This is a genomic window from Ruegeria spongiae (assembly GCF_023502395.1).
In the GTDB taxonomy this organism is placed as follows: Bacteria; Pseudomonadota; Alphaproteobacteria; order Rhodobacterales; family Rhodobacteraceae; genus Ruegeria_C; species Ruegeria_C spongiae.
This window is the reverse complement of the sequence record NZ_JAMFMB010000001.1, coordinates 224558-338081: the sequence shown is the minus strand read 5'-3', so window position 1 is coordinate 338081 and position 113524 is coordinate 224558. Positions and strand designations below refer to the sequence as shown.

The following is a 113524-nucleotide window of genomic DNA, read 5'->3' as shown; positions in this document are numbered from 1 at the left end:
CGTTTTGCAGATCTCCGAAATCGGCGTATCCAAGCCGCAGGTAAGACGCATGTGCCTCCGGGCTTGACGTATCCAGCCATGCGCCATGGCAACCTGTGTCGCAGGCCCTGTTCTCGGCGGTCCGCCTCGGGCCCGGGCGTCAGCGAGATCAACCCTTGGGCATCTTCAGCGTCACGTTGCGCCCGCTTTTCTGATACCGCAACTCGCTGTCTCCGATGGCGATGACGCGGCCGCCACTGATCCGGTCGCCCACCTTCACCTTCTTGTAGCGCCCGTTCGGCATCCGCACCAGCGCGCGGCGGTTGGACGGGGTGCCGAACACGCCGATCAGGCTGATCTTTCGCAGGCTTATGGCGTTCTTGACCGTGGCCTGCCGCGCCACCGAGCTTGGCGAGGGGCGGCTTGGCTTCACCACTTTGGGCGCAACCGTCCTGATTTGGGTTTGCTGGTCGAGATTGGCCAAAGAGCCGAGATTGGCGCTTTGCTGCCCGCGCGCCGCAAGCTCCTGCGGGCGCAGGCGGGGGCGCGGGATCGGGTCGACCAACTCGACCGACGCCACGATCTCGTCGACCTGTTCCTGTATCTTCAGCGTGTCGGGGCGTGACTTCGGGCGGATGCCGGACAGTTCCGCGCGCGACCGGCCCCCCAGCCGGGCGCGCTCGTTCAGCTCCTGCAGGTTGTCCGGGCGCGGGCGCGGGCGCTTCTGGGCCAGAACGTCGCGTGTCTCGTCGATCTCGGGTTCGGCCTCGAAGCGCAGCGGTGTTTCCGGCGGCACCTTCGGAGGTTTGCCCAGATAGACCAGAATGCCGTCGGGGCTGCGGGCGCCTTCCGGCGTGGGGTCGACCAGACCGCGCGCGTCCAGATCAAACCCGGCATCCGCGATGGCGGGCGCGGTTTGCACCACAACCCTGAGGTCGGTGTCGAGTTGCGCCGCTGGCGGCAGTGCGATGGGGTCCTGCGACAGGTCGGTGCGGTCGATGGAAGCGACATAAAGATCGTCCAGCGTGACCGGCGCGGGTGCGTCCGGCCCGGCGGGAGACCCGGACCACAGACCCGTTTCTGCATAAAGCGCTTCGGTATCCAGTATCTCTGGCAGGGGGGGATCATCGGCTTGCAGGTCTTCGTCGGCCAAGGCATCCAGAACGGCAGTGTCTGTGTCGCTCAACTGCGGGATTTCGGTTGGCGCGGGCAGGGCGTCGATCAGATCCGCGATGGCCTCTTCAGTTGCCGTGGGCATCTGCGCTGCGGCCACCGTCGCGTCATTGTCCAGCGGTTCGGGCGTCGCCGCCGGTTCTTCGGTCAGATCCGGTGACGCCTCTTCAATGGCGGCATGAACCGGGTCGGGGTCAGACCGGAACAGGCTGCTGATGGGGTTTTCCAGAAACAGCGTCGCCCAAAGCCCCACCAACACAAGAACAACCAGCAGCGCCAGGGTCAGGATCAGGCCCAGAGGGCGCTGTTTCTTCGGTTCGGTGTCTTGCGCCGGGCCCGGTTTCGGGGGGGCAACGGGGGATGGTGGGGCATCGGATTGCGTCGGCACAGGTGGTTCCGACACGGGCAGCGGATCAGGAGCGATGGCTACGGGGGTCTCTTCAACCATGACCGCCTCGGGAGGCTGCGATTCCGGCTCCTCCGGTGGCGGCGGGGCGGTGTCCGCTGCCGGAGCGGGATCAGCAGGTGTGCTGGTTTCCTCCGCCTCGGAAGCGGGGTCCGGCAGCGCAACCGGGCCGATATCGACCACCACGCTGGCGTCGGTTTCGACGGCCTGGCTGCCGGTCCAGTCCTGCGCGCCGTGCGACAGGCCAAAGAAAGGTTCCCCCGGAAAGTTGCTGTCGCGCGGGGCGGCCACGAAACTGACCGGCGTGAACCCATGCTCGGTCGCAAAGCTTTCGGCCTCGGCGAGGGTCTCGCGGGCCACGGCGGCGACATGGATGACCTCGCCATCGGGCGCGATATCATAGATCAGATCGTCGATGTCATAGGGCGTGGCGCTGTCCAGGGCCCCGTCGATGAGATGGGTCAGCGCATCGCCTTCGAAGCCATGGGTCTCGACGTCGAGATATTTGATCTGATCGTCGGGCAGGACAAGCTTGCAAAAAAGCTCAGGCTCAAGCAGCAAGGCCTTGTCGCGCAGCGCCGCAAGCTGCGCACCCAGATCCGCGACGTCCAGCGCAACGTCGCCCACCATGCGCCAGCCACCGGTGGCCCGGTGCAGAAGGGAAATGCCCTCGAAGGACAATGACAGCGCAAAGGCGGGTTTCATGTTTCGGCGATACCGTCCAGCTCGATTCTGCCGCCGAAGAGGTGGCCAGCGGGGCGAGTTTAATGCAGGTTCATGCCGAGGGAAAGAAAAAGACCCCCGCCGCCTCTTGCCAAGCGGGGCACCGCGTACCCATCTATGACCCCGGATCAAGAGGAGAGAGAGCCTTGAGAACACTGGTTTTTTTGATTGCCGTATTAATGGCTGCGACCGTCGGAATGGCGCAGGCGGATGAGCGGCGGATTTCCGTGACGGGCACAGGAACGGTTGCCGCCGCCCCCGATATGGCCACCGTGACGCTGGGCGTCAGTCATCAGGCCGATACCGCGCAGGAGGCGATGGACCAGACCTCGCAGGCGATGGCGGCGGTGTTGGATCGGCTGACGGGCCTCGGCATCGACAAGAGCGACATCCAGACCCAGAACCTGTCGCTCTATCCGGTCTGGAACACGATCGTGAACCGCGAGACGCAGCAGCAGGAACGCGAGTTGACCGGTTTCGCGGCCTCGAACCTGGTTCAGGTGCGGGTGCGCGATCTGGACAGTCTGGGCCAGACGCTCAGCGCCGTGGTTGCTGATGGCGGCAACGAAATGCGCGGTCTGAATTTCTCGGTCAGCGACCCCGAGCCGCTGCTGGCCCAGGCCCGAGCGGAGGCTGTGAAAGACGCGATGGACAAGGCCCGCCAGTTGGCCGAGGCGGCGGGCGTCACACTGGGCGAAGTGGTTTCGATCAACGAACATGGTGGCAATGGCCGTCCGATGATGGCGCGCGCCGAGTTTGCCGCTGATGCCGGATCGGTGCCGGTTGCGGCGGGTGAGGTCAGCTACAACAATTCTGTCGCGATGGTGTTTGCCATCGGCGAATGATGACACCACTGGCGTCTGCGGGCTTTGGGTTGCCCGCAGACACCAAGGCATTCAGGTCAGGCGGTGGCTTTGGCCAGCGCCTGATCGAGATCGGCGATCAGATCGTCCGCATCCTCGATCCCGATCGAGAGACGTACGACATTGGCACCGGCCCCGGCGGCCTCTTGCTGCTCGGGTGTAAGCTGCCGGTGCGTTGTCGAGGCCGAATGGATGATCAGCGAGCGCGCGTCGCCCAGATTGGCCACATGGCTGAAGATCTCCAGCGCATTGACCAGCTTGACGCACGCGTCATAGCCGCCCTTTACCGCAAAGGTGAACAGCGCACCCGCGCCCTTGGGATACTGCGCCTTGACCCGGTCGGCATAGGGCGACGAGGGCAGGCCCGCATAGGTGACGTAATCAACCCGGTCATCCGCCTCGAGCCAGGCGGCGAGCTTTTTGGCGTTCTCGACATGGCGCTGCATGCGCAGGCTCAGCGTCTCGATCCCCATCAGCGTGTAATGCGCGCCTTGCGGGTTCATGGTCATGCCCAGGTCACGCAGCCCGATGGCAATGCCGTGGAAGGTGAAGGCCAGCGGCCCGAAGGTCTCGTGGAATTTCAGCCCGTGATAGGCGGGCTCGGGCTGGCTGAGCGAGGGGAACTTGTCGCTGGCCGACCAGTCGAACGTGCCGGAATCGACGATACAGCCGCCGGTCACGGTGCCGTTGCCGGTCAGGTATTTGGTGGTCGAATGCACCACCAGTGTGGCGCCATGTTCAATCGGGCGGCAGAGATAGGGCGTGGCCGAAGTGTTGTCGACGATCAGCGGCAGGCCCGCCGCATCCGCGATATCGGCCAATGCGCGGATGTCGGTGACATAACCGCCGGGGTTGGCGATGGATTCGCAGAACACCGCGCGGGTGTTCTCGTCTATGGCGGCATTGACCGCGTCCAGATCGTCGGTATCGACAAATGTCGCCGACCAGCCGAAGCGTTTGATGGTCTGGCTCAGCTGGGTGACCGATCCGCCGTAAAGCCGGGTCGAGGCGACCACATTGCAGCCCGGTTGCATCAGCGGGAACAGTGCCATGATCTGCGCCGCATGACCTGAGGAGCAGCAGACCGCCCCGGCGCCGCCTTCCAGCGTGGCGATGCGTTCCTGCAGTACCGCCACGGTCGGGTTGGTCAGGCGGGAATAGATATAGCCCACTTCCTGCAGGTTGAAGAGCGCGGCGGCGTGATCGGCATCGCGGAACACGTAAGCGGTGGTCTGATAGATCGGTGTCTGTCGCGAACCGGTTGCCGGATCGGGGCGCGCGCCTGCATGGATTTGCAGCGTGTCAAAGCCATAAGTGGGGCCGTCGGACATGGAAAATCTCCCTTTTGGTATGTGTTTGATGCAATCTGTAGGCCATGAACCCCTTGCGCACAACGCAGCTTTGTCTGGTCCGAAGTCTCTGCGGACCGGGCCGCTCAGCGCAGCCATAACCCCGCTTCTCTGATCTGCTTGCGCATGACCTGTTCGCGCCGGGGCAGGTTCTGCTGATCGAACAGCGCCCGGACCTTCGCGCCCTTGCCCTGAAACACCAGCTTGCGGATCGGCTCGTATTGCTTGAGCACTTTCTTGAATTTGTTGGGCGCCGCCACCTCTTCCAACACCTCGATCACGCGATCGCTCTCACGCGCATAGAGCAGCGGGAAGAGGCGGTAGTGACAGCTGACATCACCGTCCAGATACCCCCCGGGCAACGCGTCGCGGCCACCACCGAAGGAATGAATGACCAGTGGCAAAGCCACCTGATCAAGCCAGGGATCGAGGCTCTGGCAAATCAGGGCATCCGGCGGGTCATCACGGATCGATCTTGCATAGTCCAGAAAACGCTCGCCGAAGGCGCGCGGGCATTTGTAGTAGAAAAAGCCTGCGTTGAAATAAAGGTGCCGCCGCCAGTATTCATCCGGCTGGCTGAGGTCCAGAGAGCTGTCATAATCCAGCCCGAACCGGTCATAGAGCGATTTCCAGATCCCGGCGTATCCGGGTCCGTACAGCGTCGGCTCGGGCCAACTGCCTTCGCATCTGAGCGAGGCAGAGGGGCGGTCGAAATCGAAGGGCACAGAGGCCAGCTCTCCGGTGATCAGCGTGTCGCTGTCGAAGAAGACAAACGGCTCGCCCTCGGGCAAGGCCATCAATGCTTCGATCTTGTTGCCATGAGGGTAGGACTGCCCGAAGACCCTGTTCTCGAAGGGCAGAAGTTCGACATTCAGCCGGTCCAGCGCCTCCAGCGTGGCCTGATTGCGCAGGCTCGGGTCACCGGACCAAAGCGGTCCGGGCTGTGGCGTGGCGACGAACAGCCGTCCGCGAAACGCGGGCGCGCAGTGGCGCAGCGAGGCGGCAAAGAGCAGCGCCTCATATTGCAGGCGGTTGTTCTGGCCGATGATCACGACGTTGAAAGTCTGGGATGTTGTCGACGGTTTGCCTGCCATGCCTGTTCCCTGCCGCGTGTTCTGATGTTGTCGCGGCTATTGTTGCCTCATGGCACTATAGGCAAGCGACCGGGCGCTCAAAAGTCCCGATTTGCGGTCACGGGTCGCGGGACTGCGCGGATCAATCGCGCGAGGGACGGGTGGAGTTTTACCCTTGCTGACTGAAATCGGTGCGGATTGTGCCGAAAAGGCCGGTTTTTCGCGTCCGCCCAAATTTTACCAATTGATAAAATTTTCAGATATGGCAGTCTGCGTGCAAGAACCACAACTCAGGGAGAGCGTCATGGCGCATGGCCAGACAGCTCCCGGCATTCTGGCCGGGCGGCTATCCAGCGAAGAGATCGAGACGAATTTCAGCGACCTGCATCCGCCTTACGCGCCGCATGAGGCGGCGGTGGCGGCGGATCGCTGTTACTTCTGCCATGATGCGCCCTGCGTGACGGCCTGTCCGACGGATATCGATATCCCGCTGTTCATCCGCCAGATTCAGGGCGGCAACCCGGAAGGGGCGGCTGAAACGATCCTCAGCCAGAACATTCTGGGCGGAATGTGCGCCCGGGTCTGCCCGACCGAGACCCTGTGTGAAGAGGTCTGCGTGCGCGAGGTGGCCGAGGGCAAACCGGTTGAGATCGGGCGTTTGCAGCGCTTTGCCACCGATGTGCTGATGGGCTCCGGCGAACATCCCTTCATGCGGGCCGAGGATACCGGCAAGCGCGTCGCGGTCGTGGGCGCGGGGCCTGCGGGTCTGGCCTGCGCGCACCGGCTGGCGATGCTGGGCCATCAGGTGACCATCTATGACGCCAACTCCAAGCCCGGCGGGTTGAACGAATACGGGATCGCCGCCTACAAGGCGACCAATGATTTCGCCCAGGCCGAGGTGGACTGGCTGCTCAGGATCGGCGGTATTTCCGTCGAATGCAACGCGGCGCTGGGTAACGGCTTGACGCTGGAGGGCCTGCGCGAGGCGTTTGACGCGGTGTTCCTGGCCGTCGGGCTTGCAGGCGTGAACGCGCTGCGCGCGCAGGGTGAGGATAAGCCCGGCGTGCACCATGCGGTCGATTTCATCTCGGAGGTGCGGCAGGCCGATGATCTGCTCAAGCATCCGGTGGGGCGTCATGTGGTGGTGATCGGCGGCGGCATGACCGCGATTGATGCGGCGGTGAAATCCAAACTGCTGGGCGCCGAACATGTCACGGTCGCCTATCGCCGGGGCGCGAGCGCGATGGGCGCCAGCAAGTTTGAACAGGATCTGGCCACCTCGAAAGGCGTCAAGCTGATGTTCAACGTGCAGCCCAGGCAGGTGCATGGCGAAGATGCCGCCACCGAGATCGAACTGGAATACACTGCGAGTGTCGATGGCACCTTGCAGGGCACGGGCGAGTCCGTGCGCCTTCCGGCGGATCAGGTGCTCAAGGCCATCGGTCAGCGGCTGGAGGGCGTGCCCGACGCGCTGCATCTCAATGGCAACAAGATCGCCGTGATCGGCGCGGGCCGCACTTCGGTCGAGGGGGTCTGGGCCGGGGGCGATTGTGCTGCGGGCGGCGAGGATCTGACCGTGACGGCCGTGGCCGAGGGGCGCGACGCCGCCATGGATATCGACGCAGTGCTGCGGGCCTGACCGCCTGCGCCCGCGATGCAAAACCTGCTACAATGAACCATTGCAGCAGCAGGAGGCCAAGATGACGATCGAAAAAGACGTCGCCGCGCATTACACCACCGACGATCTGCTGGAGCGGATTCGCGACGGGCTGCGCGCGGCCGGGGCCAACCCGGATACCCCCGCGCCAGAGGACCTCAAGGGCATCGACGAGTTTCACACCGGCGGGGTGAAAGCGACCGATGAACTGCTGGAACAGCTGACCATCACCCCGCATACGCGGGTGCTGGATATCGGCTGTGGAATTGGTGGAACATCGCGGCATATTGCCTTGAAATCCGGCGCTTTTGTGACCGGTGTCGACCTGACGCCCAGTTATGTGGAAACCGGCAGCCGGCTCAACGATCTGGTGGGTATGGGTGACCGTGTCAAACTGCTGCGTGGCAGTGTGCTGGACCTGCCCCTGGTCGAGGACACGATCGATCTGGTGACCATGTTCCATGTGGGCATGAACGTCCCCGACAAGGCAAAGCTGTTTTCCGAGGTGTATCGCGTGCTGGCCCCCGGCGGCACCTTTGCGCTGTTTGATGTGATGCGGATGGACGCGGATGGTGGCCTGACCTTCCCCTTCCCCTGGGCCGAGGAGCCTGCCTTTTCTTTCGTCGAACCCGCCGCCGCCTATATGGAGGCGGGCGAGGCCGCAGGACTGGCCTTCCGCTCGATCCGCAACCGCAAGGATTTCGCGCTCGACTTCTTCAAGACGGTCTTCGCCCGTATCGAAGAGGCGGGCGGTCCGCCGCCTGTCGGCATCCACCTGCTGATGCGCGACACCGCGGGCGAAAAAATTCAGAACTATGTCACCTGCGTTCAGGCGGGGCTGATCGCGCCGTTTGAACTGATCTTCCGCAAGCCAGTCTGAAAAGGAGCCCGCTCAATGGCCGACCTGACGACAGATTTCCTAGGAATAACCTCTCCGAACCCGTTCTGGCTGGCCTCGGCCCCGCCGACCGACAAGGAGTACAATGTCCGCCGCGCCTTCGAGGCTGGCTGGGGTGGCGTGGTCTGGAAAACGCTGGGCGCCGAAGGACCGCCGGTGGTGAACGTGAACGGGCCGCGCTATGGCGCGATCTATGGCGCGGACCGGCGGCTGCTGGGCCTGAACAATATCGAGTTGATCACCGACCGTCCTTTGGAGGTCAATCTGGAGGAAATGGCACGGGTCAAGGCGGATTACCCCGACCGCGCCTTGATCGCCTCGATCATGGTGCCCTGCGAGGAGGGCGCGTGGAAGGCCATCCTGCCACGTGTGGCCGAAACAGGCGCCGACGGGATCGAGCTGAACTTCGGCTGCCCTCATGGCATGAGCGAGCGCGGCATGGGCAGCGCCGTCGGGCAGGTGCCGGAATATATCGAAATGGTCACCCGCTGGTGCAAGAAATACTATGATCGCCCGGTGATCGTGAAACTGACGCCGAACATCACCGATGTGCGCAAGCCTGCCGCGGCGGCAAAGAATGGCGGCGCGGATGCGGTCAGCCTGATCAACACGATCAATTCGATTACCAGCGTCAATCTCGACACGATGAGCCCCGAACCCTCGATCGACGGCAAGGGCAGCCATGGCGGCTATTGCGGCCCGGCAGTCAAACCCATCGCCATGTCGATGGTGTCCGAGATCGCCCGCAATCCCGACACCCTTGGGCTGCCGATCTCGGGCATCGGCGGGATCACAACCTGGCGCGACGCCGCCGAATTCATCTCGCTGGGCTGTGGCAACGTGCAGGTCTGTACGGCGGCCATGACCTACGGGTTCAAGATCGTCGAAGAGATGGCGACCGGTCTGAGCAAGTGGATGGACGAAAAGGGCCACACCAATGTGCGCGATTTCGTCGGGCAGGCGGTGCCGAATGTGACCGACTGGCAGTATCTGAACCTCAACTACATCGCCAAGGCCAAGATCGATCAGGATCAGTGCATCAAATGCGGGCGCTGTTATGCGGCCTGCGAGGATACCTCGCATCAGGCGATCTCGATGGGCGCAGATCGGGTGTTCGAGGTGATCGACGAGGAATGCGTGGCCTGCAATCTCTGCGTCGATGTCTGCCCGGTCGAGGATTGCATCACCATGGAGCAGATGCAGCCAGGAGCGGTAGACCCGCGCACCGGCAAACGGGTTGAAGAGACATACGCCAACTGGACCATGCATCCCAACAATCCGATGGCGAAAGCGGCAGAATAAGCGCCGAACCATGTTTGTTTCAGAGAGAGCGGCGTCGAATTCCGGCGCCGCTCTTTTTTCGAAGTTTATTGCGGATATTAAATATCCATGATAAAAAATACCTACGAATCAGGAGGTCTGAATGAAACTGGGTGACGGGGTCGAGGCGGCCATACATTGCACGACGATGCTGGCCGGGTTGCAGGGTGGGGCGGTTATGCCCGCAAGCGCCTTGGCCGAATATCATGGCGTCTCGGCGAGCTATCTGGTCAAGCATCTCAAACAGCTCGTGGCGGCAGGGGTCTTCGTTTCGATCCCAGGCCCGGCAGGCGGATATCGGCTGGGTCGCGCGCCGCAGGACATAACCCTGCTCGATATCGTTCTGGCGGTCGAGGGCGACGCCCCCGCCTTTCGCTGCCGCGAGATCCGGCAGCGGGGGCCGGATGCGCCCGATGCCTTCGCCTTTCCCAATCCCTGCGGAATCAAGCTGGCGATGCTGCGCGCCGAAGAGGCCTATCGCGCGGCGCTGGCCGAAACCCGGATCAGCAGCCTGATCCGCGACTATTCAGAAACCGGCGATCCACGCGACATCGCTCGCGGCTGCCGCTTTGTCGAGGCAAACCGTCGACCCTGATCCTTGTCCGTTCCGCAAAAAGGAGACCAAATATGGAACCGCGTCTGAACTATTGGGCCACGGCCCCCGATTTGACGAAAGCCTTCGTGGCGCTCAACGACACCATCGAAGGCAGCGGGCTGGAAAAGAGCCTGATGCATCTGGTGAAACTGCGCGCCTCGCAGATCAACGGCTGCGCCTTTTGCATTGACATGCACACGCGCGAGGCAAGGGCGGATGGCGAGACCGAGCAGCGGCTTTATCTGGTCTCGGCCTGGCATGACAGCTTTCTCTTTTCCGACCGCGAACGCGCCGCATTGGCGTGGACCGAAGCACTGACCAAGCTGGGCGATCACGCGCCGGATGACGCGCTTTTCGCCGCCACACAAACGCAGTTTCCCGAGGACGAAATCGTCAAGCTGACTGCGGTCATCACCATGATCAACACCTGGAATCGGCTGTCGGTGGCCTTCCGCACAGTCCACGCCGCGCCTCGTTCCGAGGCGGCCTGATCCGTCCCTCGATCACGCAAAATCACCGCTTTGGCGGGGGAGGAATCGGTTTTCCGAGATGGTGCTTTGCGTCGGATGGCCTGAGGTTTGCTTTGAGCCCAATCTTAGCTCTCATCAGCGTAGGCCGAATGACCGAAACCCAATTGAGTGTTCCAAGAGATAGGGGTAGCATCTGAATGCGGCCTTGCTCGGGCCTCCCCCCTCCACTGGGGCAGCATTCGGCATGCGGAGCAATACAATTTCGAACCCAACCTGTTCGAGCACACGCGTAAGGAGGGATTGCGGAGACCGCTCGTAAGAGGAGGTTCAAGATGAGGCTGTCATCACCAATCTACAGGCTAAAGCGCAAAGCAAAAATTCTAGCACGCGACAACGACATTAGGCTCTACGAGGCACTCAACCAGATTGCCACCAAAGAAGGCTTCAAAGATTGGAGCCATTTGGCGTCCAACTACTCAGAAGCGACACCTGCCAAGAAAGTCATGAAGCAGTTAGTTTCAGGCGACATGGTGCTTATCGGTGCACGCCCCGGCCACGGCAAAACGCTTCTGGGTTTGGAACTGATTGCCTTGGCTGAAGAAAGCAATCGGGCAGGCTATGTTTTCACCTTGGACTACAATGAATCTGATGTCTGGGATCGCTTTGAAAAGCTTGGATTCGCCCCTAAACGATTTAACCGTCCTGTAGTCGTTGATACCTCAGACAACATCTGCGCCGACTATGTTATTGAACGCCTCAGTAAGTCATCCGATGATGCGCTGGTCGTTATCGATTACTTGCAGCTTTTGGATCAACGGCGGAGTAACCCTCCGGTTGACGAACAGGTTCGGGCACTGAAGAAACATGCCACCGATAGCGGTGCGATTGTTGTCATGATCTCGCAAATCGACCGCGCTTTTGAGTTATCCTCAAGTGGCCTGCCAAGCATTGATGACATTCGAATGCCAAATCCCGTCGATCTGTCACTTTTCAATAAACGATGCTTTGTGCATGACGGGGAAGTCCGTATAGAGATGGCGGCGTAAGTCAGGCCAAATTACTTTGCGGACTTTCGTCGATGGTCTGCAAAGTCCACATCTTGATGATTTACTCTGGCTGCAGCAAAAGGGCTGTTTGAGATCCTGAGGTCGGCGTGGCTGTGAACGACCGGTCCGGTGACATCAGCCCCAGCGCAGAGAGTGCCGAAAATGCAATCGAATGCTGTGTCAGCAATAGTTGCATGTGCACAGGGTGGCTTGCTGCAGAATGATCCGCATGACCAACAGACCGCTGCTGCGGCCTTGTGACGGTCAATAGACGTGCAGCACAAACGCCCCGAGCAGGGCAAAGAGCGACGCCACCAGAACCAGCAGGAAGACGTCGGCGGAATCTTCGTAGTCATCGGTGGGCGTCTTGCTGGCGATACGGCGGTGCATGCGCCGCATGCGGATATAGGCCAGCAGCAGAACCAGCGCACCGGCGCCCAGCATCAGCATTTCGGTCCAGAACGTGGTGGCCTGATCGTTGAACCGCGTTGCCACCACACCAAAGCCGATGATGGCGATCACCGTGCGGACCCAGGCTAGAAAGGTCCGCTCGTTCGAGGCATGTTCGCGGTAGCTGTCGATCACCTGCGCGCTCCTATTTGCTCAAGCCACGTAACCCGCCCGAGACCAGCACATTGATCTCATAGAGGATACGGGGTGCCGCCAGACCGCCGGGGCTGGCCAGATAGTTCGGGCTCCAGACCGGGTCGAATTTCTGCTTGAACGTGCGCAGCCCCTCGAAGTGATAGAACTGCTCGCCATGTTCATAGACAAAGCCGCCGATCCGGTTCCAGAGCGAGGCCAACTGGCGGTTCTCGATCCCCGAAAACGGCGCCGCCCCCAGCGAAAACCAGTGGAACCCCTGCGCGGCCCCCCAGAGCATCATCTCGGCAAACAGCGCATCCATGATGAAGCTGGCGCTGTCGGGGTCATAGCGCATCAGGTCGAGCGACAGCTCGCTCTTGCCCGCGCCTTGGAACAGGTTGGCAAAGGCCACGATCTTGCCGCTCTCGCCGTCGCGCAGCACGGCATGGTCGAAATTCATGAGGTAAGCCTCGCTGAACCCGCCCAGCGAGAACCCCTTCTCTTCGCCCTGTTTGTTGGCCAGCCAAAGATCCGAGACGGCTTTGAGCTCGGGCAGGGCCGGGGCCAGATCCTCTTTGGCGATGACCTCAAAGACGTAGCCTTCGCGCTCGGCACGGTTGCGGGCCTGACGGAAGCCTTTCTTGGGCTTGCCGTCCAGCGTGAAGCCGGTCAGATCGGCACGGGCGACCTCACCGATTTTCAGGATCGACAGGCCAAGGTCGAGGAAGGTCGGCAGATAGCGCGGCGAAACACTGTAGAAAGCGCAGCGTTTGCCTTCCTTGTCGGCCTTTTCGCGCAACTGCCAGATCAGTTGCTTGCCAGCTTCTTCGTCGCCCACCGGTTCGCCCTTGCTGATCAGCGACGCGCCGGTGTCGGCATAGGCGAGAAAGGCGCTTTCATCCTCGGCGATCAAGAACTGTTTGTCGCCGGTCAGGCAGATCAGTGCCTCGGTATCCTCGCTGTCCATGGCCAGATCATGCACAACCTGCGGAACTTCGAAGCTGCGTTGATCTGGCATCCGCTGGCTGAGCAGCGAGTTCAGGGCGATGGCCGCCAGGATCAGCGCCACCACGAGGCTGGAGCGCAGGAAGCGCGAGGCATCGGCGTTCCAGGCGAAATCCCACCACAGATCGCTTTGGTATTCGACATGGGAATAGGCAAAGAGCCCCAGCCAGAACACCGCCGCCAGCAGCGCAACAATGCTGACGAACCACGGCACGTTCAGACGGAAGATCGACGCACCGGCCACGCGATAGAACGCGCCCCGGAACAGGCCCAGAAAGCCGATGGTCAGCACCATGCTGACGGCTTCGCGCACGTCCAGCCCCTTGCTGAGCGAGGCGACAAAGCCCACGCCCATCAGGATCATCGCCACCACCCAGGCGCGGTAGAGCTTGCGATAAAGCCCGCGCGAGATCAGGATCAGCAACAGCCCGGTGATGCTGCCGATCAGATGCGAGGCCTCGACCAGCGACAGGGGCAGCACCGCGCGCAGGATACGCATGCTTTCATTGTCGGCGGGCAGGGTGCCCGATACCAGCAGGATGATGCCCGCGAACATGGTCACCGCAGCGGCCGCGATGGGGACGATGGGTTTGACGATGCGATAGGCAACGGTCGCCGCCGAGCCGACCGCCCGCCGTCGCGCGATTGTCCAGACCAGCGCGATGCCGCAACAGGCGATGGCAAAGGGCATCAACGTGTAGATCAGCCGGTACAGCACCAACGCGGCCAGCACATCGGACCGGCCCGCCGCGCCAAGCCCGGCGATGACTGTGGCCTCAAATACGCCCAGCCCGCCGGGGGCATGGCTCAGCACACCCAGTGCAATGGCGGCAATGACGATGGTGAAGAAGAACGGGAACCCCACCGCCAGGTCGGCGGGCATCAGCACATAGAGCGTCATGGTCACGCCCAGCAGGTCGCCGATCGCCGCCAGCGTCAGCAGCAAGGCCAGGCGGAAACTGGGCAGGTCAAAGCCGAACCCGGCGACGGCCAACCGCCGCGCGCCAAGTGCGAGCCACGCAAAAAGCGACAACAGCCCGCAGAGCAGCACCGCACCGATCAGCGTCTCGGACGTGTTGTTCAGCGGAATCACTGTTGACAGACCCTGCGGATGCAGGGTCATGAGCCCGCCGAAGATCAGCGTGAGCCCCATCCAGAACGCCACCCAGGAGGTGGCGATGACACCGGCCACCCGCTCCAGATCCAGCCCCAGCGAGGCATAGATGCGGTACCGCACGGCGGTGCCGGTGACATAGGAAAAGCCCAGAAAGTTCGACACGGCATAGCCGCTGGCCCCGGCCATGCCTGCGATATGCGAGGGCACCTTGCCGTCGGCCACGCTGCGCACCGCGAAGATGTCATAAAAAGACAGGCTGAAATAGCTGACCGCTGTCCAGCCGATGGCAGCGAAAAAGACCCGCCACGGGGTCTCGCTTATATCCGATTTCACGTCCGACCACGACACCCGCGCCGACAGGTCATGCAGGGCAAAAAGCGCAATGCCGGTGACCAGGATCGGCAGGACTATCTTGGTCAGCGGGTGATGCAGCAGTTTGGTCAGAAACTCGGCCGGGGCGGAGGGGGCCTGGTTCTGATCAGTGTCGGCGGTGTCCTGTTCGGCGGTCATGTTCGGGTCGGTCCTCGTTCCCGGCTTGCATTGGCGCAGCCCGGCTCTGCTCGTGTCGAGCATACATGTCTGGGGGACCGGGCAAAGACAAAGTTCGCGCATGCTGAACGGGCACAGACTGATCGCGCAACCTGAGGCGCCAAATGCAAATGCGCCGCCCGAGTGGGCGGCGCATCGCAAGTTGTTCGGGACCGGATCAGCCGAGGATGCCGTTGTCGTCCCGCTTGACCGCAATGATCGACGAGCGCGGCAGACCCTCGCCATCGGGCCATGTGCCGCCGGGGTGCTGGATGCCCACAAACATGGTGCGCAGGTCGTCCGACCAGGTCAGTCCGGTCACTTCCGATCCGCTGGGACCGGTCAGGAAGCGGACGATCTCGCCGGTGACCGGGTCGCCGACCAGCATCTGGTTGTTGCCGTTGCCCAGGAAATCGCCTTCGTTTCCGTCATCGCCGTCGGTCTGGATCCAGACCAGCCCGGTCGAGTCGATGGCCATGCCGTCGGGCGAGTTGAACAGGTTGCCTTCGTTCACGTTTGCAGACCCGGCATAGGCGTCGCTATGCACGGTCGGATTGCCCGCCATTACATAGAGGTCCCAATCGAATCCGTCGGCGGCGTGGTCGTCACCCGCCGGGCGCCAGCGCACGATCTGGCCATAGTGGTTGGTCTCGCGCGGGTTCACCGGGTTGGCCGAGGTATCGTCGCCGCCCCCATTGGGCTTCACGCCGCGGTTCTTGTTGTTGGTCAGGCAGCAATAGGCCTCGACCGCGACCGGGCTGGTGGCGACCCATTCTGGACGGTCCATGGTGGTGGCGTCGACCTTGGACGCCGCCAGACGGGTGAAGATCGCGATATCGGCGGGCTCCATCCCGGTGCTCTCGGGCGTCAGCGCCAGCCACTGGCCGGTCTGGTCGTCGTTGAACCTGGCTACATAAAGCGTGCCGTCATTCAGCAGGCCTTCGGTCGGGCCGCCGGGCTGGTAGGTGCCGTTCGAGACGAAACGATACAGATACTCGCCACGCTCATCGTCGCCCATATAGACCACCACGCGGCCATCCGGTGCGATCGCGACCTCGGCATTTTCGTGCTTGAGGCGGCCCAGACCGGTGTGCTTGACCGGCGTGCTCTCGGGATCGGCCGGGTCGATTTCGACGATCCAGCCGGCGCGGTGCGGCTCGTTGGGGGCCTTGGAGGTGTCAAAGCGCGGATCGAACCCTTCATAGCCGTTCCAGCTTTCGGCCTTTACCCCGTATCGCTTGAAACCATCCGCGACCTTCTGGTCGTAGCTGGCCGTCTCGTCGGTCGAGCCGAAATAGCCATTGAAGTTCTCTTCACAGGTCAGGTAGGTGCCCCAGGGGGTCTTGCCCGCACCGCAATTGTTCATCGTGCCCAGCGAGGTGGTGCCGGTAGGGTCGGCCTCGGTCTTGAGCAGGTCATGACCGGCGGCGGGACCCACGATCTTCATCGGCGTGTTGTGATGGATGCGGCGGTTGAACGGGCTGTCCTTGATCACTGCCCAGCCCTCCGGCGTCTCGGTGATTTCCATCACCGTCACACCCTGGATGTTCTGGAATTTCTTTACATCATTGGCGTTGGCAGGTTTGCCCTCCTGCGCGGCGGGCAGGTTGATCTTGCGGTTGGGGTATTCGTGGTTGATCGCGATCAACGTATGGCCGTTGAAATCGAATGTCTCCATCCCGTCGGTGTTCTCGCCAAAGACGCGGTCGGACCTGTCAACCGGGCCGCCATCTGTGATGTCATAGCCGTCGGCATCCGAGAACAGCGGGTCCCCCCAACGCGCCAGAACCTTCCAGCTATAGCCCTCGGGCACGTGAACCGTGTTGTCGGTCTGCGCCGCGATCGGGGTGAAGGCGAAGCGCGATGTGTCTTGCGCCGCCCGGGCCGAGGTCGAGGACATCAGACCGGCACCCATCGCAGCCGCACCCGAGCCAAAGGCCAACACGCCGCCCAGGAACCCCCGGCGCGAGATCGCGCTTTCGACAACGCGGTCGAAGTCGTTTTCGTCGGGGCGGGGGAAGTTTACCTCATCCCAGTCATCGGGGGAAAGCTGGGTCGGGTCGATCTTGGTCATTTCTGGCTCCATTGCTTGAATACCCGCACCTGTAAGGGGCAGATGTGACAGGTATTTGAAGCCAGATCCAATTTCCGGCCCGGCAACACAAAAATTGATGGGCCGGGCCTGGTTACCTTTTCCGAAAAACGACCGTCTATGCGGGAACAGCCTCGAGCAACTCGCGCCAGCGGTGGCAGGCGACCTCGTGACCGTCACCGGGATCTTTCAGTTGCGGTTCTTCGGACTTGCAGCGGTCGATGGCATTGGGGCAGCGGGTATGAAACTTGCAGCCCGGAGGCTGGTTCAGCGGAGAGGGGATCTCGCCCTCGAGTTTCTGTGCCGTACCGCGGTCGTCGGGGTCCAGCGACGGGATCGCCGAGAACAGCGCACGCGTATAGGGGTGCCGGGGCATCGCAAACAGCTTGCGAGTCGGGGCGGTTTCCACCAGCCGCCCCAGATACATCACTGCCACATGGTCGCAGGTATGGGCGACCACCGACAGATCGTGGCTGATGAACATGAAGGTCAGGCCCAGTTCGGACTGAAGTTCTTTGAGCAGGTTCAGAACGTCGGCCTGGATGGACACGTCCAGCGCCGCGACGCTTTCGTCGGCCACCACGAATTTCGGCCCCGAGACCAGTGCCCGCGCAATCGAAATCCGCTGCCGTTGCCCGCCCGAAAACGCATGCGGAAAGCGGCGCAGATGTTCCAGGTTCAACCGGCATCTTGCCGCGATCTCGCGCACGCGTTCATCGGTTTCCTGCCGCGAGGCGGTCAGCCCCATGACTTCGAGCGGTTCGGCGATGATGTCGCGCACCGTCATGCGCGGGGACAGCGCCGCATAAGGGTCCTGAAAGATCAACTGCGCGCGCTTGCGGTAGTCTTTCAACGCGGCCCCGTCGAGCGTGGCCAGATCATACTGGACCTCGTCATCGCGATAGGTGGCGCTGCCGCCGGTGATCGGCGCCGCCTTGAGCAGCGCGCGGCCCAGCGTCGTCTTGCCCGACCCACTTTCACCCACCAGACCAAAAAACGAGCCGCGTTCGATATGAACCGAGACCTCGTTCACCGCCTTCAGTACTGATTTGCGCAGAATGCTGCCGCCGAGCGGATAGCCAACGGTCAGCCGGTCGGCCGAGATCAGGATATCGTCGCTCATGCGCTGGCCTCCTTCTTGTCGTGCAGGTGGCAGGCCACCCGGTGCGTTGCGTCCAACTGGGTGTCGTGGGGCAGCGCGGTCTTGCAGACATCGCCCAGAATTTCCTGACAGCGGGTGTGAAACACGCAGCCCGGCGGCCGCTCCAACGGCGACGGGATGTCGCCGGGCACCGGTGTCAGCGGTGATTCCAGATCGTCAAGCCGGGGCAGGGCGTGGATCAGGCCGCGCGTATAGGGATGTTTGGGGTGGCGGATCACCTCGCGCACCGGGCCTTCCTCGACAATGCGGCCCAGATACATGACGCAGACCTTGTCGGCGGTCTGTGCCACCACACCCAGATCATGGGTGATGAAGATGATGCCCATGTGAAATTCACTCACCAGATCCTTCATCAGGTCGATCACCTGCGCCTGGATGGTCACGTCCAGCGCCGTTGTCGGCTCGTCCGCGATCAGCAGCTTGGGCTGTGTCGACAGCGCCATGGCGATCATCGCCCGCTGGCGCATGCCACCCGAAAGCTCGAAGGCGAACTGATCGATACGTTTATGCGGGTCCGAGATACCGACGCGGTCCAGCATCTCGACCGAGATCTCCTTGGCGCGCGCCTTGGACATGTCGCCATGCAATTGCAACTGCTCGATCATCTGGCTACCGATGGTGATGGCCGGCGCAAAGCTGGCCATCGGTTCCTGAAAGATCATGCTGATCGCACCGCCACGCACCACGTTCAGCTCGCGCGCGGTGCGCAGCGACAGTACGTCGACCTCGCCCGCATCGGTGTGCAGGGTGATCTTGCTTTGCGGGGCATAGACCGCGTTGTGGGCATTCAGGTGCATCAGCGACTTGGCGGTCACCGACTTGCCGGAGCCGCTTTCGCCCACCAGCCCGATCACCTCGCCCTTGGCCAGCGAAAAGCTCACATCATCCACTGCGGTCACCAGCCCCTCATCGGTGCGGAATTGCAGCGTCAGGTTTTCGACATCGATCAGGGAACTCATTTGTGGCTATCCGAATAGGGGTCCGCGGCGTCGCGCAGCCCGTCGCCGACAAAGACGAAGGCCATCACCAGCGCGATGAAGAAGATGACGGGGATGAAATACCATTGGTAGTTCAGCAGCACATCGGCCGAGGTCACGCTTTGCAACATGACGCCCAGCGAGTTGACCGGGTCCTTCAGCCCCAGCCCGATAAAGCTGAGCGCGGTTTCGCTGAGCACCATATAGGGAAACGAGATCACCAGATCGACGATGATATAGCTGGTGAAGCTGGGCAGCAGATGCCTCCGGATCACGTGGCCGGGTGAGGCACCGCAGAGCTGGGCGGCCAGCACATATTCCTGATTGCGCTCGGTCAGCAGATGGGTGCGCACCCGCCGCGCCAGGGTGGGCCAGCCGATAAGCCCCAGGATCATGGATATGATGAAGAACCTTGTTTCGGCCGACCATTCCTGCGGGATGAAGGCGGCGATGGCCATGAAAAGCGGAATGGCGGGCACCGTTCGAACGGCATCAGTGATCATTTGTATGAAACTGTCGATCCAGCCGCCGTAATAGCCCGATATGCCGCCGATGATCAGCGCCAGCACAAAGGCGATCACCACGCCGATGGTGCCAACCTGCATCGAGGTCCAGATCGCATGCAGCGTCCGCGAGTAGATATCCTTGCCGGTGGCATCCGTGCCGAACAGGTGAACATAACCCTCTTCGACCCCGAACAGATGCCGGTCCATCGGGATCAGGCCGAAGAGCTTATAGTCCCAGCCCTTTGGCATGAAGGTGAAATAGACCCGCTTGTCCTCGTTCACCTTGGTCACCCAGCGGAAATTTGTCGCCAGCGAGCGCTCGCGTTCGACCGGGTGAATGAAGGGCCGCAGCGAGCAGCCATTGCCGTCGCAGAATTGCGGCAGCTGCGGCGCACCGTTCAGATAATCCTTGTCGCGGCCTGCAACCGTCGGGTCATAGGGCGACAGGAACGAGGCGAAGATCCCCGAGATCAGCAGTCCGATCAGCACCCAGGCGGCGATCATCGCGCTGCGCTGTTTCTTGAACCGTGCCCAGATCAACTGGCCTTGCGAGGCGGTGAAATAGGCCTCTTTGGCCTTCTGGTCGCTATCGGTGGCGGGGTTTGTGGTTTCAGTTGTCATGTCGCTCACCGGATGATGCTTTTGCGGACGCGCGGGTCGAGAACCGCGAGCAGCACGTCAGTTGCGAAATTCAGCGTCACGATCGAGGCGGTCAGCATGAAGATGATGGCGCCCGCAAGCTGCTGGTCGTTGGACCGGGCCAGCGCCTCGATCAGCAGCGATCCGGCCTCGGTCAGGGTCAGGATCAGTGCCACGATGGGCAATTCGTTGAAGATGCGGTTCAGGTCAAAACCGAGCGAGTTGATGATCGGCCCCAGCGCGTGCCGGGCCGGGTATCGCCACAGCAGCTTGCGCCCATGCACCCCGCGCGCCGAGGCGGCGGTGACATAAAGCTTGCCGATCTCGTCCGACATCAACGCGCGCACCGTCTGCAACGCAAAGGCGGTGGCCGACCAGCCCAGAATGAAGACCGGCAGCCAGGCGTGGCTGAGCATGTCGACGAATTTCCCCCAACTCCAGGGCGCGTCTCGATAATGATCCGAGAACAGCCCGGTCAGCGTATCGCCGAAATAGACCGTCGAGATCAGCATGATGATCAGCGCCAGCAGGAAATTCGGCATCGCCAGACCCAGATAGCTGACGAAGCGCAGGACATTGTTCAGGACCGTGTTATGCGAGGCGGCGGCGATGATGCCGACGGGCAGGGCGATGGCATAAGCCAGCAGCAGTGAGGCCAGACAGATCGACAGGCTCAGCCAGAACTTGTCGCCCAGCAGTTGCGAGATGTTGAGCCGCAGGATGCAGCTATCGCCGAAATCGCCGCGAAAGGCGTTGACCAGCCAACTGGCCCAGCGTTCCAGAAACGGACGGTCAAGGCCCAGCCGGACGCGTTCCGCCTCGATATCAGCGACCGAGATGCCGGAGCCCTGGGTGTTCTTGAATGCCAGATACCGCTCGGCGCAATCGCCGGGCACCAGTTCCATGAGCGAGAAAACGACCAGCGACACGATCACCAGTGTCACCAGAGCCATTGCCGCGCGGGTCGCCACGAACCGCATAAAGCCCAGCATGCCTAATCCCTGTTTTTGCGCCCTGGTTTTGCCGCCTCGCTGGCGGGAGGGCGTTCATTTTTCGGTTTGGGTCTTGCGGCGGGCGAGAGACCCGCCCGCCGCAGTTATTTGTGTCGCCTGACCGGCTTACTCGTCCAGCCACCACTGCGGCGCGAGATACGGGTAGGTCCGGTAGTATTCGTAGGACTGTGTCTGGAATTCAGGCACGTTTTTCAGCGCATTGCGATGATAAATCAGGTTCTGCGCCTGAACTGTCCCGATAAAGGGCAGGTTTTCGGCCATCGACTTGGCCAGACGTGCGCCGATTTCGGCCTGTTCCGGCGAACCGGGAACCGCACCCTGGAAGGCATCCACATCCGCGGCCATATCCGTGACCCATTGCGGCGGCTCGACACCCGAGGCTCCGTCGCTGTCGATCCATTCGGCCCAGAGCATTCCGGTGCGGTGACCGAAGTAGTTCTCGAACGGCGGCACGAACAGCTCGTTATTGCCCAGCACGATGGCGACCGGCTGGCCTTTTTCCCACATGCCGACATCAAGTTGGTTGGACGATTGCGCCGAGCGATACTCATCCGGCGTGACCTCTTTCACCGTGGTCTGGACGCCCACATCGGCCCAGTTCTGGCCGACCAGCTGCACCACTTCGCCGCCGATACCTTGTGTGGCGAACTGCATGTTCAGCACCAGCTTGTCGCCATTGGGCAACTCGCGGAACCCGTCGCCATCGGTATCGGCCATGCCGATCTCGTCCAGCAGGGCGTTGGCCATGTCGGGATCAAACTGGATCATGTGTTTGGTCAGTTCCGGATCGACGAAATCCGGCGTGGGCGAGAAACCGATATATTGCTTCGGCTCACCCTGACCAAAGAACGACACCTCGTTCAGCTCGTCGCGGTTGATGGCAACCGACATCGCCTGGCGGAAGCGCAGATCGCCGAACACTTCGCGCTTTGCAGGGTCTTCAGACGTCATGTTGAACGAAAACGCCGGCATCGCGATGGTCGGTTTCAACTGCACCGAATAGTCGTTCTTTTCCGCGTTCTCCAGCAGCAGCGGGGCCGCCGCCAGGGTCAGGGATTGCGATTTGTAATCCGCCTCGCCGTTGACCAGTTTGAGGATGCGCACCTCGTTGTCATTGGCAAACAGCTCATCCTGCGCCGAGATATAGGGCAGTTGCTGACCGGTCGTGTCCACCATGTGGAAATAGGGGTTGGCAACCAGATAGCGGCCTTCGGTGGTGTCGGTGACGTAGATGTGGCTTTCCAGCGTCGGATGCGTTGCCTTGGGCAGGTTCGCGACCTTGTCCGGGTTCGACAGCATGGGGCTGGGCGTATCCGTCCAGTCGGAACTGCCGTAATAGGCCTTGATCGCGTCATAGCCGTTCTCGAACCCCAGCGCCTGCGCATTGGCATCGGCATTGTCGTCGATATCGGGGTGGAACTGACCCATGAAGTGCTTGGGCTGGAAGCCTTGCGCAAACGAGATCGCAAAGTGGTTGACCAGGCCCGGCTTGGGCGAGGGCAGGTTGAACACCACGGTGGTGTCATCCGGCGTGTCCACCGTCATCCGCTCTCCGCCGACCAGAACATAATCCTTGGGCTTTTCGATCACATTGGGATCAAGCGCGAGGTTGTCGTACCAGAACTTCACATCCGCCGAGGTGAAGGGTGCGCCGTCGGACCATTTATGGCCTTCGCGCAGATGAAAGGTCAGCTGCGTATAGTCGTCATTCCATTCCCAGCTTTTGGCGATGTTGGGCACGATGGTCTGCAGATCGTCGGCATAACGCACCAGATTGACGTGGCGGGTCGACAGGAAGTCCGAGGTGCCCGCCTCGGTCGCGTTGGACAGCGCGTCAAGCTCGCCGCCATATTTCCCGATGCTGGCATAAGGCACGATCACCAGCGGCTCTTTCGGCAGGCGCTCGGCCAGTGGTGGCAGATCGCCATTGCCCTGGATGCGGGCGTTCAGCGCCTCGATCTCGGGGTTGGCCGAGAATTCCATGGTGCAGCCGGCGGCGGCCTCAAATTCTGCCAGATCATATTGTTGCGGAAAGGCACCGGGCGCGATGCCCTGCATGTCGGCCACGGTGATGCCCGCGCAGTTTGCGTATGCGGCAGCGGGCAGCAGGATCGCCGCGCCTGAAAGTAGGACCTTCTTCATGTTGTCTCCTGTTGTTGGACGTAGTCAGACTTGTTTTTGGTATGCACCGCGCCGCTTGTGCCGCGCAGCGTCGCACAGGGTTCCGTCTGGGCAAGGGTGCCACACCCGCGATGCGGGATGGACCTGCGGCGGTCCGTACGATCTGTACTGAGATTGAACAAAACACACCCCCCGTTGCTCCGTTCGGTTCCGTGGCCGCCGCGTCGATTTCGACCGCGCATTCCGAGACAGCCTGTTTTTTTCACGCGAGTGCGACAGATTTGTGTCGGCACCGTCGATGGGAAAACCTTAGCGTCAGCCATACGGATTGCGCAACGCTTTGTCGGGAATACGAGAACTTCCCTTCGTTTATTCGGTTTTGCGGTGGTCATAGCCATTGGCGGACGCGTCGGTTCCTTCGCTGAGAGCGACAAATCAAGAAAATTCACTCGCCTGAGTCGGAGCAAGTGAATTGAGGGTAATTGTGGGTTTATGTTGAAAAATAACCGATTAAGATCGGATATGAGGCTTTTGCTCGGGCAATGTTCCAAAAACCACCCATCTGATTCGAATCTGCAAATCCACTTCGCGCGGGTGGGTCATTGGCCCTGATTATCATCTGATAGCTTATATAGATTTTACATATCGAAGCGCGACAGCCATCCTGCGCCAAAGCCAGCTGTCGACCGATTGCCTGCCAGGGCGTCGGCCGGGCACGCCTATCAGCGGAGTTCAGACCATGAGTGTTCAGCGCCACACCGAAGGAGAGTCCAACACCTCGCCGGCGGGGCAGCAATGGCGCGCACGCGACCCGGATGATCCGGGACGCAGCCTGCTGCAGCGAGATTCCGAGGCGTTCCTGCATCAGTCCCTTTCGACCCCCTGCCTGTCCACCATCGCAAAGGCAGAGGGCATCTGGATCGAAGATCTGGCGGGTCGCCGCTACATAGATTTCCATGGCAACTCGGTGCATCACATCGGCTATGGTCATCCCCGTCTGATTGCGGCGATCAAGGCACAACTGGATACGCTGTCCTTCGCGCCGCGCCGGTTCACCAATGAGGTTTCGGTCGAATTGGCCGAAAGTCTTGCCCGGATCGCTCCGGGGAGGCTGTCACGCGTGTTGTTCACCACCGGCGGGTCGGATGCCAACGAGGTTGCGCTGCGCCTGGCGCGCGCCGCGACCGGTCGGTTCAAGACGATCAGTTTCTGGGATGCGTTCCACGGTGCGGGTTTTGGTGCCTCCAGCGTCGGGGGTGAGGCGACCTTTCGCAGCCATGTGGCCGGACCGCTGCTGCCGGGGGCGGAACATGTCGCGCCCTTCAATTGTTACCACTGTGCGTATGGACATTCCGGCCCCGAGGCCTGCGCGCTGGCCTGCGCGCGCATGGTTGAATTCGCGCTGGAACGAGAGGGTGACGTTGCCGCGGTGATTGCCGAACCGATGCGGGCGGTTCCGGTGGTGCCGCCGCCGGGGTACTGGCAGGCGGTGCAGGCGGCCTGCCATCGTCATGGCGCGCTGCTGATCATGGATGAAATCCCCACCGGGTTGGGCAAGACGGGGCGGTTCTTTGCTTTTGAGCATGACGACATCACCCCCGATATCGTCACGCTGGGCAAGGCCCTGGGCGGGGGCGTGTTGCCGATCGCGGCGGTGCTGGCGCGGGATGACCTGAATGTTGCGGGCGATTTCGCCATCGGGCATTACACCCACGAAAAGAACCCGGTCACCGCACGGGCGGCGCTGACCACCTTGCAGATCATCGAAGACGAAGGTCTGGCTGAACGCGCCGAGCACCTGGGCAGCCATGCAGTGGACCGTTTGCGCGGGGCTTTGAAAGACTGCGCCATTGTCGGCGACATCAGGGGCAGGGGGCTGATGTTCGGCGTCGAAATCGTCTCGGATCGCGAGACCCGCACGCCTGCGCCGGACCTGGCCGAGCAGATCTTCTATGCCTGCCTCGATCAGGGGCTATCGTTCAAGATCAGTGCCGGGAATGTTCTGACCCTGTCGCCGCCCCTGACCATCGAGAGGCAGGACCTGGACCGCGCGCTGGGGATCGTTGAAGTGGCGGTAAAGAGCTTTGCAGCCGCATAGCAAGGCCACTTGAATGGCCTTGCCGGTTCCATCGGTGCAGCGGTCACTCTTCGTGGATCTTCTTCCATTTGCCGTCTTCAACGACATTGACAAAGATCGTGTCCGCGCCCTGATGATCTCCGTCGCCGTAGCGGATGTGGTTGCCAATCAGGGGCTCGGGATAGTCCAGCGATTCCATGGCGGCGATGAAACCCTCGTGGGTCAGATCGGGCCCCGCCGCCTCGAGCGCCTTCACCATCATCTCGGCCGAAGAGTAGCCCAGCATTGACGCCCCCACCGGGTCCTCGCCATAGGCGGCCCGATATTCCTCGATGAAGGCCTTTGGCGCGGGTTCATCGGCGCGCGCCCAGAGGTCCTGAAAACTGGACGCCGCATAAAAGCCATCGGTGACCCCTCCGGGCACAGTGGCCACGACGGTCAGAAAACTGGCGAAGGTCCCGAGGAAGTTCATATCCTCAAGGCCCATCTTTTTGGCGGTGCCGACAACGGTGATCGCCTGACGCACACCCAGCGCGATGGTGACGATGTCGCAGCCCTCTTCCCTGAGCTTGCTCAGGGAACCGACGAAATCTGTCTCATCCGGCTTATGCGTGGTCTCGGCCACAAATGCGATCCCGGCCTCTTCGGCGCCGGCCTTGGTGCCTTCCAGAATTTCAGCCCCGAAATCGGTGGGCAGATACATGGTGCAGACCTTTTGCGCACCATATTGATCGCTGAGATACTTCACGCCAATACGCGCCTGATCGTAATAGGATGACGTGGTGGTGAACTTGTTGTCCATTGGTTCCTGCAGCATCTGGCGCGCGGCTGACAGGGGGGCGACATTCGGGATGCCCTTGGGATCGAGCAGCTTGAAGCCCGCCACGTTCATCGGTGTGCCCAGCGACATGAGCATGGCAAAGACCTTGTCGCGATTGAGCAGCTTGTTATAGCCCTGCATCGCGCGCGGCATCTGATAACCGTTGTCTTCGACCACATAGCGGATCGTGCGGCCATGCACGCCGCCTTCGGCGTTTATCTCGTCGAAATAGAGGTTTGCACCCTTGGTGGCCGGAACCCCGGCGGCGGCGAAAATACCGCTCAGATCGGTGACAGCGCCGATGACGATTTCGCTGTCGCTGACACCCTGCGTTTCAGCCCATGCTGAACCGCTCAACGCAAGCGCGGTGGCGGCGATGCCTCCCATAATCCGATTCATATCTTCCTCCCTGAAAATATTTCTATTGGTACATCTCTTCGATCAGCTTTCCATGGCTCTTTTCCACCTGACCGCGCTTGAGTTTCATCGTGGCGGTCAACTCTTCGTCCTCGGCGGTCAGCAGCACGTCGATGATGCGGAAATCCTTGATCTGCTCGACCCGCGCGAAATCCTTGTTGGCTTGGTCCAATTCGCCTCCGATCAGCGCGCGGACCTCCTTTGCGGCGCAGAGCGAGGGGAAATCCGAGAACGGCACTTTCTGCTCCTGCGCGAATTTCTCGACATTCTCCTGATCGATCATGATCAGCGCGGTCAGGTATTTGCGCGCATCGCCGATCACCACCGCGTCCGAGATGAAATGCGAGAACTTCAGCCGGCTCTCGATCTCGGCGGGCGCGATGTTCTTGCCGCCTGCGGTGATCAGGATGTCCTTCATCCGCCCGGTGATGGTGACAAAACCGTCGTCGTCGATCCGGCCCATATCACCGGTGCGCAGCCAGCCGTCGTCGGTAAATGTCTCGGCGGTTTTTTCATTGTTGCGCCAGTAGCCCTTGAAGATATTGAGCCCGCGCGCCTCGATCTCACCGATCTCGGATATCCGCAACTCGGTTCCCGGCACGGTGCGGCCGATGGTGCCGATGCGGTTGGTCACCGGCGTGTTGATGGTGGCGATGCCGGCGGTCTCGGTCATGCCAAACCCTTCGACCAGCGGCACACCGATGGCCCAGTACCAGCGCAGCAGTTCGGGCGAGATCGGCGCCGCGCCGGAACCGCCGCGCCGCAGCCGGTCCAGACCCAGCATGCGCCGCAGATTGCGCAGAACCAGAAAATCCCACAGCCGGAATCGCCAGGCCAGATCAAGAGGAACCGGTTTGTTTTCCGTCAGATACGCGGCGCGCTTGATGCCTGTAACCAGGGCCGCGTGAAAGGCTTTGCGGCCCAGCGGCGTGGCCTCGTTGATCAGGATCGTGACCTGGCTGTGAATCTTTTCCCAGACCCGCGGCACGGCGATGAAGGTCGAGGGCGAGACCTCCTGCAGGTTGCTGAACACGGTTTCCGGGCTTTCGGCAAAGTTCACTTTGCATTTCGAGGCCAGCGGCAGATAGATTGACACACCGCGTTCCAGGATGTGGCAGAGCGGCAGAAAGCAGAGCTGCTCGTCGGTGTCGAAAACCGGCAGCGCATGCAGCCAGGAAGAGATCGCCGCCATGATGTTCTCATGGCTCAGCATCGCACCTTTCGGCGGGCCTGTGGTGCCCGAGGTGTATATCAGCAACGCGATATCGCCGGGATCGGCCTTGGCGATTTCTGCCTCGAACTGGCCGGGTTGCGCCGCCTCGGCTTGCTGACCGATCCGGTACAACGCGTCGATCATCAGGCATTTGGGGTGGTTCAGATCGTGCAACCCCTCGTCTTCGAGGATGATCACGTTCAGCAGATCGGGCACCTCGCCCTCGATATGCAGGAACTTGTCCAGCTGCTCCTCGTTCTCGACGATCAGGAACCGGCTGTCACTGTCGCGCAGCAGATAGGAAAGCTGTTTGTCGGAATCGGTGGTGTAGACGCCCGAGGCGATGCCGCCCACGCATTGAATGCCCAGATCCAGCCAGGCCCATTCCTTGCGGTCCTCGCTGAGGATCGAGACCACCTCGCCGCGCTCAAGCCCCAGTTTGCGCAGGGCGAGGCCGATCCATTTGGCGTGGGTCCAGTAGTCGTCCCAGCTATAGGATTTCCACAGCCCCATGTCTTTCTCGCGATGCGCGGTGCGGGCGCCCAGACCGGCGCAGCGGCTGGCAAACAGGCTGACGATGGTGGTGCAGCTATCCACCTGCAGCGGGCGCTGGCCCGGATCGGCGTTGAGGCTGATCCCGTTGATGTCAATCCGGGGGGGCAGGGCGCTGGCATCCATTCCGTCTACCTCCACGTCTTGCGCCGTTTCCAGCGGCGGTTTTCGCGCGCGCCGTCCTCCTGCACGCCGAGATAGAAGTTCTGAATGTCGTCCGAGGCGGCAATGTCCTGCGCGCTGCCGCTCATCACGATGCGGCCCACTTCCATGACATAGCCGTCATCGGCCAGGTCCAGCGCGGCGGCGGCGTTCTGTTCGACCAGAACGATGGTCATGTTCTGCTCGCGGTTCAGCCTTGCGAGAATGTCGAATATTTCCTGCACCAGCCGGGGGGACAAGCCCAGTGACGGCTCGTCCAGCAGCATCAGGCGCGGCCCGGCCATCAATCCGCGACCGATGGCCAGCATCTGCTGCTGCCCGCCCGACAGCGTGCCCGCCTCGGCCATGCGCCGCTCGGCGAGGATCGGGAAGTAGGAAAACACCAGTTCGCGGTCGCGTTCGATCTGTACCTTGTCATGTCGGGTGTAAGCGCCAAGGCTCAGGTTTTCCTCGACCGTGAGCAGGGGAAAGACCTCGCGCCCTTCGGGAACATGCACGATGCCGCGCTCGACGATCTTATGCGGTTCGCGTCCCTGTATCTCGTCGCCCTCGAAGGTGATCGCGCCCTTTTCGGGGTCCATCACGCCCGAGATCGTCTTCATCAACGTGGTCTTGCCCGCGCCATTGGCCCCCAGAATGGTGACGATCCGGCCCTGGGCGACGTCAATCGACACGCCCCTTATCGCCATGATCGGTCCATAGTAGCTTTCCACATTGCGGACGGAGAGGATCGGCGCGCTCATGAGGCGCGGCCCAGATAGGCCTCGATCACCGCCGGATGCGATTGCACCTCGCTCGGGGTGCCAAGCGCCAGTTTGGCGCCATCAGCCATAGCCAGCACGCGATCCGAAACGCCCGAGACCAGCCCCATGTCATGTTCGACCATCAGCACCGTGATCCCCATCTGGCGGCGGATATCCTCGATCCACCAGCGCATGTCGCTGGTTTCCTCGACCGACAGCCCCGAGGCCGGTTCATCAAGCAGCAAGAGGCGCGGATCAGTGGCCAGGGCGCGGGCGACCTCGACCACCTTGCGGACGCCATAAGGCAGCCCGGCGATCATCTTGTCGCGATAGGGCTGCAGGTCGAGGAAATCGATAATTTCTTCGACCTTCTCGCGGTTCTCGATCTCGGCACGGCGGACCGAGGGTAGGAACAGCAGTTCCGACAACATCGTGCTGCGCCGATGCCGGTGCCGCCCGACCAGCAGGTTCTGCAGCACGGTGGCATGTTCAAACAGTTCGATATTCTGAAAGGTCCGCGCGATGCCCAGATTGGCGACATCGCTGGCCTTATGCGCCAGCAGGTCTTCGGATTCGAGGTGGATAGCGCCGGATACAGGATCATAAAACCGGGATATCAGGTTGAAAACGGTGGATTTTCCGGCACCGTTGGGGCCGACGATGGCAAAAACCTCACCCGGTTCGACGGCGAAAGAGAGGGCGTCGACCGCCGTCAGCCCCCCGAACCGCAAAGTGACGTTTTCCAGCGTCAGCAGGCTCATCGCAGACGCTCCGTCTTGAGATAGGATTTCTGGCGTTTGAACATGTCGCGGCGGTAGAAGGGGAACAGTTCGAACCAGGTGCGGATTTTCAGCCAGCGGCCATAGATGCCCATCGGTTCGAACAACACGAAGACGATCAGGATCAGGCCGAACACCCCTGTTTCCAAACCGGGAATCGCGACCGTGTTGCCGCCGATCAGCGCGCCGACCCATTCCTTGCTGATCGACAGGAATTGCGGCAGGAAGCCGATCACGACCGCGCCCAGAAACGCGCCATGGATCGAGCCCAGCCCGCCGATCACGATCATCATCAGCAGCAGGATCGAGATCACCACGCTGAAAGTCTCGTTGTTGAAAGCGCCCGCAAAGAGCCCCATCAACGCGCCCGCCAGACCGGTGATCGCGCAGGACAGGAAGAACGACATCGCCTTGGTGCGCGCGATATGCACACCCATCGCCTGGGCCGAGACCTCGCTGTCGCGCACGGCGATGAAGCTGCGCCCCAGCGGCGATCGCAGCAGGTTGATATAGCCCAACGTCACGATAACCGTGACCGCAAAGACCAGCCAGTAGAAGGCGCGCGGGGTGCCCCAACGGTCGATCTCGATGCCCAGTACGCTCACCGGCGGGGCGAACTTGCCCGCCACGCCACCGGTCAGCGGCTCGCTCAGAACGATGATGTCATCCATCAGCACCGACAGCGCCAGCGTGGCGATGGCCAGATAGATGCCATGCATCCGCAGGGCCGGGATGGCGATGATCACGCCAAGGATGCCGGTGATCAGCCCGGCCAGCGGAAAAGCCAGCAGAAACGGCAAACCCTGCTCCAGCAGGATGATATTGGCGTAACAGCCCAGCGCCAGAAACGCCGCGTGGCCCAGGCTGGCCTGACCGGTATGGCCGGTCAGCACCATCAGGCCCATGCCCGCGATGGCCCAGATCAGCACATTGGTCAACTCGCCCAGATAGAAATCATCCAGCAGCAAAGGCGCGGCAAGCGCGAGGGCCAGCAGGATCAGATAGAGCGACAGCTGATAGCCGTGTTTCCAGGGGCGGATATCCTGCAGATAGCTGGTTTTGAACACGATCCGCATCTGCGTCAGACCTTCTTGAGGCGGATTTGTGAAAACAGGCCATGAGGCCGCACGATCAGCACGATCAGAACAAGCGCATAAGGCGCGATCTGGCTATAGCCTGCGGCGATGTAACGGCTGGCAAACGGCTCGATCAAGCCGACGATCAGCCCGCCCGCCAGCGCGCCGGGCAGGCTGCCGAAGCCACCGATCACCGCCGCCGCGAAGGCCTTGATGCCCAGCAGGCCGGAATTGGGATCAACCGCGCCCTTGGCGGCAAAAAGGATGCCGGCGACGCAGGCGACCATGCCCGCAAGACCCCAGATCAGCCCCTGCACCCGTTTCACCGGGATCCCCATGTAATAGGCCGCCAACTGGTTCTGCGAGGCGGCCTGCATGGCCAAGCCCAGCTTGGTTCGGGCAAAGAACAGGTAAAGCGACAGGGTCAGCAGGACCGTGACGACGATCACCGCCACATCCTCCAGCCCCAGCACGAGGCCGCCAAAGCGGATGTCCCTGCCTGCCAGCGGGTTTTGCAGCGTTTGCGGTTCATGCCCCCAGATCAGCCCGGCCACGAAGCGGATCACAAAGCCCAGAGCGATGGTCAGGATCACCACCGAGGTCTGGCTTTCCCCGAACATCCGCCGGATCAAAAGCCTGTCGAGCAGAACGCCAAACCCCGCCATCAGCCCCAGCGAGATAGGCACCGCCACCCAGAACGGCAGACCCATATGGTCTGCATTGGTCAACCCGATGGTGACAAAGGCGCCCAGCATCATCATGTCGCCCTGGGCGAAATTGACCGCCTCGGTCGCCTTGTAGATCAGCACGAAACCCAGCGCGATCAGGCCATAAACACAGCCATTTGCCAGCCCGCTGATCACCAACTGCAGATTGTCCAATCGTTCCTCCTCGTGCCGCTGAGACTTGGTGTGTCGGGTTGGCGATCACTCGGGGACGATCATGACCTTGCCTTTGGTGGTTTTCAATGTTTCGGCAAGGGTGGCGACCAGATCGCGCAAAGGGATGGTTGCGGCGACATCGGTGCTCCAGCGGCCATCGGCGAAACGGGCCTGAACCTCACCCACCACGCGCATCTGATCTTGCGGCGGGGTGCTGGTCATCCACTGGGTCAGCCAGAACCCTTCGATCCGTTTTCCCATGAAGATCAGCTGCCCGGTCTGGGTCAGCGCGGGCGGTTCGGTGCTGAGCTTGCCGTAGATGATCCAGCGCGCGCCGTTGGGCATGGCGGTGAAGATGGTTTCGCATTGCTGATCCGCCACGGCATCCAGGAAAATGCGCGGCTTCAATGCCCGCATCACCTCGGCCAGCCGGTCGGTGAAACCGGCGTCGCTGGTCACCAGAACTTCGGCCGCCCCCAACGCCTTGAGTTGGTCAACCGCATCGGCACGGCGTACAAGCGCGATGGGGGACAGGCCAAGATCACGGCCCAGCGCACACATCAGCTTGCCCAACTGGCTGGTCGCGGCCGAGATGATGAACGCCTCGCCCGCCTGTTTGGCGATATCGACCATGGCCATCGCAGTCAGCGGGTTCACGATCTGCGCGGCCCCGTCGAAATCCGAGACATCAGGGCGCAGCGGGATGCACATCAGTGCCGGGGTCACGACATATTCCGCCCATGCGCCTGATCCCGCGGCGACAAAGGCGACGCGCTGCCCGGCCAGTTGTTCGGCCCCCGCACCGGTGGCGACCACGTCACCGCAGCCTTCGAACCCGGCGGGGTGGTCCTTGACGCGGGGCTGGCCGTATTCGCCTTTGATGAAGTGCAGATCGGACGGGTTGACCGAAGAGGCCCGCATCCGGATCAGAACCTGGCCCGCGCCGGGCTGCGGCACCGGTATTTCGACCGCCTGCAACCAGTCTGCCGCATCGTCGATGACCGGGCCGGTGGCCGTCGGCGCATAGCCGTCATGGACTAAAATCGCGGCCTGCATGGTGTCGGGAAAATCGCTCATCCTGTCCTCCTGTTGGGTCACCGGCGCGGGGGAGCGCATCGGGCGACCGCCGCAGCCAAGCAAAAGCGGTTGCGGCAGGTTGTTCTTTGGAGGTCAGGACAACATGCGTGGTCCGGGCTGTCAATCAGCGCGGGTGGTCAGCCCTGGAAAAGCGCCTTGAGCTTGTCCAGCCCGGTATCGAGCTGTTCGGGCGCGTCGCGAATCTCGCCGACGATGGCGATGAACTGATCCTTGACCACCTGCACCAGCGGGCTGGCCTCGACCTGGCTGACGACTTTGTCGTAATCGAACCCGGCTTCGGTCAGCAGCCCGTCATCCTGCAATTGCTTGATCAACTCCTGACCCTGCTGCTGAAGACCTGCCGCGCCGTCGGTTAGGGCCGAGGTGGAGTTGTTGATCGTTTCCGTCACGGCACCAGACGCGTCTTCGAGCGTTTGCGCGCCCTGCTCCTGAATCGCGGCCACAGTGTCTCCGGCTTGTTCCGTCACCGATTGTGCCGCGTCGGACACTGCCTCACCCAGCGCCGAGGCAGCATCCTGAACCGCATCGCCCGCGTCCTGTGCAGCTGTTTCGATTTGTTCGGAGGGGGTCGGCTCCTGATAGATTGCAAAATAATAGACCGCAGCAAGGGCGGCGAGAACGACGACAATGCCAATCAATCTGGACATGTGAGACACCTTTTCAGAACATGTGAATCTACTATTCGATTATCAGCGCAAGATGTCTGAATGACGACAGGTTTTTCAATATGTTGCGCGGCAGGCCGGTTCTTGCGAGGCGGGGAGTGGCAGGGCGGCAAGGACATGCCGGTTGACGCAAGAAAAATACCATGCTGGACGGTGTTGCCGCTGAATGCTGCGATGCCGGGGTTTTCCAACCCCAGGAGTGTCCAGCATGGTCAAGAAAGCAAGCCGGATTTCGCGGTTCGCCGCCGCCGTTGAGGATCGGCCAATCTATGTCGGGCCAGACGTTCACAAGAAAACCTGTTCGGTTGCTCTGTTCGAACCGGACGGCGGGGTGTTTGAGACCTACACTTGCTCATCCGGTGAAGAGGCGCTGGCCGAACAGTTGGCTGGCCTCGGGTGTCAGATCACCCATTTGGTCCACGAGTCCGGCCCATCGCCATTCCTACCGTTGAGCAGGAAGGCTATCGCGCCCTTGTCCGGCGACGCAAACGGATCGCGGAAAGCCGTGGCAAGATCAAACAGAAGATCAAGAACTTTCTGCCGACTTCGGGCATCGAGGAACCGGCCAGCTTGCAAAAGTGGCCTCTGGCCGCATCCATTGATCTGTCAGAGCTGCCAATTCCGCCGGAACACTGCATGACGTTGGCCTCGATGGTACGCGAGTATCTGTTCCTGCTTGCTGAGGACAAGATGCTGCGAGCCAAGATCCGAACCGCTACCATGCGGATGCACCCGGATCGGTTCCGGCGGTTGACCTCGATCATCGGCGTGGGCGAGACGGCGGCGGCGCATTTTCTGGCAGAACTGTTCTCACCAGAGCGGTTCAACAGGTCGGAAGACGTCACGTCATACCCAGGCCTCGCGCCTGTCGTCAGCCAGAGCGGCGACAGCCCGGCGCGGGCAAAGCTGCGTCCAGTCGGCCAGAAACGCTTGCGTGGCATACTGGTCGAGGCAGCTTGGCAATGGCCCTGGCGCGATCCAGAGGCCAAAGTAATCTGCAGCCACCATTTCGCGAAGCATGGGATCGGGCAGAAGGCCCTTGTGGCCGTTGCCCGCAAACTCGCAATCAAGCTCTGGCGCATGACGGTGGACCCGCCGTTGTTGCCAGTTGTGGGTGTCGCGCGGGTCTTGGTCGGAATAACCGACAGCAAAAAAAGGCGGCACCCTCACCACCGGCGCGTACCGAAAACGGTACTTGGTGATCCTGCATTCAGACAGGCACGAATCAGAAAAGGCTTACGCAAGGCCGGTGGACAGTGTTGGTATGACTTCAATCTTGCCGCGCAACCCGCGAGCGGGCTGGGATCTGGTGCCTACCTTACAATGTCGGCTGTGCGGACAAACCCGCCTTTTGCTCGCGTGGCTGTTGCTTGCGCAACATCCACTCGCGCGTGCGGCACACCCATCGCTGCGTTGCAGCCGACGTCGCCAGAACGGCCATTCGATTCCGCGATGAAGGCTGGCTATCAAACCGCCCTTCTTTGAGAATGCGTGGCGGGAGATAGCGCGGGGGCGACTCAACCACCGAATGGTGCAAGCCTCAGCTCTTTCCATTCGGTGGTCGGTCAGTTTGCTCGATCAGGCGATCTTTTCTTCCCGGCGAAGATGCGGCGGGATAATGTCGCGGGCATAGACGTCCTCAATGGTCTCGCCGCGTTTGATAACGTCTGCTTGCGATCCGTTCACCAAGACCACGGGCGGGCGCGGCAGGGCGTTGAAGTTACTGGCCGAGATTTCCTGATAGGCGCCCATGTCCAGCAGCGCGATCAGGTCGCCGTTTTCCAGCTCCGGCACCTTCACGGTCGGTAGAATGCGATCCCCGTGGCAGGAATGGCCGACCACATCCGCGACATGGGTTTCCTCGGCGTTGAGCTTGTTGGCGATGCGGAAATCGTTGAGGCTGAACTCGATCACGCCGGTATTCATGAAGAAGGCCGTGGTATCGGTCAGCACCCAGTTCAGCTTGATCGGTTTCGTCTGTTTCTTGAACCGCTTCACGCTGGTCAGGTGAATGCCGGCATTACCAAAGAAAGAGCGGCCCGGTTCGGCCTGCAGACGAATGCCTTTCAGGTCCATACCACCTTTAAGCAAGGTATCGCGGAAGGTGGTCACGGCGGCCTCGGCGTATTCCTCGATGGTCGGAGCGCGCTGGCTGCCGGGTTTGGATTGCATCAGCTTTTCGATGGCGAAACCCATGAACTTGTAGCGACCCGCCTTGCCGAAAACATGCGCCAGCAGTTCGAACGGGTAGGTGAAGAAGGTCTCGATCGCGTGCATCCGGGTTTTTAGCCCGTGCAGAGGGTCGGCCTCAATCGCAAATCCACCGCCGATATCCAGTTCCTGCGGGCGATACCCGCCCCATGCCTTGCTGAGCCGCAGGATCAGCTCGGCATATCCTTTCATCAGCTTTTTCCAGTACCAGGTATCGCTCCGCCAGCGACCGGAGTGGAAGTGCAGGCCGACCAGTTCGACATTGCTCATTTTCAGCACTTCGCGGCCAAGCTCTTCGAGATACTGGGCGGGGATACCGGCTTTGTAGATTTGCAGGCCAAGGTCGACCGAGAGCGATTCCACCGCGAAATCCGTGCGGCGCCAAATGCCGGGGAAGTCGGGTTTGACCCGGAGGCGGATTTTGGCGGTCTTGCCCAGTTCCTTGGCAATGTTGTTGATCCGCTCTGGTTCGTTCAATTCCTCGACCGTGATGCGAACGCCTTCGATGATGCATTTGCGCAGCGTCTCGTCGGTCTTACCGCCGCCATTGACGGAAATGCGGTTGGGATCAAGGCCCAGGCTCAGGGCGCAATGCAATTCACCTGCCGAATAGATGTCGGCCCCCAGACCTTCGTCTGCCAGAACCGCCCAGACACCCTGGTTCCAGTTTGCCTTGTTGGCGGGCATGATATCAACGGGCCCGTCCGGCCAATGCTTGGCAAAGGCGGCGTGGAAGCGACGTGCATTGTTGCGGAGCTGCTGCTCCGACATCACGAAAAGCGGGCTGCCGAATTCCTCAACAAGCTTTGTTGTATCAATGTCATCAACGAACAGGTGCCCATCACGTTCACTCAAATAGTCGGCCATAGGTGTGGTGCGCGGCATAATTTTCTCCTCCGGGGCGGTGTCAAGCATTGACAATCAAGGCATGAGCAACCTTCATGTTCGAAATATGAGAGTTATTCACGTATTCTGTCAAGAAAAGGTGTATAATGGCCGAAACTTCCGCAGCGTCATCCTGGCGCGAACCCACGCAGCCGCGTAGCCGCAAGCGGGTTCGTGCGATCCTTGATGCGACCGAGAAATTGCTGATCGAAAGCGATGTGGCGACAGTGAAAATGACCGAGGTGGCCCGCGTTGCCGGAGTTCCGGTCGGGTCGGTCTACCAGTATTTTCCAACACGTACCGCATTGTTAACAAAGCTTTTTGAAGACCAGGTGGCAGGGATTGATTCCACTTTGAAGGCGGGCCTTTCGCAACTGACGAATTGGGATCAGCTTGAGGGGTTTGTGGTCGCCGCGTCAGCAACCGCCCATGATCTGGTGCAGCAGAGCCCATGCTTGCAGAAGATCTGGAATTCGACGGGCGTGGACCCGGCAATTGAAATCGCGGATCAGAGAACGACCCTGCACAATGCGCGGATTTTGACCGAAACTCTGTTGCGAATCGCTCCGCATCCGATTTCCGAAACCCTGGCCTTCGCCAGCGCGATCCTGTTCTTTCAGACCTGGAGTACTATGATGAAGCTGCTCCCGAACATTGAGGATGAACACCTTCGAGACGCGATCAGAGAACAGCATGTCGCCATGGTGCTGAACCATCTGAAGGCGGCATTTGATCGTTAGATTGGAAAGCGCTTCGTTTTGTCGGAACCATGAGTGCATGGCAACGCTATCGGGTCTCGTATGCGTCGTTTGTCACGGCACCAATGCACCGGCCAATTTGGACCCGACTTGCCCGGAATCGAATGGCCGCTCACTGTGCTACAGAGAAGCATCAAGAGATGCTGCGGCAGCAGCGATCCCCATTTTGCGAGTGCGCAGCGAGAAATTCGAAATCACAGGTTGGGCTCGAAGCCGCTATTGTGTGGTTAAATGATCTTCCGAAGCATCAGTCGTAACGCTTGACAGTCGTCCACATAAGAAAAGACCCCGATAAAATCGAGGCCTTTTGAAACGTAGCGCTGGGATCAACGCTTTTCGATATCCACGTAATCGCGCGCGGTTTCGCCCAGATACAACTGGCGCGGACGGCCGATCTTGTTCTGTGGATCTGCGATCATTTCCTTCCACTGGCTGATCCAGCCCACGGTGCGGCTGAGTGCGAAGATAGGCGTGAACATCGAGGTCGGGAAGCCCATCGCCTCCATCACGATGCCCGAATAGAAATCCACATTGGGGAACAGTTTCTTCTCGGCGAAATAGGGATCTTCCAACGCCTGTTTCTCCAGCGCCTTGGCGACCTGAAGCTTGGGGTTGTTCTCGATCCCCAAGAGGTCCAGAACCTCGTCCGCCGATTGCTTCATCACCGTCGCACGCGGATCGAAATTCTTGTAGACCCGGTGGCCAAAGCCCATCAGGCGGAACGGGTCCGCCTTGTCCTTGGCGCGGTCGATGAATTCCGGGATGCGGTCCACCGACCCGATTTCCTCAAGCATTTCCAGACATGCCTGGTTGGCGCCACCATGCGCCGGACCCCAGAGACAGGCGATACCGGCAGCGATACAGGCAAACGGGTTTGCCCCCGACGACGAGGCCAGACGCACGGTCGAGGTTGATGCGTTCTGCTCGTGATCGGCCTGCAGCATGAAAATCCGGTCCATCGCGCGGCTGAGGATCGGATTGACCTCATATTCCTCGGCCGGAACGGCGAAGCACATGCGCAGAAAGTTCGACGCATAGTCCAGATCGTTGCGCGGATAGATGAACGGCTGGCCGATGTGGTATTTATAGGCCCAGGCGGCAATGGTCGGCATCTTGGCGATCAGCCGGTGCGAGGCGACCTCGCGTTGATGCGGATCATGAATATCGGTCGAATCGTGATAGAAGGCCGACATCGCGCCAACGACACCCACCATGATCGCCATCGGATGTGCATCCCGGCGGAACCCGCGATAGAAATACTGCATCTGCTCGTGCAGCATGGTGTGACGGGTAATCGTGCTCTCGAAGTTTTCCAGATCGCCGGCTTTCGGCAATTCGCCGTAGAGCAGCAGATAGCACATTTCGAGGAAATGCGACTGCGAGGCCAGTTGATCGATCGGATAGCCGCGATGCAGCAATTCACCCTTGTCGCCATCGATATAGGTGATCGTGCTGTCGCAACTCGCGGTCGACGTGAAGCCCGGGTCGTAGGTGAAGACACCTGCATCGCTGTAAAGCTTGCGAATGTCGATCACGTCCGGGCCGGCAGTTGGCGAGAAGATCGGCAGATCATAGGTTTTGCCGTGTACGTTCAGCGTGGCCGATTTCTTGTTTTCAGTCATTATGTCCCTTCCTCTTTGAAACACGGCAATGGTGCCAGACGGAGGCATCAGAACCGTGCGGATGGCGCTCGCGCGGGGACCGCGCAAGCCGGGTTATCGGGGAGGCGCAGCCCGTGTCAGGACGACCGGGCCAGTTCCGCCGCGTCTGCCAGTCGGGCAAGGACCTCTTCGCGTCCCAGTACGACCATCATGTCAAACACCGAAGGTGTTACAGACCGGCCCGCCAATGCGGCGCGAAGGGGTCCGGCCAGTTTGCCGAATTTCAATTCGCGCGCCTCGCAGAAGGCGGACAGGGATTCCTCCAAGCTCTCTCGCGACCAGCTAGCATTTTGCAGATGCGGCGTCAAATCCTTCAGTATACCGTCGGATACAGAATTTAGCGCCTTGGCCGCCTTCTGATCCGGTTCGATCGGGCGCGAGGTCAGGGCAAACTCTGCCTTTTCAATGAGTTCCGGGAAGGTGCGCGCCCGATCCTTGAGGCAGAACATGGCGCGTTCAAGATTGGTTGATTGTGCCTGCGTCAAGGCGGGCTGTTCTGCCGCAGCCAGGTAGGCCTCGGCTTCCTGCCGCAACGCAGCATCATCGGCAATGGCGATATGCTGACCACAGAGGTTTTCCAGCTTCTTCAGGTCGAACCGGGCCGGGCTTTTGCCGATTCCGTCCAGGTCGAACCAGTCGCGCGCCTGTGCGTCGGTGAAGAATTCATCATCGCCATGGCTCCAGCCCAGGCGCGCCAGATAGTTGCGCATTCCGGCGGCGGGATAGCCCATCGCCTGATATTCCTGCGCCCCCAGCGCGCCGTGACGTTTGGACAGCTTCTTGCCGTCCGGTCCATGGATCAGCGGAATATGCGCCCAGACCGGTACGTCCCAGCCCATCGCCTCATAGATCATCATCTGGCGGGCGGCGTTGTTGAGGTGATCATCGCCCCGGATCACATGGGTCACGCCCATATCGTGATCGTCCACCACCACGGCAAGCATATAGACCGGCGTGCCGTCCGAGCGCAGCAGAACCATATCGTCCAACTGCTCGTTGCGGATGGTCACGTCTCCCTGCACCTGATCGCGGATCACCGTCGCGCCCTCTTGCGGGGCCTTGATGCGGATCACGTAAGGCGCGTCCGGGTGGGTCGTGGCATCGGCATCACGCCACGGGCTGCGGAAGAGAGTGGAAGCGCCCTCGGCCCGCGCCTGCTCGCGGAAGGCGGCAATTTCGTCCTGGGTCGCGAAACATTTATAGGCCTTGCCGTCTGCCAACAGTTGCAGAGCCACTTCAGCATGGCGGTCGGCCCCCTCGAACTGGCTGATCACCTCGCCGTCGTGATCCAGGCCAAGCCACGCCATGCCCTGCAGTATCGCCGCCGTCGCCTCGGGAGTGGAGCGCTCGCGGTCAGTATCCTCGATCCGCAGCAGGAACTTGCCGCCCCGGCCCCGGGCATAGAGCCAGTTGAACAGCGCCGTGCGCGCGCCGCCGATATGCAGGAACCCGGTCGGAGACGGGGCGAAACGGGTGACAACCTGATCAGACATTGATGCCTTTTACCTTTTGGTAACCATGGGGGAGATAGCGTTGCCGTCTGAATAACGAGCCGGACGGACAGGAGCAAGCATGCGCGTTCTGGCGCGGATCGAGGCGGCGCTGCTGCGGCAGCGCGGGTACCTGTTTCCCTGGGCGCCGGTCTGCATGGCGCTGGGGATCGGTGCCTATTTTCTGCTGCCGCAGGAGCCGTCGATGGCGTTTTACGTCGCCGTGGTTCTGGCAGCGCTGTCCGGGACCTGGGTGGCGCTGCGCCATCCGGGTGCATGGACGCCGCTTGGCGCGGCGCTGGCCCTGGCGGCCATCGGGTTCCTTCTGTCGGGCTACCGGGCGCATCAAGTCGCTGGCCCGGTGCTGGACTGGCACTATTACGGCCCGGTCGAGGGGCGTGTCGTCGGGCTGGATCGGTCAGCCTCGGACGCGCCGCGGGTCACGCTGGACCGGGTGCGCCTGTTGCGCGTCGCGCCGGACGAGACACCGCGCCGCGTCCGCATGTCGCTGCATGGCGATGCGAGCGAACTGCCAGTGCCGGGGCAGCAGATCATGACCACCGGGCATCTGTCACCTCCGCAGGGTCCGGTCGAGCCCGGAGGTTTCGATTTCCGCCGCCACGCCTGGTTCAAGAGTATCGGCGCGGTGGGCTATACGCGCGTTCCGGTTCTGACCGTGGCACCGCCTGATCTGGATCATCCGGGAATGCGGATTTTCGCCCTGCGCATGGCGGTGTCGACCCATATCAGACAGGTGTTGCCCGGTGATGTGGGCGGGTTTGCGGCTGCGGTGACCACCGGCGACCGCAGCGGCGTGAGCCTGGCCACGCTCGACGCGTTGCGCGCCAGCAACCTGGCGCATCTGCTGGCGATATCGGGGCTGCATATGGGCCTGCTGACCGGCTTTGTCTTTGCGGGCTTGCGGTTTGCGCTCTGCCTGATCCCGCCTCTGGCGCTGCGTTGGCTGGTCAAGAAGCTGGCCGCAATTGGTGCATTGCTGGCAGCGGCGGCCTATCTGGCGCTCTCGGGCGGCAATGTGGCGACCGAGCGCGCTTTCATCATGGTTTCGGTCATGCTGTGTGCGGTGCTGGTGGATCGACGTGCGATTTCTTTGCGCGCGGTGGCCATGGCCGCGTTGATCGTTCTCGCGCTGCGCCCCGAGTCGCTGCTCAGTCCGGGCTTCCAGATGTCATTTGCGGCAACCACCACGCTGGTGGCGGTCTTTGGCGCGATCCGGGGGTGGGAGGTCTCGGTGCTGCCCAAGTGGCTGAAACCCACGGCCGGGGTCGTCATCTCATCGGCGGTTGCCGGGTTCGCCACCGCGCCGGTGGCGGCGGCGCATTTCAACGCCATCGCGCATTATGGCCTGCCCGCGAACCTGCTCTCGGTGCCGCTTATGGGTTTGTTGGTGATCCCCGCAGCGGTTCTGGCGCTGTGCTTGTCCCCCTTCGGGTTGGGGTGGATCGGGTTGAAACTGATGGGACTGGGCCTGACATGGATATTGGGCGTGGCGCATTACGTGGCCGGGCTGGAAGGCGCGCGCGGATTTGTGGTCAGTCCCGGCCCGCTGGTTCTGCCGTTGCTGACGTTGGGCGCGCTTTTTGTGATCCTGTGGCAAGGCCGTTTGCGATGGGTCGGCGTGCTGCCGGTGTTTTGCGCCTTCGGGATCTGGGCAGGGGCGGAACGTCCGCAGGTGCTGATCGCCGATAGCGGCAAGCTGGTGGGCGTGATGACCGACACGGGCAGGGCGCTCAGCCGGGCCAAGGGCAGCGGGTTCGTGGCCAAGGTCTGGTTGGAAAACGATGGCGATGGCAAGGATCAGGCAACAGCGGCAACGCGCTGGACTGCAGGTGAGGGGCAGGTGCCGAAGATGCGGCTGGAGTCCTGGCAGATCGTGCATGTCGCCGGAAAACGCGCCGCCAGAACCGTGACCGGATGCGCTGCCGATCAGATCATCGTGACTGCCGTGCCGCTGGATCTGCCCGGAGGCTGCCGGGTTGTCGATCCGGCCCTGCTGCGCCAGACCGGCAGCCTGTCGATCAGCGAGACAGGCAAGATTGCCGCCAGCAAACAGGGCCAGCGACGTCTTTGGCACGGGCCGCGCGCCAAAGACAAAAGGCGCAGGGATCAGTAGGTGCGGATCAATCCGACCAGACGGCCCTGAACGCGCACTTTCTCTTCCGGGAAAACGCGGGTTTCATAGGCCGGGTTTGCAGCCTCGAGCGCGATGGCGTTGCCACGCCGGAAGAAACGTTTCAGCGTCGCTTCCTGATCCTCGACCAGCGCCACGACGATGTCGCCATTGTCAGCGGCGGCACTTTCGCGGATCACCACGATATCGCCATCGTTGATCCCCGCCTCGATCATCGAATCGCCTTTGACCTCCAGCGCATAATGTTCGCTGGTGCCGGACACCATCGCGCCGGGCACCGAGACATGGCTGGACACATGGCTGATCGCCTCGATCGGGACACCGGCGGCGATGCGGCCCATGACGGGCAGTTCCATCGCATGAACGGCCACCGGTTCAGTATTGGCCGGACGCGGCGCGTCGGGCCGGTCGCCTTCGATGATGCGGGGCTGGAAGCCGACGGTGGATTCGCCACCAAGGCTTTCGGGCAGCTTCACGATCTCAATGGCGCGGGCGCGATGGGCGAGCCTGCGGATAAACCCACGCTCTTCCAATGCGGTGATCAGGCGGTGAATTCCGGACTTCGATCGCAGGTCCAGCGCCACCTTCATTTCATCGAAACTGGGCGGCACCCCGTCGACCTGTAGACGTTTATGAATAAATTCCAGCAAATCCAACTGCTTCTTGGTCAGCATTGCGCACACCTCTGCTCCATGCGTTTACGTTTGTTCTACGCATGTTCCTGTTTTGTGTCAATGCGCTTGGCATTGACTTCAAAGCGGGATGTAATCGACCGTGTCGCCGGTATCACGGGCCGGGTCCCCGGGCGGGCGCACGATCAAGGCGTTCGAGCTTGCCAGAACGCGCAACAGAGAGCTGTCCTGGTTGCCAGCCGCCGCAATTCCGTCGCCGGTGCGGGTCGCCCGCATGTAATGCGCACGCGGCCCGTTTTCAGGCAGCGGTGCGGTCAGTGGTGCGGTGCAGATCTCGGGCAGCGGGTTGGCTAGGCCCAGCATGTGGCGCAACAGGGGGACGACAAAGATGTGCCCACAAACCATGGCCGAGACCGGATTGCCGGGCAGCCCGATCATCGCAGCCTTGCCCAGCCGTCCGGCCATGAGCGGTTTGCCCGGGCGCATGCGCACCTTGTAGAAAGCCCGTTCCATACCCAGCGCGCCGGTGACCTCTTCGACCAGATCGTGATCTCCGACCGAAGCGCCGCCGATGGTGATGATCAGGTCTGTGCCCGAGGCCAGCTCCAGCGCGGTGGTGAGGGAGCTTGTGGTATCGCGCGCGATCGGCAGCATGCGAACCTGCGCGCCGACATCCTCGAACAGTGCCTTCAGGCCGAACGTGTTGGAGGCGATGATCTGGTCGGGTCCGGGGGTGTCTCCGGGCATGACCAACTCGTCCCCGTTGGAGATCAGGGCAACGACCGGTTGGCGGCTGACCGGTACATCCGGGATGTTCATCGCGGCCAGCAAGGCGACATCGGATGGCGACAGGCGGCGCGGGGCGGTCAGGCGGTCGCCGATGCCGAAATCCACGCCTGCGGGGCGGACATTGGATTTGGCGCCCGGTGCCTCGGTGATGGTGAGCAGATCGTCGCGCCGGTCGGTATCTTCCTGAATGACCACGAAGTCCGCGCCATCTGGCATCGGGGCGCCGGTGAAGATGCGCACTGCCTGACCGGGCTTCACGGTGCCGGAAAATCCATTCCCTGCAGCGGCTTCGCCGATGATCTTGAAGATAGCGTGCTGCTCGACCTCTGCTGATTTGACCGCATAGCCATCCATGGATGAGGCGGCAAAGGGCGGCTGGTCACGCATGGCCACCGCGTCGCGGGCCAGCATCCGGCCTGCGGCCTGCGCCAGCGCGACGGTCTCGACATCCTGCGGCGACACCAGGTCAAACAGATGCGCGCGGGCTTCGTCGACAGAGATCATTGCGCCTCGTAGCGGCCTGATTTCCCGCCATCTTTCAACACCACGCGAATACCGCCGATCTGCATCGCCTTATCCACGGCCTTGGCCATGTCATAGACCGTCAGCGCAGCGGTGGAAACGGCAGTCAGCGCCTCCATCTCGACACCGGTCTGACCGGTGGTGCGCACGGTGGCCTCGACCTGAACGCCCGGCAGGTCCGGGTCCAGCGTCAGCTCGACCGCGACCTTGGTCACCGGCAGCGGATGGCAGAGCGGGATCAGGTCAGGAGTCTTCTTGGCCCCCATGATGCCCGCCAGCCGCGCCACACCCAGTACATCGCCTTTTTTTGCGCGACCTTCTAAAATGATTTCAAAGGTTTCGCGCTGCATGCTCACGTGACCTACAGCCACGGCGATCCGGTCGGTGATCTCCTTGTCCGAGACATCGACCATATGGGCATCGCCCTTGCTGTCGAAATGGGTCAGTGCCATCACATGGCTCCGGGCACCAGCGGATTGGCCAGCAAATCATGGGTGGCCTTTTCCACGTCCTGCTGCCGCATCAGGCTTTCGCCAATCAGGAAGCAGCGCGCGCCATAGCGGGCGATATCGGCCAGTTCCTCGGGCGCGTGCAGCCCGCTTTCGCAGACGATGGTGCGGTCCGAGGGCACCAGTTTGGACAGTTTCCGCGTGGTATCCAGCGACGTCTCGAACGTGTGCAGGTTGCGATTGTTGATGCCGATCAGCGGGCTGGTCAGCTTGGCGGCGCGTTCCAGCTCAACTTCGTCATGCACCTCGATCAGCACATTCATGTCCCACTCATGCGCGGTCTGTTCCAACTCGGCGGCCTGATCATCCTCGACCGAGGCCATGATGATCAGGATGCAATCGGCTCCCAGCGCGCGGGCCTCGATAACCTGATAGGGGTCATACATGAAATCCTTGCGCAGCACTGGCAGACCGCAGGCGGCGCGGGCCTGTTTGAGGTAGTCTTTCGCGCCCTGAAAGCTGGGCGTGTCGGTCAGCACCGACAGGCAGGCCGCCCCCCCCGCCGCATAGGCGGCTGCCAGCGCGGCAGGGTCGAAATCGGCGCGGATCAGGCCCTTGGACGGGCTGGCTTTCTTGATCTCGGCGATCAGCCCGTAGCCGCTGCGCTTGGCCTCATGCAACGAGTCCAGAAAAGGGCGCACGGCGGGCGCCTCGCGGGCCAGCACTTCCATCCGCTCAAGCGGTGTCTCTTCCTTGTCCGCCGCAACCTCTTCCAGCTTATAGGCCTTGATCTTGTCCAGAATGGTTTCCGTCATGGGGCGTCCTGTGTGATTTTGGCCAAGGCCGAGATTTTGCTGCGCGCCATACCGCTATCGATGCTTTCCGTCGCGATTTCAACACCTTCGCGCAGATCGGCCGCTTTTTCGGCAATCACGAGCGCGGCAGAGGCGTTCAGCAGCACCGCATCGCGATAGGCCGAGGGCGCGCCATCGAGCAGCGCGTGGAAAGCGCGTGCATTCTCTTCCGGCGTGCCGCCGATGATGGCCTCGAACGGATGCACGGGCAGGCCCGCATCTTCGGGATGCAGCTCAAGCTCTTTCACAACGCCATCTTCAAGCGCCGCGAGCCAGCTGATGCCAGTGATGGTCAGTTCATCAGTGCCGTCCGAGCCATGAACCAGCCAGGCGCGGTCAGACCCGAGCTGGCCCAGCGTTTCAGCCATGGGCCGGATCAGGTCGCGGGAAAACGCGCCGGTCAATTGCCGTTTCACCCCCGCCGGGTTGGTGAGCGGTCCGAGAATGTTGAAGATGGTGCGGGTGCCCAACTCCTGCCGCGACGGCATCACATGGGCAATTGCCGGGTGATGCATCGGCGCCATCATGAAGCAGATACCGGCCTCTTTCAGCGCCTTTTCAGCCACATCCGCGCCGATCATCACGTTGATGCCCATCTGCCCCAGCGCATCCGCCGCACCGGATTTCGAGCTGAGATTGCGGTTGCCATGTTTGGCAACCACCACATCGGCACCCGCCACCACAAAGGCGGTCGCGGTCGAGATGTTCAGCGTGCCCTTGCCATCGCCGCCGGTGCCGACGATGTCCATCGCACCTTCGGGCGCGGACACCGCATGGCATTTCGCGCGCATCACGGCGGCAGCGGCGGCATATTCGTCTACCGTTTCGCCCCGCGTGCGCAGCGCCATCAGCAAGCCGCCGATCTGGCTGGGCGTCGCTTCGCCGTCAAAGAGCACGTGAAAGGCCTGTTCGGCCTGAGCGCGGGTCAGGGGGCCATTGGCGGCCGCGTCGATCAGCGGCTTCAGTGCGTCACTCATGCCGGAACCTTCATCACGGCCAGAAAGTTGCGCAGCAGCGCGTGGCCGTGTTCGGAGGCGATGGATTCGGGATGAAACTGCACGCCGTGCATCGGCAATTCGCGGTGCTGGAGACCCATGATGGTGCCATCCTCAAGCTCGGCGGTGATCTCAAGACAATCCGGCAGGCTGTCACGCTCGACAATCAGTGAATGATAGCGCGTGGCCTCGAACGGCGAGGGCAGTCCGGCAAAGACGCCTTTGCCGCTGTGCTGCATCATGCCCATCTTGCCATGCACGATCTCATGGCAGCGCACGACCTTGCCACCAAAAGCCTGACCGATGGTCTGATGGCCCAGGCAGACACCCATCAGCGGCGTCCTGGTCTCGGCGGCGGCCTCGGTCAGGGCCAGGCAAATTCCCGCCTGATCCGGGTCGCAAGGGCCGGGGCTGAGCAGGATGCCGTCGGGTTTCATCCCCATCGCCTCTTGCACGTCCAGCGCGTCGTTGCGGCGCACGACCATCTCGGCCCCAAGCTCGCCCAGGTAGTGAACCAGGTTGTAGGTGAAGGAATCGTAGTTATCGATCAGCAGCAGCATGTCGGCTCGTTGTTTTAGGGGCTGGTGAGGAGAGGCCCCACCGCATTATAGTGTTGCCATACTTGTTCAGGCTTGCCGCGCAGCGTCAAGAGCGCAAGCCGGGCAGTGGCATAAGAAGAGCACGAAAGAGGCGACAAGGATATGGGCGGATTTTTCGGAGGACTGCTGGCCGGTGCGGCGGTTGTGCTGTGTGTGGGCGTGGGGGTATCGCTGGTGATGCCGCTCTCGCCCCAACCCGAGGTTGCGAGCGATGCGCCCGCTGTGGCACCCACGCAACCAGAGACGGCAGAGGCCGAACTGGCCCAGCCCGGACCGGACGCCGATCTGGTCGATCTTGCGCCGCGCGCGCCCGACGGTCCTGCAAGCGAAAGCGAGACCATCGCGGCCACCACCGGGGCGGACACGCAACCGGGAAGCAAGCCCGATATTGCTGAAACAACCGCAGGCCTGACGGGCCCCGAAGCGGGCGAAGCACCCACGCTGGAAGTCGAGGCCGAAAAGCCTGTGACACAGTCCGCGGCGCTTGAAGCGCCCGCCGCGCCGGAGCAGGACGAAACGCCCAGCGTCTCCACCGAGGCGCCACAACCGCCTGCGCCGCCACCCGCCGAACTGCCCACGGTGACCCGCAATGGCGACGCTTCGGTCTTGGCAGAGGCCCCGCCACCCGCGCTTGTCACACCGCAGGTCCCGGACGTGGAACAGACCCCGACCGCGCCCGGCGATCCGACGGCCGTGCCCGACGCACCAGAGCCCCCCGTGGAGGCCGATAGCGAAACCGAATCGCCCCGGGTCGCAGCCCTGCCTCCGGTCCGTCAGGGCACCGGTACGCCTTCGACCACGCGAATCGGCACACCAGTCGTGCCGCTGACCGACCGCCACAAGACAGAAGCCGCGCCGGATCTGGCGGAAACGGGCGGAGAGCCTCCGATCTCGGCCTATGCGACGGTGTTTGAAAACCCCGAGGAAAAGCCGCTCTTGTCGATCGTGCTGATCGATGACGAAGCCGCTCTGGGCGTCGAGGCGCTGCGCGAATTTCCCTATCCGCTGACCTTTGCGGTCGATCCGACCAAACCGGATGCCGCCGAAAAGATGGCCCGCCATCGCGCCGCCGGGTTCGAGGTGGTGATGCTGACCGACATGCCGATGGCCGCCACTGCGCAGGATGCCGAAGTGTCGCTGTCGGTCTGGATGAAAGCCGTACCCGAAACCGTCGCGCTTCTTGAAGGCACGCGTACCGGCATTCAGGGCAACCGTCCGCTGTCGGATCAGGTGACAGCGATTGCGGCTGGCACCGGCCGGGGCCTGATCACGCAAGGAAAGGGGCTGAACACGGTTCACAAGCTTGCGGCGCGCGATGGCGTGCCCTCGGCTGTGGTATTCCGTGACTTCGACGGGGCCGGCCAGACGCCAACGGTGATGCGGCGGTTCCTGGATCAGGCGGCGTTCCGCGCCGGGCAGGAAGGCGCCGTCGTGATGCTGGGCCGGGTGCGCCCCGACACCGTGTCGGCGTTGTTGCTCTGGGGCTTGCAGGATCGCGCCAGCCGGGTCGCGCTGGCCCCGGTCTCGGCTGTTCTCACACAGGGGGCCGAGTGATCCGGGTGCAGGCGGTCAATCCCGCCTGCAAACCTAGCTGTTCCCGCCGCCGGTAAAGCGCGCGGCGTCTTCGGCGGCACGGCGGATCGCGTTGGATTTGTGCACCGTTTCCATGAATTCGGCCTCGGGATCGCTGTCATAGACCACGCCGCCACCGGCCTGAATATAGAGCTTGCGATCCTTCACGATGGCGGTGCGCAGGGCGATGCAGATATCCATGTCGCCACCGGATGAGAAATAGCCGACACCGCCGCCATAGATGCCGCGTTTCTCGGGTTCCAACTCGTCGATGATCTCCATCGCGCGCACCTTTGGCGCGCCCGAGACGGTGCCCGCAGGCATCCCGGCAAAAAACGCATCCAGCGCGTCCTTGCTCTCGTCCAGCTCACCGACCACGTTCGACACGATATGCATCACATGGCTGTAGCGTTCGATGATGAACTGCTCGGTCGGGCGCACGGTGCCGATCTTGGCCACGCGACCGCAATCGTTGCGGCCCAGATCAAGCAGCATCAGATGTTCGGCCAGTTCTTTCTGATCCGCCAGCAGATCAACCTCATGCGCGCGATCCTCTTCCGGGGTGGCACCACGGGGCCGTGTGCCTGCGATGGGGCGGATGGTGACCTCATCGCCAAAGACCCGCACCAGGATCTCGGGGCTTGCGCCCACCACCTGAAACCCGCCGAAGTTGAAATAGAACATGAAAGGCGAGGGGTTGGTGCGCCGCAGTGAGCGATAAAGCGCGAAGGGCGGCTGCGGAAACTCCTGTGTCCAGCGCTGCGCCGGGACCACCTGAAAGATGTCGCCCGCGCGGATATATTCCTTGGCCTTCTCAACCGCGTCCAGATAGCCCTGCTTGGTAAAATTCGAGACCGGCGGCGCGACCTCATGCGCCTGTCCCAGATCGCGGCTCTCAGTGGGCATGGCGCGTTCCAGATCGCGGACCGCATCCATCACCCGTTCCGCCGCTTGCGCATAAGCCGCACGCGCCGATTGGCCGTCACTGACCCAGGCCGGAGAGACCACGGTGACCTCGCCCTTGACGCCATCCAGTACGGCGACGACCGAGGGGCGCATCATCACCGCATCAGGCAGGCCCAGCGGGTCGGGGTTCACATCGGGCAGATGTTCGACCAGCCGGATCATGTCATAGCCCAGATAGCCGAAAAGCCCGGCGGCTGCCTGCGGCATGTCGTCGGGCAAATCAATCCGGCTTTCGGCCAGCAGGTCGCGCAGCGTGTCCATCGGATTGCCGTCCTGCGCCACGAAAGCATCAGGGTCGAACCGGGCCGAGCGGTTGAGTGCCGAGATCTCGCCATGGCAGCGCCAGATCAGGTCCGGTTTCATGCCGATGATCGAATAGCGCCCGCGCACCTCGCCGCCGGTCACCGATTCCAGCATGAAGGCGTCTTTCTGCGCCCCGGTCAGTTTCAGCATCAGCGAGACAGGCGTGTCCAGATCGGCGGCGAGCCGTGCATAGACCACCTGGTTTTCGCCCGCCTCGTAGGCGCGGGCGAAGGCATCATATTCGGGGATGACGGCCATCTGTGTTGCCCTAGAAGCTCGAATGCACCGCCGTCAGCGCCTGCTGGTCCACCGTCGGGCGGCTGCGGGTCTGGGCGTCGCGCACATAGGCGTCAAAAATGGCCTGGGCCAGCACCTGGTTCATCTGGGCGCTCAGCGCCTCGCGCATCTGGGCCAGCTCATCTGTCTCTTCGGGTGGCAGCACCTCGTCCAGACGGACGATCAGCGCCTGAGCAGGCCCCGGGATCACGCGCAGCTCGTCCGGCGCCATCTCGAAGACCTGAGACATGAAATCAGCCGGTGTGCCGTCCAGAAAGGCGGTGCGGGTCAGGCCGTTTTCGACGCGGACGGGCAGGCCGGTGGCGTTGAAATCGCCGGTCCCTTCAAGCTGGTCGGCAGTCCCTTGGGCCATTTCGGCAAGCGCGGCCTCGGTTTCGGCCTGCTGCCACGCGGCGATCACGCGCGCGCGCGCCTGTTCCAGCGGTTCGGGACGCGGCTCCAGCACCTCGTCAAGTCGCAGCGCAAAAAGCGAGCCGTCTTCGAGGAAGTCGACCTCGGGGAAGTCGCCCTCTTTCACCTCATAAGCGGCGGCGCGGAAGCCGTCATAGGCGGCCACACCGTCCGAGCTTTCCTGGGTCCAGTCGATCTGACCGACCTCCATTCCGGCTTCGCCGCCCAAATCTTCCAGCGTGGCGCCCCCGGCCAGAAGGTCGTTGAGGTCTTCGGCCTCGGCATCAAGCAGGCGCCGGGCCTTGGCAGACGCCAACTCGTCGCGCAGCTCGCTCTTGACCTCTTCGAAGGGGGTATTCCGCGCTTCGAGCGTTCCGTTGATACGGTAGAGCGCCGGTCCCAGATCCGAGGGCAGGGGGCCGACAACCGCGCCAATCTCGGCGGCAAAGATGCCATCGGCGGCATCGCCCAGTTCTGTGGCTGACAGATCACCAAGGTCGATATCGGCCAGGTTTAGGCCGCGATCCTCGACCAGTTGCTCGAATGTCGCGCCGCCCACCTCGATCTGTGCCAGCGCTGACTTTGCCTCTTCGTCGTCCGAATATACCAGACGCTCGACCAGTCGGCGCTCGGGCTGGTTGAACTCGGCCTCGCGTGCCTCATAGAGACGGCGGATCGAGACCTCTTCGACCTCGACCTGATCCAGCATGGCTTCGGGCGAAAGCAGCGCATAGGTCAGGCGCTTGGTTTGGGGCAGGGTGAATTCTTCGATATTGGCGCCGTAATATTCCGATATCTGTGCCTCGGTCGGGGGGGCAATCTCAGCCTCCAGCGCGTCGGTGCCAAGGGTTGCAACGGTAAAGCTGCGGCGCGCGCCCACAAAATCGGCCATGGTCTTGGCGAAGGTCTCGGGCATGGTCACGCCCGAGACCAGCGCGCCCTGCACCAGCGTGCGCGCCGATTCCTTGCGCAGATTGTCCTCGAACTCGGATTCGCTCAGCCCCGCGCGTTCGACGGCAAAGCTGTAGGCGTCGCGGTCAAAGCCGCCATTCACGCCCTGAAAGGCGGGGATCTCCATGATCTCCTGCTGCAGGTTCTCATCCCCGATCGAGACGCCCATCTGCGCAACCTCATGATCCAGCGCGGCCAGCGCGACCAGCCGCGACAGGGCCAGCTGATCCAGCCCCAGCTCGCGCGCCTGCGCCATCGTCAGGCTTTGCCCGGTCTGTTGCTGCAAGGCGTTGATTTCGCGTTGTAATTCCCGGTAATAGTCGTCGATGCTGACACTCTCGTCGCCCACCGTGGCAACGGTCCGGGCGGTGCCCATCATGTCGACTGCACCGAACCCGGCAAGACCGACCATCAACAGACCCATCAGGATCCAGACAAACGTTTTCGACATCTTCTTGGCGGCTGCGGCCATGGCGCTCCCTCACCTCCGGCATGAGCCGGGATTTTGACTTGCCGCACTGTCTACGACGGGCGCTGGCGGGGGGCAAGTTCAGATGGCCAGATTCGCCAGCCGGTCGAAGAGTTTCGTGATGCCGTCGCGGTCGAGATTGGCAAATGCGATGCGGACCTGCTTGCGGCCTGCTGCATCACCCTCGGGCATGAACATGGTGCCGGGCAGCAGCAGGACGCCCGCCTCACCCACCAGACGCGGTGCGAGCACGTCTGAGGCGATGTCGAACGGGTGCTCAAGATAGGCGAAATAGGCACCAAGGCCCAGCAGCCGCCAGCCATGCGCCTCAAGGCGGGGCATGTTTTCGGTGATCGCAGCGCGGCGGTCCAGGATTTCGTCCCGCTCACCAGCCAGCCATTGCCGCAGGTTCCGCATCCCCCAAAGCGCCGCAAACTGTCCGATCTGGCCGGGGCATATAGCGACCGTGTCCAGAAACTTCTCGATTTCAGCCAAAAGCGCCGGGCTAGATGCCAGCGCACCAACCCGGTGGCCGGTCAGTCGATAAGATTTCGAGAAGGAGTAAAGATGGACGAGTGTCCGGTCCCAGTCGGGCAGGCGCATCACCTCGTGCGGCGCGCCATCGCGGCTGTCGAAATCGCGGTAGGTCTCGTCGATCAGCAGGCGCAGGCCATTCTCGGCGGCCAGATCGTAGAAGGCGCGGACCAGTTCGGCAGGATATTCCACACCGCCGGGATTGTTGGGCGTGACCAGCGCGATGGCGCGGGTCCGCTCGGTGATCAGGGCGCGGGCGGCCTCGGGATCGGGCAGCAGATCGTCGCCGGTTGGGAGCGGCACCGCCGTAACGCCAGACATGTCCAACCACATTTTGTGGTTGAAATACCATGGTGTTGGCAGGATTACCTCATCTTTTTCTCCAGTGATCGCGGCGATGGCGGCGGCAAAGGCCTGATTGCAGCCCGATGTGATCGCCACCTGATCGGCGCTGACCTGCCCGTCATAGTGTTCCGAGATTTCACGCGCCAGTTCAGCCCGCAACGCCGGATTGCCCAGCACCGGGCCATACAGATGTGCCTCATCCCGCTCGACTGCAAACTCCGCCATCGCCTTGCGCAGTGCCTCGGGCGGCGGATCAACCGGCGCGGCTTGGCTGACATTGATCAGCGGGCGCTCGGGCGGGAACTCCACGCCCTCCAGCCAGCGTCGCGCCTCCATGACCGGGGGGGCAAAAGTGGTGGCTGTGCGGGTCGGAGCCATCGGGTCGGTCAATCGGTGCCGCGATAGGGCTCGACATATTGCAGCGCCATATCCCAGGGGAAAAAGATCCAGGTGTCCTGGCTGACCTCTGTGATGAACGTGTCCACAGTCGGGCGGCCCTGGGGTTTGGCGTAAACGGTGGCGAAATGCGCCTTGGGATACAGCTTGCGCACCAGTTCCAGCGTTTTGCCGCTATCGACCAGATCATCGACGATCAGGATGCCCTCGCCATCGCCCATCAACTCGGCATCGGGGGATTTCAGCACCTCGGCTTCGCCCTGATCCTGATGGTGATAGGAGCGTACGCTGATCGTGTCGACGGTGCGGATGTCCAACTCGCGGCTGACGATCATCGCGGGGGCCATGCCGCCACGGGTGATCGCCACCACGGCGCGCCAGCCGCCATCGTCAGGGCCTTGCCCGTCCAGCCGCCAGGCCAGCGCCCGCGCATCGCGGTGAATCTGGTCCCAACTGATGTGAAAGCCTTTTTCGTGGGGCAGGCGGTCGGTCATAGTGTCTTCCTTACGTTAACGGCTGAGCAGCAGGCGCAGGCCGAGACAGCCCATGACGCCCGCCGCAATCCGGTCCAGCAGTGGTTTGGCCCGCAAATAGCCCTGTCTGGCCCGTTCTGTCGAGAGCAACAGCACCAGTATGGTGCCGACCAGCCATTCGACCAGCAGCTGATTGCCAACAATCACGGCTTTGTCGATCAGGCTCAAACCTTGCGGAAAGATCACCACCAGCAGGGCGGCGGCAAACAGCGCGGATTTGGGATTGGCCAGGTTGACCAGAATTCCACCTGCAAAGGCACGTCCGGGCGCAATCGGCGCATCGCTCAGCGGAGCGCGGGCGCTGCGCCATGTCTTCCAGGCGAGATGGACCAGATAAAGCGCACCCGCAGTTTTGAACAACAGATAAGCCCAGGGGAACAGCCGGAACACGGCATCCAGACCAAGCAGCGCCGTGACGGTCCAGCAGGACGCCATGAGGCCCAGGCCCAGAACCGAGTAAACGCCCGTGCGCCGACCCTGGCTGAGGGTCTGGCGCACGAAATAGAGCATCGCAGGTCCGGGGCTGAGGATCGCCGCAAGCAGCGCCAGGTTGAAAGCTGCCAGATGTTCCCAGCCCATTCCGGGTCAGCTCTTTTCGATGTCCGGCGCGTCGACCGCCTTCATGCCGACCACGTGATAGCCCGAATCCACATGCAGGTTCTCGCCGGTCACGCCCGAACTCAGATCGCTGAGCAGATAGAGCGCGGAATTGCCGACATCGTCGATGCTGACATTGCGGCGTAGGGGTGAATTGTGTTCGTTCCACTTCATGATGTAGCGGAAATCGCCGATACCGCTGGCCGCCAGCGTCTTGATCGGGCCCGCCGAGATCGCGTTGACGCGGATATTGTCCTTGCCCAGATCCTCGGCCAGATACTTCACCGACGCTTCAAGCGCGGCCTTGGCCACGCCCATCACGTTGTAATGCGGCATCACCTGTTCAGCCCCGTAATAGGTCAGCGTGACGGCGCTGCCGCCATCACTCATCAGCTTTTCGGCCCGTTGCATGACGGCGGTGAAAGAATAGACCGAGATAGCCATGGTCAGCTTGAAATTCGCCCGGCTGGTATCGACGTAACGGCCGCGCAGCTCGTTTTTATCCGAAAAACCAATGGCGTGCACGACAAAGTCCAGCTTGCCCCAGCGCTGCTGAAGCGCCTCGAAAAGCGTGTCGATCGAGCTTTCGTCGCCCACATCGCAGGGCAGCACGATATCGCTGCCCAATTGCGCTGCCAGCGGGTCCACACGTTTCTTCAGCGCTTCGCCCTGATAGGAAAATGCAAGCTCTGCCCCTGCCTCGGACAGCGCGCGCGCGATGCCCCATGCGATGGATTTGTCATTCGCCAGCCCCATGATGAGGCCGCGTTTGCCGGCCATCAACTGATTTGACATGTTCGGTTCTCCGCCTGTCGTTATGACCTTGTGGTTTAGGCCATTGGTCATTGGGCATCAAGTGCGACGCGCGCTTGCTCAGTCGTGCATCTGCGCTTAGGGTTCAAAACGGGGATCGTATCGGAGAAGACAATGAGTGAGCGGGGTGGCATTTTTGCGGGTGAAGATCCGTTTGCAATTGCGCGCCAATGGCTGGCCGAAGCAGAAACATCCGAACCCAATGACGCCAATGCCATTGCGCTCGCTACGGTTGATTCCCACGGCCTGCCCAATGTGCGCATGGTCCTGCTGAAAGAGATCGAGCCCGCGGCCTTTGTGTTCTACACCAATTACGAAAGCGCCAAGGCGGGTGAACTTGACGGTGCAGGCAAGGCCGCCTTTGTGCTACACTGGAAATCGCTGCGGCGGCAGATCCGGGTGCGTGGCACGGTCAGCCGCGAGGATGGCCCGCTGGCGGATGAGTATTATGCGTCGCGGTCGCTCAAGAGCCGGCTGGGGGCCTGGGCGTCGCGACAATCGCAGCCGTTGGACAGCCGCGCGGCGCTGATGGCTGAGGTGGCGAAAGTGACCGCAAGGCTTGGTCCGAACCCACCGCGGCCACCGTTCTGGGGCGGCTACAGGATTGTCCCCAGCGAGATAGAATTCTGGGCCGATGGTGCCTTTCGCCTGCATGACCGGTTTGTCTGGCGGCGCGACGGCGGGGACCGGCCTTGGCGGATTGATCGGCTCAATCCATGACACGAATATGACGGGAATTGTATAAATATGTACGCTCATTTCTTTTTTAACTTGAATGTGGGGGGTAGAATCCTGCAAATCTTAAAACGAACGTTAACGCTCTCTTAACGATGGAACGCTCTGTGGCCGAAGATCTTGGCGGTATGTCCCACATATGTGGACGGGTGAAATGGTTCGACCCGGCCAAGGGATATGGCTTCGTCGTCTCTGATACGGGTGGGCCCGATATCCTGCTGCACGTGAATGTGTTGCGGAATTTCGGGCAGAGTTCTGTTGCTGATGGCGCGGCGATCGAGATCATGACCCATCGCACCGACCGTGGCGTTCAAGCGGTCGAAGTGCTGTCCATCGCCCCGCCCGAACGGGACGAAACCCTGGTCCTGTCGGATTTCGAGGATCTGGATACCAGCCTCATTCAGGAAACGCCCATGGAACCCGCGCGGGTGAAATGGTTCGACAAGGGCAAGGGGTTTGGCTTTGCCAATATCTTTGGTCGGGGCGAGGATGTATTCCTGCATATCGAAGTGCTGCGTCAATCCGGTCTTGCCGACCTGCAACCAGGAGAGGCAATCGCCATGCGGGTGATCGACGGCAAACGGGGCCGCATGGCCGCCGAGGTTCTGGCCTGGGAAACCGCTATTGCCACCAAGGGCGGCCAGTGACGTCGCTCAAGGCGCTGCTTTGTTCAATCATGATGACCTCGGGTGCCCCGGCACTGGCAGAGGGCTGCCGCGATGATGTGGTGCAGCTGCGTGGTTCAGGCTCCGAACTGCGCTTTCAGGTCGAGCTTGCCGATACGCCGCAGGAGCGGTCCCGCGGGCTGATGTTTCGGGAAAGCCTGCCGCCTCGCGCGGGCATGCTGTTCGTCTATGAGTACCCGCAGAGGGCGTCGTTCTGGATGAAGAACACGCTGATTCCGCTCGATATGATCTTTGTCGATGCCACCGGAACCGTGACCCATGTGCATCATCAGGCGATTCCCGGCGATCTGACCGCGATCGATGGCGGCACCGGGGTGTTCTCGGTGCTGGAGATCAATGGCGGGCTGGCGAAGAAATATGGTATCGCGCCGGGCAGCGTGTTGCGGCACGAGGCTTTTTCCGACGGACCCGCCGCCTGGCCCTGTTGATGCGCGTTGCCCGCAAATTGCGCTGGCTGCTTCTGCATGACATCAAAGATGGCAACGCGAAAGGCGATGCTGGACCTGTCAGGTGCATGGCACAACGGCGACGTCGATGCGGTTAACTGTTTCATCTCAGATGGCATCAGGTAATGCGATTCTCCTCGAGTGTGCCACTTCTCGAGAGTGCCAATGGTAGCTATTTGAAAATTTGGTGCCCAAGGAGAGACTCGAACTCTCACGCCCGTGAAGGCGGGGGATTTTGAATCCCCTGCGTCTACCATTCCGCCACTTGGGCCACCCGAGATGAATTAGCGTCGCTTTTCGGGAAGGTCCAGCAGCAATTCGCGGCTAAGGGCCAGTTTCCTGACCGAGCGTTGCGACACCGTCAGACAGTCACAGTTTGCGTGTCAGAAGAAAATGGGCGGGTAGGGTTGGCATTTGGTGTCGGCAAGATTGACCGACATGTGATCGCCGACCGTCTGTCCGATGCGAATTTCCAGATCCACAGGCGTGATGCCGACCGCCTCGGGGTTCAGCGTGAACTGCACCGCAGTGCGACCTCCGGCAGCGGCGCTGCGCACCCTTTGGCTGGCCATGTAGATCTGATCCTGCCAACCGGCGCCTAGCCTGCGGCGCGCATATTTTGCGGCACCGCACCAGTATTCGTCAGTTTGGGCCAAAGCATAGGGCACAACCTCGAAGATATTGGGGTCGACCTGATAGACGCGGGTTCCGTAGGGTGTGGAAAAGACGGCACCTGTGCGGGCCGTCGCGGCAACCCCTGCGCCCGAGCTACCGGAATACTGCGCGCCAGTTGCGACCTGACACGCCGCCAGAACCGAAAAAGCCAAAACCCAGAGTTTCTTCATCGCACCCGGTCCGTCATACCTATGGTTGAAACGTTAGGGATGTATCGCGCGGATGGCAACGATTGCGGTCAGGGAGGCTATCGGAAGATTTCTGGAGCGGGTAACGGGAATCGAACCCGTAACTAAAGCTTGGGAAGCTGCCGTGATACCTTTTCACCATACCCGCGCCGAAGCCTTGGGATAGCCAGTCACCGCCATGGCGTCAAGCGGATTGCTGCTGCAAATTCCGCCCCCAAGCCGGGATCAAACGCGGGCCTCGAACAGGTTGATCCGCGCCGGTATCCGCAGCCCCGCCGGGGTGGCAAACGGCTGCAGACGGGCGATCAGGTCCTCGCGGATCGCTTGCGCATCGGCTTGCGTTCCCTCGAAATGCGTCATCACGCGCGAGGCCGGGCCAACCCGAAGGCAGAGATCGGCGACCTCTTCAGCCGTGCCCAGCGGCGTCATCAAAAGATCGACCGCGTCGCAGGTCACCGCATCCAGGCCCGCCGCCTGCATCAGGGCCGTGACGCGGCCTGCGTTCTGAAACCCCATCGGGCCCGGCGCATCAGGGTCGGAGGCCGGAGCCGTGCCGAGCCGGCGCGTGGCGGCCTCGAACGGCAATCGAAACCACGGGTTGTCCGAGACCCCGCCCCAGGCCGCGAAACACATGCGGCCGCCGGGGCGCAGGGCGAGGGCGAGATTGGCAAAGGCGGCCTGCGGATCGGTAAAGAACATCACTCCGAAGCGTGAAATCAGAACATCCCAAGGCGGACCGTCGAAAAGGGCGACCTGGGCATCGGCCTGCCGGACAGCGATGTTGCGCATCCCGGCATGATCCGCACGCGACTGGGCCCGGTCCAGAAACGGCGTCGAGATGTCGAGGCCCAGCACCGCGCCCGCCGGACCAACCTTACCGGCGGCGGCCAGCAGGCTTGCGCCGGTGCCGCAGCCTATGTCCAGAACCCGTTCGCCGGGCTGCAGCGCGGCGCGGTCGAGGACCAGATCGAGGGCCGTGGCCATCGCCGCGTCAAGGTGATCCTCATAGGTCAGCCATTTGACCCCGCTGGGAGAGGTGCTCCAATACTCAAGCTGATCGGCGTTCGGCATATCCATGAGGTGTCAGGCCCGACGTCTGCGTTTGCGGCCGGGCCGGTCACTGTCACCACCGGTATTGAACGAGACCGTGGGCAGGGTGACGATGCTGGCCAGATCGGGGAACGGATCAGTCTTGTGCGGGATCGCGCTGGCGGCGACGAAATGCTCCTGAAATCTTGGTTCGATCGCGGTTTCAACCTTGGTGATCTGGTGCACGACCTGTTCGATCTCACTGCGCGCGGCGATGTTGCAGAGCGCGATGCGCGCACCGGTGCCTGCCGCGTTGCCTGCGCTGGAAACCTTGTCAAGCGGCGCGTCCGGGATCATGCCCAGAACCATCGCGTGTTTGGTCGAGATATGCGCGCCAAAGGCACCCGCCAGCACGACCCGGTCGACCCGGTCGACGCCCATCTCGTCCATCAGCAGGCGAGCCCCGGCATAAAGCGCGGATTTGGCAAGCTGGATGGCGCGGATGTCGCCTTGGGTGACGGTGATGCGGGGGCCGCCCTCAGCGCTGGCATCGTGGATCAGGTAGGAATGGGTGCGCCCTTCGGGGATGTTGCGCGCGGTCCCGGTCTGCTCGGCCGAGCCGATCAGCCCGCTTTCATCCAGCAGCCCGGCCATGCGCATTTCGGCCACTGCCTCGATAATGCCCGAGCCGCAGATGCCGGTGATGCCGGTGGTGGCGATGGCGGCGCTGAACCCGTCCTCGTCCGACCACAGGTCAGAGCCAATCACCTGAAAGCGCGGCTCTTTGGTTTCGGGGTTGATCTCGATCCGCTCGATCGCACCGGGCGCCGCGCGTTGGCCAGAGCTGATCTGCGCGCCCTCGAAAGCGGGGCCGGTGGGCGAGGAACAGGCCAGCACGCGCGAGGTGTTGCCCAGCAGAATCTCGGCATTGGTACCCACATCAACCACCAGCACCAGGTCTTCGGATTTGCCGGGCTCTTCGCTCAAGGCAACAGCAGCGCAATCGGCGCCGACATGACCGGCGATACAGGGCAGGATATAGACCTGCGCGTTTTCGTTCATGACCGTAAGGTCCAGATCGCGGGCGTTCAGTTCCAGCGACTCGGATGTGGTCAGCGCGAACGGGGCCTGTCCCAGCTCGACCGGGTCGATACCCAGCAGCAGGTGATGCATGACCGGGTTGCAGACAAACACGGTTTCCAGGATCTGGAACGGGCGGATACCGGCTTCGGTGGCAATGGCCTCGGTCAGCCCGTTGATCGCCATGCGCACCGCGTTGGTCATTTCCTTGTCACCGCCGGGGTTCATCATCGCGTAGGAGACCCGGCTCATCAGATCCTCACCAAAGCGGATCTGCGGGTTCATCACGCCGGACGACGCCTTGACCTCGCCATTGCGCAGATCACACAGATGTGCGGCGATGGTGGTGGAGCCGAGGTCGATGGCGAGGCCATAGATACGGTCCTCCGTCAGGCCGGGCCAGATCTCCAGCACCTTATGGGCGCTGTCCTTGTGGGATTTGTGCAGCGCCACGGTGACCTGCCATTTGCCCTTGCGCAGCACCGGCTGTAGGCGAGACAGGATCGTGAGGTCGGCGGTGATGTGGTCAATGCCCCATTGCTCGCGCAGGGCGCGTTCCAGCCGTTCCAGATCGCCGGTGGGCTCGTGCATGTCGGGTTCCTGCACCTCGACAAAGTAAAGATGCGTGGCCGGGTCCATGGTGATGTCACGCGCAGTAGCGGCTTTGCGCACCACCTGCCGGTGCACCTGACTTTCGGGCGGCACGTCAATCACCACATCGCCCTGAACGGTGGCCTGACAGCCCAGACGCCGCCCCTCGGTCAGCCCGCGTTTGTCCTTGTAGCGCTGTTCAACCTTGTTCCAATCGCTGAGCGCGCCGTCGCTGACGGTGACGCCATGTTTGGGAAACTCGCCGTAAGAGGGCGTGATCTGGCATTTCGCGCAGATGCCGCGCCCGCCGCAGACCGAATCGAGGTCGACGCCTAGCTGCCGCGCGGCCGTCAGAATCGGCGTTCCGACCGGGAAATTGCCACGTTTGCCGGACGGGGTGAAGACAACGAGGGGGTCGGTGCTCATCTGCGATCTGCCTTGAATATCGACTATTTGCGCAGCACCATATGGGTTCTGTGGCAAAGGGAAAGACCTGTGAGCGGCAGGTTGCGTCGCTGCGGCGTCGTTTTCGGCAACATGACCGCGCCAACCCGCCTGACAGCACCTGATTCAACAGGGGTTTCCCCCGGTTTCGATCCATGTCATAGGGTGACCGCCAAACGGGATATTGCACGGGGATTGACGATGCAGATTCGTGAGGCGCTTACCTTTGACGATGTACTTCTGGAACCTGCGGCCTCGTCGGTGCTGCCTTCAACGGCGGATACGACGACGCGGGTGACCAACCGCATTTCCATGAACATCCCGCTGCTGTCCTCGGCGATGGACACAGTGACCGAGGCGCGCATGGCTATCGCCATGGCGCAGGCGGGTGGCATTGGCGTGATCCACAAGAACCTCGACCTCGAAGAGCAGTCCCGCCAGGTGCGCCGGGTCAAGCGCTTTGAATCCGGCATTGTCTACAACCCGATCACCCTGACCGCCAATCAGACGCTGGCCGATGCCAAGGCGCTGCAGGAACGCTATCGCGTCACCGGTTTCCCGGTGGTGGACGAGGCTGGCCGCGTGGTTGGCATCGTGACCAACCGGGACATGCGCTTTGCCAGCGAGGACAGCACGCCTGTCAGCGTCATGATGACCTCGGACAATCTGGCGATGCTGCAGGAACCGGCCGAGCTGGAAGAGGCCAAATCGCTGATGAGGGCGCGCCGGATCGAAAAGCTGCTGGTGGTTGATGGCGGCGGCAAGCTGACCGGTCTGCTGACGCTTAAAGACACCGAACAGGCGGTGCTGAACCCGACCGCCTGCAAGGATCAACTGGGCCGTTTGCGTGTGGCTGCGGCCTCGTCGGTGGGCGAAAGCGGCTTTGGTCGCACCGAGATGTTGATCGACGCCGGGGTCGATATCGTGGTGATCGACACCGCGCACGGTCATTCAGAAGGCGTTATCGAGGCGGTGAAACGCGCCAAACGTCTGTCCAACGACGTGCAGATCATCGCAGGCAACGTGGCGACGGCGGAGGCCACTCGTGCCCTGATCGACGCAGGCGCGGATGCGGTCAAGGTGGGGATCGGGCCGGGCTCGATCTGCACCACGCGGATGGTGGCCGGTGTCGGCGTGCCGCAATTGACCGCGATCATGGATTGCACATCGGCGGCGGGCGACACCCCTGTGATCGCTGATGGCGGCATCAAGTTCTCGGGCGATTTCGCCAAGGCGATCGCTGCTGGTGCCTCATGTGCCATGGTCGGTTCGATGATCGCGGGCACCGATGAAAGCCCCGGAGAAGTCATTCTGTATCAAGGCCGTAGCTTCAAAAGTTATCGTGGCATGGGGTCGCTGGGCGCGATGGCGCGTGGCTCGGCGGATCGATATTTCCAGAAGGACGCCGCCAGCGACAAGCTGGTGCCCGAAGGGATCGAGGGGCAGGTGCCATATAAAGGCTCTGCCGGTGCCGTCATTCACCAGCTGGTAGGCGGGCTGCGCGCGGCCATGGGGTATACCGGCTGCGCCACGGTGGACGAGATGCGCCGCAATTGCCGTTTCGTGAAAATCACCGGGGCGGGGTTGAAGGAAAGCCATGTGCATGACGTTCAGATCACCCGCGAGAGCCCGAATTACCGGATCATGTGACCCGACTATGCGCGGTATGCTCTCATGATCCCCGCCGCCCGCATGCAGGCGGCGATCGAGTTGCTGGACGAGATCTCGGCAGGCAAACCGGTTGAACAGGCGCTGACCGGCTGGGCGCGGCGCAGCCGGTTTGCAGGTTCGGGTGACCGTGCAGCGGTGCGCGATCACGTGTTCGAGGCGCTGCGCCGGAAACGCTCCTTTGCCGCTATTGGCGGGGCGGCAACCGGGCGCGGGTTGATGTTGGGCGCGCTGCGCCAGTCCGGCGGCGACCCTTCGGCGGTCTTTACCGGTGCGCGCCATTGCCCCGCACCGCTGAGTGACGCGGAACAAGGCGGCGGGCGTGATCTTGCGAGCGATGCGGAAAGATATGACATGCCGGACTGGCTCTGGCCCGAATTCAGCGCCAGTCTGGGCGATGAAGCCGTGGCGAGCGCCGCCGCGCTGCAGCGTCGCGCGCCGGTCTGGCTGCGGGCCAATCTGGCCCGGAAAACGCGCGAGGCCGCGGTCCGGGCATTGGCGGATGATAACATCAAGTGTGACTTGCATCCCTCTGTAAGTACAGCGATACGTGTTCTTGAAGGAGAGCGAAAGATCACTGCGAGTACCGCTTTTCGCGACGGTCTGGTCGAGCTGCAGGATGCCTCAAGCCAGGCGGTGATCGCGGCGCTGCCGCTGCAGCCAGGGATGCGGGTTCTGGATTATTGTGCAGGTGGGGGCGGCAAATCCCTCGCCCTGGCCGCGACGCGGGGGGTGCAGGTCTGTGCCAGCGATATCGACCCGCGCCGGATGCGCGATCTGCCGGACCGTGCGGCTCGGGCGGGGGTCATTGTCGAGGTGCTTGATCCCGACGCGGTGGCGCATGCGGGTCCGTTCGACCTAGTTCTGGTCGATGCGCCTTGTTCGGGTAGCGGTGCCTGGCGGCGCTCGCCCGCCGCGAAATGGGCTCTGACGCAGGATCGCCTCGATACCCTGACTGGCATTCAGGCAGACGTTCTGGACCGTGCTGCAGCGCTGACCTCGGCGGGTGGGTTGCTGGCCTATGCCACTTGCGCTGTCCTGAGCGCCGAAAATACCCGACAAGTGCAGGACTTCACCGCACGTCACACCACGTGGCGCTGCGCGTTTGAACAGTCGTGGCCCGTCAGCGACTTGGGTGACGGGTTCTTCACTGCACACTTGACGCGGTAGTAGATACTGTAGTTTCAATTAAAGGTAGTTTTTTGGCATGTTAATCCGGATTTAACCGGATTGGCGTGAGAAGGGACTGAGTAAATTCGTGCTGCCGGAGCCCTTTGTGCCACAATCTGTCCAACTTGCCCCCTTGATGTCCAATGGTGAACGCAAGAATCATGGCCGGTTACTGGTGCTCTTCATCGTTGGCGTCGCCTTTGTTCTGGCCGCCTTCAATGGCGGGTTTTTCTGGCCGGTTCCGGTGATCTTCGCGGGTGCGGGCGCGTCGGTGCTGCTGGTGGGACTCCTGTCGTTTTGGGCGATGCATATGCGGGGTAAGGCCGATCACAAGGCGATGGAAATCTTCGCGGGGTTTATCGAAAAGGATGCCGCGCCCAGCTTTATCACCGATGACGAGGGCGAAGTGCTGGCCCGGAACTCGGCTGCGGCTGTGCGGTTCTCCGGTGCCCGCGCTCCGACATTTGCGGCAGAGCTGCGGTCTGTCTTTGCCAATCCCGATGCGGTGATCTACCGCCTGCAATGCCGCGCCCGTCTTGACGGAAATGCGCGCGAGGATGTGGTTACTAGGCGTGGTCATGTCCGGCTGGCGGTGCATGTGCTCGAAGATGCGCGTTTCCTGTGGCGGTTCGAGGATGTTCACGAGCGCGCAGCCAGCGGCAAGGGCACCGAGGCGATTCCGCTGCCGATGCTGACCGTTGGCCGGGGCGGTGCGGTTTTGTTCATGAACGAAGCGGCGCGCGCATTGGTCGGCCAGCGGGTCAAATCACTGGATCGGTTGTTCACCGATCTTCCACTGGAAAGCGGAAGCATGGTGTCGATCGCAACCGCCGAAGGTAATCGCAGTGTTGTTGTGTCCGAGACGGGCCAGTCCAGCGTCCGGCGCGAGATTTTCCTGACGCCGCTGAGGCCCGATGCAAAGGCACCGGGCGCTGATTTCGACAAGTTGCCTGTGCCGATGCTGAAGCTGGACGGGGACGGCTGCATTCTGGATGTCAACGCTCTGGCGCGCGAATTGCTGGGGCCGGATGCGCAGACGGGGACGCAGGTTTCCGAGGTGATGCAGGGGTTGGCCCGCCAGACGGCGGATTGGCTGCGCGAGAATGCGCGTGAGGACGCCGTGCCGAAATCCGAGTTTCTGCGCCTGTCTCGCAACGACCGCGAGACTTTCGTTCAGGCAACGCTGTCGCGGGCGCAGGAGAACGGCCAGACCGTGTTTGCTGCCGTGCTGAGCGACGCTACCGAGTTGAAAACACTGGAAGCGAAATTTGTGCAAAGCCAGAAGATGCAGGCGATTGGTCAGCTTGCCGGCGGCGTGGCTCATGATTTCAACAACCTTCTGACCGCCATTTCAGGCCATTGCGACCTGCTGTTGCTGCGTCACGATCAGGGCGATCCCGACTATGGGGATCTGGTGCAGATTCACCAGAACGCCAATCGAGCCGCGGCGCTTGTCAGCCAGCTTCTGGCCTTTTCCCGCAAGCAGACGCTGCGCCCCGAAACGCTTGACCTTCGGGATACTCTGTCGGATCTGACCCACCTGCTGAACCGTCTGGTGGGTGAACGGGTGACACTGACGCTCAGCCACGATCCGGTGCTGAAACCGATCCGGGCCGACAAGCGGCAGCTGGAGCAGGTGTTGATGAACCTCGTGGTCAATGCGCGCGATGCAATGCCCGAGGGCGGTGAGATCCGGGTCGACACCGAAGTGGTGACGCTGGACAAGCCCGTCGAACGCAGCCGTGCGGTGCTGCCAGCGGGTGATTACGTCACGGTCAAGGTCTCGGATGAGGGAATCGGGATCGAACCTGGCGTGCTGCAGAAAGTGTTCGAACCTTTCTACACCACCAAACGCACCGGCGAGGGCACCGGGCTGGGCCTGTCCACCGTTTATGGCATCATCAAACAGACCGGCGGGTACATCTTTGTCGACAGTGTTCCCGGACAGGGGACCGAGTTCATCCTTTATTTCCCGGTCAGCGAACCAGAGGAGCCGGCGTCGGTCGCCCCCAGCGAACCTGCCCCGGCAACGGCGCCCAAGAACGGTGACGGGGTTGTGCTGCTGGTCGAGGATGAGGCTCCGGTGCGCGCCTTCGCCTCGCGCGCATTGCGCCTGCGGGGCTACACCGTGCTTGAGGCGGAATCGGCCGAGGATGCGCTTAACATGCTGCAGGACAAGGACCTGTCGGTTGACGTGTTCGTGACGGATGTGGTCATGCCGGGTCTGGACGGGCCGACATGGGTGCGTCAGGCGCTTGAGGATCGCCCGGATGTGCGCGTTGTCTTCGTGTCGGGCTATGCCCAAGGCGCGTTCAGCGAAACCGGGCCGCAGGTGCCGAACTCGGTCTTCCTGCCCAAGCCGTTTTCACTCAATCAATTGACCGAAACCGTGTTCCAGCAACTGCATTGAACCGGTCCGGATTCGGTCCACGGTCAATTTTTCGGGCCTGAAACGGCGGTCCGGATCGCGTCAACTGATCCTTAACCCTGTGTGTACTACTGATGAAGTAGATAGAAATTTCTTGAAATGTTCTCTTTTTGATCTCATAAGGAACAAGAGGCGAACAAAGCAGCGATTGCCGCCCGCGAGCGGGTGTGACAAAAGGAAAGTGAACAGGGTAATGGCGGATCTTCTGACGATGAGCAGCAAGCAGAACGCGGACAAACAAAAGGCGCTGGACAGCGCGCTGGCACAGATCGAGCGGCAATTTGGCAAGGGCTCGATCATGAAACTGGGCGGCGAAAACGCGCTGCCCGAGATCGCCGCGAGCTCGACCGGTTCACTGGGGCTGGACATCGCGCTCGGGATCGGTGGGTTGCCGATGGGCCGGATCGTGGAAATCTACGGCCCCGAAAGCTCGGGCAAGACGACGCTGACGCTGCATTGCATCGCCGAACAGCAAAAACGCGGCGGGGTCTGCGCCTTTGTCGATGCCGAACACGCGCTGGACCCGCAATATGCCCGCAAGCTGGGCGTTGATCTGGATGAATTGCTGATCAGTCAGCCCGATACCGGCGAGCAGGCGCTTGAGATCACCGATACGCTGGTGCGCTCGGGCGCGGTGAACATGGTCGTGGTCGACTCGGTTGCCGCGCTGACGCCGAAATCGGAACTGGAAGGCGATATGGGCGACAGCAGCGTCGGTGTGCAGGCAAGGCTGATGAGCCAGGCCATGCGCAAGCTGACCGGCTCGATCAACCGGTCCAATTGCATGGTGGTCTTCATCAACCAGATCCGCATGAAGATCGGCGTCATGTTCGGCAGCCCGGAAACCACCACCGGCGGTAATGCGCTGAAATTCTATTCCTCGGTCCGTCTGGACATTCGCCGCATCGGCGCGATCAAGGACCGCGACGAGGTGGTCGGCAACCAGACCCGTGTGAAAGTGGTCAAGAACAAGGTGGCTCCGCCCTTCAAACAGGTGGAATTCGACATCATGTATGGCGAAGGCATCTCGAAGATGGGCGAACTGCTGGATCTGGGCGTCAAGGCCGGTGTGGTCGACAAATCGGGGTCGTGGTTCAGCTATGGCGATGAGCGGATCGGGCAGGGGCGCGAGAACGCCAAGCAATTCCTGCGCAGCAATCAGCGCATCGCGCTGGAGATCGAGGACAAGATCCGTGCCGCCCATGGTCTGGAATTCGATATGCCGCCCGAGGCGGACGAGGATATCCTCGAGGCGTGACCCGCACATCCGGGCGCGCGGTCGGGTTCCGGGCCAAACAAATGCTGCGAATGGGGCGTCCGGATGGGCGCCCTGTTTGGTTTCAATCCGCAGCACCTGTGGACTATCGCCCGAGGCAGGGCTAAACCGATCCGAACCCTTCCGATTGCGCCCGAGAGAGCCCGATGCCCACGCTGAACGATATCCGATCCACCTTTCTGAATTATTTCGCCAAAAACGGGCATGAGGTGGTCGACTCCAGTCCGCTGGTGCCGCGCAATGACCCGACGCTGATGTTCGTCAATTCCGGGATGGTGCAATTCAAGAATCTGTTCACCGGGGTCGAACATCGCGACTATCAGCGCGCCACCACGGCGCAGAAATGCGTCCGCGCCGGTGGCAAGCACAATGACCTCGACAATGTGGGCTACACCGCCCGCCATCATACGTTTTTTGAGATGCTGGGCAATTTCAGCTTTGGGGATTACTTCAAGACCGAGGCGATCCCTTTTGCCTGGAACCTGATCACCAAAGAGTTCGATATCGACCCCAAGCGGCTGCTGACCACGGTCTATCACACCGATGATGAAGCGTTCGAGATCTGGAAAAAGGTCGGTGTCCCCGAGGACCGGATCATCCGCATCGATACCAGCGACAATTTCTGGCAGATGGGTCCAACCGGTCCCTGCGGGCCTTGCACCGAGATCTTCTATGATCACGGCGATCACATCTGGGGCGGTCCTCCGGGCAGCGCCGAAGAGGATGGCGACCGGTTCATCGAGATCTGGAACATCGTCTTCATGCAGAACGAGCAGTTCGAGGATGGCTCGATGAAGGCCCTCGACATGCAGTCGATCGATACCGGCATGGGGCTGGAACGCATTGGCGCGCTGTTGCAGGGCAGCCACGACAATTATGACACCGATCTGTTCAAATCGCTGATCGAGGCCTCGGCCGAGGTTACCCATGTCGATCCCTATGGCGACGAGAACGTGCATCACCGGGTGATCGCGGATCACCTGCGTTCGACCTCGTTCCTGATCGCTGACGGGGTGATGCCCAGCAATGACGGGCGCGGATATGTGCTGCGCCGGATCATGCGCCGCGCCATGCGGCACGCGCATCTGCTGGGCGCGAAAGACCCGGTCATGCACCGGCTGGTGCCCACGCTGGTGCAGCAGATGGGCGCGGCGTACCCCGAACTGGGCCGGGCCCAGCCGATGATCGAGGAAACGCTGCTGTCCGAGGAAACCCGGTTCAAACAGACGCTGGATCGCGGTCTGAAACTGCTTGATGACGAATTGGCGAAGCTGGACGAAGACGCGCCGTTTCCGGGTGATGCGGCGTTCAAACTGTATGACACTTACGGCTTCCCGCTGGATCTGACGCAGGATGCGCTGCGCGGTCAGGGCCGGGCGGTCGATACCGACGGGTTCGACAGCGCGATGGCGACGCAAAAGGCCAAGGCGCGCGCCGCATGGGCCGGGTCGGGCGAGGCTGCGGATAATGCGGTTTGGTTCGATCTGCTGGATCAGAACGGGGCCACCGATTTCCTCGGCTATGACAGCGAGAAGGTCGAGGGGCAGATTGTCGGGCTGTTGCGAGATGGCGCTCTGGTTGATCGGATCGACGCGGGCGGCGAGGGCTGGATCGTCGTGAACCAGACGCCGTTTTATGGCGAGGCTGGCGGTCAGGTCGGTGATTCCGGCGTGATCCGGCGATTGGAAAACCTGGATGAAACGGCCTTGGTCGCGGACACCAGGAAATTCGCCGAAGGCAAGGTCTATGCGCACAAGGTACGGCTCGAACAGGGCGCGTTCAGCATGGGCGATCCGGTTGAGCTGGAGGTCGATCACGCGCGCCGTTCAGCGATACGGGCCAATCACTCGGCTACCCATCTGCTGCATGAAGCACTGCGCGAATCGCTGGGCGATCACGTGGCGCAGCGCGGGTCGCTGAATGCCGCCGACCGGCTGCGTTTTGACTTTAGCCATGCCAAGGCATTGACGGATGCGGAGTTGCGCAAGGTGGCCTCGGATGTGAACGCCTATATCCGCCAGAATTCGGCGGTCGAGACCCGGATCATGACGCCCGACGATGCCCGCGAGATCGGGGCGCAGGCGCTGTTCGGCGAAAAATATGGCGATGAGGTGCGCGTCGTGTCGATGGGCCGGGCTGAGACCGGCAAGGGACATGACGGCATGACCTATTCCATCGAGCTGTGCGGCGGCACCCATGTGAAGCAGACCGGCGATATCGGCACGTTTGTATTGCTGGGCGACAGCGCCTCATCCGCCGGAGTGCGGCGGATCGAAGCGCTGACCGGCGACGCGGCTTTCCAGCATCTCTCGCAGGAGGCGGGGCATCTGGCCGAGGTTTCGGGCCTGCTCAAGGCGCAGTCCGGCGAAACGGTGGAGCGTGTCAGGGCGCTGATGGACGAGCGCAAGGCGCTGCAGAGCGAGGTGGCGCAGTTGCGCCGCGATCTCGCGATGGCTGGCGGGGCAGGGCAAGGCGGCGCTGGCGCGGAAGCCCGCGAGGTGAATGGGATCAGTTTCCTGGCCCAGACGCTCAGCGGCGTGTCGGGCAAGGACCTGCCGTCGTTGATCGACGAACATAAGGCGCGGATCGGATCGGGTGCGGTGCTGTTGATCGCCGACGCAGGTGGCAAGGCCGCTGTGGCGGCGGGCGTGACCGAAGATATGACCGGTCAGGTCTCGGCCGTTGATCTGGTGCGCGCAGCGGTGGCCGAACTGGGTGGTAAGGGCGGCGGTGGTCGCCCCGACATGGCGCAGGGCGGCGGCAAGGACGCGGCAAATGCCGACGCGGCGATCAAGGCCGCCGAGGCCGTATTGGGAGGTTGAGAAAATGGCGGCACTCTGGATTGCACATGTGACGGTGACCGACGCGGCGGCGTACGGCAAATATGCCGAGCTTGCAGGCCCTGCGCTGGCCAAGCACGGCGGAGAATTCATCGCCCGCGCCGGGCGATACGTTCAGCTTGAAGGCAAGGAACGCCCCCGCAATGTAGTGGCGCGCTTTCCCTCGGTCGAGGCGGCGGTGGCCTGTTACAACTCGCCCGAATACCAGGCCGCGCTGGATCATGCGCGCGGTGCGTCCGAGCGCGAGTTGCTGGTGGTCGAAACCACCGACTGAGGCGAGCCAATCTTAATCATCGGGCTGGTTTTCGCCCGATGACCTTCATGTGCGACCTTAATCTACGGGCCACCAAGAGCCATCCGCTCGCCCTGAGATTGTACGGATTCCTGCCGATCATCCTCTGAAATGGAATCCCTGCTTGAGCAGTTGGTTTCAGCCGCTTTAATCGGAAAGAAGAGGAGCAGGGAAAGTGACCCGAACAGGATGCATCATGGGCAATCCGCGCATCAGGACATGGATTCTGGCGGCCATGATGGTCTGTGCGCAGATGATGGGGAGCAGCGCCGGTGCGGCTGACCCGCGCTTTCTGAAGCCGTCTGCGAACTTTCCAGCCCCGAGCGGCGCCAGCAACCTGTGTCGGATTTATGCCTGGGCCTGCGCCGCCACGCGAGGCAAACGCCTTGGCGCGGCGCGCGAATATGAGCTGGTGCGGCGGGTCAACCAGCAAGTCAACGCGGCGACGCGTGATGTGGCAGACCGGCGGCAATATGACATCGAAGAGAAATGGGCGCTGCCAACCCGGTTGGGTGGGGATTGTGAGGATTTCGCCCTGTTGAAAAAGCGCGACCTGATCCGCATCGGGCTTGACCCTCGCAAACTGCTGCTGGCAACGGTGCTTGACAGCAGGCGCAATGCCCATGCCGTGCTGGTCTATCGGTCAGCACAGGGCGATCTGGTGCTCGACAACCTGACGAACCGGATCAGGCCCTGGCGGGCAACAGGCTACATCTTTTTGCGCATGCAGGACCCGCGCCAGCCACGTAATTGGGTCGGTGTTCAAAACAAGGTGTGAAAAGGCGCGCCAGCGGGCGCGCCTCTCAGCTTGTGATCCGTGATTCTGACGGGGGAAGTGTCAGCGGTTCTTGCCGCCCTTGTCGCCGCCTTTACCGTGGCCGCCCTTGTCGCCACCTTTACCGTGGCCGCCCTTGTCGCCGCCTTTACCGTGGCCACCTTTGTCACCGCCATTACCGTGACCGCCTCCACCATTGCCCGAACCGCCGCCTTGGCCGTTATTGTTGCCTCCATTGCCGGTGCCGGGGCCGTCTCCATTATTGTTGCCGCCACCGTTTCCAGGATTGCCGTTGTTTCCGTTTCCATTGCCGGGTCCACCGCTGTTGCCACCACCGCTGTTGCCACCACCGCTGTTGCCGTCACCGCTGTTGCCACCGCCACCATCGCCGCCGCTGTTACCTCCGTCAGCAAGCTGGTCGTTTCCCGTGTTTCCGAAGTTTCCGGAACTCCGGTCGTTGCTGCCGTCTCTGTCTTCGCCACGGCCAAAGAGGTTCGAGGCAATCGAGGCCGTTGGGTAGTCGGTCAGCACCGCAGCAAAGGCGGGGCAGGATTGCGAGGTGCGCGCGAGGATGTCTTCAAAATCCGCCCGGCGCTGCAGGTAGCGCAGCATTCTGTCCTGCACCACGCCACACGAACACAGGGTCTCGGTCGAGACCGATTGGCGCGCCGTATTCACGGTGCAGCGTTCCGTTGCCGCAAACGCGGCTCCTCCCATAAAACTCAGCGCCGTGCAGGTCATCGCCAGCGAGAGCATACGTGTCTTCACGTTCATCTTTCATCTCCGAATAATCATGTCCTGAGGATGCGGCCCCCTTCTGACCCGCATTCCGTGCTGACCTGATCCTGCGCCGGTGAAATTAAGCGCACGCATGGCAGAGATTGATTTTTGTTCATGCCACCGGTCTTCCTGGCACTGGCAGCATGAAAAAAGCCGCAGAGCGAGATGGTCGCTCTGCGGCTCGATTGTGTCGATGATGACTGGCGTCAGGCGCTTTTTGCCATCCGCTTGCGTTCATGCGGATCGAGGAAACGCTTGCGCAGGCGGACCGCGTTGGGCGTCACCTCGACCAACTCGTCATCGTCGACATAGGCGATCGCCTCTTCCAGCGAGAAGTTGATATGCGGGGTCAGGCGCACCGCATCATCCGAGCCGCTGGCGCGCACGTTGGTCAGCTTCTTGCCCTTGAGCGGGTTCACTTCCAGATCGTTGTCGCGGCTGTGTTCACCGATGATCATGCCCTGGTAAATCTCGGCTTGAGGGCCGATGAACATGCGACCACGCTCTTCGAGGTTCCAGAGCGCGTAGGCCACGGACTGACCTTTTTCCATCGAGATCAGAACACCCGCGCGGCGGCCCGGAATCGCACCCTTATGCGGCGCCCAGCCGTGGAATACCCGGTTCAACACGCCGGTGCCGCGGGTGTCGGTCAGGAACTCGCCGTGATAGCCGATCAACCCGCGCGAGGGCACATGGGCGATGATCCTTGTCTTGCCCGCACCCGCCGGTTTCATCTCGGTCAACTCGCCCTTGCGCGTGCCGGTGATCTTTTCGATCACTGCGCCGGAATATTCGTCATCCACGTCGATGGTGACTTCCTCGATGGGCTCAACCCGCTGGCCGTCTTCTTCGCGCAGCAGCACCTGCGGGCGCGAGATGCTGAGTTCAAAGCCTTCGCGACGCATGTTTTCGATCAGAACGCCCATTTGCAGTTCGCCCCGGCCCGCAACCTCGAAAGCTTCACCACCCGGCGTGTCGCTGACCTTGATGGCAACGTTTGACTCGGCCTCTTTCATCAGCCGGTCGCGGATGACGCGCGATTGCACCTTCTTGCCGTCGCGACCTGCGAGGGGCGAATCGTTGATGCCGAAGGTGACCGAGATGGTCGGCGGGTCGATCGGCTGGGCGGGCAGGGCCTCGGCCACGCTGGGCGCGACAAGCGAGTCGGCAACGGTGGCCTTGCTCATGCCTGCGAGCGTGACGATATCGCCTGCTTCGGCCACATCAATGGTCTGTTGGCCAAGACCACGAAACGCCAGAATCTTGGAGGCACGGAAACTTTCGATCTGGGTTCCGTCGCGGCTGAGCGCCTTGATGGTTTCGCCTGCCTTGAGCGTGCCGCTTTCAACGCGCCCCGTCAGAATGCGCCCGATGAAAGGATCGCTGCCCAGCGTGGTGGCGAGCATGCGAAAAGGCTCGTCCCGATGGGCAATCTGCGCGGGGGCAGGCACGTGATCGACGACAAGGTCGAACAGTGCGGTCAGGTCCTGACGCGGCCCGTCCAGTTCCATATCGGCCCAGCCCGAGCGGCCCGAGGCATACATGGCCGGGAAATCAAGCTGGTCGTCATCCGCGCCCAGATTGGCAAACAGGTCGAAACATTCGTCCAGCGCCCGGTCGGGTTCGGCATCGGGTTTGTCGACCTTGTTCAGCACCACAATCGGGCGCAGGCCCAGCGCCAGTGCCTTGGAGGTCACGAATTTGGTCTGCGGCATCGGGCCTTCGGCGGCATCGACCAGCAGCACAACACCATCGACCATCGACAGGATGCGTTCGACCTCGCCGCCGAAATCGGCGTGGCCGGGGGTGTCGACGATGTTGATCCGGGTGCCTTTCCATTCGACCGAGGTCGCCTTGGCCAGAATGGTGATGCCGCGCTCACGCTCCAGATCGTTGCTGTCGAGCGCCCGCTCGGCCACGGCCTGGTTGTCGCGGAACGCGCCGGATTGCTTGAGCAGCCCGTCGACCAGCGTCGTCTTGCCGTGGTCCACGTGGGCGATGATTGCGATGTTACGCAGGTCCATGAAACTTGCCTTAAATGGGGAGGTTGCGCGCGCCATAACGCGCCAGCGCCGCAAGTTCCAGCAAAAAGCAGGTTTAGTGGCCCGCAGAGGCCGAAAACAGGTGAATGACCAGAATTCCTGCGATGATCAGCGCCAATCCCAGTAACGCAGGCCAATCCAGCCGCTGACCGAAGGCCACAAAGCCGATCAGCGCGATCAGCAGAATGCCCAAGCCCGACCAGATCGCATAGACGATGCCCACGGGCATGACCTTGAGCGTCAGGGACATCAGATAAAAGGCCAGCCCATAGCCCACCACCACGGTGACCGAGGGCCAAAATCGCGTGAACTGGTGACTGGCCTGCAGCGCCGTTGTCCCGATCGTCTCGGCGATGACCGCAAGCAGCAGGATGAAATAGATCTTTGCCATGGCGGGCCTCCGGTCCTGTTTTCCGATTCTCTGGTGCATGGAAATTCGGGTTACGGCAAGGGGCGGCCCGGGAAATCCGTGCGCGTGCTGCGTTGCGGCGCAAAAAGGTCAGGGAAACCGGACTACGCAGGTCTCAAAAAGGCACTTATATTGAAGATGTTGCAATGGTTCGTTTTAATGAGTGGTGGTCGATATGACTGGGTTTACGAAGGTGATCGTGCTGGTGGCTGGCGTGTTGGCGTTTCTGGGATGGATGACAAATCAGCCGGAGGCCGGATCGCGGTTTGATACGGAAACAGGGGCAGAGAGTGATGGCCCTGTGAGACCCTGAGCAATGGAAGAAGGGAGCCATGGCGGCTCCTTTCTTTTTTGGTCGGCGCGTTTACCCTGCCAACGCCTTGCCCAGATTTTCATCGATCTTTTCCAGGAACCCCATCGTGGTCAGCCAGCCCTGATCGGGGCCGACCAAGAGCGCGAGATCCTTGGTCATGAACCCGCTTTCCACCGTATCGACGATCACTTTCTCCAGCGTGGTGGCAAAATCCATCAGCGCGTCGTTGCCATCAAGTTTGGCGCGATGTTTCAGCCCGCCTGTCCAGGCGTAGATCGACGCGATGGAATTGGTCGAGGTCTGCTCGCCCGCCTGATGCTGGCGATAGTGGCGGGTGACCGTGCCATGGGCGGCCTCGGCCTCGACAATCTTGCCATCGGGCGTCATCAGTTGTGAGGTCATCAGGCCCAGCGAGCCAAACCCCTGCGCCACGGTGTCGGACTGCACATCTCCATCGTAATTCTTGCAGGCCCAGACAAAGCCGCCATTCCATTTCATGCAACAGGCGACCATGTCGTCGATCAGACGGTGTTCATACCAGATGTCCCTGGCCTTGAACTTCTGCTCGAATTCCTGCTCGTAAACCTCTTGAAAGATTTCCAGAAACCGTCCGTCATATTGCTTGAGGATGGTGTTCTTGGTCGACAGGTAAACAGGCCAGCCGATCTCGAGCCCGTAGTTGAACGAGGCGCGGGCGAAGTCGTAGATTGAGGCATCGAGGTTGTACATCGACATGAACACGCCCGATGAGGGTGCATCGAAGACCTCGCGTTCGATCTCGGTGCCATCTTCGCCAACAAATTTCATCGTCAGCTTGCCGGGGCCGGGAAACTTGAGGTCGGTGGCCTTGTACTGGTCACCAAAGGCGTGGCGGCCGATCACGATGGGCTTGGTCCAGCCCGGCACCAGACGCGGCACGTTGCGGCAGATGATCGGCTGGCGGAACACCACGCCACCCAGGATGTTGCGGATCGTGCCATTGGGGCTGCGCCACATCTGTTTCAGGCCAAACTCTTCGACCCGCGCCTCATCGGGGGTGATGGTGGCGCATTTGACCGCGACGCCGACCTCTTTGGTCTTTTCGGCGGCGTCGATGGTGATCTGATCCTCGGTCCGGTCGCGTTCCTCGATGCCCAGATCGTAATAGAGCAGGTCGATATCCAGATAGGGCAGGATCAGCTTGTCCTTGATGAACTGCCACATGATGCGGGTCATCTCGTCGCCATCCATCTCGACGATGGGGTTGTCCACCTTGATCTTGGTCATTCGGAAACGCGTCCTCTGTCAGCATCGGTTGCCGCAGGTGTAGCGGGTTTGATGAGGGTTTGATAGATGGTATACGACAGTATACATTTTTTCTGATCCCGTCAGGTGCGGGTGTTTTCAAAGGGAACGAAGCCGTATCGCCCCTATCGGGATTACAGGACCGAGGAAATCTGCGGGCGCAACCACGCCCAGACCTCCGGCGCGCCCTTGTTCACCGGCACACCGACGCGCTGATCCATCTGTTCCAGGGTGACGCTGTAGTCCACCCAGCTGCCGCCGCCGTTTTCCAGATTGGCAATCGGTGGGTGAAGCCGGTCAATGGCCTTGGCAAAGACCGAATCCGCTGTCTCTGCCGCTTCAAATTCGCGCCACAAGGTATTGAATTCGTGAAATTGAACCGGCGACAACAATCCAAACAGACGTCGCGCCGCTGCGTCTTCCTTGGCGGCCATCAGGGCCGGGTCGGATTGCCCGTGAATGGGCGCATCGCCCGCGTCAATCTCGACAATGTCATGCAATAGCAGCATGGCGAGCACGCGGTCGATTTGCACTGCGGGCGTGGCGTGATCGGACAGGACCCAAGCATAGAGCATGGCGTGCCAGGAATGTTCCGCCGAATTTTCGCGCCGCGAATTGTCGATCAGCCGCGAAGCACGAGTGACCGATTTCAATCGATCGGCCTCGCAGAGAAAGGTGAGGCGCTGCGCCACATCCTGCGTGTCCTGATGTGTCTCTTCGCCCAGAAGGGCCAGCGCATGATGATAGGCTTGCGGAAAATCTTCACGCAGAGGTGCGGCGCGCCCGGTGGACAGGTTATCCCGCACGATTTGGACATGTTCGGGCACCGGGTTTCCTGCGCAGAGCACCTGAAAGATCGGCTGGCAGCGGTCCAACTGCTTGGCAAACCGGGCATCCGGGCAGGCTTTGGCCTCGAACGCGCGCCAGAGGTCCAGAAATTCCGGCGCCTGGTCAGCGGGCAGCATTCCAAAAAGCCGCTCTGCTGCGCGCTCTTCGGCGGCGGCAATTGCGATCCAGTCATGATCTTCGTGGATCGGATGATCGCCAACCTCGATCTCGACCAGATCATGCAGCAGAAGCATTCGGATCACCTGGGCAATCGACACATCCGAATCCGCCAGTGGTGCAAAGACCAGCGCATAAAGGGCGAGATGCCAGCAATGCTCTGCCGCGTTTTCGGGGCGGGACAGATCCAGCAGCAGATTGGCGCGGTCCACCCGCTTGAGCTTGTCGGCCTCTTTCAGGAACGCGATCTGGGCGGACAACCGCTCGGTCATTGCGCCTGCGGCGTTTCGGCCTTTTTCTTGGCCCGCAACTGAACGATCCGTTTGTTCAGGAACTGGCGTGCCTTCTGTTCGGCCAGACGCACGCGCACCTCGGTCAGAAACGCCTCTTCCAGCGTTTGCGAGGCCGCGCCCAGCACCGTGCCAATCTCGACGAACAGGCGGTCTTCGCCGGTCTCGTCCATGATGTTCACCGTATCCTCGGCCAGCTTTGCGGCCAGTGTCTCGAGGGTGGAACTCATCAGCGGGTGGTCTCCGTCAGGCGGCGCTTCACATAATCGGTGACCGAGCCGGTCAGCGTGTCCATATGTTCGCCCTGGAAGAAGTGATCGGCGCTATCGACTTGCTGATGGGTGATGGTGATGCCCTTCTGCTCGTGCAGCTTTTCCACCAGCGTCTGGGTGTCGCTGGGCGGGGCCACGCGGTCGGAGGTGCCGTTGATGATCAGACCCGAAGACGGGCAGGGCGCCAGGAACGAGAAATCATACATGTTCGCCGGGGGTGAGACCGAGATGAACCCGGTGATCTCGGGCCGCCGCATCAGTAGCTGCATCCCGATCCAGGCTCCGAACGAGAATCCGGCAACCCAGCAATGTTTGGAGTTGTTGTTCATCGACTGCAGGTAATCCAGCGCCGAGGCCGCATCGCTCAACTCGCCAATGCCCTGATCATATTCGCCCTGGCTGCGCCCGACACCGCGGAAATTGAACCTCAGCACGGTGAAACCCATGTTGTAGAAAGCGTAATGCAGGTTGTAGACAACCTTGTTGTTCATCGTCCCGCCAAATTGCGGATGCGGATGCAGCACAATCGCGATCGGGGCGTCTTTTTCCTTTTGCGGGTGGTAGCGGCCTTCCAGCCGGCCTTCGGGGCCGGGAAATATCACCTCGGGCATCTGTGCGTCGGTCCTGTCTCTCGTCGGGGGGCAGCTCAAGAAATTCTTGACGGTATTTCTCAACTACCTTAGAACGGTTCTAATCTCTGGCGCCGCGTCTGTTGCGCGCCAAAGCGAGATACGCATTGGCGGCGCAAACGTCAATGAGTTCCCCGAGGCAAGTGTGATGAGGCCGCTCGCATGAAACTGTCGACCAAAGGGCGCTATGCGATGGTGGCGCTGGCGGATATGGCGCTGCAATCCGATGAATCGCTTGTGACATTGGGCGAGATTTCGGGTCGTCAGGATATCTCATTGCCTTATCTGGAACAGCTTTTCGTGAAACTGCGCCGCGCGGATCTGGTGTCCTCGGTGCGCGGACCCGGTGGTGGCTACCGTCTGGCACGCCCGCCATCCGAGATTCGCATTGTCGAGATTCTGGCCGCCGTCGACGAAACCGTGGATGCGATGCACAAAGGGGCAGGGGCTTCGGGTGCGTCTTCGGGCAGCCGCGCGCAGTCGCTGACCAACCGCCTGTGGGAAAGTCTGAGCGCGCATGTCTATGTCTTCCTGCATCAGACCCGGCTGTCGGATGTGATCAAGAACGATCTGGCCCCGTGTCCTGCGGTGCCGCATCTCTTTGATGTCGTGGATTCGGAATGAGCCGTATCTATCTGGATCATAACGCAACAACCCCTCTGCGTGCTGAGGCGCGCGCGGCGATGATCGCGGCGATGGATGTGGTCGGCAACCCGTCTTCGGTCCATGCCGAGGGGCGCGCGGCCAAAGCGCTGGTGGAAAAGGCGCGGGCGCAGGTGGCGACGGCCTTTGGCGCGGATGGCGCGGATGTGGTCTTTACCTCGGGGTCGACCGAAGGGGCGGGGCTGGCGCTTGCGGGGCGCGATCTGGCCGGGTCCGGCGTTGAGCATGACGCGGTGCGGGCCTGGACCCATGAGAGCCTCAGCGTTAACAGCGCAGGCCGTGTTTCGGTTCTCGATCCGGCATCAAGCACGCTGCAGATGGCGAATTCGGAAACCGGGATCGTACAGGACCTGCCCGAGGGTCTGGCGGTGACGGATGCAACGCAGGCCTTTGGCAAGCTGCCCGTGGCCTTCAATTGGTGCGGCGCGCAGATGGCGCTGATCTCGGCCCACAAGCTCGGCGGACCAAAGGGGATCGGAGCCTTGGTTCTGCGGCGCGGAACCGAACTGGCTGCCCAGATTCGCGGTGGCGGGCAAGAGATGGGGCGCAGGTCGGGAACCGAAAACATCATTGGTATCGCAGGGTTCGGTGCCGCAGCTGAAGCAGCGGTGCGGGATCTGGCTTCGGGTGCATGGGATCGGGTCGAAGAATTTAGAAATATTCTAGAAGAGGCTCTTGAGGCTGGCGCAAACGAGACTATTTTTGTCGGGAAAGATGCGCGCCGCCTCCCGAACACCTCGTGCTTTGCGACCCCTGGCTGGAAGGGTGAAACGCAGGTCATGCAGATGGACCTCGCGGGGTTTGCGATCAGCGCAGGATCGGCGTGTTCCAGTGGCAAGGTGCGCGCCAGTGCGGTCCTGACCGCGATGGGATATGACGAGGCGGTTGCCTCATCGGCGGTGCGGGTCTCGCTGGGGCCCGAGACGACGGAACAGGATGTGCTGCGCTTTTCTGAGGCGTGGTTGAACAAAGAAAAGAAGTACCGCGCGCGTGCCGCGTGAGTGACGGAGGAAGTAAAATGGCCGCATTGGACCAGGCTCAGGTCAAGGAAGGCGTCGATCAGGAGACCGTCGACGCGGTGCGCGAGGTTGGTGGCGCGTATAAATACGGCTGGGAAACCGATATCGAGATGGAATATGCCCCCAAGGGCCTGACCCCCGATATCGTCCGCTTGATCTCGGAAAAGAACGAAGAGCCCGAGTGGATGACCACCTGGCGGCTGGAAGCCTATGAGCGTTGGCTGACCAAGAAAGAGCCGACATGGGCCATGGTCGACTACCCCGAGATCGACTTTCAGGACCAGTATTATTACGCCCGCCCCAAATCGATGGAGGTGAAGCCGAAATCGCTGGATGAGGTTGATCCGAAACTGCTGGCCACTTACGAAAAGCTAGGCATCCCCTTGAAAGAACAGATGATTCTGGCCGGGGTCGAAGGCGCGGAAAACGCCCCCGCCGAGGGCCGCAAAGTGGCGGTGGACGCGGTATTTGACTCTGTCTCGGTCGGCACCACCTTTCAGGCCGAGCTGAAAAAGGCCGGTGTCATCTTCTGTTCGATCTCGGAAGCGATCCGTGAGCATCCCGAACTGGTGAAGAAATACCTGGGGTCCGTGGTGCCGGTCAGCGACAATTTCTACGCCACGCTGAATTCGGCCGTGTTCTCGGACGGCTCGTTCGTTTATGTGCCGCCCGGCGTGCGCTGCCCGATGGAGCTCAGCACCTATTTCCGCATCAACGCCGAAAACACCGGCCAGTTCGAACGCACGCTGATCATCGCCGACAAGGGCTCTTATGTGTCCTATCTGGAAGGCTGCACAGCACCGGCGCGCGACATCGCGCAGTTGCACGCCGCCGTGGTCGAGATCATCATCGAAGAAGATGCCGAGGTGAAATATTCCACCGTTCAGAACTGGTATCCGGGCGATGAGAACGGCAAGGGCGGGATTTATAACTTCGTGACCAAACGCGCCGATTGCCGGGGCGACCGGGCCAAGGTGATGTGGACGCAGGTGGAAACCGGCTCTGCGGTGACGTGGAAATACCCCTCGTGCATCCTGCGCGGCGATGACAGCCAGGGCGAGTTCTATTCCATCGCCATCGCCAACAACATGCAGCAGGCTGATACCGGCACCAAGATGATCCATCTGGGCAAGAACACCAAATCGCGGATCGTGTCCAAGGGCATCAGCGCGGGCAAGGCGCAGAACACCTATCGCGGGCTGGTCTCGATGCATCCCAAAGCCAAACACGGGCGCAACTATACCCAATGTGACAGCCTGCTGATCGGCGACAAATGCGGGGCACATACGGTGCCCTATATCGAGGTCAAGAACAACTCGGCCCGGGTCGAGCATGAGGCCACGACGTCGAAGGTCGATGACGACCAACTCTTCTACTGCCGCCAGCGTGGCATGGACGAGGAAGAGGCGGTGGCGCTGGTGGTCAACGGCTTCTGCAAGGACGTATTGCAGGCCCTACCGATGGAATTCGCCATGGAGGCGCAGCAACTGGTGGCGATTTCTTTGGAGGGGAGCGTCGGATAGATGGCAGCCGGGTCGGACCACGTCGAGATAATGCTTGCTTTGGAGAAGGACCTATCGCCGATAGGTCTCAACATAATGTCCGATTCCGCTTCGGGTCTGATTTATGTGTGGGACGCAGAATTTCTGTTTTGGATCAAGCCAGGTGGTTCTGAGGACTTGGATGGCTTTCTGATTGGTGGGTGGACCAACCCCACTCGTTTAGAAAAGCCAAACGACGTCATCAGTTTCATCGGAACAACTATTGCAAACGAACGTGATGGAAATCCGACCTAATGATACAACCCCTTTCAGGAAGTAATCCTCTGATCGAGGCTTGTATGTGCGTGTTTAGCCGCGAGAAGCAAAATCCATGATCCTCACAACCACACCATCTGTCGAAGGCCGCAAGATCACAGACTACAAGGGCATCGTCGTCGGCGAGGCCATCATGGGCGCGAATGTCTTGCGCGATTTTTTTGCCTCTATCACCGATGTCGTGGGCGGGCGCTCGGGTGCCTATGAAAGCAAGTTGCAGGACGCTCGGGAAACCGCCCTGCAGGAGTTGGAAGAACGCGCCAACGCTTTGGGCGCAAACGCAGTTGTTGGCGTCGATCTGGACTATGAAGTTGTTGGTGACAGCATGCTGATGGTTTCGGCCAGCGGCACTGCGGTGGTGTTGGGCTAGATCATGCAATCCGGCGAGGCGATCAATTTGTTCTGGTGGAAGGGCGAGCCGAATTTCGGTGATGCCCTGTCGCCGCTGATCGTCGGCGCGTTGTCCGACCGCCCCGTGACCCATTGTGGCGCGGCGCGCTGTGATATGCTGGCGCTTGGCTCATTGCTGCAGGTGATGGCGAAACACCATGGTCAGCCGACGGATGGCCCGAGGCCGGTGATCTGGGGGGCAGGGTTGTTGCGCCCGGTGCCCCGCGATTTCGTTGCCAATTTCGATATCGCGCTGCTGCGCGGCCCGGTGAGCGCTGCGCTGCTGGGCGTTCAGACCCGCCGCTTCGGTGATCCCGGCCTGCTGGCGCATCATCTGATTGGCGCGCCAGAGCGGCAGGACCGCGTGGTTTTGATCCCGCATCACAGCATGGTGGGCACCCCTGCGTTTGAACAGCTGGTTCAGTCGGACACGGCGTTTGATGTGATTCTGCCCGATGCCGACCCATTGGAGTTCTGCCGCCGGATTGCGTCCTCGGCGCATGTGATCTCTGCCAGTCTGCATGGGCTGATCCTTGCGGATTGCTTTGGGGTCGCCTCGACCTGGTTGGCACCCGGCACGCAATCGCATCTGAAATACCACGATTATGCCGCCTCGGTCGGGCGGGTGATGGTGAACCCGACCCTGCCCGAAGACATTCCCGCCCTGTTGCGGAACCTGCCTGACAGCCACGCATTGACCCATAGCGAGGGCATTGAACGGGCGCGGCAGGACCTGATCGAAACATTCCCGGCGCAGTTCCGCGCCACAACAAATACCGCCGGCGCGATGGCGCGGGCCTGAGATGAGAAACGAGGATAAAATGCTGGATATCAAGAACCTGCATGTGAAACTTGAAGAAGAGGACAAGCAGATCCTCAAAGGTGTCGACCTGTCGGTCGAGGCGGGCAAGGTGCATGCGATCATGGGGCCGAACGGCTCGGGCAAATCGACGCTCAGCTATGTGCTGTCGGGCCGCGACGGCTATGAGGTGACCGAGGGCAGCGCGACTCTGGACGGAGAAGACCTGCTGGAGCTGGAGCCGGAAGAGCGCGCCGCATTGGGCGTGTTTCTGGCCTTCCAATACCCGGTGGAGATTCCCGGCGTTGGCAACATGACCTTCCTGCGCACAGCGACGAATGCCCAGCGCAAGGCGCGCGGCGAAGAGGAGTTGAGCGCAAGCGATTTCCTCAAGCTGGTGCGCGAACGCGCCAAGGCGCTGAAGATTGATGCCGACATGCTGAAACGCCCGGTCAATGTGGGTTTTTCGGGCGGTGAGAAAAAGCGCAACGAAATCCTGCAGATGGCCATGCTTGAGCCAAAAATGTGCATCCTGGACGAGACCGACAGTGGCTTGGATGTGGATGCGATGAAGCTGGTGGCCGATGGCGTGAATGCCCTGCGTGACGCCGATCGTGCGTTCCTCGTTATCACGCATTATCAAAGACTTCTGGACCATATCAAACCTGATGTGGTGCATATCATGGCCGATGGTCGCATCGTCAAAACCGGCGGTCCCGAGCTGGCGCTTGAGGTTGAGAATAACGGTTATGGCGACATTCTGGCCGAGGTGCAGTGATGGCTCTGCCCGAACAGAAACAATCAGCAACCGAGGCGCGCCTGAGCGCCATGACCCTGCCCGAACCCGGATGCACCCGACCGGCGCGCGAGGCGGCTTTGGCCCGCGTGCGCGAGATGGGTCTGCCATCCCGGCGCGACGAATACTGGAAATACACCCGGCCCGATACGCTGGTGCAGGCCGTGGCCCTGCCAGCGGCGGTGTTCGAGAATGACGAAAAACCGCTGTTCGACGGGGTGGATCGGTTGAAGATCGTCTTTGTCGATGGGGTGTTCGCCCCCGAACTGTCCGACGATCTGGCGCTGGAAGGCGTGCGTATCGACAGGCTCGAAGATATCTGCTGCAAGGATATTCACTGGGCCAAGGACCTGTACGGCGTGCTTGAGGCGCGCGGGCACAACCCCGTGCCTCGTCCACTGGCCGCCCTGAACACCGCCTTTGCCACGGATGGTGTGGCGATCCATGTCACGCAGAAGGTCTCCAAACCGATCAACCTGATTTATCGTCATAAATCAGATACTTCCGATGCCATGCTGCATCATGTGGTGCGGGTCGAGGAAGGGGCCGAAGCCACCCTTCTGGAAAACGGCCCCGCCGCGTCGCGTTTCAACAAATGCATGGAGATCGACATCGCCGATGGCGGCACCCTGCACCATGTCCGCGCGCAGGGCCGCGATCATGAGCGCCGGGCGGTGACGCATATGTTCACCCGTCTGGGCACGGAATCGGTCTACAAATCCTTCACCCTCACCGTGAACGGCGTGCTGACCCGCAACGAGCAGGTGATCGAACTGACCGGGGATGACGCCGTGGCCCATGTGGCGGGCGCCTGTGTCGGCGATGGCGATTTCCACCATGACGACACGGTTTTTGTCACCCATGACGCCGTAAATTGCGAAAGCCGCCAGGTGTTCAAGAAAGTGCTGCGCAACGGCGCTGTCGGTGTGTTCCAGGGCAAGATCCTGGTTAAGGCAGGCGCGCAGAAGACCGATGGCTATCAGATCAGCCAGTCTCTGCTGCTGGATGATGACAGTCAGTTCCTCGCCAAGCCAGAGCTTGAGATCTATGCCGATGACGTGGCCTGTTCCCATGGCTCGACCTCGGGCGCGATCGACGAGACCGCGCTGTTCTACCTGCGTTCACGCGGTATCCCGCAGAAAGACGCGACCGACCTTCTGACGCTGGCCTTTCTGGCCGAAGCGGTCGAGGAAATCGAGGATGAGGCCCTGGCCGAAGGCATTGTCGACCGGCTGGATGGCTGGCTGTCACGCCGGGCCTGAGCCATGTCGGTGACGGCTGACATAACGGCAACCTATCGTGGCCCCGCGCGCGTGATGCAACGTCTGCTGGCGATGGGTCAGCGCGAGGACCGGGCGCTGGCCTTTCTGATGGGGGCCTGCGCGCTGGTGTTCATCGCCCAGATGCCACGCCTTGCGCGCGAGGCGCATCTGACCGGGCAGGAGCTGAACATGCTCTTGGGCGGCGCGCTTCTGGGCTGGCTCATCATTGCGCCGCTGCTGTTTTACGTGCTGGCCGCGTTCAGCCATGTGCTGGCGCGGTTGCTGGGCGGCAAGGGCGAGTGGTATGGGGCACGGCTGGCGCTGTTCTGGTCGCTGCTGGCTTCGACACCGGTTCTGCTGCTTCAGGGGCTGGTTGCGGGCTTCATTGGTCCGGGGCCCGGGTTGAACCTTGTGGGCATGGCGTGGATCGCGGTGTTTTTCTGGTTCTGGATCGCCGGCCTCCGGCAGGCCGAAAGGGGCGGGCAATGAACGGGGCGGCGTGGCGTGATCTGGCGATCCTGACGCTGAAGGACCCGGCGCAGGCCGCACGCGATCTGCTTGCGCTGCAACTGGGCCGCAATGTGTTGTGGCTGGCATTTGCGCTGGCCGTTGTGTTGAACACGGGCGCGCAGGTCCTGTCGGATATGATGCTCTCGAACCTGACCGGAGAGTTGCCGGTTCTTGCCCTGCCACCCATGGCCTATGCCGGGTTCTTTACCGGCGCAATTCTGCTCTTTGTCTCTGTTTTGTCGTTTGTCGGTCCCAAGATGGGCGGCTCGGGCCGGTTCAACGATGTCTTTGTACTGATCATCTGGCTGCAATACCTGCGCTTCGTGCTTGAACTGCTGGTGCTGGTCCTGCTGCTGGCCGCGCCGGTGTTTGGTGCCCTGATTGCGATAGCCGGGTCCTTGGTGGGTCTTTACATCATGGTGCATTTCATTGATCAGGCGCACAGGCTCAACTCGTTGGGGCAGTCTGTGCTGCTGTTGCTGGTTTCGATCATTGCAATGGCGGTGGTGCTATATTTCTTCCTGTCCCTTGCGGGGGGACCAATTGTGGGGAATGCAACCTTTGTATGATGTTCAGAAAATCCGCGGGGATTTCCCGATCCTGAGCCGCGAAGTGAATGGCAAGCCTCTGACCTATCTGGACAATGGCGCTTCGGCGCAAAAGCCTCAGGTGGTGATCGACGCGGTGACGCGGGCCTATTCGCACGAATATTCCAACGTGCATCGCGGGCTGCATTACCTGTCCAATCTGGCGACCGAACACTATGAGGCCGTGCGCGGCACCATCGCGCGGTTTCTGGGCGTGCCGAACGAGGACGAGATCGTGTTGAACTCGGGCACCACCGAGGGGATCAATCTGGTCGCTTATGGCTGGGCCATGCCCCGGCTTGAGGCCGGGGACGAGATCGTCTTGTCGGTGATGGAACACCACGCCAATATCGTGCCCTGGCACTTCCTGCGCGAGCGGCAGGGTGTTGTGTTGAAGTGGGTCGATGTGGACGCCACCGGCGCGCTGGACCCGCAGGCGGTGATCGATGCGATCGGGCCGAAGACCAAACTGGTTGCCGTGACCCAATGCTCGAACGTTCTGGGCACGATTGTCGACGTCAAGACGATCACCGAAGGCGCTCACGCCAAGGGTGTGCCGGTACTGGTTGATGGCAGCCAGGGGGCGGTACACATGCCGGTGAACGTGGCCGATATCGGCTGCGATTTCTACGCCATCACCGGGCACAAGCTGTATGGCCCCTCGGGCTCGGGCGCGATCTATATCAAATCCGAGCGCATGGCCGAGATGCGCCCCTTCATCGGCGGCGGAGACATGATCCGCGAGGTCAGCAAAGAGGTGGTGACCTATAACGACCCGCCGATGAAGTTCGAGGCCGGCACACCAGGCATCGTGCAGATCATCGGGCTGGGCGCGGCGCTGAACTATCTGATGGATCTGGGTATGGACCGGATCGCGGCGCATGAGGGGGCCTTGCGAGACTATGCCATGCAGCGCCTGACCGGGTTGAACTGGCTGCAGCTTCAAGGCACCACGCCCACCAAAGCGGCGATCTTCAGCTTTACCTTGAACGGTGCCGCGCATGCCCATGATATCTCTACGATTCTCGACAAGAAGGGCGTGGCCGTCCGGGCCGGGCATCATTGTGCCGGACCGCTGATGGATCATCTTGGCGTTACAGCCACCTGCCGCGCCAGCTTCGGGCTTTATAACACCACCGACGAGGTCGACACGCTGGTCGATGCGCTGGAACTGGCGCATGAGTTGTTCGGCTGAGACGCAGGTGCAAAAAGCCGCGCCGCACGGGCATTTCCGATTGCAGCGCGCCGGGTGATATCCTATAGCCCGTCACAGGCACCTGTAGCTCAGCTGGATAGAGCGCTGCCCTCCGAAGGCAGAGGCCAGAGGTTCGAATCCTCTCAGGTGCGCCAAATCTCGACGAATCGAATCGACCTTGAAACACGCTCTTGCAAACGCAGTGTTGACCGCTCCGGGCACAGTTTGCGTGATCGTGCGGCTTGGCGTGCGGGGCTAAAACAACAAAACCCCCGGGCAAGGCCGCGGGGGTTGGTCGTCGGTTCTATTCGGAAAGGGGCGGTTTCAGCGGCCCCAGTTGCGCACGTCGCCGCAGTCCATATGCACAAAGTTCGACCGCGAATAACGCCCGACACCACCGGCGCGGCAGGATTGCGCGGCGCGGGCGATCTGACCCACAGAGCGTGACGAAAGCCGCAGATCGGCCGCCTGGCCCTTCATGTGAAGCGAGTTCTTGGCAACGCCTCGCGACCGGCTGCGCAACATCGCGTTGGTCTGGGGGCTGCGATAGCCGGAGAGGAGCATATATGGCTCGCTCACATCCATGAGGTTATGCGAGGCGGCCATGATGTCGATGGTGCGCAGGTCGATGGATTTGACCTGATCGGTGCGCCAGTCGCGCATGAAGTGGTTCACTTCTTTGACAGCGTCCTTGATATAGTCGCCGTCGATCCAATATATCATGTCAATCCGCTCGCCTGTGCGACCGGAATACATACGGATGCGTCGGATGTCGCCGCCTCCGCGCAGGAAACCTGCGGCTTGGGAATAGTTTGGCGCTGCTGCAACAGCGCTCGCTGCGAACGCGCCCAACAGAGCGCGCCGGGTCAGACCCGTCGATGTGATGTCAGTCATTTACTGCGTCGTCCCGTACTAGTCCTGCCTGCACCCGATGTTACGGGCGCTTTCTTAATATTCATCCCCAAGTGGTGACCTTATGCCATAGTGGGATTCGTCGGCCAAGCAGGGATTTTTTGGTTTAAAGACTAGGGGGAATTTTCGGCAATTTTCTGCGCAAAGAGGTATTGAAGCGTGTTATTTTGGAAAACGTGGCCGTCGGGCAACGCTGCGCGGCGATGCAGCACTGCACCATCTGCAAAAACTGTGCCGCAATGTTATGATTGTGAGTGGACATTTTCCGCTTTTGTTACCGAAAATTACAGAAGATGTGACGAGTGATGCGATTAACAAGATTTTCAAGGAACTTCCCCATGGCTCATGAGAAACGGCGTCAACAAGCCAGTCCGCTGTCAGCGGTTTTCCGCGCGGCGTGTCTGGCCGTTGTGCTGGCGGCACCAGTCGCGGCGCAAGAGATGGCGTTCAAGCAATCTGTCGCTGCGGCAACATATGGCAGCGAGGATCTCGCCACGTTTTATCGTGAGAACGCCTATCAACCGGTCTGGACAGGTGATGGCGCCGCATTCCAGGCCCGTCGTACCGCGCTGATCGGAGCCTTGCGCAACACGGATGTACATGGGTTGCCGCAGGGGCGCTATGACACGGCGGCTCTGGTCGAACAGATGTCTCAGGCCCAGACCCGTCAGGATCTGGCGCAGGTCGAGGTTGCGCTGAGCCGGGCCTTCCTGAAACTGGCGCGCGATCTGAAATCGGGCATCCTGCGCCCGTCCTCCATTGATGCGGAATACATGGTGCGCAGTGTTGAGCGTCCCGATCCGGTCGCGCTGCTCAAGGCGCTGATCCAGGCCGAACCCAACGCCTATATGCGGTCGCTGGCACCGACCTCATCGCAATACCGGGCGCTGCAGAAGGAAAAGATCAAGCTCGAGACGTTGCTGGCGCAGGGCGGCTGGGGGGCAGGCGTGCCGTCGGGCAAGCTTGAACTGGGCAGCGAAGGACAGGGCGTGATTGCGCTGCGCAACCGACTGGTTGCCATGGGTTACATGCGACCCAGCGCCGGGCGTGGTTTCGATTCGACGATGCAATCCGCCGTGCAGGCCTTTCAGGCCGCCCATGGGCTGGAACAGGACGGCGTCGCCGGCCCCGGCACGATCGAGGAGCTCAACCGGTCTGTCTCGGACCGGCTGAAATCGGTGATCGTAGCGCTGGAGCGCGAACGCTGGCTGCCCGAAGACCGCGGCACCCGTCATGTTCTGGTCAACCAGACAGATTTCTCGGCCAAGATCGTCGATGACGGGCGGATCACCTTCGAGACCCGCGCCGTGATCGGCAAGAACACCCATGATCGTCAGAGCCCCGAGTTCTCGGACGAGATGGAGCATATGGTCATCAACCCAAGCTGGTATGTGCCACGCTCGATCATAGGTAAGGAATATCTGCCCAAGCTCAAGGCCAATCCTTACGCGGTTTCGCATCTGGAGATCACCGACCGCCGGGGTCGGGTGGTGAACCGGGGCGCGGTGGATTTCACGCAATATTCCAAGCGCAACTTTCCCTTTGCCATGCGGCAGCCGCCCAGCACCAAGAACGCGCTGGGGTTGGTCAAGTTCATGTTCCCGAACAAGTACAACATCTATCTGCACGACACCCCGCAGAAGGCCCTGTTTGCCCGTGAATCCCGTGCGTTCTCGCATGGGTGCATCCGTCTGGCACAGCCCTTTGACTTTGCCTATGCGCTGCTGGCCAAACAGGAAGAGAACCCAAAGACGTTCTTCCATCGCACGCTGGACACCGGGCGCGAATCCAAGGTCAAGCTGGACCAGAAGGTTCCGGTTCACCTGATCTATCGGACTGCCTTTGTCGGCGCGGACGGCAAAGCGCAGTTTCGCCGCGATGTCTACGGCCGTGACGCCAAGATCTGGGCGGCATTGAACCGGGCAGGGGTGGTTCTTTCCGGCGTTCAGAGCTAAGCACGAAGGCATCCGAACCAGCCGGAGGCCCATGTGTTCACAGTTCAGCAAATTGCCGAAACGCTCGGCGCCGAGGCGGCGGGCGATCTGTCGCTCGAAATCCAGCGGGCCGCCGAACCGGGTGATGCCACAGGATCGGATCTTGCGCTGGCCATGTCCCCGAAATATGCCGACGCGCTGTCCGGGGGACAGGCCCGGGTTGCCATTCTCTGGCCCGACGCCGATTGGCAGGCACTGGGGCTGAGCGCGGCAATCTTCGCGCCGCGCCCCCGTATGGCGATGGCTGGCGTGACCGGGCTGCTCGACAAGGGGCAGGGCGTGGCACCCGGCATTCATCCCTCGGCCGTTATCGACCCGAGCGCGGAACTGGCCGGAGATGTCTCGGTCGGGCCATTGGCGGTGATCGGCGCGCGGGTGCGGATCGGGGCTGGCTCGGTCATTGGTCCGCAATGTACCATTGGCATGGACGCGGTGCTGGGCGAAGGCGCTTATCTGCGCGATCATGTCAGCATCGGCGCGCGGGTCACTATCGGCGACCGTTTCATTGCCCAGCCCGGTGCCCGGATTGGCGCCGATGGGTTCAGTTTTGTCACGCCCGAGGTTTCTGCCGCCGAAAACGCCCGCAAGACCATGGGCGACGCCGGTGACGCGCGGGCGCAATCCTGGCTGCGTATCCATTCTCTTGGCGCGGTCGAGATTGGCGACGATGTCGAGATCGGCGCGAACTCCACCATCGACAATGGCACCATCCGCAACACACGGATCGGCAGCGGTACCAAGCTCGATAACCTCGTGCATGTGGGCCACAACACCCGCACCGGCACCGATTGCCTGCTTTGTGGTCATACCGGCGTCTCGGGCTCGGTCGAGATCGGCAACAATGTGGTGCTGGGCGGCATGTGCGGCGTGGTCGACAACATCTTTATCGGGGATGGCGTCGTGGCCGGGGGCGGATCAAAGATCCTGTCCAATGTTCCGGCGGGCCGGGTCATCATGGGATATCCTGCGATCAAGATGGACAGCCATACCGAAATCTACAAAACGCAGCGTCGCCTGCCGCGATTGGCGCGTGACGTCGAGATGCTGAAAAAGGCGGTTTCCAAACCCGACCCCAGCGATTAAATCTGCGCCGACACAAACAGACAGGGGTCTGACATGAGCATCAGCAACCGCGTTATTGCCATCATCGCGGAACAGGCGGTTCTGGAACCATCCGACGTGACGCCCGAAAGCACGCTGGAGGATCTGGGAATCGACAGCCTTGGGCTGGTCGAAAGCATCTTTGCCATCGAAGAGGAGTTCGACATCACGATCCCCTTCAACGCCAATGAACCCGAGGCAAGCGATTTTGATATCTCGAACGTGGCGGCGATCATCGCCGGGATCGAGAAACTGGTGTCGGAAAAGGTCTGATCACCGGATATGAAACGCGTAGTCATCACCGGTGCCGGCACGATCAACGCACTTGGCCATTGTGTCGCCGACACGCTTGAGGCCATGCGCGAGGGCCGTTGCGGCATCGGAGAACTGGAGTTTCGTGATGTCGACCGGCTGGCCATCAAGATCGGCGGGCAGGTGCGCGGCTTCGAGGCCGAAGGCCGGTTCAACCGCCAGCAGATGACGCTGTATGACCGGTTCACCCAGTTCACCCTGACCGCCGCCAAAGAGGCGATCGACCAGTCCGGGATTGAGTTTCACGGCGATCTGGCGGCGCGTTCCGGCGTGGTGCTGGGCACGGCGGGCGGTGGCGTCAGCACCTGGGATGACAATTACCGCTCGGTCTATGAGGACGGCAAGAACCGGGTGCATCCCTTCGTGGTGCCGAAACTGATGAACAACGCGGCCGCCAGTCACGTGTCGATGGAGTACAACCTCAAAGGCCCCAGCTTCACCGTGTCCACCGCCTGTGCCTCGTCCAACCACGCCATGGCGCTGGCCTTTTCGATGGTGCGCAGTGGTGCTGCACCCGCGATGGTTACCGGCGGGTCTGAATCGATGCTGTGCTTTGGCGGCGTGAAGGCCTGGGAAGGTCTGCGGGTGATGTCAAAGGACGCCTGCCGCCCCTTCAGCGGCAACCGCAACGGTATGGTGCAGGGCGAGGGCGCGGGTATCTTCGTTTTTGAGGAGTACGACCATGCGCGCGCGCGCGGCGCCAATATCCTGTGCGAGGTGGTGGGTTTTGCCATGTCTTCGGATGCGGCCGATATCGTGATGCCCTCGAAACAGGGCGCGGCGCGGGCCATGTCCGGCGCGTTGGCCGATGCGGGCATCAATCCCGATCAGGTGGGATACATCAACGCCCATGGCACCGGCACTGCTGCCAATGACAAGACAGAATGCGCTGCCGTGGCGGGGGTGTTTGGCACGCATGCCGACACTCTGATGATCAGTTCGACCAAATCCATGCATGGTCACCTGATCGGCGGCACCGGTGCAGTGGAATTGCTGGCCTGTATCATGGCGCTACGCGACGGGATCATTGCGCCAACCATTGGCTATGAAGAGGCCGACCCCGAATGCGCGCTGGATGTGGTGCCGAACGAGGCCCGCGAGGCAGATGTCGATGTGGCGCTGACCAATGCCTTCGCCTTTGGCGGGCTGAATGCGGTTCTGGCTCTGCGCAAGGTCTGACGCGCCAGATTCGACTGGCGCGCTGATCCGTTTTTTCTGGCTGAAGTATCCGGGGAGACGCCCGGGGGGCGACGGGGGCAGCGCCCCCAACCGCCATCGCTGATCAGTTGTCGATCACATCCACCGCGTCGAATCCGGCGGTGAAGCCCTTGAGTGACATCTTGATGTCGATCTTCTGGTCCGGGGCTGGTGCGGGTACCAGCGAAATGGTGGCCTCGGTCCCTTTTTTCATCGCGTCGATATCCTCCTGGGTCAGCCCGATCTGCGCCACGCAGCCGACCGGGTTGCACAGTGTGTAATTGTACCGCTTGCCCGGCGCCCCATCGACCGAGATGGTCAGTTGCGCGGTCAGCAGTGTTTCAAGCGGGACGATGATCGTTGCACCCGCGATCGCGGCACCACTGTTTTTGATCCGGAACAGCGACATTTCAGCCATCGGATTGCCATCAGGGCCGTTCATGACCTGCAACAGTGAGCAGGGATCTGTCTCGGCTTCGGTTCTGATACATGCCAGGTTCCAGTCACCAAAGGTTTCCTTGGAGTAGCGGCTGCCCAGTTGCTGAGCATCGGCAACCGGCTGACCGAGGTCCAGAACGCCTTCGCTCTCGGCGTTTTCGACGGCACCCTGGTCACTTTCCACAGTGTCGGTCTCGGTCTCGGTCGTGTCCTGCGCATAGGTCGCTGTGCTCAGCGCCAGAAGGGCCGCTATGCAGGCCGGTGTCACTTTCTTGAACATGCTTGCCTCTTGGATTGTCGCTCTGTTTGGGCCGGGTCTAGCATGGCCGCAGAGGCGTGTCAGGGGCAATCGGCGCGGGTGGCAGCGTTTTGCGAAATTCCATGAAATTGCCGCGCGTGAGAAAGCAAAAAGAGAGGCCGTTGATCAGCCTCTCTTCAAAATTTTTCTCCCCGTCGGACTGGCCGACTTAGTTATGCGCAGACGTTACGAGAGCAGAGCCAACGGGTCAACAGCTAAGCGAAAAAAATCGAATCGCTTTGACGGAAACACGCAAAAAAGCCGTGCCCGGAGGCACGGCCAGTCTGACAGGGAGGAAACTGCCCCGCCAAATGGCAGGACAGAAAGCACTTTCGCAGACAAAGGTTAAGTTTGTATGGTCGGGGCGAAACGGTGAGATTGGGGCACAAGATCAATGGACGGCAAGATTTTCCTGGGCGGCGGCGGGCCGGACTATGGCGTGAAACAGGGGCTGGCGCTGAATTACGCCAACCGGCACGGTCTGATCGCCGGGGCGACAGGCACCGGCAAGACCGTCACATTGCAGATCCTGGCAGAAGGATTCTCGCAGGCCGGCGTTCCGGTGTTCCTGGCCGATGTCAAAGGCGATCTGTCCGGGCTCGCAAAATCGGGCCGTGCTGATCACAAGCTGCATCAGGCCTTCACCGACCGCGCCGCGCAGATCGGGTTCGACGATTACGCCTATCGCGCCAGCCCGGTCGCCTTCTGGGACCTGTTCGGCGAACAAGGCCACCCGGTGCGCACCACGGTCAGCGAAATGGGGCCGCTGCTGCTGTCGCGCCTGCTGGAACTGAGCGAGGCGCAGGAGGGCATCCTGAACATTGCCTTCCGTCTGAGCGATGAAGAGGGTCTACCGCTGCTCGACCTCAAGGACCTGCAGGCATTGCTGGTCTGGGTTGGCGAGAACCGGGCGCAACTGTCGCTGCGCTATGGCAATATCTCGACCGCATCGGTGGGCGCGATCCAGCGGCGTTTGCTGGTGATCGAGAACCAGGGCGCCAACAAGCTGTTCGGGGAACCGGCGCTGGAACTGTCGGACCTGATGCGCCAGGACGGCGAGGGGCGCGGGATGATCAACATCCTTGCATCCGATAAGCTGATGTCGGCACCGGGGCTTTATGCCACGTTCCTGCTCTGGCTGCTGAGCGAGCTGTTCGAGGAGTTGCCAGAAGTGGGTGATCCCGAAAAACCCAAGCTGGTCTTCTTTTTCGACGAGGCGCATCTGCTGTTTGATGACGCGCCCAAGGTTCTGGTCGACAAGGTGGAACAGGTGGCGCGGCTGATCCGTTCCAAGGGGGTGGGCGTCTATTTCATCACCCAGAACCCGGCCGATGTGCCCGAGGATATTCTGGGCCAGCTCGGCAACCGTATCCAGCACGCGCTGCGCGCCTTCACCGCGCGCGACCGCAAGAATCTCAGGCTGGCCGCCGAAACCTATCGCGAGAACCCGGCTTTTGACACCGAAGAGGCGATCCGCGAGGTCGGTGTGGGCGAGGCGGTGACCTCGATGTTGCAGAAGAAAGGCGTGCCCGGCATTGTCGAACGCACCCTGATCCGCCCACCTTCGACGCAGCTTGGTCCGATCACTGTGGCCGAGCGCAAGGCGTTCATTGCCAACTCGGATCTGGCGGGAAAATACGAAAAGACGCTGGATCGCCGATCCGCCTTCGAAATCCTGTCGGCCCGCGCGGACAAGGCGGCGCAGGAGGCGGAGACCGCCGAGACATTCTTCGAAGACCAGCCCACCGCGCAGCGCGAGTATGCCTCGGCACGGCGCTACAGCGGGTCGCGGGTCAGTCGGTCCTCGTCACGCATCACCCGCCGCAAGGATACGTTCGCCAGCGCGATGGGTGAGGCGGTGATCAAGGAACTGAAAGGCACCACAGGCCGCCGTCTGGTGCGGGGTATCCTCGGCAGCCTGTTCAAAGGGCGTTAGCGGCGTTTCTCGCGCTTGCCCTCTTCCTTGCAGATGGCGTCAGCCTCTTGCACGCCCATGCTGTTGGGACGGTCGATGGCGCGGTCCCAGACGACGAGGTCCTTGGAATATAGCTGACAGGTGACGATGCCCTTGTCGGTCTGCACCTGCACCGGTGTGGTTTCGTAATTTTCGGGCGACGGTACGCACCCCGCCACCAACACGGCGGCAATACATGCCAAAACCGGCACGGAACTTATTACAGTTTTCATTGTTTTCTTTCCCCAAAGAATTGTTGGAAGGGTATAAACCCACCAACATCTTGGCACAAAGGGGAAGAACCCGCCCGTCGCATCAGTTTCGGCGGATGGGGTTACCTTTCCGGGATCAGCCCGCGCGGGCTGAACCGCAGCACAAGCAACAGGACAATTCCCATTGTTAACAGTCGCATATGGGCTGCCGACTCGATCAGATGTGCCTTCAGGCCACTGCCTTCGGGCAGTCCCGAGGTGATCATCTGCATCATCCAGAGGCCGATCGGCTCAACCTGCACCCAGAGGAACCAGATCAGAAACGCTCCCAATACGGCGCCGAAATTGTTTCCCGATCCGCCAACGATCACCATCACCCAGATCAGGAAGGTGAATCGCAGCGGCTGATAGGTGCCGGGCGTCAGCTGCCCGTCCAGCGTGGTGATCATCGCGCCGGCGATACCGCAAATGGCAGACCCCAGCACGAAGATCTGCAGATGGCGGCGGGTCACGTCCTTGCCCATCGCCTCGGCCGCGACCTCATTGTCACGGATCGCCCGCATCATCCTGCCCCAGGGGCTGTGCAGCGCCTTCTGCGCCATCCAGAGCAGCAATAGCAGCACCACCAGAAACAGCGCGGAATAGACCAGTTTGACATAGAGCGTCGAGGCAATGACCGGATCGAGGCCGATGTTGTTGGCCGTTTCGACAAAACTCGGGGTGTTCTGCAGGTCGATCTCATAGGCCATCGGGCGCGGGATGCCGATGACGTTTTTTACGCCGCGCGCCAGCCAGTCCTCGTTCTTGATGACGGCGATGATAATTTCGGCAATGCCCAGCGTGGCGATCGCCAGATAGTCCGAACGCAGCCCCAGCGCCGTCTTGCCGATCAACCAGGCGGCGCCTGCCGCCAGCAAACCTCCGACCGGCCAGGCGACTAGCACCGGCAGACCCAGCCCGCCCAGATAGCCTTCGGCGGCAGGGTTCACGGATTCGACCGCAAGAACGGACGGATCAAAGACCCGGCGATAGATGATGAAACCGATCACAAGGATAGCGATGACCGCGACGCTACGCGCGCGCCCCTTGGGCATCCGGCTCATCACCATGACCGCGGCAAAGACGGTGGCAGCGCCCAAAAGCAGGCCGATGATGACGCCGGTGCCGCCTTGCTCCCAAGCCTCGGGCACGGGTTGCATGGAGACCAGAACCGCCGCAAGACCGCCCAGCGCCACAAATCCCATGACGCCCACGTTGAACAGCCCGGCAAAGCCCCATTGCAGGTTCACCCCAAGCGCCATGATGGCCGAGATCAGCCCCATGTTCAGAATGAACAAAGCGCTGTTCCAGCTCTGCATGAAACCGGTCAGCAGGATCAGCCCGGCAACCACGGCAAACAGCGCGGTGTTCCTGACGCTCTCACTCATATCGTTTGCCCCTTGAACAGGCCGGTCGGTCGGAACAGCAGCACGATCAGCAGGATCACGAAGCTGACCGCAAATTTGTAATCGGTGCTCAGAAGCTGGGCGAGGCCGGTCGGCTCAATCCCCTCGGGCAGCGCATAGACCAGAACCTTTTTCCACGCATAGGTGATCAGCACCTCGGAGAACGCGATCAGGAAGCCGCCCGCAATCGCCCCCAACGGGCTGCCGAGGCCCCCGACAATGGCCGAGGCGAAGATCGGCAGCAGAAGCTGGAAATAGACAAACGGGCGATAGCTTTTGTCGAGCCCATAAAGCACCCCCGCCGTGGTCGCCAGCGCCGCCACGATCAGCCACGTATACATCACCACCCGTTCGGGGTTGATGCCCGAAAGCAGCGCCAGATCCTCGTTGTCGGAATAGGCGCGCATGGACTTGCCGGTGCGGGTCCGGTTCAGGAACCAGAACAGCAGCGCCACGCAGATCACTGCCACAACCACGGTGATGCCTTGGGTGGTCTTGATCGCCAACCCCTCTTTCAGCCCGGTCATCGCCTTGAAGTCACGGGCGGAAATGATGAACCGCTCACCATCGGAAAAGCGCTGATCTCCGGGGCCGATGATGAAGCGCACCAAGCCGTTGGTGATGAACATCACCCCCATCGAGACAATGACAAGGATCACCGGCTTGGCCTTCTGCTCGCGGTAAAAGCGATAGACCATCCGGTCGGTGAGCAGCAGAAACGCCATGCAGCCGAGAATGGCAAAGGGCAGGGCGAGCAGGGCGGTGGGCAGGGGGCCAAGGCCGATCCCTACGCTCTGCATCCACCAGGTGACCAGAACGGCGATCATCGCGCCAAAGGCCATCGTGTCGCCATGGGCAAAGTTCGAGAAACGCAGGATGCCATAGATCAACGTCACCCCCAGCGCGCCGAGGGCAAGCTGGCTGCCATAAGCGATGGCGGGGATCAGAACGAAATTGGAGAGCGCCACGAGGGCGTTGAGCAGGTCCATTAGGTCTCAATCCCTGTAGAATCCGAACTTTGGGCAGAAAAAACTGCCCCGGCAACATGGGTGACTAGGCCGAATGTCCCCCCTAGAAAAATCAATATTATTCCTTGATCAATCGTGTTACCGCTGCTTTCTACGCTCCCTAAATAGCGAGAAACTGCATCTGGATGTCCAACAAAGACTATGGCAACCACGAAACCCATGAAAGTCCGGATGACACCCAAGGTCACGGTAAGATAGGCGATGAACTTAGCGCCTTTCAAAAAGAACATCGTCATCCCCCCAAGAAACTCTTGCGCACTTCGGGATCGGCAAGCAGTTCCTTGCCCGTCCCCGTATAGGCATTGCGCCCCTGCACCAGCACATAGCCTTTGTCCGCGATCCCAAGGGCTTGCTTGGCGTTCTGTTCCACCATCAGGATCGGCAGACCGGTGCGCGAGACCTCGATGATCCGGTCAAACAGCTCATCCATCACGATGGGCGAGACACCCGCGGTGGGTTCGTCCAGCATCAGCACCTTGGGCTGGGTCATCAGCGCGCGGCCCACGGCGACCTGCTGGCGTTGCCCTCCCGACAGCTCTCCGGCCGCCTGGTTGCGCTTGTCCTTGAGGATCGGGAACAGGTGATAGACCTGCTCCATCGTTCCCGAGATATCGTCGCGCCGGATGAAGGCCCCCATCTCGAGGTTCTCCTCGACCGTCAAAGAGGTGAAAATGTTCGAGGTCTGCGGCACAAACCCCATGCCTTTCACGACCCGGTCCTGTGGGGACAGAGCGGTGATATCCTCGCCATCCAGCCGCACATGGCCCGAGCGCACATCCAGCATGCCAAACACCGCCTTCATCCCGGTCGACTTGCCCGCGCCATTGGGGCCGACAATGACCGCGATCTCACCGGGGTTCACCGCAATGGTGCACTCATGCAGGATATCCGGCCCCTTGCCATAGCCGCCGGTCATCGTGTCACCGATCAGAAACGGCTCAGCCATCACTTGCCTCCAGCTTTGCCTTGTTCTTCAAACCGGTGCCCAGATAGGCCTCGATCACCTGCTCATTGGCCTTGATTTCGGCCAAACTGCCTTCGGCCAGCACGTGGCCCTCGGCCATGCAGATCACCGGATCGCAAAGACGGCCGATGAAATCCATGTCATGCTCGATCACCACGAAAGTATAGCCACGCTCTTTGTTGAGCCGGATGATCGCGTCGCCGATGGTGTTGAGCAGGGTGCGGTTCACGCCCGCGCCGACCTCGTCGAGGAACACGATCTTGGCGTCCACCATCATGGTGCGGCCCAGTTCCAGCAGCTTTTTCTGCCCGCCCGAGACCTGACCCGCCTTGTGATCGGCCAAATGTTCGATGGTCAGGAATTCCAGCACCTCATCGGCCTTGGCCCGCAGCGCACGTTCCTCATCGGCGATGCGTTTGCGCCCGAACCAGGTGTTCCATAGCGATTCCCCCGATTGCCCGCCCGGCACCATCATCAGGTTCTCGCGGCAGGACATGGTGGAAAACTCATGGGCGATCTGGAAGGTGCGCAAGAGCCCTTTGTGGAACAACGTGTGCGGTGGCAGGCCGGTGATATCCTCGCCATCCATGGTCACGCGGCCGGATGTCGGTGGAAGAACGCCCGCGATCACATTGAAAAGAGTGGTCTTTCCGGCGCCGTTTGGGCCGATCAACCCGGTGATCGAACCGGGCTCGATGCGCAGGCTCGCCCCATCAACGGCATGGAATCCGCCGAAATGCTTGTGCACGTCCTCTACGGAAATCATGAAGTCACGTCCCCCGCCGCTTTTGCGCGGCTTTTCCCTTATTGAAACAGCCCGAGCCAGGCCCGGGCCGTTCTAGAGTTTCAAAGCGTTGCGATCAACGGAAACCGACGGTCTCGTTCTTGCCGTCCTTGACCTCGATCTCGCGATAGCTGCCCGCGCTTTCGCCCGGACCGATCAACTCGACCGCCGAGCCGCCGACATAGTCGATCTCGCCGCCATCCTTGAGGATCTGAAGCCCCTTGGCCAGTTCGCCGGGATAGATCTTTTCACCCGGTGCGTTGGCCACGTCCATGATCTTGGGGCCGTAGTCCGCCGGATCAGTCGAATTGGCCGCCTGCATCGCAAACATGAACAGCGCCGCCGCATCATAGCTTTCGGGGGAATAGGGCGAGGTGGCGTCAAACGCATCCCCGGCCAGCGCGGTCAGACGCTCGATGCCTTCGCCGCCCGAGCCCGCGATCTGACCGAAAGAGCCGTTCAGGTCGGCACCCACATTGGCGGGCAGGCTGTCGCCGATCATGCCGCCGGGCAGACCAAATGTGTCGTACGCGCCGCTGTCCAGCGAGGACTGGATGATGCCCAGGCCGCCCTGATCCAGATAGCCCGCAACCACCAGCAGGTCGCCGCCAGCCGAGGCCAGCGCGCCCACTTCGGCGGAATAGTCGCCCTTGCCGTCCTCATGCGCGGCCGAGATGGTCACCTCGCCACCGGCCGCCTCGAAGGCGGTGGTGATCGCATCGGCCAGACCCTTGCCATAGTCGTTGTTGGTATAGGTCAGCGCGATCGAGGTGATGCCGCGATCCTTCAGCACATCGGCCATCACTTCGCCTTCGCGCGCATCCGAGGGCGCGGTGCGGAAGAACAGGTCGTTGTCCTCTACCGTGGTCAGGCCCGGCGAGGTGGCCGAGGGCGAGATCATCACCATCCCGTTCGGGATCGCCACGTTCTGCAGAATCGCTCCGGTCACGCCCGAGCAGTCACCGCCGATAAGCCCGTTGATCCCCTCCGATATCAGGCGTTCGGCGTTCGACGTGGCCAAGCCGTTATCGATGCAGTTGGTATCGGCGCGGATCGGCACGACTGTGGCGCTGTCCAGCAGCAGCCCGCTATCGGTTGCTTCTTTCATGGCCAGTTCCGCGCCAGCCGCCATGGCTGGGGCCAGCGATTCGATCGGACCGGTGAAACCGATCAGAATGCCAAGCTTGACCTCTTTGGCGTGACCGCCGGCAAAGGCGGCGCCAGACATCAGGGCGGTGGCCGCTGTGGCCATCAGAAATTTCTTCATGCGTAGACTCCCAATTTGGTCGTTTTTTGTTCTGACCCGACCCTAGGCAAGAGCCATGCAAAAGAAAAGTCCAAAGCAAACCGGCAGGCTTCAGATAAACTTCATGTCGAACGGGCTCGTCCCCGGGCGGTCGCGCGTTACATGTCAGTCAGGCAGTCTCAGCGTTTAGGGAGGTTTCATGCGTTTACTCATTTCAATCTTTTCCGCCCTTCTACTGGCCGGTGCGGCACAGGCCGCCGACCCGCTGCAGACCAGTGCCGGACCGGTGAGCGTGACCCGGATGGCGGGTGATCTCGATGCGCCCTGGGCCATCGCGCATCTGCCCGGGGGTGGCTTTCTGGTCACCGAGCGTGGCGGCGATCTGTTTCATGTCGCTGGCGGGCGCAAGTCTCGCATCACCGGCGTGCCCAAAGTGGTGGCGCGCGGGCAGGGCGGATTGCTGGACGTCACCCTGCCAAGGGATTTCGCGCAAAGCCGCGAGGTGTTTCTGACCTTCTCCAAAAAGATGCGGGGCGGGGCCGGGACCGCGCTGGCTGTCGGGCGGCTGAGTCCCGATAACAGCCGGCTGGAGGATGTCCGGGTGATCTTCGAGGCGTCTGAGGGCCGTTCGGGCGGGCGTCATTTCGGCAGCCGTGTGGTCGAGGCGCGGGACGGCACGCTGTTCCTGACCATAGGCGAGCGCGGAGACCGACCTTCGGCGCAGGATGTCAGCAACCACAACGGAACCATCGTGCGGATCAACCGCGATGGCTCAGTTCCCGCCGACAACCCGTTTGTCGGGCAAGAGGGCGTGCGCCCGGAAATCTGGTCATACGGTCACCGCAATCCGCAGGGGGCTGCGCTTGATCTGCAGGGGCGGCTCTGGACCTCGGAACATGGTGCGAAGGGTGGTGATGAGGTGAACCTGATCCGCAAGGGGGCAAATTATGGCTGGCCGGTGATTTCCTACGGGCGGCATTATTCCGGCAAGAAGATCGGTGAGGGCACCTCGAAACCGGGACTGGAACAGCCTGAACATTACTGGGATCCGTCGATCGCGCCCTCGGGGTTGATGGTCTATTCCGGCAAGCTCTGGCCCGCGTGGCGCGGCGATATCTTTGTCGGCTCGCTCAAGTTCGAATATATCGCGCGGCTGGCGGGCAAAGACCTGCACGAAGTCGAGCAGATCGAAGGCGCGCAGACCGGTCGCGTGCGCGACATCGTCGAGGCACCGGACGGGTCGATCTGGTTCATATCGGTGGGGGATGGCGCGGTTTACCGGATTGCGCCGGGCTGACGCGGGACATAACGCGTCGCAAGCTTAACGCTTTGCATTTGACGAGGCGCATGCTCTGCTTTCGTCATGCAAAGGGATAAGATCGCGATTGCGTATTGCGCGCTGCTTCTGGCGATGCTGGTCAGTTCCGGAAACTTCTTGTTCGGCAATCTTGCCGTCAAGGAGGTGCCTCCGGTCGTGCTGGCGTATTGGCGCAGCTTCATCGCTGCGATCTGCGTGCTGCCATTTGTATTCACGCGGCGCGCCAGGCCGGTTCGTTATTTTCTTGATCATGCGTTTCGGATATCGGTCCTTGCCGTCGTCGGCGTGGTTTTCACGCCCTGGCTTGTCTATCTTGCATTGCGCTCAAATGATCTGATTGACCTCGGCGCGGGCTACACCAGCGTACCCCTGCTGACGATCTTGTTTTCTGCGCTGCTGTTGAACGAGAAGTTGCGCGCGCTCCAGTATCTGGGCGTGGCACTTGCGCTCGCGGGCGCGCTGGTCTTTGCCTTCAGGGGAAGCCTTGCAAATCTGCTGGAGTTCAATCCACATCTGGCCTTTCTGCTGATGATCGCATCCAACGCGTGCCGGGCACTCTATCTGGTATTGCTGAGGAAATGGGATATGCACCCGAAACCCGAAGAGGGTCTCTTTGTTATTCTGGTGGTCGGCGTCGTTGTGTTGTCGCCGGTTTTCATCGCGTACGAGCTGAGCACGCCCAGGCCGTTCGATTATTCATGGCAGGTCTGGGGGTCGATCTGCTTTGTCGGCATCGGAATGGGGGCGATCTATCTGCACTTGATCAACTTTGGCACAAGAGAGGTCGGGGCGTCTTCGGCGTCCCTGTTTTCTTATCTGGTCCCGATCTTTGTTTCGGTCGAAGCTGTGCTTGTCTTAGGGGCAGACCTACACGCTTATCAGGGCGTCGGCACCGCGCTCATCATCTGTGGCGTTCTGATCGCGACCCGGTTGCATTCAAAAGCAGCGCACCCCAATCATGCGCCGCATTGAGATCTCATCCAAGGCGGAACGCGACGGCTATCCCGTTGTTCGCCCGGCCTGCGCACCACGCTCGCGGTAGGGCGTGGTATTATAATGCGCGCGGTAGCATTTCGAGAAATGGCTGGGCGAGGCAAAGCCGCAGGCCAGCGCCACGTTGATCACCGTCATGTCGGTCTGCATCAGCAGGTTGCGCGCCTTTTGCAGCCGTAGCTCCATGTAATAGCGCTTGGGGCTACGGTTCAGATAGCGGCGGAACAGCCGTTCGAGCTGGCGGGTGGACATGCCCACATCCTTGGCCAGAATCGACGGGCTGATCGGTTCCTCGATATTGCGCTCCATCATCTGGATCACCTGGCTCAACTTGGGATGGCGAACGCCGATGCGGGTGGGCACCGACAGGCGCTGGGTGTCCTGATCTGTGCGGATGGTGGAATAGATCATCTGATCGGCCACGGAATTCGCCAGTTCTTCTCCGAAATCATCGGCAATGAGCTTGAGCATCAGGTCGATGGACGAGGTGCCGCCCGCCGTGGTCATCCGGTTGCCGTCGACCAGAAAGACCGATTTGGTCAGCTCGACCTCGTCGAATTCCTCGGTGAAACTGTCGGAGTTCTCCCAGTGGATGGTTGCGCGTTTGCCATCCAGCAGCCCGGCCTGGGCCAGAGTATATGCACCGGTGCATAGCCCGCCGATCTTGATCCCCTTGCGGGCCTCGCGGCGCAGCCAGCTGAGCAGCCGCTTGGTGGTGGCCTTTTGCACATCGACGCCCGAGCAGATCAGCACCGTGTCGTCGCGCGACAGCTCGCCCAGATCGCCGTCCAGCTTGAAACTGGTGCCTGCCGAGCAATGGGTGATATCGCCGCCCTCGCTCACAAGGCTCCAGGAATAGAGCTCACGCCCGGACATGCGGTTGGCAATGCGCAGGCTGTCGAGCGCCGAGGCAAAGGACAGCAGCGAAAACTTGTCCAGCAGCACAAAGACAAAGTGCTTTGGCTTGGTGGATTCAACGTCCACTTCGACAACTTGGCGTTGCTCTTTCATTTCCGGATCTTCCCAAACTGGCGGCTGTCGCGGGTAGCGCCGGACAGCATGGCGTGCGCAGCACCATGCTCTGACGTAAATTGCCGCGTCAAGAGCTTCAAATCACGTATGGCCTCTGTTTCCCGCTTTTTGTATAGAAGCCTCCTGAACAGTTCTTAGCGGAGACGAAAAGCTATGAGTGAGTGGCAAAAAACCGACTGGCGCAACAAGCCTCGGGTTCAGATGCCCGACTATACCGATCCGGCGGCCCTGGCTGCGGTTGAGGCGCAGCTTGCAAAGTATCCTCCGCTGGTATTTGCGGGCGAGGCCCGACGGCTGAAACAGCATATCGGCGCCGCGGGCCGGGGCGAGGCGTTCCTGCTGCAGGGCGGCGATTGCGCCGAAAGCTTCGAGCAATTCAGCGCCGACGGCATCCGTGACACGTTCAAGGTGATGCTGCAGATGGCGATGGTGCTGACCTATGGCGCCAAGGTGCCGGTGGTGAAAGTGGGCCGCATGGCGGGCCAGTTCGCCAAGCCACGCAGCGCGCCGACCGAAGTGGTGGACGGGGTGGAACTGCCCAGCTACCGCGGCGACATCATCAACGAGCTGCCCTTCACGCCAGAGTCGCGCATTCCAGATCCCAAAAAGATGTTGCAGGCCTACACCCAGGCGGCGGCAACGCTGAACCTGATCCGGGCCTTTTCCACGGGCGGGTATGCGGATGTGCATCAGGTTCATGCCTGGACGCTGGGCTTTACCGAAAGCGAAAAGGCCGAGGCCTATCGCGAGGTGGCCAACCGCATCACCGACACGCTGGATTTCATGAAAGCCGCCGGTGTGACCCAGGACGCGGCCCACACGCTGCAATCGGTCGAGTTCTACACCAGCCACGAGGGCCTGCTGCTGGAATACGAAGAGGCGCTGACGCGGCTTGATTCGACCTCGGGCAACTGGCTGGCGGGCTCCGGGCACATGATCTGGATCGGCGACCGCACCCGTCAGCCCGACGGGGCGCATGTGGAATTTGCGCGCGGCGTGCTGAACCCGATCGGTCTGAAATGCGGGCCCACCACGACGCCCGAGGACCTCAAGGTTTTGATGGGCAAACTGAACCCCGAAAACGAAGCGGGGCGCTTGACCCTGATCGCGCGGTTTGGTGCCGGCAAAGTGGCTGAACACCTGCCGCGTCTGATCAATGCGGTGAAAGAAGAGGGCGCAACCGTGACCTGGGTCTGCGACCCGATGCATGGCAACACCATCAAGTCGGCCACCGGCTACAAAACGCGCCCCTTCAACGCGGTGCTGGGCGAGGTGCGGGATTTCTTCGCCGTGCATCAGGGCGAGGGCACAATTCCCGGCGGCGTGCATTTCGAGATGACCGGCCAGGACGTGACCGAATGCACCGGTGGCGTGCGCGCAGTGACCGAAGAGGATCTGAGCGACCGTTACCACACCGCCTGCGACCCGCGCCTGAATGCCAACCAGTCACTGGAACTGGCCTTCCTCGTGGCCGAGGAACTGTCACAGCGCCGCCAGAATGGCAGCAAGCGCGCCGCCAGCTGATCACGGCCACTATCGCTAAACGGACAAGGCGGGCAGGGTGCCCGCCTTTTTCATGTCTCGCGAACCGGCTCCAGCCGAAGACCCGACCGGTCACGCGTTGGTGCGGTTGCCCCCGTACCGGCGCACCGTCCGGGTTCCAGCTCCGGACTGATCGCGCGATGATGCGCGGTTTCAATATGCATCTGACCGATACCCTTGGCCGAGGCATCCTCGGACACGATGACCCCCAGCGCCCGGTCTACATTGCCACATTCGCTGCGCAGCGGCAGCAGGATCATCCGCGCGGTCGGCGTCTTGCGCCCGAACCGGCGCTGCCCGCAGAGCGTCAGGTCCACGATGGCCGGGCCATCGAACAGACGGGTCAGATGATCACTCACCGCCTGCCGGTCCGGTCCCGCAAACAGAGCGGTCAGCGGGACGCCTGAAACCTCCATGTCCATCAACTGTGTCAGGTGTTGTCCGGCCAGCCGGAACCGGGCCAAGCCGGGGGCCACACGTTCCAGAATGAAGGCGTATTGCAGCAGATTTGACAGGCCGCGCGGGTCGATCGCCGCCCGTTTGGGGACCCCATCCCCCTGACGCAGCGCGGCCCAATAGGCCTCGGCCTGACGCAGCGGTGACAGGCTGGCGCGGGGCCGGAAACTGTCGAGTGTCACAATCTTTGAACCCTTGCCCGAAAGCTGTGCGGGTCTGGCCAGCGGTTTCATCGATACACTCCTTTCACGGTCTCATGTCCGGCCTCGTCTGGCAGGTAAACCAGCATCACGAAGCATCTTCTGCCCATCAAACTGACATGATTTACTTCAATTTTGGATCAAATCTTTAACGACTGGTTAACGATGTCCGGGCAAAGGCCGACTCGAAAGCGAATTCAAGCAGAACTCCTTTCCCCTCTGTCGAACCTCCCGCGCCCCGCGAAAGGGCAACTGGTTGGTGGTCAACCGAGCCCGACCATTGGCCTCTCGACAGTGCAGAAGAATTGAGGCAGCTTGCGACCAACAATCTTTCGTCATCAATCGCCCGGGCAACGCCATCCAGCGGTCAGACGGTAACAAGCCTGAGCGCGGATATTGAACGGCATCCCAGAGCCACACAGGAATTTCGAATGAACATCAGACCGCTTCGCAGGGGCGAGCACAAACTGATCGGCGCAATCATCGGCGAAAGCTTCACAGGCGATCCTGTGAATGAATTCCTCCTTGGGCCGCAGCCCGCCATCACCGCGTTTAACGTCTATGTGGCGCGGGAATTATACCTGAAACATGGGTTCGGTCACGTGGCCGAAGACCATTCCGCCGGTACGATGTGGTTGCCACCCGGTGTGTCCAAACATATCGCGTTCCATAAGATGTTGCCAACTTTGGCCGCGCTGCTGAGACATAGTGGTCCACGCCGGCTTATCCGGGCGCTGCCCGCAGATGACGAGTTCGCCCGGCATCGCCCCAAGGAACCCCATTTCTACCTCTATGCGATCGGGACGACCCTGGCCGGACGCGGCAAGGGCATGGGCGGCAAGCTGCTGAAGGCCGGGCTGGAACAGGCGGACAAAGCCGGGCTGCCTGCCTATCTGGAAAGCAGCAAAGAAGAGAATATCGGCTTTTACCGGAACTATGGTTTCGAAGTGACGGGCACCTGTCATCCGGTCGAAGGCTGCCCGAAAGAATGGCTGATGTGGCGTCCCGCGCAATAACGGCTGATGCCCGCCCGGGCGATGGCGAAAAATATCAGCCAAACAGGCAAGCGGTAGACCGATACGGATGAGGTCGCTTTTTGCGCGCGCTCATCGTATCTGCGAAACGACGAGCCGTTCAGTGTCCTGATCCAGGGTTGAATGGCGTTTCCCCGTAGAAAAGCCTGTGGCGGAGAGACAGGGATTCGAACCCTGGGTGGGCTTGCACCCACAACGGTTTTCGAGACCGCCCCGTTCGACCACTCCGGCACCTCTCCGCGGGGGTCTGTGAGGCGGGGATGTAGTCAGGAACGCCACGCGGTGCAAGCAGAAATTTCCGAAAACCACACTTGAGAATTTATCACTTGAAATTGATTGCCCGTTTACGGAAATGGATTAGGCTTGACTGCATGCTGAGACGAGTTTTGACACCGCCGTATTTTGCGGCCCTGATCGCAGCCCTGATCCTCTGGACGTCATCCGCGGCGCACGCCGCGGACCGGACACGGGTCGAGGCATTTCTGACAACCACCGGATTCGATGTGGCGCTGGACAGTATCGCACTGTCCTCCTCCTCGGCGCCTGAGATGCTGGGATTTGATCCCGGCGATTTCGGGTCGGAATGGACCCGACTGACCAATGAGGTCTTTGATACCGAGGTGATGCGCAGCATCGCGCTGGACATTCTGGAACAGACACTGAGTGACGAAGCGCTGACCCATGCGGTCGAGTTTTACGCCAGCAATCTGGGCCAGCGACTGGTCGAGGCCGAAAACGCCTCGCATATGATTGAGGACGATACCGTCAAGCGTGACGCAGGCGAGGCGCTTGTGTCGCAATGGGTCGAGGATGGATCGCTCCGGGTCGAGACGCTCAAGCGGATGAACCAGGCCATCGATTCCACCGGCACGTCCTTGCGTGCGCTGCAGGAAATCCAGTACCGGTTCCTGCTGGCCGCCAGTGCGGCGGGCGTGGTCGATCTGCGCCTTGATCCCGGCGATCTGCGCGAGATGCTGAAGAACAATGAAACCGAATTGCGGCTGGCCCTGCAACGCTCGGCCCTGTCCGGGGCGGCCTATACCTATCAGGGGTTCTCGGACGCGGACATGCTGGCCTATACCGAAGCGCTGGAACAGCCGCTTATGCAGGAGGTCTATGAACTGCTCAACGCGGTCCAATACGAGATCATGGCCAACCGGTTCGAAGTGTTGGCCGCGCGCATGGCCGAGTTGCGCCCGTCGCAGGAATTGTGATGCGCCGCGCGGCCTCGGTGATCGCGACCGCGATGCTGCTCGGGGCTCCGGCGGCGGCCGAGGAATCGCTGGATGAACTGGTCACCGCCATGCGACTGGAGGAGGTGGTCACCATTCTGGTGGATGAGGGGCGCCGCTATGCCGCGTCGCTGAACACCGACATGCTGGATGGCGATGCGGGGAGCTATTTCTTTGCGCGGGTTGACGAGATCTATGCGCCCGACCAGATGGTGCAGACGATGCGCGACACCATCCGCGAGGAATTGAACCCGGCGCAGATATCAGAGGCGGCGGTGTTTTTCAGCAGCGATCTGGGGCAGACCATCATCTCGCTTGAAAACTCAGCCCGCCGTGCGCTCAGCGATCCGGCGGTGGAGGAGATGGCGCAGGAAAACGCCAAGACGATGGATCGCGACAGCCACCGGTTCCAGCTGATCGAGGAATATATCGAGGTCAACGAACTGGTCGTGCGTAATGTCGAGGGAACGCTGAGCTCGGATTTCAGCTTTTTCCAGGGCATGGCCTCGATTCAGGACACAGGTTCCGACGACCGCGCGCTGCTGGCCGAGCTGTTTTCGCAGCGCGAAGCAATGGAGAGTGACACCCGCGAGTGGCTGCACGGGTTCCTCGTGCTGGCCTATCAGCCGCTCACGGATGTGCAGATGCGCGAGAATATTGCCTTCTCCGCCTCCGAGACGGGGCAGGCGCTTAATCAGGCGCTGTTCGTGGGCTTTGACCGGGTCTATGACCGGATCTCGTTTGAACTGGGCGAGGCGGTGGGATTCGCCATGCAATCCAGCGATCTCTGAAAAGGGATTGACATCTTTTACTGATCCATCAATAAGCGCCCATCCCGGCCCGGACACCCGCGCCGGGTTTCGTTATCATTGGCCCTTCAGGGGCCGCAATTCCGCCCGCTGCAATGGGCGCGCTGTTCGACGGTGGCCCTGCCTGAAACGGGGGGTCGCAAACACCCGGACCGGGGACCACAGAACGCGGTAAAGAAAAGGAAACTCGCATGTTCGCGGTTCTCAAGACCGGCGGCAAGCAATACAAGGTTCAGGCGGGCGACATCCTGCGCGTCGAGAAACTTGCTGCTGATGCCGGCGAAAAAATCCAATTCAACGAAGTTCTGATGCTGGGCGGTGACGCTCCGGTTGTTGGTGCGCCTTTTGTGGACGGTGCTGCCGTTCAGGCCGAGGTCATCGACCAGATCAAGGGTGAAAAGCTCATCCACTTCGTCAAGCGTCGCCGCAAGCACAGCTCGCAGCGCACCAAAGGTCACCGTCAGAAGCTGACGCTGGTCAAGATCACCGACATTCTGGCCGCTGGCGCAGACAAGTCGGGCATCAAGGCCGCAACCGGTTCCGCACCTGCGGGCGCCGCTGCACCTGCTGCCAAGCCTGCCAAAAAGGCCGAAGCGAAGGCCGCAGCACCTGCCGCTGCCACCGACGACCTGACCAAGCTGACCGGTGTTGGCCCTGCCGCCGCCAAGAAGCTGGCCGAAGCCGGTATCGAGAGCTTTGCCGCTCTGGCCGCCTTGTCGGACGAGCAGATTGCTGCTATCGACGCGGTCAAAGTGAAACCCGAATGGGTTGAGCAGGCCAAAGAACTGGCCAAAGGCTAAGGAGAGAGAGAATGGCACATAAAAAAGCTGGCGGTTCCTCCCGTAACGGCCGCGACTCAGCGGGTCGCCGCCTTGGCGTGAAACTCTATGGTGGCCAGGCGGTCATCCCGGGCAACATCATCGTGCGTCAGCGCGGCACCAAGTTTTGGCCGGGCGAAGGCGTGGGCATGGGCAAGGATCACACCATCTTTGCAACTGTTGACGGTGCCGTGAAGTTCCACAAGGGACTGAAAAACCGCACCTTTATTTCGGTCCTGCCAGTGGCGGAGGCCGCCGAGTAAGCCGGAACCCAAACAGGTTTGACAAAATCGGGGATCGGCAGAAATGCCGGTCCCTTTCTCGTTTTCAGGAGCGGTCCCATGACCGACGTGATCACAACTCAACGCCTTGTCCTGCGCCGGTTCCGGCGTGGCGATGCTGCTGAGTTGGTCGACCTCCTGAACAATCTGGAGGTGGTCCGCTGGTTGACACGGGTACCATACCCTTACCGGCTCGATCACGCGCTCGACTTCATCGAGAACGTCGCCACCCGGGATTTGAATGCATGTGCAATTCTGAAAGATCAGAAGCTTGTGGGGACAATCTCCGTAGGCGAGGAACTTGGCTATTGGATCGGGCAACCCTATTGGAACCGGGGCTATGTGACTGAAGCCGCAAGGGCGATGGTTGCAAGGTACTTCGAAAGTCAGGATGCCGATCTGCCGTCGGGCTACCATCTGGGCAACGAAAGGTCGTGTGCGGTTCTGACCAATCTGGGCTTTCGGCCAACGGGTCGACGATGTGCTCTGTCAGAGCCCCTGCAACGAGACGTCATAATTCAGAACATGGTGCTGACCCGCGCCTGCTGGGAGGCTGCGCAATGAGCGTCGCTGCGGGCAGCTTCCTGATCTTCGCCGCCTCTCAGGTGGGCACACCGGGTCCGGCCAACATGGTCCTGCTGGGCACCGGTGCCCGCTATGGGTTCCGGGCGGCCTTGCCCTTTGTGGCGGGTGTGATCGCGGGCAAGCAGCTGATCATCTGGCCGGTGGGCTTTGGGCTGATGCAACTGGCGGATCAGGCCCCAATGCTGTTCGCGGCGTTGAAATACGCCTCGGCCGCCTATATCTGCTGGTTGGCATGGAAGGTCGCGAACCTGCGCCTGTCGCCGGGACAGGCAGAGCAGGCCGCGCCGGGGTTTCTGCCCGGTCTGATCGTCCATCCGCTCAACCCCAAGGCCTGGGCCATGATCGTGGCCGGGTTCACCGGCTTCGTCGCCCCAGGATCGTCACCATTCTGGTCTACGCTCACAATCGCTGTTTGTTTGTTGAGTTGCCAGGTGATCCTGCACCCGATCTGGACCTTCGCCGGGGACCGGATCGCGCATAGCGTCGCAGGACGCCCGGCGGAGAAATATCTGATGTGGACATTGGCGGCGCTCACCGTCGCATCGGTCCTGTTTGTGCTGTTCGGAGGAGGAACGCGCGCATGAAATTTGATACTATCATCAACCAGCCGGTGATTGAGACCGACCGCTTTGTCCTGCGCCCTTTGCGGCGTTCGGATATGGGGCTGATCGAGCATTTCGCCAGCGACAAACGCGTGGCCAGCATGACCCAGTCGATCCCGCACCCTTTGCCACCGGGCGCGGTCGAGGATTTTGTGACCCGCTCGATGTCCGAATACCGCGACGAGGATGTCTGGGCCATCGACGGCACGCCCGAAGGCGGCTCTGAATTGATGGGGCTGATCGCGCTCGAACGGTTGGACCGCAATCAATCCGAGATCGGGTATTGGGTTGCGCCGGTTTTCTGGAACACCGGTATCGCGTCCTTGGCGGTCGAGGCGCTGGTTCTGGCCAACCCGCTGGACAATGACACGATGTTTGCCAGCGTATTTCAGGACAATCCGGCCTCGGC

The 113524-nt window shown here is 61.5% G+C and carries 104 protein-coding genes and 4 tRNA genes (1 of these 108 only partly in view); 50 read left to right on the top strand and 58 right to left on the bottom strand.

Annotated elements, in window-relative coordinates; genetic code table 11:
- Window positions 1-148: 148 nt before the first annotated feature.
- Window positions 149-2263 carry a hypothetical protein gene (locus M3P21_RS01645; protein ID WP_249706251.1) on the bottom strand — a complete coding sequence of 705 codons (2115 nt, stop codon included), beginning with the start codon at window positions 2261-2263 and terminating at the stop codon, window positions 149-151.
- 164 nt (window positions 2264-2427) lie between these two features.
- Between M3P21_RS01645 and M3P21_RS01640 the strand changes: the two genes are divergently transcribed.
- Complete coding sequence (locus M3P21_RS01640) at window positions 2428-3126, top strand: SIMPL domain-containing protein (protein WP_249706249.1); 699 nt, start codon at window positions 2428-2430, stop codon at window positions 3124-3126.
- 56 nt (window positions 3127-3182) lie between these two features.
- Here the strand turns inward: M3P21_RS01640 and M3P21_RS01635 are convergent, their stop codons facing one another.
- Together M3P21_RS01635 and M3P21_RS01630 are read right to left on the bottom strand one after the other, a co-directional pair.
- On the bottom strand, window positions 3183-4475 hold the full coding sequence (locus M3P21_RS01635; RefSeq protein ID WP_249706248.1) for an O-acetylhomoserine aminocarboxypropyltransferase/cysteine synthase family protein: 1293 nt from the start codon (window positions 4473-4475) through the stop codon (window positions 3183-3185).
- A 104-nt stretch (window positions 4476-4579) separates the two neighbouring features.
- Window positions 4580-5587 carry a GT-B fold glycosyltransferase domain-containing protein gene (locus M3P21_RS01630; protein WP_249706247.1) on the bottom strand — a complete coding sequence of 336 codons (1008 nt, stop codon included), beginning with the start codon at window positions 5585-5587 and terminating at the stop codon, window positions 4580-4582.
- 283 nt (window positions 5588-5870) lie between these two features.
- Between M3P21_RS01630 and M3P21_RS01625 the strand changes: the two genes are divergently transcribed.
- From M3P21_RS01625 to M3P21_RS01600, 6 genes are all read left to right on the top strand, one after another.
- A complete protein-coding gene (locus tag M3P21_RS01625; protein WP_249706246.1) occupies window positions 5871-7205 on the top strand; it encodes an NAD(P)-dependent oxidoreductase in 1335 nt (444 codons plus the stop codon).
- 61 nt (window positions 7206-7266) lie between these two features.
- The gene (locus M3P21_RS01620; RefSeq protein WP_249706245.1) at window positions 7267-8103 is read left to right on the top strand and encodes a class I SAM-dependent methyltransferase; all 837 of its coding nucleotides are present in this window, start codon (window positions 7267-7269) and stop codon (window positions 8101-8103) included.
- Window positions 8104-8118: 15 nt separating this feature from the next.
- Window positions 8119-9423 (top strand): NAD-dependent dihydropyrimidine dehydrogenase subunit PreA, encoded by a 1305-nt coding sequence (preA, locus tag M3P21_RS01615; RefSeq protein ID WP_249706244.1) that lies wholly within the window; start codon window positions 8119-8121, stop codon window positions 9421-9423.
- Window positions 9424-9544: 121 nt separating this feature from the next.
- A complete protein-coding gene (locus M3P21_RS01610) occupies window positions 9545-10036 on the top strand; it encodes an RrF2 family transcriptional regulator (protein WP_249706243.1) in 492 nt (163 codons plus the stop codon).
- 32 nt (window positions 10037-10068) lie between these two features.
- A complete protein-coding gene (locus M3P21_RS01605) occupies window positions 10069-10527 on the top strand; it encodes a carboxymuconolactone decarboxylase family protein (RefSeq protein ID WP_249706242.1) in 459 nt (152 codons plus the stop codon).
- Window positions 10528-10838: 311 nt separating this feature from the next.
- Entirely contained in the window at window positions 10839-11552 is a 714-nt protein-coding gene (locus tag M3P21_RS01600; RefSeq protein WP_249706241.1) for a DNA helicase, read from the top strand.
- 264 nt (window positions 11553-11816) lie between these two features.
- Here the strand turns inward: M3P21_RS01600 and M3P21_RS01595 are convergent, their stop codons facing one another.
- The 8 genes from M3P21_RS01595 to M3P21_RS01560 all read right to left on the bottom strand — a co-directional run bounded on the left by M3P21_RS01595 (window position 11817) and on the right by M3P21_RS01560 (window position 23318).
- Window positions 11817-12137, bottom strand: coding sequence for a YidH family protein (locus tag M3P21_RS01595; protein WP_249706238.1), 321 nt, complete (start codon window positions 12135-12137; stop codon window positions 11817-11819).
- Window positions 12138-12147: 10 nt separating this feature from the next.
- On the bottom strand, window positions 12148-14769 hold the full coding sequence (mprF, locus tag M3P21_RS01590) for a bifunctional lysylphosphatidylglycerol flippase/synthetase MprF (protein ID WP_249706237.1): 2622 nt from the start codon (window positions 14767-14769) through the stop codon (window positions 12148-12150).
- 196 nt (window positions 14770-14965) lie between these two features.
- The gene (locus tag M3P21_RS01585) at window positions 14966-16861 is read right to left on the bottom strand and encodes a PhoX family protein (protein ID WP_249706235.1); all 1896 of its coding nucleotides are present in this window, start codon (window positions 16859-16861) and stop codon (window positions 14966-14968) included.
- 136 nt (window positions 16862-16997) lie between these two features.
- A complete protein-coding gene (locus M3P21_RS01580) occupies window positions 16998-18002 on the bottom strand; it encodes an ABC transporter ATP-binding protein (RefSeq protein ID WP_249706234.1) in 1005 nt (334 codons plus the stop codon).
- Complete coding sequence (locus M3P21_RS01575) at window positions 17999-19000, bottom strand: ABC transporter ATP-binding protein (RefSeq protein WP_249706233.1); 1002 nt, start codon at window positions 18998-19000, stop codon at window positions 17999-18001. Before M3P21_RS01575 ends, M3P21_RS01580 begins: the two co-directional genes overlap by 4 nt.
- Window positions 18997-20145: an ABC transporter permease gene (locus M3P21_RS01570; RefSeq protein WP_249706232.1), complete on the bottom strand. Its 1149-nt coding sequence runs from the start codon at window positions 20143-20145 to the stop codon at window positions 18997-18999. Before M3P21_RS01570 ends, M3P21_RS01575 begins: the two co-directional genes overlap by 4 nt.
- Window positions 20146-20150: 5 nt before the next feature.
- Window positions 20151-21155 carry an ABC transporter permease gene (locus tag M3P21_RS01565; protein ID WP_249706231.1) on the bottom strand — a complete coding sequence of 335 codons (1005 nt, stop codon included), beginning with the start codon at window positions 21153-21155 and terminating at the stop codon, window positions 20151-20153.
- Between the two features lie 126 nt (window positions 21156-21281).
- Entirely contained in the window at window positions 21282-23318 is a 2037-nt protein-coding gene (locus tag M3P21_RS01560; protein WP_249706230.1) for an ABC transporter substrate-binding protein, read from the bottom strand.
- Between the two features lie 718 nt (window positions 23319-24036).
- Between M3P21_RS01560 and pbfA the strand changes: the two genes are divergently transcribed.
- Window positions 24037-25395, top strand: a complete 1359-nt coding sequence (gene pbfA / locus M3P21_RS01555) for a (R)-1-hydroxy-2-aminoethylphosphonate ammonia-lyase (RefSeq protein ID WP_249706229.1) — start codon at window positions 24037-24039, stop codon at window positions 25393-25395.
- A 43-nt stretch (window positions 25396-25438) separates the two neighbouring features.
- Here the strand turns inward: pbfA and M3P21_RS01550 are convergent, their stop codons facing one another.
- The 8 genes from M3P21_RS01550 to M3P21_RS01515 all read right to left on the bottom strand — a co-directional run bounded on the left by M3P21_RS01550 (window position 25439) and on the right by M3P21_RS01515 (window position 33762).
- Complete coding sequence (locus M3P21_RS01550; RefSeq protein WP_249706228.1) at window positions 25439-26593, bottom strand: ABC transporter substrate-binding protein; 1155 nt, start codon at window positions 26591-26593, stop codon at window positions 25439-25441.
- 22 nt (window positions 26594-26615) lie between these two features.
- Entirely contained in the window at window positions 26616-28502 is a 1887-nt protein-coding gene (locus tag M3P21_RS01545; protein WP_249706340.1) for an AMP-dependent synthetase/ligase, read from the bottom strand.
- A 5-nt stretch (window positions 28503-28507) separates the two neighbouring features.
- Window positions 28508-29281: an ABC transporter ATP-binding protein gene (locus tag M3P21_RS01540; RefSeq protein ID WP_249706227.1), complete on the bottom strand. Its 774-nt coding sequence runs from the start codon at window positions 29279-29281 to the stop codon at window positions 28508-28510.
- Window positions 29278-30042 carry an ABC transporter ATP-binding protein gene (locus M3P21_RS01535; RefSeq protein ID WP_249706225.1) on the bottom strand — a complete coding sequence of 255 codons (765 nt, stop codon included), beginning with the start codon at window positions 30040-30042 and terminating at the stop codon, window positions 29278-29280. The genes M3P21_RS01540 and M3P21_RS01535 overlap by 4 nt, the downstream gene beginning before the upstream one ends.
- Window positions 30039-31136: a branched-chain amino acid ABC transporter permease gene (locus M3P21_RS01530; protein ID WP_249706223.1), complete on the bottom strand. Its 1098-nt coding sequence runs from the start codon at window positions 31134-31136 to the stop codon at window positions 30039-30041. The genes M3P21_RS01535 and M3P21_RS01530 overlap by 4 nt, the downstream gene beginning before the upstream one ends.
- A 5-nt stretch (window positions 31137-31141) precedes the next feature.
- On the bottom strand, window positions 31142-32017 hold the full coding sequence (locus M3P21_RS01525) for a branched-chain amino acid ABC transporter permease (RefSeq protein WP_249706222.1): 876 nt from the start codon (window positions 32015-32017) through the stop codon (window positions 31142-31144).
- Window positions 32018-32062: 45 nt separating this feature from the next.
- Complete coding sequence (locus M3P21_RS01520) at window positions 32063-33094, bottom strand: alcohol dehydrogenase catalytic domain-containing protein (protein ID WP_249706221.1); 1032 nt, start codon at window positions 33092-33094, stop codon at window positions 32063-32065.
- Between the two features lie 137 nt (window positions 33095-33231).
- The gene (locus M3P21_RS01515) at window positions 33232-33762 is read right to left on the bottom strand and encodes a hypothetical protein (RefSeq protein WP_249706220.1); all 531 of its coding nucleotides are present in this window, start codon (window positions 33760-33762) and stop codon (window positions 33232-33234) included.
- Between the two features lie 414 nt (window positions 33763-34176).
- Here M3P21_RS01515 and M3P21_RS01510 point away from each other — a divergent pair, with 414 nt between their 5' ends.
- The gene (locus M3P21_RS01510; RefSeq protein ID WP_249706219.1) at window positions 34177-35265 is read left to right on the top strand and encodes a transposase; all 1089 of its coding nucleotides are present in this window, start codon (window positions 34177-34179) and stop codon (window positions 35263-35265) included.
- A gap of 93 nt (window positions 35266-35358) precedes the next feature.
- Here M3P21_RS01510 and M3P21_RS01505 read toward each other — a convergent pair whose 3' ends face one another.
- Window positions 35359-36876 (bottom strand): diaminopimelate decarboxylase family protein, encoded by a 1518-nt coding sequence (locus M3P21_RS01505; protein ID WP_249706218.1) that lies wholly within the window; start codon window positions 36874-36876, stop codon window positions 35359-35361.
- A 107-nt stretch (window positions 36877-36983) separates the two neighbouring features.
- On the opposite strand from M3P21_RS01505, the gene M3P21_RS01500 reads away from it, so the two are divergent.
- A complete protein-coding gene (locus M3P21_RS01500) occupies window positions 36984-37616 on the top strand; it encodes a TetR/AcrR family transcriptional regulator (RefSeq protein ID WP_249706217.1) in 633 nt (210 codons plus the stop codon).
- Between the two features lie 344 nt (window positions 37617-37960).
- On the opposite strand, the gene gltA is transcribed toward M3P21_RS01500, so the two are convergent.
- Window positions 37961-39256, bottom strand: a complete 1296-nt coding sequence (gltA, locus tag M3P21_RS01495) for a citrate synthase (protein ID WP_249706216.1) — start codon at window positions 39254-39256, stop codon at window positions 37961-37963.
- A 116-nt stretch (window positions 39257-39372) separates the two neighbouring features.
- A complete protein-coding gene (gltX, locus tag M3P21_RS01490) occupies window positions 39373-40788 on the bottom strand; it encodes a glutamate--tRNA ligase (RefSeq protein WP_249706214.1) in 1416 nt (471 codons plus the stop codon).
- Between the two features lie 79 nt (window positions 40789-40867).
- Between gltX and M3P21_RS01485 the strand changes: the two genes are divergently transcribed.
- Entirely contained in the window at window positions 40868-42919 is a 2052-nt protein-coding gene (locus tag M3P21_RS01485) for a ComEC/Rec2 family competence protein (RefSeq protein ID WP_249706212.1), read from the top strand.
- Here the strand turns inward: M3P21_RS01485 and lexA are convergent.
- The 6 genes from lexA to M3P21_RS01455 form a co-directional block, all read right to left on the bottom strand.
- On the bottom strand, window positions 42913-43611 hold the full coding sequence (lexA, locus tag M3P21_RS01480) for a transcriptional repressor LexA (RefSeq protein WP_249706211.1): 699 nt from the start codon (window positions 43609-43611) through the stop codon (window positions 42913-42915). The genes M3P21_RS01485 and lexA overlap by 7 nt on opposite strands.
- A 78-nt stretch (window positions 43612-43689) precedes the next feature.
- The gene (locus M3P21_RS01475; RefSeq protein WP_249706210.1) at window positions 43690-44862 is read right to left on the bottom strand and encodes a molybdopterin molybdotransferase MoeA; all 1173 of its coding nucleotides are present in this window, start codon (window positions 44860-44862) and stop codon (window positions 43690-43692) included.
- The gene (gene moaC, locus M3P21_RS01470; protein WP_249706209.1) at window positions 44859-45332 is read right to left on the bottom strand and encodes a cyclic pyranopterin monophosphate synthase MoaC; all 474 of its coding nucleotides are present in this window, start codon (window positions 45330-45332) and stop codon (window positions 44859-44861) included. The genes M3P21_RS01475 and moaC overlap by 4 nt, the downstream gene beginning before the upstream one ends.
- On the bottom strand, window positions 45332-46144 hold the full coding sequence (gene trpC / locus M3P21_RS01465) for an indole-3-glycerol phosphate synthase TrpC (protein WP_249706208.1): 813 nt from the start codon (window positions 46142-46144) through the stop codon (window positions 45332-45334). The genes moaC and trpC overlap by 1 nt, the downstream gene beginning before the upstream one ends.
- Complete coding sequence (gene trpD / locus M3P21_RS01460; protein WP_249706207.1) at window positions 46141-47160, bottom strand: anthranilate phosphoribosyltransferase; 1020 nt, start codon at window positions 47158-47160, stop codon at window positions 46141-46143. Before trpD ends, trpC begins: the two co-directional genes overlap by 4 nt.
- A complete protein-coding gene (locus M3P21_RS01455; RefSeq protein ID WP_249706206.1) occupies window positions 47157-47738 on the bottom strand; it encodes an anthranilate synthase component II in 582 nt (193 codons plus the stop codon). Before M3P21_RS01455 ends, trpD begins: the two co-directional genes overlap by 4 nt.
- A gap of 141 nt (window positions 47739-47879) precedes the next feature.
- Between M3P21_RS01455 and M3P21_RS01450 the strand changes: the two genes are divergently transcribed.
- On the top strand, window positions 47880-49331 hold the full coding sequence (locus tag M3P21_RS01450; RefSeq protein WP_249706205.1) for a divergent polysaccharide deacteylase family protein: 1452 nt from the start codon (window positions 47880-47882) through the stop codon (window positions 49329-49331).
- A gap of 33 nt (window positions 49332-49364) precedes the next feature.
- On the opposite strand, the gene trpE is transcribed toward M3P21_RS01450, so the two are convergent.
- The 6 genes from trpE to fabI all read right to left on the bottom strand — a co-directional run bounded on the left by trpE (window position 49365) and on the right by fabI (window position 55925).
- Entirely contained in the window at window positions 49365-50876 is a 1512-nt protein-coding gene (gene trpE / locus M3P21_RS01445) for an anthranilate synthase component I (protein ID WP_249706204.1), read from the bottom strand.
- A 10-nt stretch (window positions 50877-50886) separates the two neighbouring features.
- Window positions 50887-52728 carry a peptidyl-prolyl cis-trans isomerase gene (locus M3P21_RS01440; RefSeq protein ID WP_249706202.1) on the bottom strand — a complete coding sequence of 614 codons (1842 nt, stop codon included), beginning with the start codon at window positions 52726-52728 and terminating at the stop codon, window positions 50887-50889.
- A 78-nt stretch (window positions 52729-52806) separates the two neighbouring features.
- Entirely contained in the window at window positions 52807-53982 is a 1176-nt protein-coding gene (locus M3P21_RS01435) for an aminotransferase (RefSeq protein ID WP_249706201.1), read from the bottom strand.
- Window positions 53983-53990: 8 nt separating this feature from the next.
- Window positions 53991-54494 (bottom strand): xanthine phosphoribosyltransferase, encoded by a 504-nt coding sequence (gene gpt / locus M3P21_RS01430; protein ID WP_249706199.1) that lies wholly within the window; start codon window positions 54492-54494, stop codon window positions 53991-53993.
- A 15-nt stretch (window positions 54495-54509) separates the two neighbouring features.
- Window positions 54510-55112 (bottom strand): LysE family translocator, encoded by a 603-nt coding sequence (locus M3P21_RS01425; protein ID WP_249706197.1) that lies wholly within the window; start codon window positions 55110-55112, stop codon window positions 54510-54512.
- 6 nt (window positions 55113-55118) lie between these two features.
- Window positions 55119-55925, bottom strand: a complete 807-nt coding sequence (gene fabI, locus M3P21_RS01420; protein ID WP_249706196.1) for an enoyl-ACP reductase FabI — start codon at window positions 55923-55925, stop codon at window positions 55119-55121.
- Between the two features lie 132 nt (window positions 55926-56057).
- On the opposite strand from fabI, the gene pdxH reads away from it, so the two are divergent.
- From pdxH to M3P21_RS01405, 3 genes are all read left to right on the top strand, one after another.
- Entirely contained in the window at window positions 56058-56663 is a 606-nt protein-coding gene (gene pdxH / locus M3P21_RS01415) for a pyridoxamine 5'-phosphate oxidase (protein ID WP_249706194.1), read from the top strand.
- A gap of 122 nt (window positions 56664-56785) precedes the next feature.
- Complete coding sequence (locus tag M3P21_RS01410) at window positions 56786-57325, top strand: cold-shock protein (RefSeq protein WP_249706192.1); 540 nt, start codon at window positions 56786-56788, stop codon at window positions 57323-57325.
- A 29-nt stretch (window positions 57326-57354) separates the two neighbouring features.
- A complete protein-coding gene (locus M3P21_RS01405) occupies window positions 57355-57792 on the top strand; it encodes a DUF192 domain-containing protein (protein ID WP_249706338.1) in 438 nt (145 codons plus the stop codon).
- 203 nt (window positions 57793-57995) lie between these two features.
- On the opposite strand, the gene M3P21_RS01400 is transcribed toward M3P21_RS01405, so the two are convergent.
- The 5 genes from M3P21_RS01400 to M3P21_RS01380 form a co-directional block, all read right to left on the bottom strand.
- Window positions 57996-58081 (bottom strand) — tRNA-Leu (locus M3P21_RS01400).
- 112 nt (window positions 58082-58193) lie between these two features.
- Entirely contained in the window at window positions 58194-58655 is a 462-nt protein-coding gene (locus M3P21_RS01395; RefSeq protein ID WP_249706191.1) for a hypothetical protein, read from the bottom strand.
- 92 nt (window positions 58656-58747) lie between these two features.
- Window positions 58748-58821, bottom strand: a tRNA-Gly gene (locus M3P21_RS01390).
- 77 nt (window positions 58822-58898) lie between these two features.
- Window positions 58899-59750, bottom strand: coding sequence for a methyltransferase domain-containing protein (locus M3P21_RS01385; RefSeq protein WP_249706189.1), 852 nt, complete (start codon window positions 59748-59750; stop codon window positions 58899-58901).
- A 6-nt stretch (window positions 59751-59756) separates the two neighbouring features.
- Window positions 59757-61799 carry an ASKHA domain-containing protein gene (locus M3P21_RS01380; protein ID WP_249706188.1) on the bottom strand — a complete coding sequence of 681 codons (2043 nt, stop codon included), beginning with the start codon at window positions 61797-61799 and terminating at the stop codon, window positions 59757-59759.
- 219 nt (window positions 61800-62018) lie between these two features.
- On the opposite strand from M3P21_RS01380, the gene guaB reads away from it, so the two are divergent.
- From guaB to M3P21_RS01345, 7 genes are all read left to right on the top strand, one after another.
- Entirely contained in the window at window positions 62019-63467 is a 1449-nt protein-coding gene (gene guaB / locus M3P21_RS01375) for an IMP dehydrogenase (RefSeq protein ID WP_249706187.1), read from the top strand.
- Window positions 63468-63491: 24 nt separating this feature from the next.
- Window positions 63492-64655 carry an RsmB/NOP family class I SAM-dependent RNA methyltransferase gene (locus M3P21_RS01370; protein WP_249706186.1) on the top strand — a complete coding sequence of 388 codons (1164 nt, stop codon included), beginning with the start codon at window positions 63492-63494 and terminating at the stop codon, window positions 64653-64655.
- A gap of 136 nt (window positions 64656-64791) precedes the next feature.
- The gene (locus tag M3P21_RS01365) at window positions 64792-67065 is read left to right on the top strand and encodes an ATP-binding protein (protein ID WP_249706336.1); all 2274 of its coding nucleotides are present in this window, start codon (window positions 64792-64794) and stop codon (window positions 67063-67065) included.
- A 211-nt stretch (window positions 67066-67276) separates the two neighbouring features.
- Complete coding sequence (recA, locus tag M3P21_RS01360) at window positions 67277-68341, top strand: recombinase RecA (RefSeq protein WP_249706183.1); 1065 nt, start codon at window positions 67277-67279, stop codon at window positions 68339-68341.
- Window positions 68342-68505: 164 nt separating this feature from the next.
- A complete protein-coding gene (alaS, locus tag M3P21_RS01355) occupies window positions 68506-71181 on the top strand; it encodes an alanine--tRNA ligase (protein ID WP_249706181.1) in 2676 nt (891 codons plus the stop codon).
- A 4-nt stretch (window positions 71182-71185) separates the two neighbouring features.
- Entirely contained in the window at window positions 71186-71473 is a 288-nt protein-coding gene (locus M3P21_RS01350) for a DUF1330 domain-containing protein (RefSeq protein WP_249706179.1), read from the top strand.
- 193 nt (window positions 71474-71666) lie between these two features.
- Window positions 71667-72269: a transglutaminase-like cysteine peptidase gene (locus tag M3P21_RS01345; RefSeq protein ID WP_249706178.1), complete on the top strand. Its 603-nt coding sequence runs from the start codon at window positions 71667-71669 to the stop codon at window positions 72267-72269.
- Window positions 72270-72329: 60 nt separating this feature from the next.
- On the opposite strand, the gene M3P21_RS01340 is transcribed toward M3P21_RS01345, so the two are convergent.
- The 7 genes from M3P21_RS01340 to M3P21_RS01310 form a co-directional block, all read right to left on the bottom strand.
- A complete protein-coding gene (locus M3P21_RS01340; RefSeq protein WP_249706177.1) occupies window positions 72330-73040 on the bottom strand; it encodes a hypothetical protein in 711 nt (236 codons plus the stop codon).
- Between the two features lie 212 nt (window positions 73041-73252).
- Window positions 73253-75070: a translational GTPase TypA gene (gene typA, locus M3P21_RS01335; protein WP_249706175.1), complete on the bottom strand. Its 1818-nt coding sequence runs from the start codon at window positions 75068-75070 to the stop codon at window positions 73253-73255.
- A gap of 73 nt (window positions 75071-75143) precedes the next feature.
- Window positions 75144-75479 carry a DMT family transporter gene (locus tag M3P21_RS01330; RefSeq protein ID WP_249706172.1) on the bottom strand — a complete coding sequence of 112 codons (336 nt, stop codon included), beginning with the start codon at window positions 75477-75479 and terminating at the stop codon, window positions 75144-75146.
- A gap of 382 nt (window positions 75480-75861) precedes the next feature.
- Complete coding sequence (locus M3P21_RS01325) at window positions 75862-77076, bottom strand: NADP-dependent isocitrate dehydrogenase (protein WP_249706171.1); 1215 nt, start codon at window positions 77074-77076, stop codon at window positions 75862-75864.
- A 152-nt stretch (window positions 77077-77228) separates the two neighbouring features.
- Window positions 77229-78371 carry an HD domain-containing protein gene (locus tag M3P21_RS01320; protein ID WP_249706170.1) on the bottom strand — a complete coding sequence of 381 codons (1143 nt, stop codon included), beginning with the start codon at window positions 78369-78371 and terminating at the stop codon, window positions 77229-77231.
- On the bottom strand, window positions 78368-78619 hold the full coding sequence (locus M3P21_RS01315) for a hypothetical protein (RefSeq protein WP_249706168.1): 252 nt from the start codon (window positions 78617-78619) through the stop codon (window positions 78368-78370). Before M3P21_RS01315 ends, M3P21_RS01320 begins: the two co-directional genes overlap by 4 nt.
- A complete protein-coding gene (locus tag M3P21_RS01310; protein ID WP_249706166.1) occupies window positions 78619-79272 on the bottom strand; it encodes an alpha/beta hydrolase in 654 nt (217 codons plus the stop codon). The genes M3P21_RS01315 and M3P21_RS01310 overlap by 1 nt, the downstream gene beginning before the upstream one ends.
- Window positions 79273-79452: 180 nt before the next feature.
- Between M3P21_RS01310 and iscR the strand changes: the two genes are divergently transcribed.
- The 12 genes from iscR to M3P21_RS01250 all read left to right on the top strand — a co-directional run bounded on the left by iscR (window position 79453) and on the right by M3P21_RS01250 (window position 88483).
- Entirely contained in the window at window positions 79453-79914 is a 462-nt protein-coding gene (iscR, locus tag M3P21_RS01305; protein WP_249706164.1) for a Fe-S cluster assembly transcriptional regulator IscR, read from the top strand.
- A complete protein-coding gene (locus M3P21_RS01300) occupies window positions 79911-80954 on the top strand; it encodes a cysteine desulfurase family protein (protein ID WP_249706163.1) in 1044 nt (347 codons plus the stop codon). The genes iscR and M3P21_RS01300 overlap by 4 nt, the downstream gene beginning before the upstream one ends.
- Window positions 80955-80971: 17 nt before the next feature.
- Window positions 80972-82495 (top strand): Fe-S cluster assembly protein SufB, encoded by a 1524-nt coding sequence (sufB, locus tag M3P21_RS01295; RefSeq protein WP_249706162.1) that lies wholly within the window; start codon window positions 80972-80974, stop codon window positions 82493-82495.
- Between the two features lie 75 nt (window positions 82496-82570).
- Window positions 82571-82768, top strand: coding sequence for a hypothetical protein (locus M3P21_RS01290; RefSeq protein ID WP_249706161.1), 198 nt, complete (start codon window positions 82571-82573; stop codon window positions 82766-82768).
- A 76-nt stretch (window positions 82769-82844) separates the two neighbouring features.
- Window positions 82845-83159, top strand: coding sequence for a heavy metal-binding domain-containing protein (locus tag M3P21_RS01285; RefSeq protein ID WP_249706160.1), 315 nt, complete (start codon window positions 82845-82847; stop codon window positions 83157-83159).
- 3 nt (window positions 83160-83162) lie between these two features.
- Window positions 83163-83981, top strand: a complete 819-nt coding sequence (locus M3P21_RS01280; RefSeq protein ID WP_249706159.1) for a polysaccharide pyruvyl transferase family protein — start codon at window positions 83163-83165, stop codon at window positions 83979-83981.
- 19 nt (window positions 83982-84000) lie between these two features.
- A complete protein-coding gene (sufC, locus tag M3P21_RS01275) occupies window positions 84001-84756 on the top strand; it encodes a Fe-S cluster assembly ATPase SufC (RefSeq protein ID WP_249706158.1) in 756 nt (251 codons plus the stop codon).
- Window positions 84756-86036 carry a Fe-S cluster assembly protein SufD gene (gene sufD / locus M3P21_RS01270; RefSeq protein WP_249706157.1) on the top strand — a complete coding sequence of 427 codons (1281 nt, stop codon included), beginning with the start codon at window positions 84756-84758 and terminating at the stop codon, window positions 86034-86036. Before sufC ends, sufD begins: the two co-directional genes overlap by 1 nt.
- Window positions 86037-86039: 3 nt before the next feature.
- A complete protein-coding gene (locus M3P21_RS01265; protein ID WP_249706154.1) occupies window positions 86040-86525 on the top strand; it encodes a YIP1 family protein in 486 nt (161 codons plus the stop codon).
- Window positions 86522-87115 (top strand): YIP1 family protein, encoded by a 594-nt coding sequence (locus M3P21_RS01260; RefSeq protein ID WP_249706152.1) that lies wholly within the window; start codon window positions 86522-86524, stop codon window positions 87113-87115. Before M3P21_RS01265 ends, M3P21_RS01260 begins: the two co-directional genes overlap by 4 nt.
- The gene (locus M3P21_RS01255) at window positions 87108-88328 is read left to right on the top strand and encodes a cysteine desulfurase (RefSeq protein WP_249706334.1); all 1221 of its coding nucleotides are present in this window, start codon (window positions 87108-87110) and stop codon (window positions 88326-88328) included. The genes M3P21_RS01260 and M3P21_RS01255 overlap by 8 nt, the downstream gene beginning before the upstream one ends.
- 78 nt (window positions 88329-88406) lie before the next feature.
- Window positions 88407-88483 (top strand) — tRNA-Arg (locus M3P21_RS01250).
- A gap of 169 nt (window positions 88484-88652) precedes the next feature.
- Here M3P21_RS01250 and mepK read toward each other — a convergent pair.
- Entirely contained in the window at window positions 88653-89222 is a 570-nt protein-coding gene (gene mepK, locus M3P21_RS01245) for a peptidoglycan L,D-endopeptidase MepK (protein WP_249706150.1), read from the bottom strand.
- Window positions 89223-89578: 356 nt separating this feature from the next.
- On the opposite strand from mepK, the gene M3P21_RS01240 reads away from it, so the two are divergent.
- From M3P21_RS01240 to M3P21_RS01225, 4 genes are read left to right on the top strand one after another with little or no spacing between them, the layout of a single operon-like run.
- Window positions 89579-91195 carry a L,D-transpeptidase family protein gene (locus M3P21_RS01240; RefSeq protein ID WP_249706147.1) on the top strand — a complete coding sequence of 539 codons (1617 nt, stop codon included), beginning with the start codon at window positions 89579-89581 and terminating at the stop codon, window positions 91193-91195.
- A gap of 33 nt (window positions 91196-91228) precedes the next feature.
- The gene (gene lpxD, locus M3P21_RS01235) at window positions 91229-92317 is read left to right on the top strand and encodes a UDP-3-O-(3-hydroxymyristoyl)glucosamine N-acyltransferase (RefSeq protein WP_249706145.1); all 1089 of its coding nucleotides are present in this window, start codon (window positions 91229-91231) and stop codon (window positions 92315-92317) included.
- 33 nt (window positions 92318-92350) lie between these two features.
- Entirely contained in the window at window positions 92351-92608 is a 258-nt protein-coding gene (locus M3P21_RS01230) for an acyl carrier protein (protein WP_249706143.1), read from the top strand.
- A gap of 9 nt (window positions 92609-92617) precedes the next feature.
- Window positions 92618-93826, top strand: coding sequence for a beta-ketoacyl-[acyl-carrier-protein] synthase family protein (locus M3P21_RS01225; protein WP_249706141.1), 1209 nt, complete (start codon window positions 92618-92620; stop codon window positions 93824-93826).
- Window positions 93827-93929: 103 nt separating this feature from the next.
- Here the strand turns inward: M3P21_RS01225 and M3P21_RS01220 are convergent, their stop codons facing one another.
- A complete protein-coding gene (locus M3P21_RS01220) occupies window positions 93930-94562 on the bottom strand; it encodes an invasion associated locus B family protein (protein WP_249706140.1) in 633 nt (210 codons plus the stop codon).
- A 412-nt stretch (window positions 94563-94974) separates the two neighbouring features.
- Here M3P21_RS01220 and M3P21_RS01215 point away from each other — a divergent pair, with 412 nt between their 5' ends.
- Complete coding sequence (locus tag M3P21_RS01215; RefSeq protein ID WP_249706139.1) at window positions 94975-96516, top strand: helicase HerA-like domain-containing protein; 1542 nt, start codon at window positions 94975-94977, stop codon at window positions 96514-96516.
- Here the strand turns inward: M3P21_RS01215 and M3P21_RS01210 are convergent.
- From M3P21_RS01210 to M3P21_RS01180, 7 genes are all read right to left on the bottom strand, one after another.
- Window positions 96513-96767, bottom strand: a complete 255-nt coding sequence (locus M3P21_RS01210; RefSeq protein WP_249706138.1) for a hypothetical protein — start codon at window positions 96765-96767, stop codon at window positions 96513-96515. The two genes, M3P21_RS01215 and M3P21_RS01210, sit on opposite strands and share 4 nt — an antisense overlap.
- A gap of 101 nt (window positions 96768-96868) precedes the next feature.
- Window positions 96869-98173 (bottom strand): branched-chain amino acid ABC transporter permease, encoded by a 1305-nt coding sequence (locus M3P21_RS01205; RefSeq protein ID WP_249706137.1) that lies wholly within the window; start codon window positions 98171-98173, stop codon window positions 96869-96871.
- Window positions 98170-99180, bottom strand: a complete 1011-nt coding sequence (locus tag M3P21_RS01200) for a branched-chain amino acid ABC transporter permease (protein ID WP_249706136.1) — start codon at window positions 99178-99180, stop codon at window positions 98170-98172. Before M3P21_RS01200 ends, M3P21_RS01205 begins: the two co-directional genes overlap by 4 nt.
- Window positions 99180-99449, bottom strand: a complete 270-nt coding sequence (locus tag M3P21_RS01195) for a hypothetical protein (RefSeq protein WP_249706135.1) — start codon at window positions 99447-99449, stop codon at window positions 99180-99182. The genes M3P21_RS01200 and M3P21_RS01195 overlap by 1 nt, the downstream gene beginning before the upstream one ends.
- A gap of 2 nt (window positions 99450-99451) precedes the next feature.
- A complete protein-coding gene (locus M3P21_RS01190; protein ID WP_249706134.1) occupies window positions 99452-100165 on the bottom strand; it encodes an ABC transporter ATP-binding protein in 714 nt (237 codons plus the stop codon).
- Window positions 100158-100949 carry an ABC transporter ATP-binding protein gene (locus M3P21_RS01185; protein WP_249706133.1) on the bottom strand — a complete coding sequence of 264 codons (792 nt, stop codon included), beginning with the start codon at window positions 100947-100949 and terminating at the stop codon, window positions 100158-100160. The genes M3P21_RS01190 and M3P21_RS01185 overlap by 8 nt, the downstream gene beginning before the upstream one ends.
- Before the next feature lie 94 nt (window positions 100950-101043).
- On the bottom strand, window positions 101044-102234 hold the full coding sequence (locus M3P21_RS01180) for an ABC transporter substrate-binding protein (RefSeq protein ID WP_249706131.1): 1191 nt from the start codon (window positions 102232-102234) through the stop codon (window positions 101044-101046).
- Between the two features lie 178 nt (window positions 102235-102412).
- Between M3P21_RS01180 and M3P21_RS01175 the strand changes: the two genes are divergently transcribed.
- Window positions 102413-103510 carry a PQQ-dependent sugar dehydrogenase gene (locus tag M3P21_RS01175; RefSeq protein WP_249706129.1) on the top strand — a complete coding sequence of 366 codons (1098 nt, stop codon included), beginning with the start codon at window positions 102413-102415 and terminating at the stop codon, window positions 103508-103510.
- 66 nt (window positions 103511-103576) lie between these two features.
- Window positions 103577-104503 (top strand): DMT family transporter, encoded by a 927-nt coding sequence (locus M3P21_RS01170; RefSeq protein ID WP_249706127.1) that lies wholly within the window; start codon window positions 103577-103579, stop codon window positions 104501-104503.
- Between the two features lie 27 nt (window positions 104504-104530).
- On the opposite strand, the gene M3P21_RS01165 is transcribed toward M3P21_RS01170, so the two are convergent.
- A complete protein-coding gene (locus M3P21_RS01165; RefSeq protein ID WP_249706125.1) occupies window positions 104531-105535 on the bottom strand; it encodes a GlxA family transcriptional regulator in 1005 nt (334 codons plus the stop codon).
- Window positions 105536-105709: 174 nt separating this feature from the next.
- Here M3P21_RS01165 and M3P21_RS01160 point away from each other — a divergent pair, with 174 nt between their 5' ends.
- Window positions 105710-107080, top strand: coding sequence for a class II 3-deoxy-7-phosphoheptulonate synthase (locus M3P21_RS01160; RefSeq protein WP_249706123.1), 1371 nt, complete (start codon window positions 105710-105712; stop codon window positions 107078-107080).
- Window positions 107081-107130: 50 nt separating this feature from the next.
- Here M3P21_RS01160 and M3P21_RS01155 read toward each other — a convergent pair whose 3' ends face one another.
- Entirely contained in the window at window positions 107131-107787 is a 657-nt protein-coding gene (locus tag M3P21_RS01155) for a PAS domain-containing protein (protein WP_249706121.1), read from the bottom strand.
- Between the two features lie 398 nt (window positions 107788-108185).
- Between M3P21_RS01155 and M3P21_RS01150 the strand changes: the two genes are divergently transcribed.
- Window positions 108186-108770 (top strand): GNAT family N-acetyltransferase, encoded by a 585-nt coding sequence (locus M3P21_RS01150; RefSeq protein WP_249706120.1) that lies wholly within the window; start codon window positions 108186-108188, stop codon window positions 108768-108770.
- A gap of 167 nt (window positions 108771-108937) precedes the next feature.
- On the opposite strand, the gene M3P21_RS01145 is transcribed toward M3P21_RS01150, so the two are convergent.
- Window positions 108938-109027, bottom strand: a tRNA-Ser gene (locus tag M3P21_RS01145).
- Window positions 109028-109159: 132 nt separating this feature from the next.
- On the opposite strand from M3P21_RS01145, the gene M3P21_RS01140 reads away from it, so the two are divergent.
- From M3P21_RS01140 to M3P21_RS01110, 7 genes are all read left to right on the top strand, one after another.
- On the top strand, window positions 109160-110002 hold the full coding sequence (locus tag M3P21_RS01140) for a DUF2059 domain-containing protein (RefSeq protein ID WP_249706119.1): 843 nt from the start codon (window positions 109160-109162) through the stop codon (window positions 110000-110002).
- Window positions 110002-110811, top strand: coding sequence for a DUF2059 domain-containing protein (locus M3P21_RS01135; RefSeq protein WP_249706117.1), 810 nt, complete (start codon window positions 110002-110004; stop codon window positions 110809-110811). Before M3P21_RS01140 ends, M3P21_RS01135 begins: the two co-directional genes overlap by 1 nt.
- 209 nt (window positions 110812-111020) lie before the next feature.
- Window positions 111021-111629 carry a 50S ribosomal protein L21 gene (locus M3P21_RS01130; protein WP_249706115.1) on the top strand — a complete coding sequence of 203 codons (609 nt, stop codon included), beginning with the start codon at window positions 111021-111023 and terminating at the stop codon, window positions 111627-111629.
- An 11-nt stretch (window positions 111630-111640) separates the two neighbouring features.
- Entirely contained in the window at window positions 111641-111910 is a 270-nt protein-coding gene (rpmA, locus tag M3P21_RS01125) for a 50S ribosomal protein L27 (protein WP_249706113.1), read from the top strand.
- A 78-nt stretch (window positions 111911-111988) separates the two neighbouring features.
- Window positions 111989-112492, top strand: coding sequence for a GNAT family N-acetyltransferase (locus M3P21_RS01120; RefSeq protein ID WP_249706112.1), 504 nt, complete (start codon window positions 111989-111991; stop codon window positions 112490-112492).
- The gene (locus tag M3P21_RS01115; protein ID WP_249706110.1) at window positions 112489-113097 is read left to right on the top strand and encodes a LysE family translocator; all 609 of its coding nucleotides are present in this window, start codon (window positions 112489-112491) and stop codon (window positions 113095-113097) included. The genes M3P21_RS01120 and M3P21_RS01115 overlap by 4 nt, the downstream gene beginning before the upstream one ends.
- A protein-coding gene (locus M3P21_RS01110; RefSeq protein ID WP_249706108.1) for a GNAT family N-acetyltransferase crosses the window boundary here: on the top strand, window positions 113094-113524 show its 5' portion. Its footprint extends 106 nt past the window's final position; only the first 431 of its 537 coding nucleotides appear in the window; it begins with the start codon at window positions 113094-113096; its stop codon lies off the right edge, out of view. The genes M3P21_RS01115 and M3P21_RS01110 overlap by 4 nt, the downstream gene beginning before the upstream one ends.

What these genes read in the sequence shown, in the direction of transcription:
- M3P21_RS01540 (WP_249706227.1), bottom strand. Translation starts at nt 29,281, where the DNA reads ATGAGCGCGCCGATCCTCTCCGTCCGCAATGTGGAAAGCTACTATGGA.
- mprF (WP_249706237.1), bottom strand. Translation starts at nt 14,769, where the DNA reads ATGACCGCCGAACAGGACACCGCCGACACTGATCAGAACCAGGCCCCC.
- M3P21_RS01485 (WP_249706212.1), top strand. Translation starts at nt 40,868, where the DNA reads ATGCGCGTTCTGGCGCGGATCGAGGCGGCGCTGCTGCGGCAGCGCGGG.
- M3P21_RS01435 (WP_249706201.1), bottom strand. Translation starts at nt 53,982, where the DNA reads ATGGCTCCGACCCGCACAGCCACCACTTTTGCCCCCCCGGTCATGGAG.
- alaS (WP_249706181.1), top strand. Translation starts at nt 68,506, where the DNA reads ATGCCCACGCTGAACGATATCCGATCCACCTTTCTGAATTATTTCGCC.
- M3P21_RS01230 (WP_249706143.1), top strand. Translation starts at nt 92,351, where the DNA reads ATGAGCATCAGCAACCGCGTTATTGCCATCATCGCGGAACAGGCGGTT.
- M3P21_RS01370 (WP_249706186.1), top strand. Translation starts at nt 63,492, where the DNA reads ATGATCCCCGCCGCCCGCATGCAGGCGGCGATCGAGTTGCTGGACGAG.
- M3P21_RS01195 (WP_249706135.1), bottom strand. Translation starts at nt 99,449, where the DNA reads ATGTTCTTTTTGAAAGGCGCTAAGTTCATCGCCTATCTTACCGTGACC.
- M3P21_RS01165 (WP_249706125.1), bottom strand. Translation starts at nt 105,535, where the DNA reads ATGAAAGAGCAACGCCAAGTTGTCGAAGTGGACGTTGAATCCACCAAG.
- sufC (WP_249706158.1), top strand. Translation starts at nt 84,001, where the DNA reads ATGCTGGATATCAAGAACCTGCATGTGAAACTTGAAGAAGAGGACAAG.
- trpE (WP_249706204.1), bottom strand. Translation starts at nt 50,876, where the DNA reads ATGGCCGTCATCCCCGAATATGATGCCTTCGCCCGCGCCTACGAGGCG.
- M3P21_RS01265 (WP_249706154.1), top strand. Translation starts at nt 86,040, where the DNA reads ATGTCGGTGACGGCTGACATAACGGCAACCTATCGTGGCCCCGCGCGC.
- gltA (WP_249706216.1), bottom strand. Translation starts at nt 39,256, where the DNA reads ATGACTGAAAACAAGAAATCGGCCACGCTGAACGTACACGGCAAAACC.
- M3P21_RS01450 (WP_249706205.1), top strand. Translation starts at nt 47,880, where the DNA reads ATGGGCGGATTTTTCGGAGGACTGCTGGCCGGTGCGGCGGTTGTGCTG.
- M3P21_RS01455 (WP_249706206.1), bottom strand. Translation starts at nt 47,738, where the DNA reads ATGCTGCTGCTGATCGATAACTACGATTCCTTCACCTACAACCTGGTT.
- M3P21_RS01135 (WP_249706117.1), top strand. Translation starts at nt 110,002, where the DNA reads ATGCGCCGCGCGGCCTCGGTGATCGCGACCGCGATGCTGCTCGGGGCT.
- moaC (WP_249706209.1), bottom strand. Translation starts at nt 45,332, where the DNA reads ATGGCACTGACCCATTTCGACAGCAAGGGCGATGCCCATATGGTCGAT.
- M3P21_RS01300 (WP_249706163.1), top strand. Translation starts at nt 79,911, where the DNA reads ATGAGCCGTATCTATCTGGATCATAACGCAACAACCCCTCTGCGTGCT.
- gltX (WP_249706214.1), bottom strand. Translation starts at nt 40,788, where the DNA reads ATGTCTGATCAGGTTGTCACCCGTTTCGCCCCGTCTCCGACCGGGTTC.
- M3P21_RS01210 (WP_249706138.1), bottom strand. Translation starts at nt 96,767, where the DNA reads ATGAAAACTGTAATAAGTTCCGTGCCGGTTTTGGCATGTATTGCCGCC.
- M3P21_RS01365 (WP_249706336.1), top strand. Translation starts at nt 64,792, where the DNA reads ATGTCCAATGGTGAACGCAAGAATCATGGCCGGTTACTGGTGCTCTTC.
- M3P21_RS01520 (WP_249706221.1), bottom strand. Translation starts at nt 33,094, where the DNA reads ATGAGCGATTTTCCCGACACCATGCAGGCCGCGATTTTAGTCCATGAC.
- M3P21_RS01185 (WP_249706133.1), bottom strand. Translation starts at nt 100,949, where the DNA reads ATGATTTCCGTAGAGGACGTGCACAAGCATTTCGGCGGATTCCATGCC.
- M3P21_RS01600 (WP_249706241.1), top strand. Translation starts at nt 10,839, where the DNA reads ATGAGGCTGTCATCACCAATCTACAGGCTAAAGCGCAAAGCAAAAATT.
- M3P21_RS01290 (WP_249706161.1), top strand. Translation starts at nt 82,571, where the DNA reads ATGTCCGATTCCGCTTCGGGTCTGATTTATGTGTGGGACGCAGAATTT.
- M3P21_RS01160 (WP_249706123.1), top strand. Translation starts at nt 105,710, where the DNA reads ATGAGTGAGTGGCAAAAAACCGACTGGCGCAACAAGCCTCGGGTTCAG.
- M3P21_RS01180 (WP_249706131.1), bottom strand. Translation starts at nt 102,234, where the DNA reads ATGAAGAAATTTCTGATGGCCACAGCGGCCACCGCCCTGATGTCTGGC.
- M3P21_RS01405 (WP_249706338.1), top strand. Translation starts at nt 57,355, where the DNA reads ATGATGACCTCGGGTGCCCCGGCACTGGCAGAGGGCTGCCGCGATGAT.
- gpt (WP_249706199.1), bottom strand. Translation starts at nt 54,494, where the DNA reads ATGACCGACCGCCTGCCCCACGAAAAAGGCTTTCACATCAGTTGGGAC.
- M3P21_RS01150 (WP_249706120.1), top strand. Translation starts at nt 108,186, where the DNA reads ATGAACATCAGACCGCTTCGCAGGGGCGAGCACAAACTGATCGGCGCA.
- M3P21_RS01225 (WP_249706141.1), top strand. Translation starts at nt 92,618, where the DNA reads ATGAAACGCGTAGTCATCACCGGTGCCGGCACGATCAACGCACTTGGC.
- M3P21_RS01190 (WP_249706134.1), bottom strand. Translation starts at nt 100,165, where the DNA reads ATGGCTGAGCCGTTTCTGATCGGTGACACGATGACCGGCGGCTATGGC.
- M3P21_RS01395 (WP_249706191.1), bottom strand. Translation starts at nt 58,655, where the DNA reads ATGAAGAAACTCTGGGTTTTGGCTTTTTCGGTTCTGGCGGCGTGTCAG.
- M3P21_RS01310 (WP_249706166.1), bottom strand. Translation starts at nt 79,272, where the DNA reads ATGCCCGAGGTGATATTTCCCGGCCCCGAAGGCCGGCTGGAAGGCCGC.
- M3P21_RS01500 (WP_249706217.1), top strand. Translation starts at nt 36,984, where the DNA reads ATGGCCGAAACTTCCGCAGCGTCATCCTGGCGCGAACCCACGCAGCCG.
- M3P21_RS01635 (WP_249706248.1), bottom strand. Translation starts at nt 4,475, where the DNA reads ATGTCCGACGGCCCCACTTATGGCTTTGACACGCTGCAAATCCATGCA.
- M3P21_RS01605 (WP_249706242.1), top strand. Translation starts at nt 10,069, where the DNA reads ATGGAACCGCGTCTGAACTATTGGGCCACGGCCCCCGATTTGACGAAA.
- M3P21_RS01425 (WP_249706197.1), bottom strand. Translation starts at nt 55,112, where the DNA reads ATGGGCTGGGAACATCTGGCAGCTTTCAACCTGGCGCTGCTTGCGGCG.
- M3P21_RS01330 (WP_249706172.1), bottom strand. Translation starts at nt 75,479, where the DNA reads ATGGCAAAGATCTATTTCATCCTGCTGCTTGCGGTCATCGCCGAGACG.
- M3P21_RS01385 (WP_249706189.1), bottom strand. Translation starts at nt 59,750, where the DNA reads ATGGATATGCCGAACGCCGATCAGCTTGAGTATTGGAGCACCTCTCCC.
- trpD (WP_249706207.1), bottom strand. Translation starts at nt 47,160, where the DNA reads ATGAGTGACGCACTGAAGCCGCTGATCGACGCGGCCGCCAATGGCCCC.
- preA (WP_249706244.1), top strand. Translation starts at nt 8,119, where the DNA reads ATGGCCGACCTGACGACAGATTTCCTAGGAATAACCTCTCCGAACCCG.
- pdxH (WP_249706194.1), top strand. Translation starts at nt 56,058, where the DNA reads ATGAGTGAGCGGGGTGGCATTTTTGCGGGTGAAGATCCGTTTGCAATT.
- iscR (WP_249706164.1), top strand. Translation starts at nt 79,453, where the DNA reads ATGAAACTGTCGACCAAAGGGCGCTATGCGATGGTGGCGCTGGCGGAT.
- M3P21_RS01550 (WP_249706228.1), bottom strand. Translation starts at nt 26,593, where the DNA reads ATGAATCGGATTATGGGAGGCATCGCCGCCACCGCGCTTGCGTTGAGC.
- M3P21_RS01205 (WP_249706137.1), bottom strand. Translation starts at nt 98,173, where the DNA reads ATGAGTGAGAGCGTCAGGAACACCGCGCTGTTTGCCGTGGTTGCCGGG.
- M3P21_RS01565 (WP_249706231.1), bottom strand. Translation starts at nt 21,155, where the DNA reads ATGCTGGGCTTTATGCGGTTCGTGGCGACCCGCGCGGCAATGGCTCTG.
- M3P21_RS01285 (WP_249706160.1), top strand. Translation starts at nt 82,845, where the DNA reads ATGATCCTCACAACCACACCATCTGTCGAAGGCCGCAAGATCACAGAC.
- M3P21_RS01155 (WP_249706121.1), bottom strand. Translation starts at nt 107,787, where the DNA reads ATGAAACCGCTGGCCAGACCCGCACAGCTTTCGGGCAAGGGTTCAAAG.
- M3P21_RS01440 (WP_249706202.1), bottom strand. Translation starts at nt 52,728, where the DNA reads ATGGCCGCAGCCGCCAAGAAGATGTCGAAAACGTTTGTCTGGATCCTG.
- lexA (WP_249706211.1), bottom strand. Translation starts at nt 43,611, where the DNA reads ATGCTGACCAAGAAGCAGTTGGATTTGCTGGAATTTATTCATAAACGT.
- M3P21_RS01140 (WP_249706119.1), top strand. Translation starts at nt 109,160, where the DNA reads ATGCTGAGACGAGTTTTGACACCGCCGTATTTTGCGGCCCTGATCGCA.
- M3P21_RS01320 (WP_249706170.1), bottom strand. Translation starts at nt 78,371, where the DNA reads ATGACCGAGCGGTTGTCCGCCCAGATCGCGTTCCTGAAAGAGGCCGAC.
- M3P21_RS01545 (WP_249706340.1), bottom strand. Translation starts at nt 28,502, where the DNA reads ATGGATGCCAGCGCCCTGCCCCCCCGGATTGACATCAACGGGATCAGC.
- recA (WP_249706183.1), top strand. Translation starts at nt 67,277, where the DNA reads ATGGCGGATCTTCTGACGATGAGCAGCAAGCAGAACGCGGACAAACAA.
- mepK (WP_249706150.1), bottom strand. Translation starts at nt 89,222, where the DNA reads ATGACTGACATCACATCGACGGGTCTGACCCGGCGCGCTCTGTTGGGC.
- M3P21_RS01575 (WP_249706233.1), bottom strand. Translation starts at nt 19,000, where the DNA reads ATGAGTTCCCTGATCGATGTCGAAAACCTGACGCTGCAATTCCGCACC.
- sufB (WP_249706162.1), top strand. Translation starts at nt 80,972, where the DNA reads ATGGCCGCATTGGACCAGGCTCAGGTCAAGGAAGGCGTCGATCAGGAG.
- M3P21_RS01560 (WP_249706230.1), bottom strand. Translation starts at nt 23,318, where the DNA reads ATGAAGAAGGTCCTACTTTCAGGCGCGGCGATCCTGCTGCCCGCTGCC.
- rpmA (WP_249706113.1), top strand. Translation starts at nt 111,641, where the DNA reads ATGGCACATAAAAAAGCTGGCGGTTCCTCCCGTAACGGCCGCGACTCA.
- pbfA (WP_249706229.1), top strand. Translation starts at nt 24,037, where the DNA reads ATGAGTGTTCAGCGCCACACCGAAGGAGAGTCCAACACCTCGCCGGCG.
- M3P21_RS01580 (WP_249706234.1), bottom strand. Translation starts at nt 18,002, where the DNA reads ATGAGCGACGATATCCTGATCTCGGCCGACCGGCTGACCGTTGGCTAT.
- M3P21_RS01530 (WP_249706223.1), bottom strand. Translation starts at nt 31,136, where the DNA reads ATGCGGATCGTGTTCAAAACCAGCTATCTGCAGGATATCCGCCCCTGG.
- M3P21_RS01585 (WP_249706235.1), bottom strand. Translation starts at nt 16,861, where the DNA reads ATGACCAAGATCGACCCGACCCAGCTTTCCCCCGATGACTGGGATGAG.
- M3P21_RS01475 (WP_249706210.1), bottom strand. Translation starts at nt 44,862, where the DNA reads ATGATCTCTGTCGACGAAGCCCGCGCGCATCTGTTTGACCTGGTGTCG.
- M3P21_RS01325 (WP_249706171.1), bottom strand. Translation starts at nt 77,076, where the DNA reads ATGACCAAGATCAAGGTGGACAACCCCATCGTCGAGATGGATGGCGAC.
- M3P21_RS01240 (WP_249706147.1), top strand. Translation starts at nt 89,579, where the DNA reads ATGGCTCATGAGAAACGGCGTCAACAAGCCAGTCCGCTGTCAGCGGTT.
- M3P21_RS01645 (WP_249706251.1), bottom strand. Translation starts at nt 2,263, where the DNA reads ATGAAACCCGCCTTTGCGCTGTCATTGTCCTTCGAGGGCATTTCCCTT.
- M3P21_RS01170 (WP_249706127.1), top strand. Translation starts at nt 103,577, where the DNA reads ATGCAAAGGGATAAGATCGCGATTGCGTATTGCGCGCTGCTTCTGGCG.
- fabI (WP_249706196.1), bottom strand. Translation starts at nt 55,925, where the DNA reads ATGTCAAATCAGTTGATGGCCGGCAAACGCGGCCTCATCATGGGGCTG.
- M3P21_RS01350 (WP_249706179.1), top strand. Translation starts at nt 71,186, where the DNA reads ATGGCGGCACTCTGGATTGCACATGTGACGGTGACCGACGCGGCGGCG.
- M3P21_RS01215 (WP_249706139.1), top strand. Translation starts at nt 94,975, where the DNA reads ATGGACGGCAAGATTTTCCTGGGCGGCGGCGGGCCGGACTATGGCGTG.
- M3P21_RS01130 (WP_249706115.1), top strand. Translation starts at nt 111,021, where the DNA reads ATGTTCGCGGTTCTCAAGACCGGCGGCAAGCAATACAAGGTTCAGGCG.
- M3P21_RS01340 (WP_249706177.1), bottom strand. Translation starts at nt 73,040, where the DNA reads ATGAACGTGAAGACACGTATGCTCTCGCTGGCGATGACCTGCACGGCG.
- M3P21_RS01315 (WP_249706168.1), bottom strand. Translation starts at nt 78,619, where the DNA reads ATGAGTTCCACCCTCGAGACACTGGCCGCAAAGCTGGCCGAGGATACG.
- M3P21_RS01175 (WP_249706129.1), top strand. Translation starts at nt 102,413, where the DNA reads ATGCGTTTACTCATTTCAATCTTTTCCGCCCTTCTACTGGCCGGTGCG.
- M3P21_RS01570 (WP_249706232.1), bottom strand. Translation starts at nt 20,145, where the DNA reads ATGACAACTGAAACCACAAACCCCGCCACCGATAGCGACCAGAAGGCC.
- M3P21_RS01380 (WP_249706188.1), bottom strand. Translation starts at nt 61,799, where the DNA reads ATGAGCACCGACCCCCTCGTTGTCTTCACCCCGTCCGGCAAACGTGGC.
- trpC (WP_249706208.1), bottom strand. Translation starts at nt 46,144, where the DNA reads ATGACGGAAACCATTCTGGACAAGATCAAGGCCTATAAGCTGGAAGAG.
- M3P21_RS01620 (WP_249706245.1), top strand. Translation starts at nt 7,267, where the DNA reads ATGACGATCGAAAAAGACGTCGCCGCGCATTACACCACCGACGATCTG.
- M3P21_RS01610 (WP_249706243.1), top strand. Translation starts at nt 9,545, where the DNA reads ATGAAACTGGGTGACGGGGTCGAGGCGGCCATACATTGCACGACGATG.
- M3P21_RS01625 (WP_249706246.1), top strand. Translation starts at nt 5,871, where the DNA reads ATGGCGCATGGCCAGACAGCTCCCGGCATTCTGGCCGGGCGGCTATCC.
- M3P21_RS01220 (WP_249706140.1), bottom strand. Translation starts at nt 94,562, where the DNA reads ATGTTCAAGAAAGTGACACCGGCCTGCATAGCGGCCCTTCTGGCGCTG.
- M3P21_RS01505 (WP_249706218.1), bottom strand. Translation starts at nt 36,876, where the DNA reads ATGCCGCGCACCACACCTATGGCCGACTATTTGAGTGAACGTGATGGG.
- typA (WP_249706175.1), bottom strand. Translation starts at nt 75,070, where the DNA reads ATGGACCTGCGTAACATCGCAATCATCGCCCACGTGGACCACGGCAAG.
- M3P21_RS01200 (WP_249706136.1), bottom strand. Translation starts at nt 99,180, where the DNA reads ATGGACCTGCTCAACGCCCTCGTGGCGCTCTCCAATTTCGTTCTGATC.
- M3P21_RS01115 (WP_249706110.1), top strand. Translation starts at nt 112,489, where the DNA reads ATGAGCGTCGCTGCGGGCAGCTTCCTGATCTTCGCCGCCTCTCAGGTG.
- guaB (WP_249706187.1), top strand. Translation starts at nt 62,019, where the DNA reads ATGCAGATTCGTGAGGCGCTTACCTTTGACGATGTACTTCTGGAACCT.
- M3P21_RS01260 (WP_249706152.1), top strand. Translation starts at nt 86,522, where the DNA reads ATGAACGGGGCGGCGTGGCGTGATCTGGCGATCCTGACGCTGAAGGAC.
- M3P21_RS01120 (WP_249706112.1), top strand. Translation starts at nt 111,989, where the DNA reads ATGACCGACGTGATCACAACTCAACGCCTTGTCCTGCGCCGGTTCCGG.
- M3P21_RS01630 (WP_249706247.1), bottom strand. Translation starts at nt 5,587, where the DNA reads ATGGCAGGCAAACCGTCGACAACATCCCAGACTTTCAACGTCGTGATC.
- sufD (WP_249706157.1), top strand. Translation starts at nt 84,756, where the DNA reads ATGGCTCTGCCCGAACAGAAACAATCAGCAACCGAGGCGCGCCTGAGC.
- M3P21_RS01535 (WP_249706225.1), bottom strand. Translation starts at nt 30,042, where the DNA reads ATGAGCCTGCTGACGCTGGAAAACGTCACTTTGCGGTTCGGGGGGCTG.
- M3P21_RS01515 (WP_249706220.1), bottom strand. Translation starts at nt 33,762, where the DNA reads ATGTCCAGATTGATTGGCATTGTCGTCGTTCTCGCCGCCCTTGCTGCG.
- M3P21_RS01280 (WP_249706159.1), top strand. Translation starts at nt 83,163, where the DNA reads ATGCAATCCGGCGAGGCGATCAATTTGTTCTGGTGGAAGGGCGAGCCG.